This is a genomic window from Rhizobium sp. Leaf371 (assembly GCF_001424045.1).
Lineage (GTDB): Bacteria > Pseudomonadota > Alphaproteobacteria > Rhizobiales > Rhizobiaceae > Ferranicluibacter.
Genome location: NZ_LMQB01000026.1, coordinates 114,635 through 223,643, shown reverse-complemented (window position 1 = coordinate 223,643; position 109,009 = coordinate 114,635). Strand labels below are relative to the sequence as shown.

At 63.3% G+C, this 109,009-nt stretch carries 94 protein-coding genes and 1 pseudogene (1 of these 95 only partly in view); 50 read left to right on the top strand and 45 right to left on the bottom strand.

Annotation, left to right across the window (positions count from 1 at the left end; translation table 11 throughout):
* Positions 1 to 488: 488 nt before the first annotated feature.
* The 7 genes from ASG39_RS18255 to ASG39_RS18225 all read right to left on the bottom strand — a co-directional run bounded on the left by ASG39_RS18255 (position 489) and on the right by ASG39_RS18225 (position 10,498).
* Complete coding sequence (locus ASG39_RS18255) at positions 489 to 1,304, bottom strand: ASCH domain-containing protein (RefSeq protein ID WP_062596391.1); 816 nt, start codon at positions 1,302 to 1,304, stop codon at positions 489 to 491.
* A 98-nt stretch (positions 1,305 to 1,402) separates the two neighbouring features.
* Positions 1,403 to 4,504 carry a DEAD/DEAH box helicase gene (locus ASG39_RS18250; protein ID WP_062596390.1) on the bottom strand — a complete coding sequence of 1,034 codons (3,102 nt, stop codon included), beginning with the start codon at positions 4,502 to 4,504 and terminating at the stop codon, positions 1,403 to 1,405.
* Between the two features lie 11 nt (positions 4,505 to 4,515).
* Positions 4,516 to 5,829 carry an EH signature domain-containing protein gene (locus ASG39_RS18245; RefSeq protein ID WP_062596389.1) on the bottom strand — a complete coding sequence of 438 codons (1,314 nt, stop codon included), beginning with the start codon at positions 5,827 to 5,829 and terminating at the stop codon, positions 4,516 to 4,518.
* A complete protein-coding gene (locus tag ASG39_RS18240) occupies positions 5,816 to 6,796 on the bottom strand; it encodes an OmpA family protein (RefSeq protein ID WP_062596388.1) in 981 nt (326 codons plus the stop codon). The genes ASG39_RS18245 and ASG39_RS18240 overlap by 14 nt, the downstream gene beginning before the upstream one ends.
* On the bottom strand, positions 6,796 to 8,829 hold the full coding sequence (locus ASG39_RS18235; RefSeq protein WP_062596387.1) for a hypothetical protein: 2,034 nt from the start codon (positions 8,827 to 8,829) through the stop codon (positions 6,796 to 6,798). The genes ASG39_RS18240 and ASG39_RS18235 overlap by 1 nt, the downstream gene beginning before the upstream one ends.
* A gap of 145 nt (positions 8,830 to 8,974) precedes the next feature.
* Entirely contained in the window at positions 8,975 to 10,219 is a 1,245-nt protein-coding gene (locus ASG39_RS18230; RefSeq protein WP_062596386.1) for a type II toxin-antitoxin system HipA family toxin, read from the bottom strand.
* A 12-nt stretch (positions 10,220 to 10,231) separates the two neighbouring features.
* Positions 10,232 to 10,498, bottom strand: coding sequence for a helix-turn-helix domain-containing protein (locus ASG39_RS18225; protein WP_062596420.1), 267 nt, complete (start codon positions 10,496 to 10,498; stop codon positions 10,232 to 10,234).
* Positions 10,499 to 11,910: 1,412 nt separating this feature from the next.
* On the opposite strand from ASG39_RS18225, the gene ASG39_RS18220 reads away from it, so the two are divergent.
* On the top strand, positions 11,911 to 12,921 hold the full coding sequence (locus tag ASG39_RS18220) for a hypothetical protein (protein WP_082477349.1): 1,011 nt from the start codon (positions 11,911 to 11,913) through the stop codon (positions 12,919 to 12,921).
* A gap of 203 nt (positions 12,922 to 13,124) precedes the next feature.
* Here ASG39_RS18220 and ispG read toward each other — a convergent pair whose 3' ends face one another.
* The 3 genes from ispG to ASG39_RS18205 form a co-directional block, all read right to left on the bottom strand.
* A complete protein-coding gene (ispG, locus tag ASG39_RS18215) occupies positions 13,125 to 14,378 on the bottom strand; it encodes a flavodoxin-dependent (E)-4-hydroxy-3-methylbut-2-enyl-diphosphate synthase (protein ID WP_062596384.1) in 1,254 nt (417 codons plus the stop codon).
* A gap of 174 nt (positions 14,379 to 14,552) precedes the next feature.
* Positions 14,553 to 15,755, bottom strand: coding sequence for an MFS transporter (locus tag ASG39_RS18210; protein WP_062596419.1), 1,203 nt, complete (start codon positions 15,753 to 15,755; stop codon positions 14,553 to 14,555).
* A 56-nt stretch (positions 15,756 to 15,811) separates the two neighbouring features.
* The gene (locus ASG39_RS18205) at positions 15,812 to 16,591 is read right to left on the bottom strand and encodes a DeoR/GlpR family DNA-binding transcription regulator (RefSeq protein ID WP_062596383.1); all 780 of its coding nucleotides are present in this window, start codon (positions 16,589 to 16,591) and stop codon (positions 15,812 to 15,814) included.
* Positions 16,592 to 16,802: 211 nt separating this feature from the next.
* On the opposite strand from ASG39_RS18205, the gene ASG39_RS18200 reads away from it, so the two are divergent.
* Together ASG39_RS18200 and ASG39_RS18195 are read left to right on the top strand one after the other, a co-directional pair.
* Complete coding sequence (locus ASG39_RS18200) at positions 16,803 to 17,180, top strand: CidA/LrgA family protein (protein ID WP_062596382.1); 378 nt, start codon at positions 16,803 to 16,805, stop codon at positions 17,178 to 17,180.
* A 149-nt stretch (positions 17,181 to 17,329) separates the two neighbouring features.
* Positions 17,330 to 18,037, top strand: coding sequence for an LrgB family protein (locus ASG39_RS18195; RefSeq protein ID WP_062596418.1), 708 nt, complete (start codon positions 17,330 to 17,332; stop codon positions 18,035 to 18,037).
* A 112-nt stretch (positions 18,038 to 18,149) separates the two neighbouring features.
* On the opposite strand, the gene pyc is transcribed toward ASG39_RS18195, so the two are convergent.
* Positions 18,150 to 21,605, bottom strand: a complete 3,456-nt coding sequence (gene pyc / locus ASG39_RS18190; RefSeq protein ID WP_062596381.1) for a pyruvate carboxylase — start codon at positions 21,603 to 21,605, stop codon at positions 18,150 to 18,152.
* Between the two features lie 410 nt (positions 21,606 to 22,015).
* On the opposite strand from pyc, the gene ASG39_RS18185 reads away from it, so the two are divergent.
* The gene (locus ASG39_RS18185) at positions 22,016 to 23,770 is read left to right on the top strand and encodes a glucan ABC transporter ATP-binding protein/ permease (RefSeq protein ID WP_062596380.1); all 1,755 of its coding nucleotides are present in this window, start codon (positions 22,016 to 22,018) and stop codon (positions 23,768 to 23,770) included.
* Between the two features lie 86 nt (positions 23,771 to 23,856).
* Here the strand turns inward: ASG39_RS18185 and ASG39_RS18180 are convergent, their stop codons facing one another.
* Both ASG39_RS18180 and leuD read right to left on the bottom strand, forming a co-directional pair.
* Complete coding sequence (locus ASG39_RS18180; protein WP_062596379.1) at positions 23,857 to 24,258, bottom strand: RidA family protein; 402 nt, start codon at positions 24,256 to 24,258, stop codon at positions 23,857 to 23,859.
* Positions 24,258 to 24,863, bottom strand: a complete 606-nt coding sequence (gene leuD, locus ASG39_RS18175) for a 3-isopropylmalate dehydratase small subunit (protein WP_062596378.1) — start codon at positions 24,861 to 24,863, stop codon at positions 24,258 to 24,260. Before leuD ends, ASG39_RS18180 begins: the two co-directional genes overlap by 1 nt.
* Before the next feature lie 249 nt (positions 24,864 to 25,112).
* On the opposite strand from leuD, the gene ASG39_RS18170 reads away from it, so the two are divergent.
* A complete protein-coding gene (locus ASG39_RS18170; RefSeq protein WP_062596377.1) occupies positions 25,113 to 25,613 on the top strand; it encodes a DUF3597 domain-containing protein in 501 nt (166 codons plus the stop codon).
* Positions 25,614 to 25,710: 97 nt separating this feature from the next.
* On the opposite strand, the gene ASG39_RS23470 is transcribed toward ASG39_RS18170, so the two are convergent.
* Positions 25,711 to 26,034: a hypothetical protein gene (locus ASG39_RS23470; protein WP_082477348.1), complete on the bottom strand. Its 324-nt coding sequence runs from the start codon at positions 26,032 to 26,034 to the stop codon at positions 25,711 to 25,713.
* 139 nt (positions 26,035 to 26,173) lie between these two features.
* A complete protein-coding gene (locus tag ASG39_RS18160; RefSeq protein ID WP_062596417.1) occupies positions 26,174 to 28,699 on the bottom strand; it encodes a DNA translocase FtsK in 2,526 nt (841 codons plus the stop codon).
* Positions 28,700 to 29,138: 439 nt separating this feature from the next.
* Here ASG39_RS18160 and ASG39_RS18155 point away from each other — a divergent pair, with 439 nt between their 5' ends.
* From ASG39_RS18155 to pbpC, 4 genes are all read left to right on the top strand, one after another.
* On the top strand, positions 29,139 to 29,531 hold the full coding sequence (locus ASG39_RS18155) for a hypothetical protein (RefSeq protein WP_062596375.1): 393 nt from the start codon (positions 29,139 to 29,141) through the stop codon (positions 29,529 to 29,531).
* 269 nt (positions 29,532 to 29,800) lie between these two features.
* Complete coding sequence (locus ASG39_RS18150; protein WP_062596374.1) at positions 29,801 to 31,198, top strand: FAD/NAD(P)-binding protein; 1,398 nt, start codon at positions 29,801 to 29,803, stop codon at positions 31,196 to 31,198.
* A gap of 188 nt (positions 31,199 to 31,386) precedes the next feature.
* Entirely contained in the window at positions 31,387 to 36,828 is a 5,442-nt protein-coding gene (locus ASG39_RS18145; RefSeq protein WP_062596373.1) for an alpha-2-macroglobulin family protein, read from the top strand.
* Positions 36,829 to 36,878: 50 nt separating this feature from the next.
* The gene (gene pbpC / locus ASG39_RS18140; protein WP_062596372.1) at positions 36,879 to 38,957 is read left to right on the top strand and encodes a penicillin-binding protein 1C; all 2,079 of its coding nucleotides are present in this window, start codon (positions 36,879 to 36,881) and stop codon (positions 38,955 to 38,957) included.
* An 86-nt stretch (positions 38,958 to 39,043) separates the two neighbouring features.
* Here pbpC and ASG39_RS18135 read toward each other — a convergent pair whose 3' ends face one another.
* The gene (locus tag ASG39_RS18135; RefSeq protein ID WP_132535224.1) at positions 39,044 to 39,253 is read right to left on the bottom strand and encodes a hypothetical protein; all 210 of its coding nucleotides are present in this window, start codon (positions 39,251 to 39,253) and stop codon (positions 39,044 to 39,046) included.
* 423 nt (positions 39,254 to 39,676) lie between these two features.
* Between ASG39_RS18135 and ASG39_RS23975 the strand changes: the two genes are divergently transcribed.
* Positions 39,677 to 39,856, top strand: coding sequence for a hypothetical protein (locus ASG39_RS23975; protein ID WP_132535226.1), 180 nt, complete (start codon positions 39,677 to 39,679; stop codon positions 39,854 to 39,856).
* A 94-nt stretch (positions 39,857 to 39,950) separates the two neighbouring features.
* On the opposite strand, the gene ASG39_RS18130 is transcribed toward ASG39_RS23975, so the two are convergent.
* Positions 39,951 to 42,989, bottom strand: coding sequence for a PAS domain-containing protein (locus ASG39_RS18130; RefSeq protein WP_062596370.1), 3,039 nt, complete (start codon positions 42,987 to 42,989; stop codon positions 39,951 to 39,953).
* 258 nt (positions 42,990 to 43,247) lie between these two features.
* On the opposite strand from ASG39_RS18130, the gene ASG39_RS18120 reads away from it, so the two are divergent.
* Positions 43,248 to 43,781, top strand: coding sequence for a DUF4142 domain-containing protein (locus ASG39_RS18120; RefSeq protein WP_062596368.1), 534 nt, complete (start codon positions 43,248 to 43,250; stop codon positions 43,779 to 43,781).
* 302 nt (positions 43,782 to 44,083) lie between these two features.
* Positions 44,084 to 45,955 carry an AI-2E family transporter gene (locus tag ASG39_RS18115; RefSeq protein ID WP_062596416.1) on the top strand — a complete coding sequence of 624 codons (1,872 nt, stop codon included), beginning with the start codon at positions 44,084 to 44,086 and terminating at the stop codon, positions 45,953 to 45,955.
* A 19-nt stretch (positions 45,956 to 45,974) separates the two neighbouring features.
* Here the strand turns inward: ASG39_RS18115 and ASG39_RS18110 are convergent, their stop codons facing one another.
* Positions 45,975 to 46,673 carry an FCD domain-containing protein gene (locus tag ASG39_RS18110; RefSeq protein ID WP_062596367.1) on the bottom strand — a complete coding sequence of 233 codons (699 nt, stop codon included), beginning with the start codon at positions 46,671 to 46,673 and terminating at the stop codon, positions 45,975 to 45,977.
* Positions 46,674 to 46,906: 233 nt separating this feature from the next.
* Here ASG39_RS18110 and ASG39_RS18105 point away from each other — a divergent pair, with 233 nt between their 5' ends.
* The 5 genes from ASG39_RS18105 to hydA all read left to right on the top strand — a co-directional run bounded on the left by ASG39_RS18105 (position 46,907) and on the right by hydA (position 51,936).
* Complete coding sequence (locus tag ASG39_RS18105) at positions 46,907 to 47,704, top strand: ABC transporter substrate-binding protein (protein ID WP_062596366.1); 798 nt, start codon at positions 46,907 to 46,909, stop codon at positions 47,702 to 47,704.
* Positions 47,705 to 47,767: 63 nt separating this feature from the next.
* Entirely contained in the window at positions 47,768 to 48,439 is a 672-nt protein-coding gene (locus tag ASG39_RS18100) for an amino acid ABC transporter permease (protein ID WP_062596365.1), read from the top strand.
* Positions 48,439 to 49,200, top strand: coding sequence for an amino acid ABC transporter ATP-binding protein (locus tag ASG39_RS18095; protein ID WP_062596364.1), 762 nt, complete (start codon positions 48,439 to 48,441; stop codon positions 49,198 to 49,200). Before ASG39_RS18100 ends, ASG39_RS18095 begins: the two co-directional genes overlap by 1 nt.
* Before the next feature lie 26 nt (positions 49,201 to 49,226).
* Entirely contained in the window at positions 49,227 to 50,492 is a 1,266-nt protein-coding gene (locus ASG39_RS18090) for a cysteine desulfurase-like protein (protein WP_062596363.1), read from the top strand.
* 37 nt (positions 50,493 to 50,529) lie between these two features.
* Complete coding sequence (gene hydA, locus ASG39_RS18085; protein ID WP_062596362.1) at positions 50,530 to 51,936, top strand: dihydropyrimidinase; 1,407 nt, start codon at positions 50,530 to 50,532, stop codon at positions 51,934 to 51,936.
* 79 nt (positions 51,937 to 52,015) lie between these two features.
* Here hydA and ASG39_RS18080 read toward each other — a convergent pair whose 3' ends face one another.
* On the bottom strand, positions 52,016 to 52,930 hold the full coding sequence (locus ASG39_RS18080; protein WP_062596361.1) for a polyprenyl synthetase family protein: 915 nt from the start codon (positions 52,928 to 52,930) through the stop codon (positions 52,016 to 52,018).
* A 414-nt stretch (positions 52,931 to 53,344) separates the two neighbouring features.
* Here ASG39_RS18080 and mtgA point away from each other — a divergent pair, with 414 nt between their 5' ends.
* The 4 genes from mtgA (at position 53,345) to ASG39_RS18060 (ending at position 55,785) form a co-directional block, all read left to right on the top strand.
* Positions 53,345 to 54,031 carry a monofunctional biosynthetic peptidoglycan transglycosylase gene (mtgA, locus tag ASG39_RS18075; protein ID WP_082477345.1) on the top strand — a complete coding sequence of 229 codons (687 nt, stop codon included), beginning with the start codon at positions 53,345 to 53,347 and terminating at the stop codon, positions 54,029 to 54,031.
* A gap of 71 nt (positions 54,032 to 54,102) precedes the next feature.
* A complete protein-coding gene (locus ASG39_RS18070) occupies positions 54,103 to 54,750 on the top strand; it encodes a glutathione S-transferase family protein (RefSeq protein WP_062596359.1) in 648 nt (215 codons plus the stop codon).
* Positions 54,751 to 54,922: 172 nt separating this feature from the next.
* On the top strand, positions 54,923 to 55,105 hold the full coding sequence (gene rpmF / locus ASG39_RS18065) for a 50S ribosomal protein L32 (protein WP_062477634.1): 183 nt from the start codon (positions 54,923 to 54,925) through the stop codon (positions 55,103 to 55,105).
* Between the two features lie 272 nt (positions 55,106 to 55,377).
* On the top strand, positions 55,378 to 55,785 hold the full coding sequence (locus ASG39_RS18060; protein WP_062596358.1) for a hypothetical protein: 408 nt from the start codon (positions 55,378 to 55,380) through the stop codon (positions 55,783 to 55,785).
* Between the two features lie 93 nt (positions 55,786 to 55,878).
* Here ASG39_RS18060 and phaR read toward each other — a convergent pair whose 3' ends face one another.
* On the bottom strand, positions 55,879 to 56,460 hold the full coding sequence (gene phaR / locus ASG39_RS18055) for a polyhydroxyalkanoate synthesis repressor PhaR (RefSeq protein ID WP_062596357.1): 582 nt from the start codon (positions 56,458 to 56,460) through the stop codon (positions 55,879 to 55,881).
* A gap of 221 nt (positions 56,461 to 56,681) precedes the next feature.
* On the opposite strand from phaR, the gene ASG39_RS18050 reads away from it, so the two are divergent.
* From ASG39_RS18050 to ASG39_RS18025, 6 genes and pseudogenes are all read left to right on the top strand, one after another.
* Positions 56,682 to 57,863, top strand: a complete 1,182-nt coding sequence (locus tag ASG39_RS18050; protein ID WP_062596356.1) for an acetyl-CoA C-acetyltransferase — start codon at positions 56,682 to 56,684, stop codon at positions 57,861 to 57,863.
* A gap of 124 nt (positions 57,864 to 57,987) precedes the next feature.
* Complete coding sequence (locus ASG39_RS18045; RefSeq protein ID WP_062596355.1) at positions 57,988 to 58,713, top strand: beta-ketoacyl-ACP reductase; 726 nt, start codon at positions 57,988 to 57,990, stop codon at positions 58,711 to 58,713.
* Between the two features lie 151 nt (positions 58,714 to 58,864).
* Complete coding sequence (locus ASG39_RS18040; RefSeq protein WP_062596354.1) at positions 58,865 to 62,158, top strand: helicase-related protein; 3,294 nt, start codon at positions 58,865 to 58,867, stop codon at positions 62,156 to 62,158.
* Between the two features lie 14 nt (positions 62,159 to 62,172).
* Positions 62,173 to 62,599: pseudogene (locus tag ASG39_RS18035) on the top strand (RNA-binding S4 domain-containing protein).
* Positions 62,600 to 62,893: 294 nt separating this feature from the next.
* Positions 62,894 to 63,232, top strand: a complete 339-nt coding sequence (gene fdxA / locus ASG39_RS18030; RefSeq protein ID WP_062596353.1) for a ferredoxin FdxA — start codon at positions 62,894 to 62,896, stop codon at positions 63,230 to 63,232.
* Between the two features lie 388 nt (positions 63,233 to 63,620).
* The gene (locus ASG39_RS18025; protein WP_062596352.1) at positions 63,621 to 64,193 is read left to right on the top strand and encodes a CarD family transcriptional regulator; all 573 of its coding nucleotides are present in this window, start codon (positions 63,621 to 63,623) and stop codon (positions 64,191 to 64,193) included.
* 323 nt (positions 64,194 to 64,516) lie between these two features.
* Here ASG39_RS18025 and typA read toward each other — a convergent pair whose 3' ends face one another.
* Positions 64,517 to 66,343 (bottom strand): translational GTPase TypA, encoded by a 1,827-nt coding sequence (gene typA, locus ASG39_RS18020; RefSeq protein WP_062596351.1) that lies wholly within the window; start codon positions 66,341 to 66,343, stop codon positions 64,517 to 64,519.
* Between the two features lie 135 nt (positions 66,344 to 66,478).
* Positions 66,479 to 68,566, bottom strand: coding sequence for a M3 family metallopeptidase (locus ASG39_RS18015; protein WP_062596350.1), 2,088 nt, complete (start codon positions 68,564 to 68,566; stop codon positions 66,479 to 66,481).
* Positions 68,567 to 68,822: 256 nt separating this feature from the next.
* On the opposite strand from ASG39_RS18015, the gene ASG39_RS18010 reads away from it, so the two are divergent.
* Both ASG39_RS18010 and ASG39_RS18005 read left to right on the top strand, forming a co-directional pair.
* Positions 68,823 to 69,359 carry a MarR family transcriptional regulator gene (locus tag ASG39_RS18010; RefSeq protein WP_082477344.1) on the top strand — a complete coding sequence of 179 codons (537 nt, stop codon included), beginning with the start codon at positions 68,823 to 68,825 and terminating at the stop codon, positions 69,357 to 69,359.
* Positions 69,360 to 69,379: 20 nt separating this feature from the next.
* A complete protein-coding gene (locus ASG39_RS18005; protein WP_062596349.1) occupies positions 69,380 to 70,564 on the top strand; it encodes a multidrug effflux MFS transporter in 1,185 nt (394 codons plus the stop codon).
* Between the two features lie 48 nt (positions 70,565 to 70,612).
* On the opposite strand, the gene ASG39_RS18000 is transcribed toward ASG39_RS18005, so the two are convergent.
* Positions 70,613 to 71,836 (bottom strand): argininosuccinate synthase, encoded by a 1,224-nt coding sequence (locus ASG39_RS18000; RefSeq protein WP_062596348.1) that lies wholly within the window; start codon positions 71,834 to 71,836, stop codon positions 70,613 to 70,615.
* Positions 71,837 to 71,987: 151 nt separating this feature from the next.
* Positions 71,988 to 72,650: a thiaminase II gene (tenA, locus tag ASG39_RS17995; protein WP_062596347.1), complete on the bottom strand. Its 663-nt coding sequence runs from the start codon at positions 72,648 to 72,650 to the stop codon at positions 71,988 to 71,990.
* A gap of 95 nt (positions 72,651 to 72,745) precedes the next feature.
* On the opposite strand from tenA, the gene ASG39_RS17990 reads away from it, so the two are divergent.
* On the top strand, positions 72,746 to 73,387 hold the full coding sequence (locus tag ASG39_RS17990; protein ID WP_062596346.1) for a LysE family translocator: 642 nt from the start codon (positions 72,746 to 72,748) through the stop codon (positions 73,385 to 73,387).
* A 7-nt stretch (positions 73,388 to 73,394) separates the two neighbouring features.
* On the opposite strand, the gene ASG39_RS24720 is transcribed toward ASG39_RS17990, so the two are convergent.
* From ASG39_RS24720 to ASG39_RS17975, 4 genes are all read right to left on the bottom strand, one after another.
* On the bottom strand, positions 73,395 to 73,520 hold the full coding sequence (locus ASG39_RS24720) for a hypothetical protein (RefSeq protein WP_277995975.1): 126 nt from the start codon (positions 73,518 to 73,520) through the stop codon (positions 73,395 to 73,397).
* Positions 73,517 to 73,741, bottom strand: a complete 225-nt coding sequence (locus ASG39_RS17985) for an amino acid transporter (protein ID WP_244481265.1) — start codon at positions 73,739 to 73,741, stop codon at positions 73,517 to 73,519. The genes ASG39_RS24720 and ASG39_RS17985 overlap by 4 nt, the downstream gene beginning before the upstream one ends.
* 1 nt (position 73,742) lies before the next feature.
* Positions 73,743 to 74,972: a 23S rRNA (adenine(2503)-C(2))-methyltransferase RlmN gene (gene rlmN, locus ASG39_RS17980; protein ID WP_062596344.1), complete on the bottom strand. Its 1,230-nt coding sequence runs from the start codon at positions 74,970 to 74,972 to the stop codon at positions 73,743 to 73,745.
* A gap of 313 nt (positions 74,973 to 75,285) precedes the next feature.
* Entirely contained in the window at positions 75,286 to 75,789 is a 504-nt protein-coding gene (locus ASG39_RS17975) for an invasion associated locus B family protein (protein ID WP_062596415.1), read from the bottom strand.
* 474 nt (positions 75,790 to 76,263) lie between these two features.
* Between ASG39_RS17975 and ASG39_RS17970 the strand changes: the two genes are divergently transcribed.
* A complete protein-coding gene (locus ASG39_RS17970; RefSeq protein ID WP_062596414.1) occupies positions 76,264 to 76,836 on the top strand; it encodes a sigma-70 family RNA polymerase sigma factor in 573 nt (190 codons plus the stop codon).
* Positions 76,837 to 76,851: 15 nt separating this feature from the next.
* Here the strand turns inward: ASG39_RS17970 and ASG39_RS17965 are convergent, their stop codons facing one another.
* The 4 genes from ASG39_RS17965 to ASG39_RS17950 all read right to left on the bottom strand — a co-directional run bounded on the left by ASG39_RS17965 (position 76,852) and on the right by ASG39_RS17950 (position 79,085).
* Positions 76,852 to 77,235 carry a YkvA family protein gene (locus ASG39_RS17965; RefSeq protein WP_062596413.1) on the bottom strand — a complete coding sequence of 128 codons (384 nt, stop codon included), beginning with the start codon at positions 77,233 to 77,235 and terminating at the stop codon, positions 76,852 to 76,854.
* Positions 77,236 to 77,354: 119 nt separating this feature from the next.
* Entirely contained in the window at positions 77,355 to 77,663 is a 309-nt protein-coding gene (locus ASG39_RS17960) for a 4a-hydroxytetrahydrobiopterin dehydratase (RefSeq protein WP_062596343.1), read from the bottom strand.
* Positions 77,660 to 78,250: an RNA 2',3'-cyclic phosphodiesterase gene (thpR, locus tag ASG39_RS17955; RefSeq protein WP_062596342.1), complete on the bottom strand. Its 591-nt coding sequence runs from the start codon at positions 78,248 to 78,250 to the stop codon at positions 77,660 to 77,662. Before thpR ends, ASG39_RS17960 begins: the two co-directional genes overlap by 4 nt.
* A 205-nt stretch (positions 78,251 to 78,455) precedes the next feature.
* Positions 78,456 to 79,085: an arylesterase gene (locus ASG39_RS17950; protein ID WP_244481267.1), complete on the bottom strand. Its 630-nt coding sequence runs from the start codon at positions 79,083 to 79,085 to the stop codon at positions 78,456 to 78,458.
* Between the two features lie 69 nt (positions 79,086 to 79,154).
* Between ASG39_RS17950 and ASG39_RS17945 the strand changes: the two genes are divergently transcribed.
* The 4 genes from ASG39_RS17945 to ASG39_RS17930 all read left to right on the top strand — a co-directional run bounded on the left by ASG39_RS17945 (position 79,155) and on the right by ASG39_RS17930 (position 84,089).
* Positions 79,155 to 79,871: an ABC transporter ATP-binding protein gene (locus ASG39_RS17945; protein WP_062596341.1), complete on the top strand. Its 717-nt coding sequence runs from the start codon at positions 79,155 to 79,157 to the stop codon at positions 79,869 to 79,871.
* Positions 79,868 to 82,417, top strand: a complete 2,550-nt coding sequence (locus ASG39_RS17940; protein WP_062596340.1) for an ABC transporter permease — start codon at positions 79,868 to 79,870, stop codon at positions 82,415 to 82,417. Before ASG39_RS17945 ends, ASG39_RS17940 begins: the two co-directional genes overlap by 4 nt.
* 195 nt (positions 82,418 to 82,612) lie before the next feature.
* Positions 82,613 to 83,350 carry a Bax inhibitor-1/YccA family protein gene (locus ASG39_RS17935; RefSeq protein ID WP_062596339.1) on the top strand — a complete coding sequence of 246 codons (738 nt, stop codon included), beginning with the start codon at positions 82,613 to 82,615 and terminating at the stop codon, positions 83,348 to 83,350.
* 181 nt (positions 83,351 to 83,531) lie between these two features.
* Positions 83,532 to 84,089 (top strand): GNAT family N-acetyltransferase, encoded by a 558-nt coding sequence (locus ASG39_RS17930; RefSeq protein ID WP_062596338.1) that lies wholly within the window; start codon positions 83,532 to 83,534, stop codon positions 84,087 to 84,089.
* Between the two features lie 38 nt (positions 84,090 to 84,127).
* Here ASG39_RS17930 and ASG39_RS17925 read toward each other — a convergent pair whose 3' ends face one another.
* From ASG39_RS17925 to acnA, 4 genes are all read right to left on the bottom strand, one after another.
* A complete protein-coding gene (locus ASG39_RS17925) occupies positions 84,128 to 84,523 on the bottom strand; it encodes a DUF2794 domain-containing protein (protein WP_062596411.1) in 396 nt (131 codons plus the stop codon).
* Positions 84,474 to 84,797 (bottom strand): hypothetical protein, encoded by a 324-nt coding sequence (locus tag ASG39_RS23970; RefSeq protein WP_156468185.1) that lies wholly within the window; start codon positions 84,795 to 84,797, stop codon positions 84,474 to 84,476. Before ASG39_RS23970 ends, ASG39_RS17925 begins: the two co-directional genes overlap by 50 nt.
* 174 nt (positions 84,798 to 84,971) lie before the next feature.
* Positions 84,972 to 85,781, bottom strand: coding sequence for a thioredoxin family protein (locus tag ASG39_RS17920; RefSeq protein ID WP_062596337.1), 810 nt, complete (start codon positions 85,779 to 85,781; stop codon positions 84,972 to 84,974).
* 194 nt (positions 85,782 to 85,975) lie between these two features.
* The gene (gene acnA / locus ASG39_RS17915; RefSeq protein ID WP_062596336.1) at positions 85,976 to 88,666 is read right to left on the bottom strand and encodes an aconitate hydratase AcnA; all 2,691 of its coding nucleotides are present in this window, start codon (positions 88,664 to 88,666) and stop codon (positions 85,976 to 85,978) included.
* A 261-nt stretch (positions 88,667 to 88,927) separates the two neighbouring features.
* On the opposite strand from acnA, the gene ccmA reads away from it, so the two are divergent.
* The 5 genes from ccmA to ASG39_RS17895 all read left to right on the top strand — a co-directional run bounded on the left by ccmA (position 88,928) and on the right by ASG39_RS17895 (position 91,873).
* Positions 88,928 to 89,578, top strand: a complete 651-nt coding sequence (ccmA, locus tag ASG39_RS17910; protein ID WP_062596335.1) for a heme ABC exporter ATP-binding protein CcmA — start codon at positions 88,928 to 88,930, stop codon at positions 89,576 to 89,578.
* Between the two features lie 49 nt (positions 89,579 to 89,627).
* Positions 89,628 to 90,287, top strand: coding sequence for a heme exporter protein CcmB (gene ccmB / locus ASG39_RS17905; RefSeq protein WP_062596334.1), 660 nt, complete (start codon positions 89,628 to 89,630; stop codon positions 90,285 to 90,287).
* A 70-nt stretch (positions 90,288 to 90,357) separates the two neighbouring features.
* Positions 90,358 to 91,116: a heme ABC transporter permease gene (locus tag ASG39_RS17900; protein ID WP_062596333.1), complete on the top strand. Its 759-nt coding sequence runs from the start codon at positions 90,358 to 90,360 to the stop codon at positions 91,114 to 91,116.
* Positions 91,113 to 91,280 carry a heme exporter protein CcmD gene (ccmD, locus tag ASG39_RS23465; RefSeq protein ID WP_082477342.1) on the top strand — a complete coding sequence of 56 codons (168 nt, stop codon included), beginning with the start codon at positions 91,113 to 91,115 and terminating at the stop codon, positions 91,278 to 91,280. Before ASG39_RS17900 ends, ccmD begins: the two co-directional genes overlap by 4 nt.
* Positions 91,277 to 91,873 carry a DsbE family thiol:disulfide interchange protein gene (locus ASG39_RS17895; RefSeq protein ID WP_062596332.1) on the top strand — a complete coding sequence of 199 codons (597 nt, stop codon included), beginning with the start codon at positions 91,277 to 91,279 and terminating at the stop codon, positions 91,871 to 91,873. The genes ccmD and ASG39_RS17895 overlap by 4 nt, the downstream gene beginning before the upstream one ends.
* Before the next feature lie 3 nt (positions 91,874 to 91,876).
* On the opposite strand, the gene ASG39_RS17890 is transcribed toward ASG39_RS17895, so the two are convergent.
* From ASG39_RS17890 to ASG39_RS17860, 7 genes are all read right to left on the bottom strand, one after another.
* A complete protein-coding gene (locus tag ASG39_RS17890; protein WP_062596331.1) occupies positions 91,877 to 92,470 on the bottom strand; it encodes a DUF2585 domain-containing protein in 594 nt (197 codons plus the stop codon).
* Positions 92,467 to 93,150, bottom strand: a complete 684-nt coding sequence (locus tag ASG39_RS17885) for a septation protein A (RefSeq protein WP_062596330.1) — start codon at positions 93,148 to 93,150, stop codon at positions 92,467 to 92,469. The genes ASG39_RS17890 and ASG39_RS17885 overlap by 4 nt, the downstream gene beginning before the upstream one ends.
* Before the next feature lie 80 nt (positions 93,151 to 93,230).
* Complete coding sequence (gene ftsY / locus ASG39_RS17880; RefSeq protein ID WP_062596329.1) at positions 93,231 to 94,643, bottom strand: signal recognition particle-docking protein FtsY; 1,413 nt, start codon at positions 94,641 to 94,643, stop codon at positions 93,231 to 93,233.
* A gap of 32 nt (positions 94,644 to 94,675) precedes the next feature.
* A complete protein-coding gene (gene mtaB / locus ASG39_RS17875) occupies positions 94,676 to 95,950 on the bottom strand; it encodes a tRNA (N(6)-L-threonylcarbamoyladenosine(37)-C(2))-methylthiotransferase MtaB (protein WP_062596328.1) in 1,275 nt (424 codons plus the stop codon).
* Positions 95,947 to 96,906 carry a diaminopimelate epimerase gene (gene dapF, locus ASG39_RS17870; RefSeq protein WP_062596327.1) on the bottom strand — a complete coding sequence of 320 codons (960 nt, stop codon included), beginning with the start codon at positions 96,904 to 96,906 and terminating at the stop codon, positions 95,947 to 95,949. The genes mtaB and dapF overlap by 4 nt, the downstream gene beginning before the upstream one ends.
* Before the next feature lie 95 nt (positions 96,907 to 97,001).
* The gene (gene speB, locus ASG39_RS17865; RefSeq protein WP_062596326.1) at positions 97,002 to 97,958 is read right to left on the bottom strand and encodes an agmatinase; all 957 of its coding nucleotides are present in this window, start codon (positions 97,956 to 97,958) and stop codon (positions 97,002 to 97,004) included.
* Positions 97,955 to 99,055 (bottom strand): MBL fold metallo-hydrolase, encoded by a 1,101-nt coding sequence (locus ASG39_RS17860; RefSeq protein ID WP_062596325.1) that lies wholly within the window; start codon positions 99,053 to 99,055, stop codon positions 97,955 to 97,957. Before ASG39_RS17860 ends, speB begins: the two co-directional genes overlap by 4 nt.
* A gap of 369 nt (positions 99,056 to 99,424) precedes the next feature.
* On the opposite strand from ASG39_RS17860, the gene ffh reads away from it, so the two are divergent.
* From ffh to trmD, 5 genes are all read left to right on the top strand, one after another.
* On the top strand, positions 99,425 to 100,990 hold the full coding sequence (gene ffh / locus ASG39_RS17855) for a signal recognition particle protein (RefSeq protein WP_062596410.1): 1,566 nt from the start codon (positions 99,425 to 99,427) through the stop codon (positions 100,988 to 100,990).
* Positions 100,991 to 100,997: 7 nt separating this feature from the next.
* Complete coding sequence (locus ASG39_RS17850) at positions 100,998 to 101,303, top strand: chorismate mutase (protein ID WP_062596324.1); 306 nt, start codon at positions 100,998 to 101,000, stop codon at positions 101,301 to 101,303.
* A 61-nt stretch (positions 101,304 to 101,364) separates the two neighbouring features.
* On the top strand, positions 101,365 to 101,727 hold the full coding sequence (gene rpsP / locus ASG39_RS17845; protein ID WP_062596323.1) for a 30S ribosomal protein S16: 363 nt from the start codon (positions 101,365 to 101,367) through the stop codon (positions 101,725 to 101,727).
* Positions 101,728 to 101,840: 113 nt separating this feature from the next.
* Positions 101,841 to 102,407: a ribosome maturation factor RimM gene (rimM, locus tag ASG39_RS17840; RefSeq protein WP_062596322.1), complete on the top strand. Its 567-nt coding sequence runs from the start codon at positions 101,841 to 101,843 to the stop codon at positions 102,405 to 102,407.
* An 8-nt stretch (positions 102,408 to 102,415) separates the two neighbouring features.
* On the top strand, positions 102,416 to 103,135 hold the full coding sequence (trmD, locus tag ASG39_RS17835) for a tRNA (guanosine(37)-N1)-methyltransferase TrmD (protein WP_062596409.1): 720 nt from the start codon (positions 102,416 to 102,418) through the stop codon (positions 103,133 to 103,135).
* On the opposite strand, the gene ASG39_RS17830 is transcribed toward trmD, so the two are convergent.
* The gene (locus ASG39_RS17830) at positions 103,117 to 103,863 is read right to left on the bottom strand and encodes a sulfite exporter TauE/SafE family protein (protein ID WP_062596321.1); all 747 of its coding nucleotides are present in this window, start codon (positions 103,861 to 103,863) and stop codon (positions 103,117 to 103,119) included. The two genes, trmD and ASG39_RS17830, sit on opposite strands and share 19 nt — an antisense overlap.
* 66 nt (positions 103,864 to 103,929) lie before the next feature.
* Between ASG39_RS17830 and ASG39_RS17825 the strand changes: the two genes are divergently transcribed.
* Both ASG39_RS17825 and rplS read left to right on the top strand, forming a co-directional pair.
* Entirely contained in the window at positions 103,930 to 104,469 is a 540-nt protein-coding gene (locus ASG39_RS17825; RefSeq protein WP_062596320.1) for a GNAT family N-acetyltransferase, read from the top strand.
* 171 nt (positions 104,470 to 104,640) lie between these two features.
* On the top strand, positions 104,641 to 105,204 hold the full coding sequence (rplS, locus tag ASG39_RS17820) for a 50S ribosomal protein L19 (protein WP_062596319.1): 564 nt from the start codon (positions 104,641 to 104,643) through the stop codon (positions 105,202 to 105,204).
* Positions 105,205 to 105,286: 82 nt separating this feature from the next.
* Here rplS and ASG39_RS17815 read toward each other — a convergent pair whose 3' ends face one another.
* Positions 105,287 to 105,796 carry a nuclear transport factor 2 family protein gene (locus ASG39_RS17815; RefSeq protein ID WP_062596318.1) on the bottom strand — a complete coding sequence of 170 codons (510 nt, stop codon included), beginning with the start codon at positions 105,794 to 105,796 and terminating at the stop codon, positions 105,287 to 105,289.
* A gap of 307 nt (positions 105,797 to 106,103) precedes the next feature.
* Here ASG39_RS17815 and ASG39_RS17810 point away from each other — a divergent pair, with 307 nt between their 5' ends.
* The 3 genes from ASG39_RS17810 to leuC form a co-directional block, all read left to right on the top strand.
* On the top strand, positions 106,104 to 106,901 hold the full coding sequence (locus ASG39_RS17810; RefSeq protein ID WP_062596317.1) for a transporter substrate-binding domain-containing protein: 798 nt from the start codon (positions 106,104 to 106,106) through the stop codon (positions 106,899 to 106,901).
* 146 nt (positions 106,902 to 107,047) lie between these two features.
* Complete coding sequence (locus tag ASG39_RS17805) at positions 107,048 to 107,839, top strand: amino acid ABC transporter permease (protein ID WP_244481266.1); 792 nt, start codon at positions 107,048 to 107,050, stop codon at positions 107,837 to 107,839.
* Positions 107,840 to 108,214: 375 nt separating this feature from the next.
* Positions 108,215 to 109,009: the 5' portion of a 3-isopropylmalate dehydratase large subunit gene (leuC, locus tag ASG39_RS17800; RefSeq protein ID WP_062596316.1), read on the top strand. The gene runs 615 nt beyond the window's last position; only the first 795 of its 1,410 coding nucleotides appear in the window; the start codon lies at positions 108,215 to 108,217; its stop codon lies beyond the right edge, outside the window.

The window sequence follows — 109,009 nt, the reverse complement described above, 5'->3', positions numbered from 1 at the left end:
CGATCACTCCAGAGCCCCCGCTGAAAACATGCAGGGGACGGTTGAAACATGGGTCAATTCTCAATGGAAATATAACGCTGCGCCGGGTCAGCTCTCAGTGGAAATCAACACCCAAGCTCTTTCAGCTCGCCCTGCTGCTCCGGGCTGATCTCTTCATCGCCTGCCGCTGCCTTGACAGCCAGCTTGGCTGCAATCTTCTTCTGCGTGTATTTAGTCATGTCGTCTTATCTCCTGTTTTCATCCGGTCTTCATCAGGGGCCGTGAGATAATGATGACATAAATTTCCGATATGTGTTACAACCGAAATCGTCAAGTCCTTGAAAAAATTAGTAAACTTGCAGAGTTTCCTAATTTATTCTCATTTTGAGAAGGAAATTTCTCAATGAATCCGGTGAGCTAAAATTTCTGAAAAATATTCAAGCGCCATTTTTTTATGCACCAATAAATTGCACTTGGTATATGAAAAAATTATAGACGAGGCTCGAAAGTTACCTGTCTCGCTTCAAAAGCCGTACCCGGTATTGGTAGGATGCTGTTTCTTCTACAATCACCACGTCGCCCGCTTTCGCTTCGCTGAACCGGAAGAACGATCCGATCCAACCTCGCGCGCGGAAAAACTTCTTCGAACTATCCAGGTCAGTCCAAACAATGTCCTGGCCCCAGTCGACGGAAATCTCCCTCGGCGCCTTGGCAGTTCTATTCGACCCACCTACTGAATCTGCGGGAAAGCGATCGAAGAACCCGCGGAGATATATATGATGGTGATCAATGTTGCCCTGGGTGATCTCGACTTCGCCGATGACCTTGACGTCTCTCTTCTCCGCAACGGCTGGCGCTGCGGCCAGCGAGGTCAAGGGAGCCTGCAAGGCAGGCGCGGCATTCAACTGTCGGACAATCGCCTCCGAAACATCATCCTCGAGATTAACCCATGTCACCGCGCCATTCTTATGACGGTAGCGAACGGGCGTGGTCAGCCGCCGGACATCGGCAAGCACCCATGGCGTGTTCCAGGCCGCCACTTTGCCAGATCGGATCATCTCTTCTGGAATACGGTGGCGTTCGACTGTCTCGATCATCTGCTCTGGGGACTGTGGAGGTTTGACGTCGACCAGTCGAGCCACGCCGTAGACTGCACCAAGCCCTTTCCATATCAACCCGAACCAGCCGCGATGCGATGCTGACGTCGACCGCATCTCCCAGTCCTTTTGACCGCTCAGGATCAGGCTGATCCACGGGTCTGCAATTACAAGGGCCTTGTCGACTGAAAGGATAGGTTCGATGCGGGAATTGCTGTCATTCGTCATGGTCTGTCCAAGTTATTTTCATTTTTGTTCGCTTGCAGGCCTGTCACTGGAAAGCCTCGCGTTGCGGAAATGATTTCCGCATACCGGCGAGGTCGAGATCAATCGATCGCCAGCGATCCGTCGGCCTCCGCCGCCGGAAACCTCAGCTTGTCCCGTTCAAACATTCCCTGCATCGCGGCTCTCACCGGATCGCCCTTGTCGCCTGTCTTCTCGGCACTCATCAGCTGCTGAAGTGCTGCGACATCATCCTGTGTGTCGCCCATGGGCCAAAGCGCGGAACTGGCGAGGCGCCGCTTGCGCATCATCAGGCTCTGAAGGAGGCAATCAAAGGATTGGTCCTGGTATGACGCATGTACCGCCATGGGGATGTGGACCGTCACAGGGTTTGTCTGACCGATACGATGAACACGGTCATTGCATTGCTCTTCGACAGCCGGATTCCACCAGCGGGAAAGATGGATGACATGTGTGGCAGCCGTAAGCGTCAGACCAGTGCCAGCAGCCTTCGGTCCCAATACAAGGAGATCAAACCCCCGATCGTCTTCCAGATGCCGCTGGAACCGGTTGACGATGGCTTGGCGCTGGGGGATCGGCGTGTCGCCGTTGATCAGATCGACCCTCTGAAGCTTGAACTCAGCTTTTACCAGCTCGACAAAACGGTACTGCATCTGCCTGTGCTCTATGAAGACGAGAGCTCTCTCGCCCTGCGCATGAACACGGCGCAGGATATCCATGACGGCGGTCAGGCGTCCCGATGCCGAAATGAAGTCCTCGTCGCTCCATGCAGACTGGACGGATGGGTGGACGGACACGGTGCGAATGTGATGCAGCATCTTCAGCTGAGCGCCGAGGCCGCCAGTTGCCAATTTCAGTTTGGCATCGTCGTAGGCAATAGCCTGGCCTTCCGGCATCAGTCTGGGATGAATTTTCCGCGACTTTTTGGGAAGATGGGACGCGACTTCGTCTTTCAGGCGCCGCAGTGCCAGTGGTGGGCAATCCTTATTGGGCCGGAAAGCGCGTGCATGGAGATCGGTCATGTTATCTGCCGTCGGTTCCTTGTATCTCCCGTGGAAGTCACGCAGACTGTCGAGCGAGCCTGGTGCGAGCTGATCCATGATCGACCAGAGATCGGTCGCAGCGTTTTCGATTGGCGTACCTGTCAGACCAATGCGAAAGTCGGCATTCATCGCTCGTGCGGCGACGGCTCTGAGGCTGACGGGGTTTTTCAACGCCTGAATTTCGTCGAAGACGATCGCGGAGAACGGGATGCGACCCAGCGAATGCTGATAGTTTGTAAGGGTAGTGTAGGTCGTCAGAAGCCAGAACCTGTGAGCACGGCCCTCCTCGATCGCTTCGTGTAGGGAGCTCAGGTCGAGTTTGGCGTCTCCGCTGTCGGTGTCACGCCCCTTTGCACCGACCAGCTTTCGGCCACCGAGACTGCTACCGTAAAGCCGGATGAGATGCCCCAGGCCAGGATCGTGAAGATGGCGGGCGACTTCCTGTTCCCAGTTTTCAAGCAGGGACGTCGGCGCAACGACAAGGACCGGACCTTTGTTGTGAGCATCCGTTTCCGCCATATGCGATTTCAGCCAAGTCAGGAAGGCGATCGTCTGAAGCGTCTTCCCCAACCCCTGTTCGTCTGCATTCAGTACGCCGGGGAGGCCAGCCTTCCAGGCTTCGATCTGCCATTGCAAGCTCTCTACCTGGTGAGGTTTCAGGGGTGTTCTGATGGAAGTCGGAATCCCGGAACTGGCCGTCGCTGATCTCGGGGTGAGTTTCGCGTGCCAGGAAACCTCTTCAAAGTTGACTGCGGTGTCGAGGACGACGGGTCCGCGCTTCCCTTCGTCGGTCTTTTCGTCGACGTTATCACCGTCGTCGTTTTCTGCGGCCGCGCTGAGATGATTGTCTATCACGCTCAGCATTTCCGGCCTGGCCGGTATCGAAAGTTCGCCCAGTTCAACCGCGGATTTCTCTTGCTCGATAGCAGATGAAACCCTTTCCCGTAGCGCCTCGAGGTCGGACCGAGGCATCGCACCGAGCGCCTCTCCGAGTTTTCGGCTGAATTCTTCAGGCAGCCAAGTCGTCCCGCTACCTTCCGTGATGTCGAGCGCGATCTTCTCGAAAGTCACGACGCCCGTCACGCGTTCGGAGAATTCCTTGGTTTCGACGATGAGGCTGCCTGCCGCAGCCTCGATCATCTCCTGCTCGGCTTGGGGTGACAGACCTTCAAGCTTGCCTTGAGATCGAAGCGAAGCTTCTACGGCATTCGATATCTTCAGGCCCGGATTGCGGATGAAGTCCTGACGTTCTGCCGCCGGCGCATGTTGCATCTCTCCCATCACCTGCAGGGCGGGTGCCGCCGAACGGTCAACAACGAGGTAGCTGCCGGGCGAAAGCCTGTAAGCGGGGAGAGCGCCGCGTTCGCGAACCCGGTTCTGGAAGATACCGAGGTCGGTATTCCTGATTTCGCCCATGTCTTCGGAAATTTCGTCGAAGCCGCTCAGATCGCGTTCCAGGCGCTGGAATGAAAATGGAACGACGTCAAAATCGGACGAACTGCGGGGCGAAATGGAAAAACTGTCTGCCATCCGCACTTGTAGACCGCTGAGAAAGTCGGTCATGGAAAGCCGAGCGGCAGGGCCTTTGTTTTCGCCATCGGTACCCGGGTCCAGCATCTGCCTGAACCGTGCCAAGGCTTCCCAGTCCGTCGAATCGCCGTTGCCGGGCCGATGCGCTTCCGACGTTTCGATCGCGTCCATCATCCACAACGGAACGCGGCGCAGTCCGTTGGCTGTTTCAAGGATAGACCCGATCCTTTTGGGAAATTGTCGCTGTCCGTTGCGCAGCCATTCATGCCTCAGCCGGAAGTTGCTAGCCCCGACAATGCCTTCGACGTCGGTCTTGAGGACCAGATCAACCACAGCCGGCAATCCCAGAATTTCCGCAGTCCTGGCGTCAAGAGCGGCGACAAGGCGGTGATCGAGAACAATGGCGTTCGAGGTGATACGAGGTGGAGCATCAATCTCATCACCGATTGCACGGACATCGGCGACGGCCAACAGGAGATCGCGTTCCTCGATCGGGAGGCTGTCCAGATCGGTTGTCGCCTTTCTGGACATCAGCCGGCTAAGAAACCCATATCGTTTTTCACGAAGGGCAAGAGTTACAACGCTCTGGTCGAACGAGACATCAAATTCCAAGGCCGGTTCCTTCAGATGTTTTCCAGCACCCAACCTTCCCAGTAGCCTTGGTGAGACTTCGCCTTGGCTCCTGGAATGTCCCGGATGTCGTCACAATCGTAGTTGTCGCCGTACAGGGCCGGAGCCCGCAGATTCGTAGCGTCGAACACATGGACCTTATAGCTGTGTGAGCCCTCTACGACGATCTTGCGCCCAACCTTTAATATCAGAAGCGACGTGTTACTCCGGCCCCCGCCGGCAATCTGGCGACCAAAGCGCAGCGTTCCTCGACTACCAGACTGTTTGCTTCTCGTTCGGGCCTCTCGAGCCGCTCGGTCACTGAAGGCAACCCATGCGGCATCTATCCGCCCTTGCTGGTGCAGACCCAGCCAGAACTTTCGCCGCGGCTCCCACATGTGGCTTTCTTCGACGGCTGAAACGATATCGAGGAAGAAGCGGATGTTCTCGCGGGTCAGCCATCGGAGGATGACGCTCATCAACTGCTCGGGCACGCCCGTCCAGGCGTCGCCGCGCTGCACCCGCGGATCGCCATAAAGCCCGATCAGGTTTTCGAGGAGATAACGCTGGTCATCCTCCGGTGGTACCGCTTGCGTCCAATGGCCAAGGCAAGCGGAAATTGCGTCCGCAGAACCTGTAAGCTTCGCTTCCTGATTATCGGGCTTCAGCCATCCGAATAGCCTTGCCATGCCTTCGCGGCTCTTCAGCTCCGGTGCGATTGACCGAATATAGGCGAGGTGAGCGTGGTCCATCAAACCATTAGAATGCGGGCTGCGGAGACCCAGACTTTTCAGGCCACTCCATGGATCGTCCATCGGGAGCATCTTTTGGGCGACGGCCTCATGCGCGATGAATGGATCGAGTATCTCGGGGATGCGCTCCAGCAGGTTTTTCCAGCGTCCGCCCAAACGAATCCGAGCCTCGCGAAGCACTTCCGATAGCTCCAAGGTGTGGCGAGCAGTGGGAACATAGCTACCAATATAAATCGATGCCATGGCGCCAAGAAAGCCCATACGCGTCGAAACCCGGCATTCGTCGTAATAGAACCTGCGGAGGTCCGCGAGGTCTGGTCGCTCACGCCGCTCCTCATCAAAGAGCGCTCTTGCCGCCGATGTGACAAGCGACATCGGCGTGTTGTTCCAGTCATCGCTCTGGAAGCGGCGATTGATCTCGGCGACGAGCCTCTCGCGATCGCGCTCCGGTGGGTTCGCTACGACGTCGGGCCAGCGAGAGAGGATACGTTCCGTCGCCGACCACAGCCGATTTATCGCGGGAAGGGCGGGAGCTTCAAAGCGACCGCGCGCCTTCAGCTTCTCAAGGATTCCCATTCGCCACCCCGTCGCTCTTTTCGAGAGAAGCGCGAATCCGTTCGATTTCGTCTGATCGGCTCGGGCTGTACATGATGATCCGCAGATCAACCCGGCGGTTGGTTGCCTTTCCCTCAAGCGTATCGTTCTTTCGGATTGGTCGCATCTGCCCATATCCTGCCACGGAAAGAACGGGCTGGTTGCGAAAATTCTGGAAATCCACCAGTCCCGGTTTGCTCGCAGTCATTGTGGTGAAGGTAGAATTGGCCCGCGCCGTGGAGAGATTCAGGTTGCTGTCGGGGGTTCCGTCCGAATCCGTGTGCCCTTCGATCTGCAATGCCTCGATGATGGACAGGCTCGGGTTGCATTCCAAATTCCACGACTTCTTCGGACCCAACGTATAGCAAGGCAGTATCTGCTCGAGGCGCGCGGCAATCTTTTCGACGACCGCCCTTCTGTCAGCCTTCAACGTGCTGATACCCCTGTCAAAAAGACCTTCGCCCTGGAAACGGAGTGCGTCGCTTTCCTCGCTGATGACGACCTGCAGGTCAGGAAAATCGACTTTCAACTGGTTACGGAGTGTCTCGAGAATTCGACGCCGCTCCGCTGCCGACCGTGTCAAATATGCTTCGAGAGGATCGGGCTTTTTGGATTTCGCGATGATCTCTTCCAGTTCGGCGATCTTTTTCTGAAGTTGAGCTATCTCGATCTGCTGTGTGTCGAGTTCGACGGACTGCTCATCGATGCGTTTCTCCTTGTCGGAGATGAGCGCGCGCAGCTTCTTTATCTCCTCCAGGGCCGTGTCGCGTTCTGCCACGACCTCTTCGTGGATCGTCCTGCTGACAGTATCGTTTTCGCTGTACTCGCTTGCGAAGAACGCCAGAAGAAGCATGACGATGAACAGGAAGCTGACGGTCATGTCCGTCATGGAGACGAACGCGCTCTCCTCTTCTTCTTCCTGATGCTGAACCCTGAAACCGCCGCGCATCACACTCTCCGTGACTGCGGCGCAAACTGCTCGGCCTGCTCAACGATTTCCCTCATCGTGTCGAGAGCCGGGTTCAAGCGATCCTGCATCTCGCGAACATGCCCGAACATTCCGTCGATGGCGCGCGCGACCTGCTCGGTGTAAATATCGAACGCATTACCAAGCTTGCTATCCATGTCATCCAGACGATCGCCCTGACCGCGCATCTGGTCCACGAGAGTTTTCAGACCTGACATCGTGGTCTCGATTGCGAGCCGCTCCTGCCCCAGTATCTTTTCCGCGGCGTCGAGGGCCGCTGCGGCAGACTGTGCCGTCGTCTCTGCGGTTCTCGAGACGACGCTGGCAACATGCTGTGTACTGTCGGTCAGCTGACGGACCGATGTATCGATCCGTTCGGCAATAGACCGGATTGGCGTGGCGGCGGAAATGAGATCGCCGGATGCGGAACGGAAGGTGCCGGCCGCCTCGGAGGATGCATCTGCGCCTGCACGCACTCCCTCGGCCATTCGGCGCAGATCAGCATTGCTCTGATTGAGCCCTGTGATCATCTCCTTGAGCTGACCTGCGATGCCCTCCAGCGGTGCCATCAGTTCCTGGCCCGCCTTCATCGCGGCCTGCTCGGAAATCCGGGCGATCTCGGCACTGGTTCTGCCGAAGGCATCGACGACGTTCTGGCCAGCGGCGCTGATCGAGCCGCTCGCGTCCGACGTCGCAGCCTGAATTCGTGCATTTGCGGCCTCGGTGCCGGATTTCGCCGCAGCCTCGATTTCAGAGCGAAACGATTCGGCAGCAGCGCGCATTTCGCCTGCGGCGGCGGACATGGCCTGAGCGCCTTCCCCGGTATTGCTGCGGATGCCCTCCAGTGTCTGGTTCATGACATCGAGCAGCCGTTCCGCGCCCTGCGTAAATGCCCCTCCCGCCGACTGCGTTGTCGCGGCCATCGAGTTCCTTAGCTCCTCGACCGCTTGCGCGACCCGCATCGTCGCCGTTTCCATCTCCGAACCCATGCGGCCGGAACTCTGGTCCATGCGATCGGCTAGCTGTCCGATCTTCATTCCGGCTTCCGAGAGACGCTGGCTGGCATCGGACAGGGCAAGGCCGACTGTGTCGGTGAGTTTGTTGGAGAGGCCGGAAACCAGATCGCCGACGCCTTCAGCGCCGAGCTTTCCAACGCGGTCCATCATAGGGGCCATCGCGTCGCTGATGGACGCAGAGATTGCCTTAGGCAGCTCTTCCCGAAGTGGGCGACCAATTTCGGCGACCAATTCCATTCCGATGATGCGGAAGTGTTCACGTTGTTCACGAACGGCCTGGAGCTGTTCGGACGCGAGCGCTTCAAGGCTGATGTATGTCAGCTTTTTCTCGATGGACTCACAAAGCCCATGCGTGGCTTTCAGCAGCAACCCGTAAACGCGGCGGAATACGACGGTGAAGACAATGGAGCAGAAGAGGCCTGTCAGCGACATTATGAACTTTGCTGACGCGATACTTAGCAACGTTCTCATTGTTGCGCTGTTGATTTCGTCGCCTTGAGACATCGCATTCAATGCCGATATCAATCCAAGGAACGTCAGAAACAGTCCGATCGTCACGAACAGGCCCGGAGCGATACGCCAGGCTCCCGCCCCGAAACCCAAATCTTCAACATTCAAGAACGTCGAGGGTCGGACCGCATTTCGAAGAATGATATTGCCGTCTTCCTCGTGGGGAACAAATGTCTCCCGATACTCGGTCCATGCGTGAGCAAGTTGGCGCTGTTCAGGAGACTTTGCATTTTCTGTGATTTTCGCGCAAAGGGCGTCGATATCGCGGCTGAATTCGATTTCATTGGCGCTAGCGGAAATCTGTTTGCGCAACCACACCACCGCGCGGCGTTGCTTGCTTACCCGGCGCCAAAATGCAACCGACACCACAAGGAGAGCCAGCAGCAGGAGAAAAGCAATAAACCCTGGCGCAGATTCGTGTGTCAAAAGTCCCGCGAGATGCAAGATTGAGGCTCGGAAAAAATCTCCTATGGAAATTACAAACTGCACTTAACCCCCCAGAATATTACGGCAAATCCCCTGCCATCTTGCGACAACTTAAAATCGCACAAGTCTGCCGAAAGTTGTAACCTTAAATATTGCCATCCAGTTAAATCCGGTGGCTACACACGGCATGATGAGACTGGCAGGACAGTCACAGAGTGGCCTGCCGATTAATCTTCAAGCATCGCTTTCGAATAACAAAGGCAAGTCGGTCTGAAACTTCTCTCTTGGCGGGGGAGTTCGTTAAGTCAACGTTTGAAGCGATCTCAACCTGCGAGGAAACGCTGTCTGAAAGCTCCTGTACTCGTCTTGTCATGAGAGCGTGGCTCAGGCCAACGGCCGATGCGAATTGCTGCCAATCCTTACCGTGTAGCTCGTTGGCGTTCCGCTTTGTCCCGATCTGCTGAGGCAGCGACTGATCAACTTGCTTATAGACCGCTGCGCACATCAGGTCATAGAGCGGCGCGAGTTTCGCCGTTCCGGCGGCACCGACAAGAACCGAATAGTTCTTGGCGTGGGAGTCGGAGTTGCAGATCAGGATATTGAAGATGACGGCGTCGAGCAGCCTCAATCGTTCGGCGGGCGACACGTACCGCGCCAGCGCCTCAAACATCTGCGTAAGCGAAGCGCCGCCGCGCTGGCCAAGCCCGGTCCGCTCGTATTTCTCCGAGGGAAACAGTCCGAGCAGCTGGCAGAAATCCTCCTGATGGACGCGGCGGATCGTGCCTTTGGTGTCGGCGATGCGGTCGTAACGTCTGACTAGCAGGTAGTCTCTTTTACCCGCTCGGCCCGTCGTCACCTCGGCCGTTTCCAGCCCACAGAGTTTGGCAAGGGTCATGCAGAAAGCTTCGTTCGTGACGCTGTCCGCCAGACGCCGTATGTCCGGCTTCAGGATGTGTGTTGATGGCGTGCCGTCCAAGGGAATTGCTATCTTGCCGTCCTTATCGACGAAGACGGGCAGTTTGTCCTGAACGCCAGCCAGGGACATCGACACGCCGCGTTCTCCGATCAGAAAAGGGCGTTCGGGCAGTTCATCGAGGATGCGTTCAAGCGCTGCCTCGTTCTCGATGATGCGGAAATTATTTCCGTCTCGGCGCGGTTCCCCGAGCGAAAATGCTCCAGCGGTATCGCGACCCAGGCGCGTCAGCAGACCAATAATGTCCTGCGGAGAAACTTTTAGGCGCTGGCCGATCTCTGAGAGATGCGTCTCAGGGAGAAGATTGGCAAGCCACGGCATGACCCGATCGGCGCCATAGGGGCCGGATCGCAAGGGCATCGTCAGGGAGATTGGAAATGCCGAAGCGCGTTGTTCCCAGCTCGGTTCATAGGCGAGCGAAATCCCATCGCGGTCGATCAGATTGGCAACAGGCAAGCTCTCATAGAAGATCGTAGTCACGGCGACGCCTGATCAAGAGAAACGGGGCAGGTAGGCGAGATCATCATCGGCATCCGCAACAGCTGGTGGGGCTGCGGATTTCAGGTCACCGAGATCAATGCCGACCGTCCGTGCGGCGATGAGCGCCTTTTCGAGTTGGCAACTCGGCTTGCCATTTTCCAGATCGACGATGAAGCGTTCCCCGGTCCCACACCGTTCCGCCAACTGGGTCTGCGTCCAGCCCTGCTTTTTTCTGTGTTCGCGAACCAACGCGCCGAAATCCGCAGCTGAATGGATCATCATGCACTCTCCATATGGTTAGCTTACCGTACAGGAAGATTTTTGGAATACTAGGGAAAACTTACCGAAGAGGAAGAATTGCGCTTCTCAACAAAAATCCTCCCGATCGGGAAGGCGTAATCCCAGACTTGATTGCAGCAGAACATTTGTTAAGCTGACATCGAATGGAGGCGAGATAAATTGCTCGCCTGGGGTTTGCTAAGAGCCCGTCAGCGAAACGTCCGATAGGCGCTCGTACCGTTTAAAGACTGCGGAGTGACGTAGATTTACGTCGTCTCGTGCGAGGGTTTTCCTCCCAACTGAGGGGTGACCGTTTTTCCCGGTCGCTGCACGTCCGCTTCAGCAATGAAGCAAAGGACGTGGACTCATGCCATCAAACAAATTGAAGAATCTCAGACGACAGGCCGCCCGGAACCAGGGTGGGAGCTGTTTCTATTGCCAGCAACCGATGGGATACCAGCCTGCATGAATTCATCGTGCACTATGGACTTTCTCCCAGTCTGGCAAAGCGGTTTCGATGCACCGCCGAGCATGTCAAGGCGAGAACAGACGGTGGCAAGGACGTGGCTACGAACATCGTCGCTGCATGCCTCTTCTGCAACACGACACGACACAAGGCGAAGCGTCCGGTGGACGCGGCCAAACATGCCTCTGTCGTGCGTTCCAGACTGGAGAAGGGCAGGTGGCACCCGGCGCAGGCCATAGCCGCTTTGAGCAAACCAACGACCCAACCAATCTGAACGGAAGGGCTCCGACAGCATGCAATCTTCAAGTCAAAACCGGAGCCCAAAAGACGAGCGAAAATGTCGACTTGCCAAAATGTATCGCGCCATGTATCGCTCGAAGTATCGTAATCGGGCTTATCTGTCAGTGTATTGGCGGAAACCTTTGGTTTTGCTGTAATTGGGGAAGAGTCCCACCCTCTCCGCCATTTTCTGCCTGTGCGCATCGATATCTGACGGCAGCTCCAGCCTTTTTTCCCGTCATGGTTCGCTTCGCGATCGACGGGGCTCGGTCTTCGGCGCGAACGCTGTGTATCAGCTAGAACCACTCAATTTCTAAAGGCGCCAGATCTTGCGCTTGAAATGACATCGATCGTGACCTGTTCGTCTGCCTGGTTATTCAGCTTTTGATTGCGTCAAGGCGCGGCACTTGGGTTGCGTGGAACAGACTGGGTCATTCACTCTGTCGCTCTTGCTTCACTTGAAGCTCGCGGATTCTCACTTTTTTCGGTTCGAAACGATCAAGCCGAAGCGAACATGCAGCCGGCTGCTGGGCGAATCCGCATCGTCGCAAGACTGGAAAAATCAACAACAGCATCGAATGGAACGGAGTTGTTTTAGAGATCGTTCATTCATAAGATATTAGAAAACTGTTATGATCAAATAATCTCAGATAACATAGGTGTGGACATGGCAAAAATTACTGTTGGTGCGCTTGGGGCAGGGAAGGGGTTCGACTTCAACGTGTTCGAAGAGCTGGATTTCTTCGATTACGATAACGCGTCGACGCCGACGGCCAGTGGTTTCAAGATCTATGGAGACAGCCGCAATTACACGGAGGTCAAGGGCACAAACCTGACCTACCAGATCGAGAATGGCGAGATCTACGGTCTGAAAAGCGGAACCGTGAACGCGCTGACCCAGGTGACGAATGGGAAGGTTCTCTTTGCCGCGACGGATCTCGGTCTTTCGGCCGTTGCGCTGAGCAAGACGATCGACGGCACGGCAATGGATGGTTTGAAGCTGCTGCTGTCAGGGAACGACACGGTTACGGGCACCGCTTATGCCGATACGTTGTTCGGACTTGCGGGCAACGATATCCTGATCGGTGGCTTGGGTTCGGATAAACTTGTTGGGGGCGCGGGGCGGGATACGGCGTCGTACGAAAACGCAACGAGCGGCGTAACGGCCAGTCTGGCGACGACTATCAGCGGCACCAACGAGGCCAAAGGGGATGTGTATGTCTCCGTCGAGAACCTGACCGGCTCGAAATATGCCGACAAGCTCTATGGCGACGCCAATGCCAATGCGCTCAGCGGTGGGGCAGGGAACGATGCGCTGTCCGGCGGCGCGGGGGCTGACGCGCTCTCTGGCGGGGCGGGGAAGGACATGTTCGCGTTCAAGGCGCTTTCGGACTCGACCGTGGCGGCATCCGGCCGGGATACGATCTTCGACTTCTCGCGTGCCGACGGCGACAAGATCGATCTCTCCCAGATCGATGCGAACACCAAGATTGCTGGAAACAACGCGTTTACGCTGATCGGCGGCAAGGCCTTCACAGGCAAAGCCGGCGAACTTCGGGTCGAGAAGATGGCCTCGGATACCTATGTCTATGGCGACGTGAACGGCGATCGGAAGGCCGACTTCGCGATCCACCTGGACGATGCGGTCACTTTGACGACTGATTTTTTCATCCTGTAGACCGGATAGACGAGGTCTGGAGGGGCACTTTGCTTCTCCAGATGGTCCTCCCTCGGCCTTGGCTGTCGGCTTGTCGCGCACGGCGCGGGCGACATTGCCCGGCAAATCCCAAGGGTGCGGGCGTGACGAAGCCGGACCGCAGCCAGCAGGTGAACGGGAGGGTGTCATCCCCTCGCTGTTCTCTCCGGATCGCGCGTATCGCCTCACTCCGCCGCGGCCTGGCCCTGGCCGAAGCGCTTTTCGATATATTCGCCAACGAGCGTTTCGAAATCGCCGGCGATGTTGGTGCCGCGGATGGTCAGGGCCTTCTTGCCGTCGATATAGACCGGCGCCGCAGGGAGTTCGCCGGTTCCCGGAAGGGAAATACCGATGTCGGCGTGCTTGCTTTCGCCGGGACCATTGACGATGCAGCCCATGACGGCAACTTTCAGGCCTTCGACGCCCGGATATTTCTCGCGCCAGACCGGCATATTGCGGCGGATGTCGTCCTGGATCTTCTGGGCGAGCTCCTGAAACACGGTGGATGTCGTGCGTCCGCAGCCCGGACAGGCGGCGACAACGGGGACAAACTGGCGGAAGCCCATGACCTGCAAGAGTTCCTGCGCCACCTGCACCTCGCGGGTGCGGTCGCCGCCGGGCTCCGGCGTCAGCGAAATGCGGATCGTATCGCCGATGCCCTGCTGCATCAGAATGCCGAGCGAAGCGGAGGAGGCGACGATGCCCTTGGAGCCCATGCCGGCTTCCGTCAGGCCGAGATGGAGCGCGTGATTGGTGCGCACCGAGAGCATGGCATAGGTCGGAATGAGGTCCTGAACGTTGGAAACCTTAGCCGAGAGAATGATCCGGTTGCGCGGCAACCCGATCTCTTCGGCAAGTTCCGCCGAAATCAGCGCCGACTGCACGATGGTTTCGCGCATGACCTGCTGCGCGGTGAGCGGAAAGCCTTTTTCCTGATTGTCGTTCATCAGGCGGGTCAGGAGCTCCTGGTCGAGGGAACCCCAGTTGACGCCGATGCGAACGGGTTTGTCGTATTCGATCGCCCGCTCGATGATGGCGCCGAACTGCCGGTCCTTCTTTTCCTTGAAGCCGACATTGCCGGGATTGATCCGGTATTTGGCCAGGGCCTCCGCGCAGGCCGGGTGATCGGCGAGCAGCTTGTGGCCGATGTAATGGAAATCGCCGATCAGGGGCACGTCGAGGCCGAGGCGCTCCAGCCGCTCGCGAATACGCGGCACGGCGGCCGCGCTCTCGTCGCGATCGACGGTGATGCGCACGAGTTCCGAGCCGGCGCGGTGAAGGGCCGCCACCTGCGCTACCGTCGCATCCACGTCGGCCGTGTCGGTATTGGTCATCGACTGCACGACGACGGGCGCGCCGCCGCCGACGAGGACACCCCCGACATCCACCCCGACCGTTTCGCGGCGTGGCTGGGGTTCGAAGGCAAAGGACATGGACATGGTGGGCCTCGTGCATTCCCGGTCGATCGGCGCCCCTGAGGTGCAGGAGGATCGCCGCGCTGTCAACTGACGGCGCCTCTCAAGGGTCGAAAAGGGGCCATGGCAGCCCCCGTCCTCCATCAGATCTTGGCGGCGAATTCATGACGCGCACCCGCCGTCTTGCCTGGCTTCAACTCAGTCCTTCGTCGCATCGGCATGAACCGCATGGCCCGACAGCAGGAGGACGACGATGAACAATGCGGGGATGGAGGTGAAGATGATCGAGAAGCCGACATGCTCGGCAATGAAGCCGATGAGGGACGGGGCAAACAGAATGCCCGAATAGCCCATGAAGGTCACGACCGAGAGGCCGATGCCGGGCGCCAGACCCGGCAGATTGCCGGCTGCCGAAAACGCGATCGGCACCATGTTGGAAATGCCGATGCCGGCGAGTGCAAAGCCGATGATGGCGACCGTCGCATCGGGTGCGAGCCCGGCCATCACCAGCCCGACGAGGGCAAGCAGGGTGCAGACCCGGAGCGTCCTCACCGCGCCGAAGCGATCACGGACATGATCGCCGGCAAAGCGCATGATTGCCATGGTGGCGGAGAAGGCGGCAAAGCCGTAGCCCGACAAGGCGACCGATGCGCCGAGTTCGTTGCGCAGGTAGAGCGCGCTCCAGTCGATGACCGATCCCTCGGGGATCATCGAAAACAACGCGACGATGCCGATCAGCCAGGGCAGCGGCGAGCGCGGCAGGGCCAGCTTCTCCGTTTCCGCCTCGGGATGCGGATGGTCGGCCATGACCATCGGCCAGGCGATGGCAAGGATCGCAAAGCCGGCGATGGTGACGAGGACCGCATGCATGATCTCGCCGAACTGCGCGATCGCCGGGCCGCCGAGCGCCGCACCGGCCAGTGCGCCGAGGCTCCAATAGGCATGGCAGGACGACATGATCGCCCGCCGCATGCGCTTCTCCACGGCCACCGCATTGGCATTCATCGCCACGTCCATCGCGCCGATGAAGCCACCGAACAGAAACAGGCCCACGAAGGCGAGAGGCAGGCCCGGCACCAGGCTGAGCACGAGCAGGACGGGCACGAGGCAGGCCGCCATCAGCTTGGAGATTTTTTGCGAGCCGAGCCGGGAGATCAGGCCGCCTGCAATGGGCATCATCAGAAGCGAGCCGATGCCGAAGGTGAGAATCAGCAGGCCGAGCATGCCCTCGCTGATGCCGAGACGGTCTTTCAGTACGGGGATTTTCGGCGCCCAGCTGCCCATCATGAAGCCGTTCATGAGGAACAGCAGGGACACGGCGAGCCGGATCCGCGGCATGTAGCCCTGCGGGGCCATCTCTCTTGGGGCGTCGGATGCGCCTGCGGTGGTGTGGTGGTCCATCATCTGTCTCCTTCCGGCCTGCGACCGGATCGTGTCGTTCTGGTTCCGTGTGCGGATCAGCCGGCGACCGGCTGCGCCTGCAGAATGGTGACGCCCGTCGTCTCAAGCCCGGCGGTGACCGCATCCGGCGCGTCCGCCTCGAGCGTCAGCGTCATCCGGTCGTTGAGGGCGGCGATGACGAAGGGATGGACCGCGCCCAGCTTGTCGGTCGTACAGGCGACGAGCACGGCGGCCGCATGGGCCGCAGCGATCGTCTTGAAGGCCACGTCGTCATAGACGAGGCCCGTCAGGCCCGCCGCACTGTCGATGCCGCAGGCGCCGAGAATGCAGAGGTCCGGTCGCAGCATCTGCAGATCCCGCTCCGCCTGCCGGCCGATCGCCGCGCCGACATGCCGGTCGATCCGACCGCCGATGGTGATGACCTCGAGCCGGGGATGTTCCAGCGCGGCCGTGGCGATGGCCGGCATGTTGGTGGCCAGAGTGAGGGAGAGCCCCGGCGGGAGCGCCTGGACGATGGCGAGATTGGTCGATCCGGCATCGACGAACACCGTCATCCCGTCCTTCAGGCGCGTGACGGCGGCCTCGGCCAGCGCCTGCTTGCGCCCGCGCGAGATGCCGGTCCGCACTGAAAACGGCTGTTCCGACGGCAAGGCCAGTGCACCGCCATAGACCCGTTCGCAGAGGCCGGCCGCAGCCATGTCGCGCAGGTCACGCCGGATCGTGTCCTCCGAGACCTTGAAGTGACGCGCAAGGTCGCCGGCCAGAACCCGGCCGGACTGGCGGAGCTCGATCCTGATTGCATCCTGTCTTTCGCGCGACAGCAGATCGCTCGACATTCATCTCGTCCAATCGTGCATGAATCGGTATGAACGTGCATAAACAATTTTGACAGATATGCAAAGGGGTCCATCGAATATGATCTGATTGACGGCGAAAAGACTGAGGTCGCCGCGTCTCGTTTCAGACGTCTTGACGCTTTCGGGAGCGGCGGTTCACAAGCAGAATCCAGCGCAAGTTTTGCGTGCCGAACCCGAGGAGACACCTGGCATGATCCAAGGCATCACATGGCTGCTTGGCTTCCAACTCGTGGGCGAGGTTCTGTCCTATGCGAGCGGGGGGCAGGTTCCGGGCCCCGTCATCGGGCTGGCGCTGCTGGCGGTCTTTCTGCTGGCGACACGTCGCTTGCCGGCTGCAGCCGCCATGGAGCAATCCACGGGCAAGGTCGCAGACGGGCTTCTGGCCAATCTCGGCATTTTGTTCGTGCCCGCGGGGGTGGGCATCATCCAGCATCTCGATCTCGTCATGTCCTTGGGCCTGCCGATTCTTGCCGCCATCCTCGTCTCCACCATCGTCACGCTCGTCGTCACCGTCTGGGCCTTCACATTGGCCAAGCATCTGGAGCACAGGTGGAGGCGCAAGCCATGATCGGTATGAGCGTGACCGCCCTTACGGCGATGGAGGGCATACCGGCAGCAGTGCCGTCAGGGCAGAGGCTGACGGTTCCCCAAGCTTTATCCGAACAGGTGCTCTCGGCGCAGGTCCTCTCCGGACAGGTGGCCGATCAGGCGCAGGGCGTGCCCCTTCTGCCGTCCAGCCTCTGGGTCTATCTCTCGGCGACGCCGCTGTTCTGGCTGACCGCGACGCTCGTCGTCTGGCTGCTCGCCAATGCTGCTGCCCGCCGCGCGAACGGACATCCGCTGGTCAATCCGGTGCTGATCTCCGTTATCGTCATCGGCATGGGTCTGACGCTCGGTGGCGTCGCTTATCCCGCCTATTTCGAAGGTGCGCAGTTCATTCACTTCCTCTTGGGTCCGGCAACGGTCGCGCTGGCGGTGCCGCTCGTGCGGCAGATCAAGCTCGTCGTTGCCAATCTTCTGCCCATGCTGGCTGCGCTTGCCGCCGGCAGCGTCACCGCCGTTCTCAGCGTTCTCGCGCTCGGGTCTCTCTTCGGCTTTCCCGAGGCCCTCACCGTCTCCATGGCGCCGAAATCCTCGACGGCCGGCGTCGCCATGGCGATTTCGAAAGGCCTCGGGGGCGATCCGGGCCTCACCGCCGTCTTCGTCATCCTCACCGGCATTACCGGAGCGGTCGTCGTCACGGGTTTGATGAACCGCATGCGGATCACCGACTATGCGGCGCGCGGCTTTGCGGCGGGTCTCGCGTCCCACGGCATCGGTACCGCCCGTGCCTTTCAGGTCGATCCGGTGGCGGGCCTCTTTGCCGGCATTGCCATGGCGCTGAACGCGTTGGTCACCGCGCTGATCGTGCCGCTATTTCTGTAGCAGAGACCCGCGAAACCCTGGAGATAGCCGGTCTCGAACGCAGAACACCGGCTCGAACGCAGAACACCGGCCGTCGCCGGCCGGTGTTCTCGATGTCATCGGGTCGCAGTCTTCAACCGAAGACGACGAGCAAGTCCTTCGTGTCGATCTGGTCGCCGGCCTTCACCAGCACCTCGGCGATCGTGCCGTCCTTTTCGGCGTGAAGCGCGGTCTCCATCTTCATGGCTTCGATGGAGAGCAGCACGTCGCCGGCCTTGACGGTCTGGCCGGCGGAGATGGCGACGGTCGAGACGACGCCCGGCATCGGCGCGCCGAGATGGGCGACGTTGCCGGCTTCGGCCTTGCGGCGCACGGCGGCGGTCGCCGCGCGGTTGCGGTCGGGCACCTTGATCATGCGGGCCTGGCCGTTCAGCTCGAAGAAGACCTTGACCATGGCCTGCTCGTCCGGCTCGCTCTTGGCCTGGTGCTGGATGACCAGCGCCTTGCCGCGCTCGATCTCGGGTAGAAGCTCCTCGCCCGTCGTCAGTCCGTAGAAATAGGCATTCGTCGGCAGCACCGAGACGGGACCGTAGGTCTCGACCGCCAGCGCGTAGTCGGTGAAAACCTTGGGATACATGAGGTAGGAGGCGAACTCGGCATCCGACACCGGACGGCCGATCTTGGCCTCGACCTCCTGGCGTTCGGCATCGAGATCGGCGTCCGGCAGCAGCGACCCCGGGCGATCGGTATAGGCGTCCTCGCCCTTCAGCGCTTTCTTCTGCAGCGCTTCCGGCCACCCGCCCGGAGGCTGACCGAGATCGCCCTTCAGCATGGAGACGACCGATTCCGGGAAGGACACGTCCTTTGCCGGATTTTCGACATCGGCAACGGAGAGATCCTGGCTCACCATCATCAGCGCCATGTCGCCCACCACCTTGGAGGACGGCGTGACCTTGACGATGTCGCCGAACATCTGGTTGACGTCGGCATAGGTCTGGGCGACCCGATGCCACTTGGTCTCCAGACCCAGCGAGCGCGCCTGTTCTTTGAGATTGGTGAACTGGCCGCCCGGCATTTCATGGAGATAGACTTCCGATGCCGGTCCCTTGAGATCGCTCTCGAAGGCCGCATACTGGTGGCGCACGGCTTCCCAGTAGAAGGAGATGCGGCGGATCGCTTCGGGATCGAGACCCGGATCGCGCTCGGAGCCCTTCAGCGCTTCGACGATCGAGCCGAGGCAGGGCTGAGAGGTGTTGCCGGACAGCGCGTCCATCGCGGCATCGACCACATCGACGCCCGCATCCACGGCGGCGAGCACGGTTGCCGCGGCAATGCCCGAGGTGTCGTGCGTGTGGAAATGGATCGGCAGGTCTGTCGCCTCGCGCAGCGCCTTGAACAGCACCGTGGCCGCCGCCGGCTTCAGCAGGCCGGCCATGTCCTTCAGCGCGATCATGTGGGCGCCGGCCCGTTCCAGCTCGCCGGCAAGGGCCGTGTAGTATTTCAGGTCGTATTTCGGGCGAGCAGAGTTAAGAATGTCGCCCGTGTAGCAGATCGCCGCCTCGCAGATGCGGTTCTCCTCGTTCACGGCATCCATCGACACGCGCATGTTCTCCACCCAGTTGAGGCAGTCAAACACGCGGAACACGTCGATGCCTTCGCGGGCGGCCTGGCGCACGAAGTATTTGACGACATTGTCGGGATAGTTCTTGTAGCCGACGCCGTTCGCCCCGCGCAGCAGCATCTGCAGCAGCAGGTTCGGCGCGTCCTCGCGGATGCGGGCGAGCCGATCCCACGGGTCTTCGGTCAGGAAGCGCATGGAGACGTCGAAGGTCGCGCCGCCCCAGCATTCGAGCGAGAACAACTGCGGCAGGGCTTTCGCATAGGTACCGGCGATCCGTACGATGTCGTAGGTGCGCATGCGGGTCGCCAGCAGCGATTGGTGGCCGTCGCGCATGGTGGTGTCGGTCATCAGCACGGGCTTTTCGGCGCGCACCCATTCGGCGAATTTTTTCGGCCCGAGTTCGTCCAGCTTCTGCTTGGTGCCGGGCACGATGTCGGTCTTGACGTAGGGCACGACCGGCTTTGCGACATCGGCCGGCGGGCGCGGCCGGCCCTTGGCTTCGGGATGGCCGTTGACGGTGACGTCGGCGAGATAGGTCAGCAGCTTCGATGCGCGGTCCTGACGCTTGACCTGCTGGAAGAGCTCCGGCGTCGTATCGATGAAACGCGTCGTATAGGAATTGTCCCGGAATTTTGGATGCGTGATGATGGCTTCGAGGAAGGTGAGGTTCGTCGCCACGCCGCGGATACGGAATTCGCGCAGGGCGCGCTCCATGCGGGTGATCGCCTCGGCCGCTCCCGGCGCCCAGACAGTCACTTTGACCAGCAGCGGATCGTAGAAGCGGGTGATGACCGCGCCGGTATAGGCCGTGCCGCCATCGAGCCGGATGCCGAAGCCGGCCGCCGAGCGATAGCCGGTGATACGGCCATAGTCGGGAATGAAGTTCTGCTCGGGGTCCTCCGTGGTGATGCGGCACTGAAGCGCGTTGCCGTTCAGCCGGATGTCCGCCTGCTTCGGCACGCCCGATTCCGGCGTCCCGATCGCATGGCCGTCGAGAATGTGGATCTGCGCCTTGACGATGTCGATGCCGGTGACGACTTCGGTCACGGTGTGCTCGACCTGGATGCGCGGGTTCACCTCGATGAAGTAGAACTTGCCGGTGTCCATATCCATCAGATACTCGACCGTGCCGGCGCCGATGTAGCTGGTCGCCTGGGCGATCTTGACCGAGTAGGCTGCAAGCTCCTGGCGCTGCGCTTCGTTCAGATAGGGGGCGGGCGCCCGCTCCACGACCTTCTGGTTACGGCGCTGAACCGAACAGTCACGCTCGAACAGGTGCACGACATTGCCGTGGGTGTCGCCCAGAACCTGGCTTTCCACATGGCGCGCACGCTCCACCAGCTTTTCCAGATAGACTTCGTCCTTGCCGAAAGCGGCCTTCGCCTCGCGCTTGGCTTCCGTCACCTCGCGGGCAAGATCCTTCGGGTCGCGGATGGCGCGCATGCCGCGCCCGCCGCCGCCCCAGGAGGCCTTGAGCATGATCGGATAGCCGATCTCCTCGGCCATGCGCGCCACCTGCGCCATATCGTCGGGCAGCGGTTCGGTGGCAGGGACCACGGGAACGCCGATCTCGATGGCCAGATTGCGGGCGGCGACCTTGTTGCCGAGGCGGCGCATCGTGTCGCCCGTCGGGCCGATGAAGATGATGCCGGCTTCCTTGCAGGCATCCACGAATTCCGGGCTCTCCGACAACAGGCCGTAACCCGGATGGATCGCATCCGCGCCCGAGAGCTTGGCGACCCGCAGGATCTCGTCGATCGAGAGATAGCTTTCGATCGGTCCGAGGTCGCGCTCCAGATGGGGCCCCCGCCCGATCTGGTAGCTTTCGTCCGCCTTGAAGCGGTGCAGGGCAAGCTTGTCCTCTTCGGCCCAGATCGCCACCGTCTTCAGGCCCAGCTCGTCGGCTGCCCGAAACACGCGGATCGCGATTTCCGATCGATTGGCAACGAGAATCTTTTTGATGGACAAGCTGGCCTCCTACACCTTGACATGCGGTTCTGCTGCACCGCGGAATAACTTCTATCGGTTGCCATTCGGAAGTTCAATTTCGGATTTCATGCGCATGTCATATTCGACGCCCTCTCTCGTCCCGTGCTTGCAAGCGATCGAAGTCCCGGACTGCAGCGTGTTCAGCGACACTGACGCAACACGATAGCCAATCCCGGACACTCTCGGAAGGGCTGTTGCGCGCGGTGAATGCACCGCCTCCATTTCGCTGCGACGCAACATGAATACCCCGTTCAGCGACCATTCATGTTGCGATTGCGATAGTGGCGTCATCGAACAGGGAGAAGCACGCCTTCTGACCGGTTCGCCATCAAGCCGGGCCGGTTGGCCGGTCTGGCGCGACAACGAGTTTTCCCACGAGGGATAAGATAGTGTCATTGTTTCAGGTCTATGCGAGAGCCCTCCAGTATCTCGCCGCTCACAAGCTTCGCGTTTCCGCCATCGTGGTCGCCAATATCGTCCTGGCCTGCATCACGATCGCCGAGCCGATCCTGTTCGGCCGCATCATCGACGCGATCTCCTCCAAGACGGAAGTCACGTCGACCCTGATCATGTGGGCGACGCTCGGCATCTTCAACACCATTGCTTTCGTGCTGGTTGCCCGTGAGGCCGACCGCCTGGCGCATCAGCGCCGCGCGACGCTGATCACGGAAGCCTTCAGCCGCATCATTTCCATGCCGCTGTCCTGGCACAGCCAGCGTGGCACGTCGAACGCGCTGCATACGCTGCTGCGGGCTTGCGAAACGCTGTTCGGCCTCTGGCTCGAATTCATGCGCGAGCATCTCTCGACGGCCGTTGCGCTGACGCTGCTGGTTCCCACCGCCTTTGCGATGGACTGGCGCCTGTCGATCGTCCTCGTCGTTCTCGGCACGCTCTATGTCGTCATCGGCAAGCTTGTCATGGCGAAGACAAAGGACGGCCAGGCTGCGGTCGAAGGTCACTATCACACCGTGTTCGGCCATGTGTCGGACGCCATCAGCAATGTCTCGGTCGTTCACAGCTACAACCGTATCGAAGCCGAAACACGCGAACTGAAGGCCTTCACGCAGAAGCTCATGTCGGTCCAGCTGCCGGTCCTCGACTGGTGGGCGCTGGCCAGCGGCCTCAACCGCATGGCTTCCACGATCTCCATGATGACGATCCTCGTCATCGGCACCATCCTCGTCCAGCGCGGCGAACTGGGTGTCGGCGAAGTGGTTGCCTTCATCGGCTTTGCGAACCTTCTGATCGGCCGTCTCGACCAGATGAAGAACTTCGTCAACCAGATCTTCGAAGCCCGCGCCAAGCTGGAAGACTTCTTCAACCTGGAAGACTCGGTTCGTGACCGTGAAGAGCCTGCCGATGCCGGTGAACTGAACCATGTTCGTGGCGACGTCGAGTTCCGTGACCTGACCTATCACTTCCCGGGCACTTCGGATGGCCTGCACGACATCAACATCAAGGTGAAAGCCGGCCAGACCATCGCCATCGTCGGCCCGACCGGCTCCGGCAAGACCACGCTGATCAACATGCTGCAGCGTGTAAACGAACCGGCCTCCGGCAAGGTCCTGATCGACGGCGTCGATGTTGCCAAGGTGACCCGCAAGTCGCTGCGTGCCTCGATCGCCACCGTCTTCCAGGATGCCGGCCTGCTCAACCGGTCCATTTCGGACAACATCCGTCTGGGCCGCGAAGATGCCACGCTCGAAGAGGTCGTGAAGGCCGCTGAAGCTGCCGCTGCTTCGGACTTCATCGAAAGCCGCGACACGGGTTACGACACACGGGTCGGCGAACGGGGCAACCGCCTCTCCGGCGGCGAGCGCCAGCGGATCGCGATCGCTCGTGCCATCCTGAAGAACGCACCGATCCTGGTGCTGGACGAAGCCACCTCCGCGCTCGACGTGGAAACCGAAAACCGGGTGAAGGACGCCATCGACAACCTGCGCAAGGATCGCACGACCTTCATCATCGCACACCGTCTCTCGACGGTTCGCGAAGCCGACCTGGTGGTCTTCATGGACCGTGGCCGGATCGTCGAAATGGGCGGGTTCAACGAACTCAGCCAGTCCAACGGCCGCTTTGCAGCCCTGCTGCGGGCCTCGGGCATCCTGACGGACGACGACGTCCGCCGCGCGACGGCTGCCTGATCCGTCAGCGATCGAATCACCGGATACGAGAACGCCCCGTCGAAAGCGGGGCGTTCTTGCGTTGGGGCTAGGCATTGGCGTCGCGATCAGCGGCGAAGGGCCGTGACCTCGATCTCGATCAGCATTTCCGGGCGGATCAGGCTGCAGACGACCATGGTGGCCGCCGGGCGGATCTCGCCGAAGGCTTCCCCGAGGATCGGGAAAACCCGGTCGGCGAAGGCGGCATCGGTGATGTAATAGTGGCAGCGAACGACATCGGACAAAGAGAAGCCGGCTTCCCGGACGACGCCGTCGATGGTCCTCAGGCAATTGCGGGCCTGTTCTTCAACCGTGTCGGGCATGGTCATCGTCGCGTAGTCATAGCCCGTCGTGCCCGAGACGAAGCACCAGTCGCCCTGCACCACGGCACGCGAATAGCCCGCCGTTCTTTCGAACGGCGAGCCGGAAGAGATCAGGCGACGGGTTTCCGGTGCTTCAGCGTCGGGCATCAAGCCCAGGGCCGCTCGACGGCATTGGCCTTCTCGAAGCCATCGATGGCCGAGACCTTTTCCAGCGTCAGGCCGATATCGTCGAGACCGTTCAGCATGCAATGACGCTTGAAGGCGTCGAGCTCGAAGCTGATCTTGCCGCCGTCGGGGCCGGTGATCTCCAGGTTTTCGAGATCGACGGTGAGGACGGCGTTCGAGCCGCGGCTCGCATCGTCCATCAGCTTTTCCAGGTCTTCGGGGCTGACGACGACCGGCAGGATGCCGTTCTTGAAACAGTTGTTGTAGAAGATATCGGCAAACGACGTCGAGATGACGCAGCGGATGCCGAAGTCGAGCAGTGCCCACGGCGCATGTTCGCGCGAGGAGCCGCAGCCGAAATTGTCGCCGGCAACGAGGATCTTGGCATCTTTGTAGGCGGGCTTGTTCAGAACGAAGCTTTCGTTCGGCGTGCCGTCCTCGTTGTAGCGCGCCTCGGCGAACAGGCCGGTGCCGAGCCCGGTGCGCTTGATCGTCTTCAGGTAATCCTTCGGAATGATCATGTCCGTGTCGACATTGACGACGGGCAGGGGAGCGGCGACGCCGGTGAGCTTGACGAACTTGTCCATGGCCTTGCGACTTTCGTTTCCAGAAGAGGGAATTGCTCGCGCTTTAGAGCAAAACGCCGATGATTTGAAGGGAAATTTCTGGCTGTGAGGCGGCCTCCGCGACGCCTGGGTGCCGGAAACGCGCGTTAACCCGCATCTTTCGGTTGCCATTCCGGAGCGAGGTCTTGGAGAACGAAACCTGCGGCATAGGTAAAGCGTTGAGGACGGTGCGCATGCAATGCGCCGCCCCACCACAGGAGGACGTTCCCAATGGGCATTTTCGATAAGATCAAGGACGCGATCTTCGGCCATCACGATAAGGCCGCTGCACCCGCGTCGCCGACCGGCACGACCATCAACCCGACCGGCACCGGTCCCGTCGTCGCATCGACGGCACCCTCGGCCACGCCGGTTGCCCCGACGGGAACGGCAGGCACGGCTACGGCGGGCACGACGTCCGGGACCCCGGCAGCGGCGCCGTCGCAGGCACCTTCGGCCACATCGGCATCCGGTCCGGTCGATGTCGCAGCCATGCTCGACAAGGCCGTTGCCGCCAAGGGCCAGAAGCTCGACTGGCGCCACTCGATCGTCGATCTGATGAAGGCGCTTGGCATGGAAGCGAGCCTTTCGGAACGCAAGGAACTGGCGCAGGAGCTGCATTATACCGGCGACGCGAACGATTCCGGCAAGATGAACATGTTCCTGCACAAAGCGCTGCTGCAGAAGCTGTCGGAAAACGGCGGCAAGGTTCCGGCCGAACTGCTCGACTGATCCGGATCCTCACGGATCGACGTCGAGGTCAATAAAAAGGGCTTCCGCGGCGACGCGGAAGCCCTTTTGTTCGGTGTGGCTTTTCAGAATGGACGGCTCAGATTTCAGGGCAGCCGTCCCGGTTGGCGAACGTGATGCGCTGCGGACCGCGGCGGGTCATGCCTTCGACGACGACGCGACGTTCGGTGACGCGGACGACCTCGGGATCGCGCAGGCCGGAATCGCGGGCAGCGGCGCGGGCTTCACGCTCGCCGCAGCGATCGCGACCACGCTCCCGACGGGGCTCGCGAATGACCGGACGAATGCCGTCCGGGCCGACACGCAGCTCGACACCCTGGGCGTTGGCAACGCCCGCAAACCCTGCGGTTCCGCCCGCTGCAATCGCCAGCGCCATGCCGGCAGAAACGATAATTTTCATCATGATACGACCTCCCACGCGCCATTTCGCGCCTTGAACAATCTCCTTCAATCCAATTGGCAGAATTTGGTTCCAGCGCTTTGACAGGACATGATGCGAGAGCGCCGAGGCATGTTGCCATGCCGCGGCGCATCCCGGTTTCTCAATCGTCGCTTTCCATCATAGCGGGCTCGATGGCGACGGGCTCCATGACGTCGCGTCCGCCGGCAATGATCGACCGCTTGCCGACATGGTTCGCCGCGCCGACCAGGCCTTCGCGCTCCATGCGCTCCACCAGGGAGGCGGCCCGGTTATAGCCGATCTGGAGGCGGCGCTGGATGTAGGAGGTCGAGCACTTCTTGTCGCGCAGCACCACCTTCACGGCCTTGTCGTAGAGGTCCTGACCGTCTTCCTCGGCCATGCCGGACTTGTCGAACACGGCCGTATCTTCTTCGGGAGCCTCTTCCACCTCGTCGGCATCCTCCGTCACGGTGCCGAGATATTCGGGACGGCCCTGGGCCTTCAGATGAGTGACGACCTTCTCGACCTCTTCGTCGGAGACGAACGGCCCGTGGACACGGGCGATGCGTCCGCCGCCGACCATGTGCAGCATGTCGCCCTGTCCGAGCAGATGTTCGGCACCCTGCTCGCCCAGGATGGTGCGGCTGTCGATCTTCGACGTCACCTGGAAGGAGATGCGGGTCGGGAAGTTGGCCTTGATCGTGCCGGTGATGACATCGACCGAGGGACGCTGCGTCGCCATGATCAGGTGGATGCCGGCGGCACGCGCCATCTGGGCGAGCCGCTGGATCGCGCCTTCGATCTCCTTGCCGGCCACCATCATCAGGTCGGCCATCTCGTCGACGATGATGACGATATAGGGCATCGGCGCGAGATCGAGTTCCTGCTCCTCGAACACCGGCTCGCCGGAGCCGCGGTCGAAACCGGTCTGGACCGTCGTGAACACCGTTTCGCCCTTGGCGCGGGCGATGGCCGCGCGGCCGTTATAGCCGTCGATATTGCGCACGCCGAGCCGCGACATCTTGCGATAGCGGTCTTCCATTTCCCGCACCGCCCACTTCAGTGCCATGACGGCCTTCTTCGGGTCGGTGACGACGGGCGTCAGGAGATGCGGGATGCCGTCGTAGATCGACAGTTCCAGCATTTTCGGATCGACCATGATCAGGCGGCATTCCTCGGGCTTCAGCCGGTAGAGCAGCGACAGGATCATCGTGTTGATCGCCACCGACTTGCCGGAACCCGTCGTTCCCGCAACGAGCAGGTGCGGCATCTTGGCGAGTTCCGCCACGACCGGCTCGCCGCCGATCGTCTTGCCGAGGCAGAGCGGCAGCTTGAACTTCGTTTCCTCGTAGCTGTGGGACTCGATCATCTCGCGGAAATAGACCGTTTCGCGCACCGGATTGGGCAGCTCGATGCCGATGACGTTGCGGCCGGGAACGACCGCGACACGGGCCGACAGGGCCGACATGGAGCGGGCGATATCGTCGGAGAGGCCGATGACGCGCGAGGATTTGACGCCCGGTGCCGGCTCGAATTCATAAAGCGTGACGACCGGGCCCGGCCGGACATCGATGATCTCGCCGCGGACGCCGAAGTCCTCCAGCACGCTTTCCAGCAGGCCGGCGCTCTGCTCCAGCGCTTCCTGGCTCATGGAGGTGGTCTGCTGGAACACCGGCTCCTGCAGAAGATCGACCGGCGGCAGCTGATAGCCCTCCATCTCCGGCAACACCGAGAGATCGATGGCGCGGGCGGCGGCACTCAGTTGCAGAGAGGGGGTCAGACGTCCGGCGAGAACCTGCGCGGCGCGGATGCGCGGCTTGAAGGCAGCCGGCGCATCCGCCTCGGCAACTTCGGGAACGGCGGAGACTTCGGCGGCAACCGGCTCCGGGGCAGCATGTGGCGCAGGCTCGGCTTCGACCGTCGCGACGTCTTCGGCGATCGGCAAGATCGGGGGCTTGGTCGCGCCGACCTCGATCACGCGGTAGAGCGCCGTGACGGATTCCGGGCTTGCGCGAAACGCGATGGCCGGCGTGACGGGTGGCGTCGAAAGCGCAAGCGTTTCGGGCGAGGTGGCGGCCTGCTCGGGCACCGTCTCGACAGCCGCGGCCTCGCGAATGGCTGGAGCGGGAACGAGAGAGAGCGACGGATCGAAATCCGGGTTCGACAGCAGTGTCTCGAAGAAGAGCGCGTCGTTGATCGCAAAGCTGAAGGCGCGGGGTGCGACGGTCGCGATGGCGGGCGGCTCCGCCTCGACGGTCACGGTCTCGATGACAGGCGTCAGGACAGGCTCCGCTTCCATCGTCTGCGCTGCCGCCGGCGCGCCGGCGCGCGGTGCTTCGATCTGCGCCTGAGGCCAGCCCTCCGGCTGGGAAAACTCGCGGCGCAGTTTCAGCGCCAAGGCGAGCGCGCCACGCGCTGTCGCGAAGTCGGTGGGGATATCGAAGGTCTGTGTCATTTCGGGGCGTTCCATTGAGGCGTTGGCCTCTGTCATGTCCGCGGTCAACGCGGCGAGGGGCTCGTTGATCTGCACCATTTCGAGCATGTGCGGCGATTTCGGGCTGCGTTTCGGGTAGGCGCTGTCCGGTGTCCGGGTGAAGCGGACATTCGGGCCGATGACGAAGTTGCTCTGCCAGATCGGTGCGCGTCCTTCGATCTCGCCCGCGGCCATCTCGTCGGCATTCTCCGTATCGGTGCCCGACAGGAAAGCGCTGCCGAGCGTCTCCGGCGTGCCGTAGATGCGCTTGACCGGCTCGATGCGCTGGTGCGCATCCTCCGCTTTCGTCGTTTCGATACCGTGGGGAAGATTCGTTCTGGATAGACGCATGGGAACCTGCAAACTCGGGAACATGAGGGCCGATGGGCACCTCTATTCAATAGAAAATAAAGGTTAATCAGCCCTTTCCACGCGACACGCCCAACAGGGGTGAAAGGCCGATGTACCTTTGCTACAGTATTGTAATCGTTGACTTAAGAATTATCGCTGCCCTGAAATGCGCAAAAAAATTTCTCGCAAGGCTGGAACCGGACGGCAAAGCAGGTCATTAATACGTCAGGCGGAAATGTGCAGGCGCGACCCGCCCGCGTCGAAGCAAAGTGAGGAGACGCAGATGAACACTCTACTGCCAGAGCTTCACCAGGGGCATGCTCCGATTACCCTGCATCAGCTGTTCCGCGAGGCGATCGACGCCTATGAGGAATGGGACGGCGGCGCCGATGCGCCGACCCTCTACTACCAAGGTGCACTCCTGCCGATCACGCTGATCTTCGATCATATGCGCGGATGCACCGATATTCTGCCGACGTCCGTCCGGGAGGTGGTGACGTCGCAGTTGACCAAGCCGTGGTCGAGCGAAAGCCCGCTCGACGACATGACGGTGTCCACGGCGGCCCGCATCATGGGCATCATGGTGCGCAAGCGTCAGGTGCGCAGCGGTCGCGCCGATATCAATGCCTTCATCCGACGGATGGAGCGACAGCAGGCGCATCGCGCCGTTCGCTGAGAACCAGACGAGGGGCTGCGAAAGCGGCCCCTTTCTCGTTGTATGACGGCCTTTTCGTCCGACGGGGCATCCTACCCGTCGATGGCAGACTTTAACGGATCGTGAAAACCGCTTGATGGCGGGCCGGACCCATGGTGTAATCCAGGATCACGACAGAAACCGCATATGTGTGAACGCATGCGCCGGTGACGTCCCAGGGACGATCGGGGCGAGGGCATCAGGTTCAACAATCCGACACCTGCCAGAGGTGGCAGCAAGGGAGGAATGATATGACGGTTCAGGGCTTTTCCATGTCCAGCCGACGCGCACCTGGCGACCCGCTCGATATCGCGGTGGTCGGTCGCGGCTTCTCCGGCATCATGATGGCCATCGCTCTCCTGAAGACGGTCTCGCAACCCTTCCGGTTGCGCCTCTTCGATCCCGCGCCCACCATCAGCGGCGGACAGGCGCTTGCCGGCGCGCGTTCGACCGAGATTCTCAACAGTCGCGCCCGGGATCTCTCCGTGGCGACCGGGGAGCCGAAGGATTTCACCCGCTGGCTGCAGGCCAGCAGCGAGTTTCGCGATGCCGTGTCCGCCGCCATACCCGGTTTCGGACAGATCTTCGTGCCGAAGTCGATCTTTAGCGATTATGTCTACCAGCGCTTCTCCGAGGCGCTGGCCCAGCGGCGCGACGTCACGGTGCAGATGTCCCATGATGTCGCCGACGATCTTCGACGGCTCGATCATGGCGGCGTGCGTCTCGGCTTTGCCGATGGCGGCGCCATGGTGTTCGACGACGTGATCCTTGCCACCGGCTACGGGCTGAAGGCCGATGCCGGCGACGTGGCGCGGGCGGTGACCCGGGAAATCACCACGCCGGAAAGCGTCGAAAAGCATGTGATCGTCATGGGCAGCGGTCTTCGGGCCATCGACCAGGTGCTGCAGCTGCGCGATGCCGGGTTTGCCGGACGGATCTCCATTCTCTCGCGCCGTGGCTTCCTGCCCCAGCCGCACACGCGGCTTGCTGCCGATTCCGTGTTTCCCACCCAGCCCATGCCGTCGCAGCTGCGCCATATCCTGCGGTTCGTGCGGGAGGCCTGTGCGGAGGCGGAAGAGAACGGCTGGAGCTGGCAGGCGGCCATGAACGGGCTGCGCAAGCGGGCAAGCTCGCTCTGGTCGTCGCTTCCGCCCAGCGAGAAGCGGCAGTTCAACCGGCATCTCCGCTCGATCTACGACGCCCATCGCAACCGGCTGCCTGCCGACGTCCATGCCCGGCTGGAGCGCGAGCTCGGCGCCGGCCTGACGGACCTCAGGCGCGGCACGGCGCTGCGGCGGTCGAGCGAAGGCCTCGTCGTGCGTTGGGCCGGGGAGCAGGGCGAAAGCCTGTTCACGGCCGACCGGATCATCGATTGCCGCTGCCTGTCGGCCGATCTCGACGTGCCGGTGATCGCCGCCGCCCTTCGCAATCAGCTCGCTGTCACCGACGAATTGCATCTCGGCCTCGCGGTCAATTCGGCCGGCGAGCTTCTGGACACGCGTGGCCGCCCGCTTGGCCTCTTCGCCATCGGCCCGCTCGGGCTGGGCTCCCTGCCGGACATCGATCTGGTGCCGGAAATCGTCGCCCAGACCTATGCCGCAGCCGCCCTCATCGACCTGCGCGCCCGCCCGCAACGACAGGCCGGCTGAAGAAAGCGTCTGTCTCGCAAAGGTCCTGTTCAACGACGGGTCTGGCGAGCGTTTCACCCCGAGGCTCCGGTCTCTCCTTCCTGCTCCCCGGCAAAGTCCGTTTGCATTGACAATGACGGGGGCTGGACAGAGAGTGACGACGGAACCGGCCACCTTGAGCAGGCCGGACCTTGTGGGGGAAATTCGCTATGCGCGCGACACTTCGGTTTTCCGTCGGTCTTCTGATGCTGCTCGGTTCGACGATTTCGGCCGTGGCCGCCGGGGGGCGAACCGTCGTCACGACGCCGGACCGCGACTATTTCGGTTTCGACCTGCGCACGGAGCAGAATCTGTCGCTGGCCGCCTGCGAGAAGGTCTGCATCGCGGACCGCAACTGCCGCGCCTTCACCTATAATCCCAAGGTGAAATGGTGCTTCCTCAAATCGGATTTCCATACGCTCAATGATTTTCCCGGCGCCGTCGCCGGCCGGATCGTCGATGCTGCCACGGCCGGCCCGGATATCGGCGCGCCGCTCGCCTTGCCTTTCCTCTCGGACGATCTGGTAACCCAGGCACGAGACGCCAAGCGCGCGCTCACCGTGCCGGACGATCGCGCCGAAGCCGGTCGCGCGGCGCTCGTGGCGCAGGCGGCTCGCGAACGCCAGGATGGCGCGATCGAGGCATCCCTGCAGAGCCTCATGGCCGCCCTTGCGATCGATCCCGAGGATGGGCGCTTGTGGACGCAGGCCTCCCGCACGGCCAATCTCATCACCGGCAATGCGACGGTCGCCAACCAGTCGGCGCTCGCCGCCATCAATGGCTACGAGCTTTCGCGCACCGCCACCGACCGCGCCGATGCCCTGGCGACGCTTGCGCAGGCGCTGGCGGCCACCGAAAGCTACCGCCCGGCGCTCGAAGCCTACAAGGCGAGCCTTGCCCTCGTCGAAAACCCCACGGTGCGGGCCGCTTTTGCCGATCTGCGCAGCAAGAAAGGTTTTCGCGTGATCGGCAACACGGTGGAGGCGGAGGCCGCTTCGCCGCGCGCCTGCGTGCAGTTTTCCGAGCCGCTGCAGCCGGGCGTCGACTACACGCCATTCCTGGCGCTCGACAAAGCCGCGCCGCAGGCCGTCGAGGCGAAGGACAGCCAGATCTGCGTCGAAGGGCTGTCGCATGGCCAGCGCTACAAGCTGTCGCTGCGCCCGGGCCTCCCGTCATCCGTCGAGGAGCCGCTTGAGGCCGCCGTCGATCTCGATCTCTACATTCCCGATCGCCCGGCCATGGTGCGCTTCACGGGCGACAGTTTCGTGTTGCCGATGACGGCGCGCCGGGGCATTCCGCTCGTCTCGGTCAATACGACGAGCGCCAATCTCAAGCTTTATCGCGTCGGCGATCGCAACATCGCCCAGCTACTGACGAACTCGCAGTTCCTGACCCAGCTCGACGGCTACAGCGCCGACCGCATTCGCGACGAGAGCGGTGAGCTTGTTTGGCAGGGCACGATCGATCTCCAGACCGACCTCAACAAGGAGGTCGTCACCAGCTTCCCGGTTGACGAGGCGCTGCCGCAGCGCAAGCCCGGCGTCTATGTGCTGACGGCCGTCTCGGCCACCGGCGCGTCCAACGAATGGGACAGCCAGGCCACGCAGTGGTTCGTGGTCTCCGATATCGGCCTGTCGACCTTTGCCGGGACCGACGGCCTCAGCGTCTTTACCCGCTCGCTGTCATCCGCACGGCCCCTGCCGGGCATCGTGCTGGAGCTCGTCGCCAAGAACAACGAGGTGCTCGGCACCGCGACCAGCGATGCCGACGGCCGCGCCGTCTTCGATGCAGGCCTGCTGCGCGGGGCCGATGCCGCTCTGCCGGCTGTGATCTCGGCCCGGGCCGGGACGGACGACTATGTGTTTCTCGACATGACGCGCGCCGGCTTCGACCTGTCGGATCGTGGGGTTACCGGTCGCCCGGCTCCGGGTGCCGTCGATGTACTGACCTGGACCGAGCGCGGTATCTATCGCGCCGGCGAGACGGTTCATGTGTCTGCGCTTGCCCGCGACCCGACCTCCACCGCCGTTCCAGACCTGCCGCTGACCTTCGTGTTCCTGCGACCGGATGGCGTCGAGGACCGGCGGATCGTCTCGACGGACGGCAAGCTCGGCGGCTACACGCTCGAGATGGCGCTGCAGCCGAACGCCATGCGCGGCACCTGGACCGTGCAGGTCTTCACCGACCCGAAGGGCAAGGCGATCAGCGAGAAGCCGTTTCAGGTCGACGACTTCGTGCCGGACCGCATCGAATTCGATCTTGCAAGCACCGCAAAGGCCATCACGCCCGGCACGCCGGTGGCCGTGACCGTCGATGGCCGCTACCTCTATGGCGCGCCGGCAGCGGGCCTCGAGCTCGAAGGCGATGTGCTTTTGAAGCCGACGCATGAAAACGCCGACTATCCCGGCTATGTCTTCGGCCTTGCGGACGAGGAGAACACCGAGGACAGCCGCCAGACGCTCGAGATGTTGCCGCCGCTCGATGCGGATGGAAAAGCGACGTTCGATGTCGATCTTTCCGAGCTTCCCGCCACGACCCAGCTCGTCAACGCCACGATCGCGGTGCGGCTTCTGGAAGCCGGCGGGCGCGCCGTCGAGCGGACGCTGGAGCTTCCCGTGCGATCCGAGACCGACCGGATCGGCATCAAGCCGAATTTCAGCGGCGCACTCACCGAGAATTCGACGGGAACGTTTCAGGTGATCGGCGTCGGGCCGGATGGCGCGCGCAAGGCGATGACGGGCCTGAGCTGGAAGCTCATGAGCGTCGAGCGGCAATATCAGTGGTATCGCGAAGGAACGGCCTGGCGTTATGAACCCATTCTCTCGACGAAGCTTCTGTCGAACGGCACGGTCGATGCGGGTCTCGATGGCGGGACGCTCAGCGTTCCCGTCACCTGGGGTCGCTATCGGCTGGAGGTCGCGGGTCCCGGTGGCGATCCCGTCTCCAGCGTCGAGTTCGATGCCGGCTTCTATGTCGCGGCAACCTCGACGGAGACGCCTGACGGGCTGGAGATCGCGCTCGACAAGGACAGCTACAAGGTCGGGGAAACCGCAACCCTCAACGTCTCGCCGCGTTTTGCCGGCGAACTGCTGGTGACCATCGGTTCCGAAACGCTGATCGCCACCAAGTCCGTCTCGATCCCCGCGACCGGAGACAAGATCGCCCTGCCGATCACGGCGGAGTTCGGCGCCGGCGCCTATGTCACCGCGACGCTCTATCGCCCGGGCGATGCGCAGGAAAGCCGCATGCCGATGCGTGCGATCGGCGTCAAATGGCTCACGGTCGATCCGGCCGAGCGCAAGCTCGACGTGTCGCTGACGCTGCCGGACAAGACATTGCCCCGCCAGACGCTGAACATTCCGGTCAGCGTCGCGGGTGCCGGTGTCGGCGAGGAGGCCTATGTGACGCTCGCCGCCGTCGATGTCGGCATTCTCAATCTCACGCGCTATCAGGCGCCGGATCCGGATGGCTGGTACTTCGGCCAGCGCCGGCTCGGGCTCGAGATCCGCGATCTCTACGGCCGCCTGATCGATGGCTCGCTGGGTGCGACCGGACGTCTGCGCACCGGCGGCGATGGCGGTGCCATGGCGCTGCAGGGCAGCCCGCCCAAGGAAAAACTGGTCGCGTTCTTCTCCGGCCCGGTCAAGCTCGATGCCGAGGGCAAGGCCATCATCGGCTTCGATATTCCGCAATTCAACGGCACCGCGCGCGTCATGGCCGTGGCTTGGACGAAGACCGGCGTCGGTCATGCGAGTGCCGACGTGATCATTCGCGATCCGGTCGTCGTCACGGCCAGCCTGCCGAAGTTCCTGGCGCCCGGCGACAGTGCCGAGGTGCGTCTGGATATCGCCAATACTGACGCGCCGGCCGGCGATCTCTCGATCACGGTCGAAGCCGATCCCTCCCTCTCCGTCGATACGGCGTCGCTCGGCCAGAGCTTTGCCATTCCGGCCGGCTCGAAGATCGACGTGACCCTGCCCTTGAAGGGCGTGCAGCCGGGAGACGGCACGCTGACGGTCAAGATCGCCGGTGCTGATGGCCTGTCGCTCGACCAGATCCTGTCGATCCCGGTCCGGCCTGCCTCCCTTCCCGTCACCACCCGCCTTCCGGTCGAACTGAAGCCGGGGGCGAGCCTTGTCGTGGATGAGGGTCTGCTGGCGGAAAGCCAGCTGCGCGGGGCGTCCGTCAGCCTCAGCGTCAGCCGGGCTGCGGCGTTCGATATTCCCGCACTCCTGATGGTGCTCGACCGCTATCCCTATGGTTGCGCCGAGCAGACGACGAGCCGCGCCTTGCCGCTTCTCTATCTGAGCGAACTCTCCGCTGCATCCGGTCTTGCCGTGGACGGCGATGTGCGGACGCGGGTTCAGGATGCGATCCATCGCGTCCTTTCCTACCAGTCGTCCTCGGGCAGTTTCGGGCTCTGGGCGCCGGGTTCCGGCGATCTCTGGCTCGACAGCTACGTGACCGAGTTCCTGACCCGTGCCCGCGAGAAGAACTTCGACGTGCCGGAGCAGGCCATGGTGCAGGCGCTCGACAATCTGCAGAACTCCCTCTCCTACGACGTCAACGTGGCGGAGCAGGGCAATGGCATCGCCTATGCGCTCTATGTTCTTGCGCGCAACCGCAAGGCTGCCATCAGCGACCTACGCTATTATGTCGATACGAAGCTCGGCGAATTCCCGACCGCGCTTTCCAAGGGCCATCTGGCAGCGGCTCTTTCGCTCTATGGCGATGCGAACCGGGCGGAAACGGTATTTTCGCAGGCGGCCACCATGTCGAAGGATGCCAAGATGGCCGATCTCGCCCGGTCGGATTACGGCTCTGCGCTTCGTGACGATGCAGCCGTCCTGACGCTCGCCGCCGAAAGCCGTCCTGTTCCGACGATCATTCCGGCACTTGCGAAACAGGTGGCCGCCGCCTGGGATCGCACCTCGACGACCAGCACGCAGGAACAATTGTGGATGCTGCTTGCCGCCCGTGCCGTATCTGGCGGAGACGAGGGCCTTTCCCTGACCGTAGACGGCGTGGCGACCTCGGGCACCTTTGCCGCCCGCAAGACGGGTGACGAGATTCTTGCCCGGCCCGTCACCATCGCCAATAGCGGCCAGGATCCGGTGACCGCGACGGTGACAACCGTTGCCGCGCCTGCCTTCCCGCTGCCGGCCGGCGGCAATGGCTATGCGATCGAGCGCAGCTACTACACGCTCGACGGCGAACCGGCGAATGTCAGCGAGGCCCGCCAGAACGAGCGCTATGTGGTGGTGATCAAGGCGACCGATCTCAATCCCGGTCCGGCCCGGATTCTGGTGACCGACCTTCTGCCCGCCGGCTTCGAGATCGACAATCCGACGCTGGTGGACAGCGCCAAGCTGTCGAATTTCGAGTGGCTGGGCGAGATGCAGGCCGCCCACAGCGAGTTCCGAAGCGACCGTTTCGTTGCCGCTTTCGACCATGCGTCCGGCGATGCGAACGAGATGACGGTTGCCTATGTCGTGCGCGCCGTGACCCCCGGCACCTACGATCATCCCGCCGCAACCGTCGAGGATATGTACCGTCCGCAATTTTCCGCCCGCACGGCGACGGGCCGCATGGAGGTTCGGGCGGTCGAGTGATGCGTCCTTCGGATAGCCCACTCTTGAAGCCTCGCGGTCTTGCCCGGGCGATGACCGCCACCCTCGTCGGTGGCGGCATGCTTGTCGCGATCGTCGTCGTCGCCGGTTTCGGCATCGATGCCGCGGATCATGCCTATCCGCCGCCGCTCGACGGCCCGGCGCTCGCGACATCGGCCGAAATGGTCGATCGCGACGGCCGGCTGTTGCGCGCCTTTGCGACAGGCGATGGACGCTGGCGGCTGAGGACGACCGCAACGGATGTCGATCCGCAATTCGTCCGGATGCTGGTCGCCTATGAAGACCGCCGGTTCGCCGAGCATGACGGCATCGATTTTCGCGCGCTTGCCCGTGCCGCCGTGCAGTTCATTACCCATGGGCGCATCGTGTCTGGCGCCTCGACCCTGTCCATGCAGGTCGCCCGCCTGATCGAGCCGCGCGAAAGCCGGTCGATCGGTGCAAAACTTCGGCAGATGGTGCGCGCGTGGCAGCTGGAGCGCCGGCTGACCAAGGCGCAGATTCTCGACCTCTACCTCACCCATGCGCCCTATGGCGGCAATCTGGAGGGCGTGCGGGCGGCAAGTCTTGCCTATTTCGGAAAGGAGCCGCGCCGCCTGACGGTCGCGGAGGCCTCCCTGCTGGTGGCCCTGCCGCAACTGCCCGAACGTCGCCGCCCGGACAGGCATCCCCGGGCGGCCGAAACGGCCCGGGCCCGCGTGCTGGAGCGTGCTGCAGTTGCCGCCGTGATCGGCGAGGGGGAGGCGGAGCGCGCAAGCCTTATGCCCGTGCCCGGTCGCCGGCGTCCCTTGCCGACGCTCAGTCCGCATCTCGCCGAAACCGCCCGCCGCAAGGCGCCTGCCGCTCCCACGCTGCGTACCACGCTGGTCGCGCCCGTTCAGGCCGCGCTCGAATCCGTGGCGAAGGCTGCAGCGGAGCGGGCGGGGCCGCGCCTCTCGATCGCGATGGTCATGGCCGATGCGGCCACGGGCGAGATCCTGGCAGAGGTGGGTTCTTCGGATTACTTCGATTCGAGCCGCAAGGGCTGGATCGACATGACCCGCGTGCCGCGCTCGCCGGGATCGACGCTCAAACCCTTCATCTACGGCCTTGCCTTCGAGGAGGGGCTGGTCTCGCAGGAGACCGTGATCGAAGATCGCCCTGCCGACTTCTTCGGATACCGCCCGCGCAACTTCGACATGACCTATCAGGGCGACGTCACGATCCGTCAGGCTTTGCAATTGTCGCTCAACGTTCCCGCCATCCGCTTGCTGGATGCCGTCGGCCCGTCCCGGCTGATGTTGCGCATGCGCCGGGCCGGCATCAACCCCATCCTGCCGCCCGAAGAGGCCCCGGGTCTGGCGATCGGGCTCGGCGGCCTTGGCGTGACGCTGCGCGATCTGGTGCAACTCTATGCCGGGCTGGCCAATGAAGGCGACCCTGTGCGCCTCGGCGATGGGGTCGATTCCGTGCCCGGACCGATGTCCGGCGAGCCGATGCTCGATCCGGCCGCGACATGGCAGGTGGCCGATATTCTCTCCAGCGTCCTGCCGCCCACCGGAAGCGCCCGCCGTGGGATCGCCTACAAGACAGGCACGAGCTATGGCTATCGCGATGCCTGGTCGGTCGGTTATGACGGGCGGACGGTGCTCGGCGTCTGGGTCGGGCGCGCCGACAACGGTGCCGTGCCGGGCATGACCGGCTATGCCACGGCGGCGCCGGTCCTGTTCGAAGCCTTTGCCAAATCGGGCATTGCCGGCGTGCCGCTGCCGCTGGCGCCGGCGGGCGCCGTTCGCATTGCGGCACAGGAGTTGCCCATCAGCCAGCGCCGCTTCTCCATGACGACGAGCGGCCTGCCTCGCGCCACCATTCGGGAAGCCGCACCGCAGATCGTCTATCCGCCCGAAGGCGCGCGCGTCGATCTCGGCAAGGATGTCGCAGGCGTGCCTTTGCCGCTGATGCTCAAGCTCCAGGGGGGCCGGGCGCCGTTTCGCTGGCTGGCCAATGGCCGGCCCCTGGCCGATCTGACCCGGCGGCGCGTCAACCAGTGGGTGCCGGATGGGGCCGGCTATTCCACGCTGACGGTGATCGACGCGGCGGGACGCGCGGCAAGCGTCCGGGTCTTCCTGCAGTGATCAACGCTCTCTGACCTGAAAGCGGCAGACCTGAAAGCGCCCAGACCTGAAAACGGACGCGCAGCAGCGCGCCTGTTGCCGCCGCGTCAGTTCTTCTCGTCGAGCGCCTTCAGCACACGCTTGAGAAGTTCTTCCTCGTCGAGAACGCCGTGTCGATAGAGCGTGAGGACGAGGGCGGCGACAGGATTGCTGGCATCGCTGTCGGGCGCGATCTTGCGTTTCTTGCGAGCGGCGTCGTAGACGCGCTGACAGAGAGCGACATGCTCGGGAAGCATGGGTTCGTTACGCCAAGGCATCGGTTCAGTCTCTTCTCGTTAACGCTGCCAGGCGATGGCCGAGCAGTTTTCATGTTCGGGATATCCCGTAAATGAAAATAGGGCAGTTCGGGTAAAAGTGTAAAACCTCATTTGGTTCGATTTACGGAAAAACAATGGTTCTCCTCGAAAAAGAAGCGCGTAGAAGGCAAGAATTCTTCCAACGCTGACGGCTTATAAACAGCAAGCAGGCCTCCTGAATCCGTCGGGGCGCAGGTTTTTCTACGACAGCCGCTTTGATCCATACTGCAACTTCCACGACATATTGAAATAGCTGTGGTAAACGTTACGTGACATGAGATGGATCGTACGGCGACGACATCCGCGCCGGATCGGCAATAAAGGCTGCTGTAGAGTAGCCGGGAGCAGGTCATGCTGGGCTCGTATGTTTTTCAGGAAGGGACTGTGATTACGCCGACAGAGATGGATATGCTCTTTCGCGTCTTCCAGCGTCTCTGCGATCATCGCCAGATACCCCATACCGGCCCGAAGGCCGAAATCGAGGCCGCCTATCTCGTCGCCTTGTTCAGCGACGGCCTGAACACAGAGGAGCTTCTGTGGAGCGTGGTCGGCGCGGAGGCGTAAAACAGCGCTCCGGCTTGGATTTCCATAGCTTGCCATGCGATGGCATCCCAGAACGCTCGCACGGTCATCACGTCTGCACCCGGCAGGCCGATGGTCAGGTCGCGGTAGCTCTGCGAACGGCTGCCTTGATCGCGGCTTCCAGACCATCTGCATCATAGGGCTTGCGCAACAGCACCGCATCCGGTGGCGCCCTGTCCGGTGCGTGATCGTTGCCCGTGGCAAAGACGATGCCGAGGGACGGGTTCGTCGCCAGAGCTTCCGCGGCCAGATCCGCGCCGGAGGCATCGGGAAGGCCGAGATCCGTCACGAGAACGTCGATCGTGCGATCGGCCAGCCTCTCCCTCGCCTCGCGCGCACTGCCTGCCTCGATCACGGCATGGCCGAAATCCTCGACGAGTTCGACGGTGTTGGCGCGGATCAGCGGGTCGTCCTCGACGACCAGAACCGTCAGCGGCGCCGGCTCGGGTGCCCGTGTCACGAGCGGCACGGATACGGGAGCCGCTGGGATGGGCGCATCGGACGTTGCTGCTGCGGGATGGGACGTGGCTGCACCTGACGCGTCGAGACCGGGAGCGATCGTGCCCGAGACCCGCATGTTCATGGCGGAGCGCTGTTTCTGGTTGGCGATGACATGCCGGATTTTCCGGGCAAGCGCCTCGCGGGTATAGGGCTTGGAGAGAAGCTCGACGCCTGCATCCAGACGACCGCCGTGAACGATCGAGTTCTCGGTATAGCCCGAGGTGAAGAGCACGGCGATATCGGGCAGGCGCTCTTTTGCCTTGCGCGCCATCTCCACGCTTTTCAAAGGTCCGGGCATGACGACGTCCGTGAACAGGAGATCGATCGCGATGCCGCTTTCCACGACGCTCAGGGCGTTCTGCGCATTGGTCGCCTTCAAGACGCCGTAGCCGAGATCGCTCAGCATCTCCACGACCGTGTTGCGCACCTCGTCGTCATCCTCCACCACGAGGATCATTTCCGTGCCGCCGACAACGGGGCCGGACTGGATCGTGACCTCGCGGTCTTCGCCGGCCGTGGCACGGGGCAGATAGAGCTTGACCGTCGTGCCGTGACCGACCTCGCTGTAAATCTTCACATGACCGCCCGACTGCTTGACGAAGCCGTAGACCATCGACAGGCCAAGCCCGCTGCCCTTACCCTCGGCCTTCGTGGAGAAGAACGGCTCGAAGACCTGTTCCAGCACCTCCGGCGCAATGCCCGATCCCGTATCGCTGACCGAGAGAACCACATATTGGCCCGCCTCGACTTCGGCATGGTTGCGGGCATAGTCGTCATCGAGATAGGCGTTACCGACCTCGATCGTGAGCTTGCCGTTGCCTTCCATGGCGTCGCGCGCGTTGATCGCAAGGTTCAAGACCGCATTCTCGACCTGTACCGGATCGACAAACGTGTTCCACAAGCCGCCGGCGACGATGGTTTCGAGCTCGATCGCCTCGCCGATCGAGCGTCGCAGCAGATCGTCCATGCCCGACATGAAGCGGCCGACATTGATGACCTTGGGCTCCAGGGCCTGTCGGCGACCAAAGGCGAGGAGCTGGCTTGCGAGCTTGGCGCCGCGGCTGACGCCGGCCAGTGCGTTGGCGACCCGCCGTTCGGCTCGCTCATTGCCGGCCACGTCCTTGGACAGAAGCTGCAGATTGCCGGAGACGACCTGCAGCAGATTGTTGAAGTCGTGGGCGACGCCGCCGGTCAGCTTGCCGATCGTCTCCATCTTCTGCGCCTGTTGCAAAGCCCGCTCCGCCTGGCGGCGTATGGCGATCTCCTCGCCGACGCGGGCCTCCAGCGTCTCGTTGAGCAGACGCAACTGCTCTTCGGCGCGCTGGCGGTGGCGAACCTGCCGCTCCAGGTGCACCGCGTGGCGGCGCAGCTCGTCTTCCGCCTGCCGCTGGTCGCTGATATCGGTGTGGACGCCGACCCATTCGGTGATGTCGCCCTGCTCATCGAAGATGGGAACGCCGCGAATGGCAAACATCCGCCAGGCGCCGTCATGCCGGCGCACCCGGTGCTCCCAGATGAAGGTGTGCCGGTGTGCAACGGCGCCGTTCCAGGCCTCGACCGTCGCCTGCCGGTCGTCGGGATGCACCGCATCCGCCCAGCCGTAATCCTGATAGGCTTCGTAGGCCTGGCCTGTCAGTTCGGCCCAGCCCGGCTGCGGCCCGATCATCCGGCCATCGGCGCTGTTGGTCCAGAGCACGCCATGCACGGCGCGCACCGCGGCGCGAAACCGGTCGTTGCTGGCCACCAGCTCGCGTTCGGCACGCTTGCGGTCTTCGATGTCGATCAGCAAGATGTAGATGCCATCGACCGTGCCGCCATCGGTCATCCGCGGAAGGTATCGCACCTCGGCGGTCCGGTCGTCGCCGCCCGGCCTGCGGATCACCGTGTCCGTGACGACAGGCTCGCCGGCAAAGGCGCGATCGAGAAAGGGGAGCCGCTTGCGATAATAGTCCTCGCCGATGATCTCGCCGATGTGCCGGCCGACGACCGCACTCGCGGGATGGCCGAACCAGTCCAGATAGCCCTTGTTGGCAAAGCGGTAGATGTGATCGACATCCAGGAACCCGACGAGAATGGGCAGCGCATCGCTGATCCGGCTCAGTTCGGCCTGGCTTTCGGCCAGCGCCCGCACGGCCCGCACGCGATCGGTGTTCTCCAGCACTGTGCAGAGAACGCCATCGACCGCGCCCTCGTCGTTGTAAATGGGCGTGTAGAACAGGTCGAAAACGATCTCTTCGGGCCGACCATTTCGGTTCAGCACCAGAGGCTGATCCCGAAAGCTCTGGACCTCACCCTGAAGGCCGCGGCTCAGGATCCGGCTGTTCCAATCCCAGATTTCCGGCCAGATCTCCGGCACCTTGCCGCCGAGCGCGCTCGGATGATTGCCGCCGGCGATTTCCCGGTAGCCGTCATTGTAGATCATCACATGATCCGGACCCCACATCAGCACCTGCGGGATCGGCGAGTTGATCATCGAGTTGACCTTGATTCGCAGATTGGGGGGCCAGGTGGACATCGGCCCGAGCGAGGTCGAGGCCCAGTCGAAGTCCCGAATGCGGCCGCCAAGCTCGCCACCGCCGAAGGGCCAGGTCGCCTTGCTGGAACCAATGCTCATGATGTTCGTATCTCGCCGGCTGTGCGTGATGGATCGGGATAGGGATGACTACTACTGCATTATCCGGGAAATCGGAATCGATTCGCCGCAAAAAATCCTGCGACAGCTCAACGCGTTAGAGCCGAAGGACAGGGACGACGAACGCGAGGAGCCCAATGGCAAGGCGCCTCGCGGGGCGATGGCCTTTCTGTGCGCCTCGACGGAACCGAGATGGCAGACCGTAGTTCGACGGTGCATCCATTCAAAGGAGATCACCCCATGAAACGCATTCTTGCCGCCGTCACGGCATCCCTTCTGCTTGCAACCGGCGTTCACGCCCAGTCGGCCGCTGAAAAATCCGGCATCAACAGCGTGGCCGGCATCGCGCCAAAGACACAGGACTTCGTGCAGGAAGCGGCGGCCAGCGACATGTTCGAGATCGAATCCAGCAAGCTTGCGGTCGAGCGGGGCGACGAGGCCACCAAGGCCTTCGCTCAGCAGATGATCGCCGATCACGAAAAGACCAGCAGCGAACTGAAGACGATGGTCGGCGACCTCAAGCTCAGCCCGCCGCCGGCCAATGCCCTGTCATCCGCCCAAAAAGGCATGCTCGACGATCTGAAGGCGCTGCAGGGCGCCGATTTCAACGAGGAGTATCACGACCAGCAGGTCACCGCCCATGAGAACGCCGTCGATCTCTTCAAGCGCTACGGCGAAGAAGGCGAGACGGCGGAACTGAAGAGCTGGGCTGCCAAGACGCTGCCGGCGCTCCAGCATCACTACGAAATGGCCCAGACGCTCGACGCCGAGTAACGCCACGCCGCGATACCATGGCTGAGGACGGATCGTCCCGGCCCCGCAGGCGGGCCTTTAGAGCCACCGAGACGGCAGCGTCGTTGCTGCCTTCTCGCATCTTCCCGTTCTAGCCCGATATTGGTCTGGCGAAGGGAACCAATATTCGGCATCAGTGTTCTCTAAAGCTCGGTCCTTAGCCGCGCCGTCCGCGGGTTCTGGCGCGGGTTCTGGAGAGACATGTGAGCACCAAAGCGACCGTTACCACCTCTCTTCGCAAGACTGACCTTTCATCGCCGCGCGAACCTGGCACCGCCAACAGGCTGTCGGGTCATGTCCTGCTGATCCTGATCGGCGTCACCGTCGTGTTGAAGGTGGGGCAGGAGATCTTCGTTCCGCTCGCGCTGTCGCTGCTTCTCACCTTCACGCTGGCGCCGATCGTCTCCTTCCTGCGCCGCCGTTCGGTGCCGAAGATCGCCGCGGTGATGATCGCGGTCGCCTCGGCTTTCTGCGCGATCGCACTCTTCAGCGTCATCGTCGCTTCGCAGGTGGCAAATCTCGCCCAGAATATCCCTGCCTATCAGCGCAATATCGTCGTCAAGGTCCAGACACTGGCGCAGGCCGGGTCCGGCGACGGCATCATGAAGCATCTCAGCGGCATCGTCGAACGGGTCGGGGAGGAAATCCAGACGCGGGCGGAGGAGAGCCAGGACGCCACGGCCGCCGCCGCGACCGCGCCGACCTCGCGCGAGCCCATGCCGGTCGAGATCGTCACACGCTCGAATCCGATCCAGACACTCGGCAACTTCATCCTGCCGCTGATCAGTCCGTTTGCAACCGCCGGTCTCGTCATCGTGCTCGTCATCTTCATGCTTCTGGAGCGGGAGGATCTGCGCGATCGCTTCATCCGCCTCGTCGGCCTCAACGATCTGCACCGAACGACCGAAGCGCTTCAGGACGCCGGCAAGCGGGTCGGAAAATATCTGCTGATGCAGCTGGTGGTGAACGCGCTCTATGCCTTTCCGATCACCATCGGCCTCTGGATCCTCGGTATCCCCAATGCCATTCTCTGGGGCCTCCTGACGCTGGTCCTGCGCTTCGTGCCCTATATCGGCCCCGTCATCGGCATGATCCTGCCGCTGTTTCTGGCGCTCGCGATCGCGCCCGGCTGGTCGCTCGTGTTCTGGGTCGGCGCCCTGTTCCTGACGACGGAGCTGATCAGCAACAATGTCGTCGAGCCCTGGCTCTACGGATCGCATACGGGCCTGTCGCCGCTCGCGATCATCATCTCGGCCATCTTCTGGTCCTGGCTCTGGGGGCCGCTTGGTCTGATGCTGTCGACGCCTCTCACCGTCTGCCTTGTCGTTCTCGGGCGCTACGTCCCGCAATTCAGCTTTCTTGACGTGTTGCTCGGCAACGATCCCGTGCTCGAGCCGCACGAGAAGCTCTATCAGCGGCTCCTGGCGGGCGATCCGGACGAGGCGACGGCCAATGCGGAGGAGTATCTCGAAGACGAGTATCTGCTCGATTATTACGAAAAGGTCGGCATGCCGGCGCTGCTTCTCGGCGAGGGCGACAGGCAGCGCGGCGTCATGTCGGATGCGCAGGTCGAGCGCTTTTCCGGCAGCGTCCGGTCGCTGGTCGACAACCTCTCGGAGATCGCAGACGAGGAGGAAACCGAGGAAGAGGCTCCGAAAGACGACGAAAACGACGGGACGGGTGAGAGCGTGGCGATGGACCTGCCGGACGGCACCGGCCACTCTCTTCTCTGCATCGGGGGGCGCGGAGAGATCGACGATGCCGCCGCCACGATGCTCGCCCAGCTTCTCGAAATTCAGGGTGCCAATGCCCTCGGCGTCGCCCATTCCACGACCGACATGCGCATGCTGAAGGACAGCGATACGATCGACACGGTCGTCTTTACGTTTCTCAATGGAAACTCCAAGACGCATGCCCGCAGCTTCGTGCGTCGTCTGAAGCGTTTGAAGCCCGGCCTGCGCGTCGGTCTCTTCGTGCCGCTTGCCAATGGCCAGGACAATCCGCGCCTCACGCTGGAGGATACGAATGCCGATTTCATCACGCTGACGCTCGCCGATACGGTGCGTTCGGCGCTGACCGAGACCGGCCCGGTGCCGCTGATGACCATTACCCGAAAGCTCGGCCGCCCGCGCATCCGCCTGGCAAAGACGGCCTGAGGAGGCTGCGGCAGCCTTGTCAAGGCGATAGGCCGGCGCATCGTGCCGTGTTGCGGATATGGGCTTCCATCTCCCCGCGCGCCGCCGCGGCGTCGTTGCTGCGCAAGGCCGCGATGATGCGGCGATGCTCGGCGATGGAGTGGCGCATGCGTTCCGGATCGGTGATCGGGATCGGCTGACGCTGGGTCTCGGTCACCTGGTCGCGCACCGTCTGGTAGAGCGCCTTCAACATGGCGTTGGAACAGGCCGAGACGATCGTGCCGTGAAAGGCAAGGTCTGCTTCGACATTGGCAAGGAGATCCTGGCGCGCCCAGCATTCCTCCATGGTCTGCGTCGCCATTTCCATGCGGTCGAGCTGCAACTGCGTCAGGCGCCCCGCCGACAGCCGCGCGATCTCCCCCTCAAGCAGGATCCGGGTCTGGAAGACGTCGAACACCGAATAGCTGTCGGAATACCGCCATGGCGCCATGTGGCCCGACGCGCCCTTCGCATTCTCTCCTGCCGCTGCCACGAAAGTGCCGCGCCCGGCTTCGGTCTTTAAAAGCCCCAGCGTTTCCAGCGTCAGCAGCGCCTCGCGCAACGATGCGCGGCTGACGCCGAGGGTCTGGGAGAAGCCGCGCTGCGAGGGGATCTTTTCGCCCGCCTTCAAGGTGCCGTTTTGGATCATCGCCTGGATTTCGCGGGCGACCGATTGCGGCACGAGCGTCTTGTTCAACATGAAAACCCCATTCCGCACCTCAAGCGCTCGGCATCGAGCGCTCGCAACCCGTTACGTCCGATCACCTTGTGAACGCTTGCCCCATGCAGGTCCACGATCCCGGAGACAGGCGTCCAATCTATTTTGTTCCCAGCCATTGCCAAGCGGAAAGCATCGTGCTTCTTTGGCCTGACTGGTCTGACCAGTCAGGCCACTGTAGATTGAGTCACGTTCAAATAACAAGGGGAACTCTCATGACACGAACGAACACATTCAAGACCACGCTTCTCGCCGGTGCCCTCGCGATCTTCGGTGCAGCCGGTGCATTCGCGGCCGATCTCACCGTCGGCGCCAATATCGGCAACGTGCCGTGGGAATTCGAGGATGCCAGCGGCAAGGTCACCGGATTCGAAGTCGATCTCGTCAACGAAATCGCCAAGCGTCTCGGAAAGACCGTCGAGTTCGTCAACACGCCGTTCAACGGCCTCTTCCCGGCCGTCCAGTCCGGCCGCATCAACATGGCGGTCTCCTCGATCACCATCACCGAGAAGCGCCTCGCGTCCGTCACCTTCGCCCAGCCCTATTACGACAGCGACCAGTCGTTGACCGTCACGTCCGCCTCCGGCATCACGGGTCTGAAAGACATGGGCGGCAAGGTCGTCGGCGTCGATACCGGCTCGACCGGCGACATGTGGGCGGATGCGCACAAGGCCGAGTACAAGCTGGGTGAAATCCGCCGCTTCGAAGGTCTCCAGCCCGCCATGCTCGACCTCGTCGCCGGCCGCGTCGATGGCTACATCTCCGACATTCCGGCGCTGCTCTATTATGCCAAGGACAAGCCGGAGCTGAAGGTTGTCGAGCGGATCCCGACCGGCGAGAAATACTCGATCATGTTCAACAAGGGCGATCCGCTGGCCAGTGAGGTGAACGACGTGATCACCAAGCTCAAGGGCGAGGGCTTCATCGCCAAGCTTCACGAGACCTGGTTCGGCGCCAAGGCCGAGGACACGACCTCGACCGTCGCCGTCATGGACATGCCCAAGGCCAAGTAAGCCGCAACCGCACCGGCAGGGCCTGTCAAAGATCCTGCCGGATGCCAGGGAACCGTTTCGGCCATGAATCTCATCAATACCTTCTTCAACATGCAGGTGCTGGCCGATAGCCTGCCGCAGCTCCTGTGGGGGCTTCTGGTCACGCTGAAGATCGGCGTCACCAGCATTCTCTGCGGCCTTGCCGGTGGCCTGTTCCTTGCCATTGCGCGGCTTTACGCGCCGGCCGTCTTCAAGCTGCTGATCCGGATCTATATCGATATCTTCCGGTCGATCCCGCTGCTCGTGTTGCTGATCGTCATCTATTATGCGCTTCCCTTCGTGGGCATCCGCCTGTCGCCCTTCTTCTCGGCGGTCGCGGCGCTCTCGCTGGTGTCGGCAGCCTATACGGCCGAAATCTTCCGGGCCGGCATCGAGGCCATTCCGCATGGCCAGTTCGAGGCGTCGGCCGCGCTCGGCCTTTCCAACCGGCACACGATGATCGACGTGATCCTGCCGCAGGCCGTCCGCATCGTCATTCCGCCGCTCACCAACAATTGCATCAACGTCATGAAGGATACGGCGCTCGCCTCCGTCGTTGCCATGCCGGACCTTCTGAAGCAGGCGACGCAGGCGCAGGCGCTCTCCGCCAATCCGACGCCGCTGATCGGCGCCGCCCTCATCTATGTCCTGCTGCTCTGGCCGATGGTCGCGGTCGTCGCCCGTCTCGAAAAACATTTCGCACGGGGGAAACGCTGATGACCACACCCGTCTCGACGCCGGCTCCGGCGATCATCTCCATCCGCGGCCTGACGAAGGCCTACGGCACCTTCACCGTTCTGCACGGCATCGATCTCGATATTGCCGAGGGCGAGGTCGTCTGCGTCATCGGACCGTCCGGCTCCGGCAAATCGACGCTGATCCGCTGCATCAATCATCTCGAAGCCTTCTCGCCGGACAGCGCCATCACGGTCGATGGCATCCGCGTCGAACCCGGCAAGGCGCTGGCCAAGGTTCGCGCCGAAGTCGGCATGGTGTTCCAGTCCTTCAATCTCTTTCCGCACATGACGGTGCTGAAGAACGTCATGCTCGCGCCGATGCGGGTGCGGGGCACCACGAAGATCGAGGCGGAGCGCAAGGCGCGCGAATTGCTGTCCCGCGTCGGCATTGCCGAACAGGCGGAGAAGTTTCCGGGTCAGCTGTCCGGCGGCCAGCAGCAGCGCGTGGCCATCGCCCGCGCGCTCGCCATGGAGCCGCGCGTCCTGCTGTTCGACGAGCCGACCTCGTCGCTCGATCCGGAAATGGTGGGCGAGGTGCTGGATGTGATGCGCACGCTCGCCGGCACCGGCGTCACGATGATCATCGTGACGCACGAGATGGGTTTTGCCCGGCAGGTCGCCGACCGCGTCATCTTCATGGACAGCGGGCGGCTGGTCGAAGCCGGCACGCCGGCCCGGATCTTCGACAGCCCGGCGGAGGAGCGGACGCGCAGCTTCCTGCGCGCCGTCCTCAATCACTGACAAGAAAACGATACGGAGGAACTCCCATGGCCACCACGACCCCGCTCGATCTCGACTATGTGCGCAGCCAGTTTCCAGGGCTCGGCCGCGGCTGGGCGTTTTTCGACAATGCGGGGGGATCGCAGATCCTCAAGGGGGCGATCGAGCGCATCAACACGTTCCTGATCGAAAAGAACGTCCAGATCGGCGGCTCCTACGACGTTTCCCAGGAGGCCGCCCGCGCGCTCCACGAGGCGCGCACGGCCGCCATGCATCTCGTCAATGCGCGCCGACCGGAAGAGATCGTCTTTGGCAGTTCGACCACGGCGCTGCTGCAGAACCTTGCCCGCGCCATGCAGAGCCAGCTGTCGCCGGGCGACGAGATCGTCATCACCGTCAGCGATCACGAATCCAATATCGGCCCCTGGGACCGGCTGCAGGCGGCCGGCATCACGCTGAAGATCTGGCCGCTCAATACCGAGACGATGACGCTCGATCTCGCCGATCTCGCCCCGTTGATGACCGAGCGTACGAAGCTCGTCTGCGTCACCCACGTCTCCAACATTCTCGGCTCGGTCAACCCGATCCGCGAGATCGCCGATTTCGTGCATGCGCGCGGCGCGCGGATCTGTGTCGATGCGGTCGCCTATGCGCCGCACCGCGCCATCGACGTGCGGGCCTTCGACGCCGATTATTACGTTTTCAGCCTCTACAAGACGTATGGTCCGCACTACGCCTTGATGTACGGCAAATACGACCTGCTGCTCGAACTCGATACGCTCTACCACTACTTCTACGGCAAGGACAAAGTGCCGGGCAAGCTGGAGCCGGGCAACCCGAACTACGAGCTGGCCTATGCCACCTGCGGCATCGTCGATTACCTTGCGACGCTCGGCGAGCAGTCCGGCGAGACCGGCTCCACCCGCCAAAAGATCGAGGCGGCGTTTTCGGCGATCACGGCACAGGAGAATGCGCTGGCCGAGCGGCTGCTCGCCTATCTCCGCGCCCGCAACGACTGCCATATCGTCGGTCAGGCCACCAATCGCGACGACACGCGCGTGCCCACCATCGCCTTCCGCCTCGATGGCCGGGATGCCGGCGAACTTTGCAAGGCGATGGACGCCGAGAAGATCGCCATGCGGTTCGGGGATTTCCACTCCCGCCGCCTTGCCGAATATCTCGGCCTCACCGACCATGGCGGCATGCTGCGGGTCTCGATGGTTCACTACAACACGCTGGAAGAGGTCGATCGCTTTACCGCGGCGCTCGACCGCATCCTTGCCGGCGATGCCGGGCTTGCCAGGGCCTGTTGAGCAGGCCGTACCAACCGCAGGAAAGAAGGAGAGAACGATGCGCTTCGATACGGTGATCCGCCACGGAACGGTGGTGACGGCCTCCGATACGTTCAAGAGCGATATCGGCATCCGTAACGGCTGCATCGCTGCGCTCGCGGCCGAGCTGACGGACGCCGACGAGGTGATCGATGCGACGGGCCTTCTGGTTCTTCCCGGCGGGATCGACAGCCATGTGCATCTCGACCAGCCTTCCGGCGACGGCATCGTCATGGCCGATGATTTCGACAGCGGCACCCGCTCGGCGGCCATTGGCGGCAACACGACGGTCATGGCCTTCTGCATGCAGGAAAAGGGCCAGTCGCTGCGCGAAGCCCTGAAGATCTACCATGCCAAGGCCGACGACAAATGCCATGTGGACGTCTCCTTCCACATGGTCATCACCGATCCGACGCCCGACGTGCTCGGTCAGGAAGTGCCGGCACTGGTCGAGGACGGCTATACCTCGATGAAGGTCTTCATGACCTATGAGGGCCTGCGCCTGCGGGACGACGAGATTCTCGCCACGCTCGACACCGCGCGGCGCACCGGCGCACTCGTCATGGTCCATTGCGAGAACGAGGATGCCATCCGCTACCTCATCGGTCGTCACGAGGCGGAGGGCAAGCTTGCGCCGAAATTCCATGCGACGACCCGCCCGGTGGCGGCGGAACGCGAGGCGACGCACCGCGCTTTGTCGCTGGCCGAAATCGTCGATGTGCCGATCGTCATCGTCCACGTCTCCAACCGCGAGGCGATGGAGGAAATCCGCCGGGCCCGCCAGCGCGGCCAGAAGATCGCCGGAGAGACCTGCCCGCAATATCTGATGCTGACGGCGGATGATCTGGACCAGGAGGCACTTGAGGGCGCAAAATATGTCTGCTCGCCGCCGCCGCGCGACAAGGCCAGTCAGGCCGCCTGCTGGGAGGGTCTCGAACAGGGCGTGTTCGACCTCTTCTCCTCGGATCATTGCCCCTTCCGCTTCGATGATGGGGAAGGCAAGCTGAACGAGAAGGGCAAACGGCATTTCCGCTGGATTCCCAACGGTATCCCGGGCGTCGCCACGCGTCTTCCGATCCTCTTTTCCGAAGGCGTGATGAAGGGCCGGATCGACCTCAACACCTTCGTCGCGGTCACCGCCACCAATCATGCCAAGCTCTACGGGCTCTACCCGCGCAAGGGCACGATCGCCATCGGCTCGGATGCCGACCTCGCGCTCTGGGACCCGGAAAAGCGCACGACGCTCAGCAACGACCTCCTCCACCACGGTGCCGATTACACACCTTACGAGGGGCTGGATCTGAAAGGCTGGCCCATCCGCGTGCTCCTGCGCGGCCGGACGATCGTTGAGGACGGCAAGCCTGCCGATGTCGGCGTGCCCCGCGGCACCTATCTGCCGCGGGGAAAATCTTCGCTCATTCGATGAGGGCAGATCCGATGGGCACGGATGGTGACGCGTCGTTCAGGGCCTGGGTCGCCTGACGCCTGTCGTGCGAAACGAAGACCTAGTGATCGCGGTTTGCGACGAAGGCTGCGGCGTCGACCAGGGTTCTCGCGGCATCGCCATGGGGTGCCAGCAGAGCGCTGGCCTCTGCGATCAGTCGCGCGAGCTCGGTTTCGGCCCAGTCGGTGCCGCGGCGGGAGACCAGGGTTGCCTTGCCGCGTGCCGCGTCCTTGCCGGTCGCCTTTCCCATGGTCTTGGCGTCCGCCTTGAGGTCGAGCAGATCGTCTGCAAGCTGGAAAGCGCGGCCGATATGCTCGCCGAACTGGCGGAGCCGGCTGCGATCGTCGGCACCTTTGCCGGAAACGATGGCGCCGGCTTCGCAGGCGAAACGGATCAGCGCGCCGGTCTTCATGGCCTGGAGCGTGACGATGCCCTGCTCATCGGGTGCCTGGCTTTCGGCGGCAAGATCGAGCGCCTGTCCCCCGGCCATGCCGCCGAGGCCGGAAGCGCGGGCCAGCGCCAGCACCAGCGCCGTTTTCACCGCATCCGGAAGCACGGTCTCGGGGCCCGCTAGAATGTCGAAGGCGAGCGTCAGCAAGCTGTCGCCGGCAAGGATCGCGTTCGCCTCGCCATAGGCGATGTGGACCGTCGGCTTCCCACGGCGCAGGTCGTCGTCGTCCATGGCTGGGAGATCGTCATGGACCAGAGAATAGCAGTGTACGCATTCCAGCGCCGCGGCGACGCGAAGGGCAGCCTTTTCGTCTCCCCCGAACAGCGCGGTACTTTCCAGGACGAGGAAGGGGCGCAGACGCTTGCCGCCGTTCAGCACGCCATGCCGCATGGCGGCCAGCAGCGCCGGCGGACGGGCGATCTCGTCGGTTGCAAGCGCGTCGCCAAGGAGCGCGTCGAGGCAGGCCTTGACCTGGTCGGCACGCCTTCGGAGTTGGGCATCGAAGGTCGGGGCAACTGCGTTCATGGCGGCTCTTTGGCACGAGCGTGCGGCGCCTTGCAATAAATTTCACGTGGAAGGCCCTTTCCACCGGGGACAGCCGTGAAAATGACGTTCAAATCCCCAGCGTCTTAGATTAAGACGGTGGGCACGGATGGGGCCATGGATGGGTTGATCAGGCGGGACGACCAGAACTGGGATATCGTACCCGAACCACGTGAGTCAGAATCGCGGGGGCCAGATTCCCGTACGCTGCCGGCAGATGCGTCCCAAGCGCCGGAGCCCGTATTTCCCGTCACGGACGCGCCACCGGACGTGCCCTTCCAGGCATGCCCGGAAATGCTGTCGGGCGATGCTGGCGGAAGGCATCCGGCGGATCAGGACGACCGTGGCCCGGACACAGGTGGAGATGAGGAACTGCCGTCAAACGCCAAACGAGGCATGCTCGCGCGGATGAGGCGCCGCTGGCGTCGGCTGGTCGTCATCGCCGTCGTTCTCCTGCTGCTGCCCTATGCACTGATCATCCTCTATTCTCCGAACGTCGTGCATCCCGTGTCCTCACTCATGCTGCGCGACCTCGCGCTGTTTCGCGGCTATGACCGGCAATGGGTGCCGTTCGAGAAAATTTCGCCCAATCTCGTCCAGGCGGTCATGATGTCGGAAGACGGGCAGTTCTGCATGCATGCCGGGGTCGACTGGGTACAGATGCGCGGCGTCGTCGACGACGCGCTGGAGGGCGAGCAGACGCGGGGCGCGAGCACCATTCCCATGCAGACGGCCAAGAACCTGTTTCTTTGGAACGGCCGCTCCTTCGTGCGCAAGGCCATGGAACTGCCTTTGGCGCTGGCCGCGGATTTTGTATGGACCAAGCGACGGCTGATGGAGATCTATCTCAATATCGCCGAATGGGGGCCGGGGATCTACGGCGCGGAGGCGGCGGCGCAGCATCATTTCGGCGTGCCCGCCTCCAAGCTGACGCGGCGCCAAGCCGCCCTTCTTGCCGTTTCCTTGCCCAATCCGATCGATCGCAATGCCGGCAAGCCGGGGCGGGGGCTAAAGCGGCTCGCCGCCATGATCGAGCGTCGGGCGGGCGCGTCGGGCGGATACATCAAGTGCCTTTATCCCTGAAATCACGCCTTTTGATTGGATAGACTTTCTAAGGTCTGGTCTAACGCCGGGACGGTTACAGGAGACCCCGCATGAGCGACCTCGTCCTTTACGTCGGCAACAAGAACTATTCCTCCTGGTCGCTGCGGCCATGGCTGGCTCTGAAAGCCTGCGGCGTCCCCTTTGCCGATGTCGTCATCCCCTTCGACTTCCCCAACGGCAATCCGCGCTTCCGGGAGATTTCGCCGACAGCCCGGGTTCCGGTGCTGCACCATGGCGATATCCGGGTGTGGGAATCGCTGGCGATCATCGAATATGCGGCCGAACTCTTTCCCGAGGCCGGCTTGTGGCCGGAGGATCGAACCGACCGCGCAACGGCGCGCAGCATGTCGATGGAAATGCTGGCGGGGTTTCGTGCGTTGCGCGGCGCCTGCCCGATGAACATCCGCCGGCCGGTCGGCGCGATCGCCCTGCCGGACGGCGTGACGGAGGACGTCGCGCGGATCGAGACCATCTGGGCGCAGGCTCTCGCCAGATCGGGCGGGCCGTTTCTCTTCGGACGCTTTACGGCCGCGGATGCCATGTTCGCCCCGGTCGTCAACCGCTTCGAGATCTATGCCCTGACGAAAGATCCGGTGTCGCTGGCTTACATGGCCGCGGTCAAGGCGCATCCGGCCTTCGTCGCCTGGCAGACGGATGCCCTGAAAGAGACCTGGATCGTCCCGGAAGACGAGGCCTGAGCGCGACCTGCCGAAACTTCGCACTGGCAGGCCAAAAAAAACCTGTGGGGTCTGGCCAAGATGGCATCTTGCATGTATAAGCCCGGCCAATTCCGAGATTGAAACGCCTTCATCCCGGCCCGTTCAACGGTCCGCAGACTGGTGGTTTCCCCCGATACGTGGAGTGTTTGAAATGGCTGTTCCTAAGAGAAAAACGAGCCCGTCGAAGCGCGGCATGCGCCGTTCTGCTGATGCGCTGAAGACCCCGACCTACATCGAAGACAAGAACTCCGGTGAACTGCGTCGCCCGCATCACATCGACATGAAGACCGGTATGTACCGTGGTCGTCAGGTCCTGACGCCGAAGGCAAGCTGATCGTCATCCGTTCGGCTCGCCTGACCTTGGCGGTGCTGCGAACGGGGCGTCAAAGCGATAGATTTTGAAAAAGGCTGGCCCCGTGCTGGCCTTTTCCGCGTTTTCAGGGTCGGTCCCGACCGCACGGCCGACCGCCGACCGTCTCGATTGCCGTCTCCTTCCCTTGCCTTGATTGCTGCACATGCCTGGTTCATACCTCGGCCGTGCCCAGAACCAGGGCAGGAACCGGGACAAAACCGGGACAGACGATTTTTGCCAGACAGGACCTCGCCATGCTCGCATCCATCCCCCTCCTGATCCTGCCGTTCGCGCTCTACAATCTCGCGATGACGGGGGCATTCGGCTCGGGTGGCGTTGCCGTCTTCGCAGATACCGTGACGAGCCTTGCCATGCTGTCCGGCGCGACGTGGAACATGAGCCTCGGCGATCTCCTGATCGTCGGAAGCCTGGTTCTTCTCTTCGTGGAAATTCTCAAAGCCACCCGGACGAGTTCCAAGACGCTGGTCGATCACATCCTGTCGATGGTGCTCTTCATCGTCTTTCTGGTCGAGTTCCTGCTGGTGGCGGGCGCGGCGACCGACATCTTCTTCATCCTGATGGCGATCAGCTTCATCGACGTGATCGCCGGCTTCACGATCTCGATGCGCACGGCGGGGCGGGATGTCTCGATCGGGCTTTGAGAAAGCCCTGAAGGCAAGAGAGAGCCAAGGGAGCCAGCGGGAAGCTGGGGGCGGGAGAACGGCGACCGTGACGAGCGCCGTCTCCGGTAGACCTCAGGTCAGGTTCTCGAGCTTGCTCTGGAGCGCGCGCAGCTGCTCCTTCAACTCGTCGATGTCCTTGGCCTCGGCTTTGCGCGGTTCGCGCGCCTGCGGTGCTGCGGCCATGAAGGGCGAGAACATCTGCATGGCCTGATGGAACATCTCCGTGTTCCGCTTTACCTGTTCCTCGACAAGCTGCAGCGGCACCTGAAGGTTCTTGCTCAGAGGCGTGTCTCCGAAGGCCTTGCCGATCTGCTCGCGCATCTGCACCTGCTGGTCTGTGAAGGCCTGCATGGAATGTTCGAGATAGCTCGGCACGACCGCCTGCATCTGATCGCCGTAAAAGGCGATAAGCTGGCGCAGGAACGAGATCGGCAGAAGCGTGTTGCCGGTCTTGCTCTCCTGCTCGAAGATGATCTGCGTCAGGACGGAATGGGTTATGTCTTCCCCGGTCTTTGCGTCCTGAACGTTGAACTCCTCCCCCTTCTTGACCATGACCGCGAGATCGTCGAGCGTGACATAGGTGCTCGTGCCGGTGTTGTAGAGCCGCCGGTTCGCGTATTTCTTGATAACGATCTGACCGTCCTGCTTCGCCATCAGGGTCTCCTCCCCAAATTGCTGTTTTTATGGCATTTCATGAGGATATGCGGAAAGCGCAGCATAAGACAATCTCTTTGTGCGCTGCGGCGATCACGCTCGCGTATCAACTTACAGGTTTATCCAGTTACGCTTTGACTTGCGCGCTGACCTAGTTCAGACTCCTCTCATAGAGGGTCTCGCCAGCCGGATCCGATTGCATCAAAAGGGAGGAGACCGTGATGAGCACACCGTCCATCGTCATCGCCAGCGCAGGACGCACCGCCGTCGGCGCGTTCAATGGTTCGTTCGCCAATACGCCGGCCCATGAGCTGGGCGCCGCCGTGATCAAGGGCGTGCTGGCGCGCGCCGGCGTCGAAGCCGCCGAGGTCGATGAGGTCATTCTCGGGCAGGTGCTGTCTGCCGGCGAGGGACAGAACCCGGCGCGTCAGGCGGCCATGAAAGCCGGCGTGCCGCAGGAAAAGACGGCCTGGGGCATGAACCAGCTCTGCGGCTCGGGCCTGCGGGCCGTCGCGCTCGGCATGCAGCAGATCGCCACGGGCGATGCCTCCATCATCGTGGCCGGCGGCATGGAATCCATGTCCATGGCACCGCACTGCGCGCATCTGCGCTCCGGCGTGAAGATGGGCGATTTCAAGATGATCGACACCATGATCAAGGACGGCCTGACGGACGCGTTCCATGGTTACCACATGGGCGTGACGGCTGAAAACATCGCCAAGAAGTGGCAGTTGTCGCGCGACGACCAGGACCAGTTCGCGCTTGCGTCGCAGAACAAGGCCGAAGCCGCCCAGAAAGCAGGACGCTTCGCCGACGAGATCATCCCGTTCATCGTCTCGACGCGCAAGGGCGATGTGACCGTGGACAGCGACGAGTATATCCGCCATGGCGCGACGATCGAGAGCATGGCGAAGCTGCGCCCGGCCTTCGACAAGGAAGGCACCGTGACGGCCGCCAATGCCTCGGGCCTCAATGACGGTGCCGCGGCAACGCTCCTGATGAGCGAGCAGGAAGCCACGCGCCGGGGCATCACCCCGCTGGCCCGCATCGCCTCCTGGGCGACGGCCGGCGTCGATCCGCAGATCATGGGCACCGGCCCGATCCCCGCCTCGCGCAAGGCGCTGGAAAAGGCCGGATGGTCCGCGTCCGACCTCGACCTCGTGGAAGCCAACGAGGCCTTCGCGGCGCAGGCCTGCGCCGTCAACAAGGATCTCGGCTGGGACACGTCCGTCGTCAACGTCAATGGCGGTGCGATCGCCATCGGTCATCCGATCGGCGCTTCGGGCGCGCGCATTCTCAACACGCTGCTGTTCGAGATGAAGCGTCGGGGCGCCAAGCATGGCCTTGCCACGCTCTGCATCGGCGGCGGCATGGGCATCGCCCTCTGCGTCGAAGGGCTCTGAGACGAGGTCGACGCCACAGGTTGACGCCAAAGGCCGGTGCTGAGCCGGCCTGCAAACGTCCCGCCGATACCCGCCGGGACAATACGATGGATTTCAAAGACCGTCATGAAGAGGGAGGACGTGCATGAGCAGGGTTGCCTTGGTAACGGGGGGAACGCGCGGCATCGGTGCCGCCATTTCGATTGCACTCAAGGGTGCCGGATATCGCGTTGCAGCGAATTATGCCGGCAATGACGAAAAGGCGCAGGCCTTTTCCGAGGTCACGGGTGTGCCGGTCTTCAAATGGGATGTGTCGGATTATGCCGCTTGCGCGGCCGGTGTCGCCAAGATCGAGGAGGCCTTCGGGCCGGTCGAGGTTCTGGTCAACAATGCGGGCATCACGCGCGACGCCATGTTTCACAAGATGACGCCGTCCCAGTGGACGGAGGTCGTCAACGTCAACCTGAACGGTCTCTTCAACATGACGCATCCGGTCTGGTCCGGCATGCGGGACCGTAACTTCGGTCGTGTCGTCAATATTTCCTCGATCAACGCCCAGAAGGGCCAGATGGGTCAGGCCAACTACTCCGCCTCCAAGGCCGGCGACATCGGCTTTACCAAGGCGCTGGCGCAGGAAGGTGCCGCAAAGGGCATCACCGTCAATGCCATCTGCCCCGGCTATATCGGCACGGAAATGGTGCGGGCGATTCCCGAAAAGGTCCTGAACGAGCGGATCATTCCGCAGATCCCGGTCGGCCGGCTCGGCGAGCCCGAGGAAGTGGCGCGCTGCGTGGTGTTCCTGGCATCGGACGATGCCGGATTCATCACCGGATCGACGCTGTCGGCCAATGGCGGACAGTTCTTCGTCTGAGAAATTCCGTCCATCGCATCGCGATGGACGGTCTTTTTGGCCGCGTGGCCTTGTGTTTCCTGCACAGCGTGGTCATGTGTGTCGCGCCGCCGACGTTTCGACGTTTGCCGCCCATACAATGCGCAAGGTCTGAAACGTGCCTGACCAACCGATGATCTTGAGTGGCCGCGGCGTGATCGCGGTCCTCGGCCCGACCAACACCGGCAAGACGCATTATGCAATCGAACGCATGGTCGCGCATGAAACCGGTGTCATCGGTCTTCCGCTGCGTCTTCTCGCCCGCGAAGTCTACACGCGGGTGGTCGAGCGGGTCGGCGCGCACAATGTCGCGCTCGTCACCGGCGAAGAGAAGATCACCCCGCATCTCGCCCGCTATTCCGTCTGTACCGTCGAGGCGATGCCGCGCGAGACGAAGGCCGCCTTCGTCGCGATCGACGAGGTGCAGCTGGCCGGCGATCTCGAGCGTGGGCACATCTTTACCGACCGGCTGATGCATTTGCGGGGGCGGCAGGAGACGCTGCTGCTCGGCGCGTCCACCATGCGGCCGATCCTTGAGCATCTCCTGCCGGGCATCACCATCGTCGAGCGTCCGCGCCTGTCGCAGCTCCTCTATGCCGGCTCCAAGAAGATCACGCGGCTGCCGCAGCGCTCTGCCATCGTCGCCTTCTCGGCCGACGAGGTCTATGCCATCGCGGAGCTCATCCGCCGCCAGCGGGGCGGCGCTGCCGTCGTGCTCGGCGCGCTGAGCCCGCGCACGCGCAATGCACAGGTCGCACTCTACCAGGAAGGCGAGGTCGAATATCTGGTGGCGACCGATGCCATCGGCATGGGTCTCAATCTCGACGTCGATCATGTCGCCTTCGCGCAGGACCGCAAATATGACGGCTACCAGTTCCGCAACCTCAATCCGGGCGAGCTTGCCCAGATCGCGGGCCGAGCCGGGCGGCATCTGCGCGACGGGACGTTCGGCGTCACGTCGCGCGTCGAGCCTTTCGATGACGAACTCGTCCACCGCATCGAGCAGCACCAGTTCGATCCGGTGCGCGTGCTGCAATGGCGCTCCAAGGCGCTCGACTTCACCTCGGTGACGACGCTGAAGAAGACGCTGGAAGCGCCGCCGGCCGTTCACGGCCTGACACGGGCGCTTCCGGCGGTCGATCAGCAGGCGCTCGAATTCCTGACGACGCTTCCCGAGGTCAAGGCGCTGGCGACGAATGCGCAGACGGTGGAAAAGCTCTGGGAGGCCTGCGCGCTTCCCGACTACCGGCGGATCGCGCCGGCGCAGCATGCCGATCTCATCGCCACGATCTATTCCGACCTTGTGCGACGCGGCACCGTCAACGAGGATTTCATGTCCGAGCAGGTGCGTCGGGCGGACCATACGGACGGGGAAATCGACACGCTATCAGCGCGAATCGCGCAGATCAGGACGTGGACCTATGTGTCGAACCGGCCCGGCTGGCTTGCCGATCCGACACACTGGCAGGAAAAGACGCGGGAAATCGAAGATCGATTGTCCGACGCGTTACATGAACGGTTGACGAAACGGTTCGTTGACCGCAGGACATCTGTGCTCATGAAGCGGCTGAGAGAGAATGCGATGCTGGAAGCGGAAATCAGTGTGAATGGCGATGTCTTCGTAGAGGGACATCATGTGGGACAACTCACCGGTTTCCGGTTCGTGCTGGCCACCACGACGGACGGGCTGGATGCCCGCGCCGTGCAGGGTGCCGCCCAGAAGGCGCTGGCGCTGGAGTTCGAAGCCCGTGCCGCCCGTCTGCACGCTGCCGGCAATGCCGATCTGGCGCTGTCGTCGGACGGCCTCGTGCGCTGGCTCGGCGATCCCGTCGCGCGGCTTGCCCCGAGCGAGCACATCATGCGGCCCCGCGTCATCCTGCTGGCGGATGAACAGCTGCAGGGTGCGGCGCGCGATCATGTCGCTGCCCGCATCGAGCGCTACGTCAATCACCATATCGCCACCGTGCTGAAGCCGCTCGACGACCTCTCGCGCGCCGAAGACCTGCAGGGTCTTGCCAAGGGTCTCGCCTTCCAGCTGGTCGAAAGCCTCGGTGTCCTCTTCCGGCGCGATGTCGCCGAAGACGTGAAGTCGCTCGATCAGGAGGCGCGTGCCTCGATCCGCCGCCATGGCATCCGGTTTGGCGCCTATCACATCTTCATGCCCGCACTTTTGAAGCCGGCCCCGGCCGAACTCATCACGCTGCTCTGGGCGCTGAAGAACGATGGTCTCGACAAGCCTGGCTATGGCGAGCTTATTCCGGTCCTCGCAGCCGGCCGCACGTCGATCGTCACCGATCCGTCCTATGAGCGCATGTTCTACAAGCTTGCCGGTTTCCGCTTCCTCGGCAAGCGCGCGGTGCGCATCGATATTCTCGAGCGTCTCGCCGATCTCATTCGTCCGCTTCTGCAGTGGAAGCCGGGCACGACGGCGCGGCCGGACGGCGCTTATGACGGTCGCCGGTTCACGACCACGACCGCCATGCTGTCGATCCTGGGTGCGACGCCCGACGATATGGAAGAGATCCTGAAGGGTCTCGGCTATCGCGCCGACAGCGTGAAGCCGGAAGAGGCTGCAGCGTTCCTCGGCGCGCAGGCGCCGGCCACGAGCGCTGCTGCGCCCAAGGTCGAGACGTCTGAGACCGAGACGACCGAGACGGAGACGTCTGACACGGAGGGCGAAACCGCTCCGATGGCCGATGCGGCCACCGCGGACGATACCTCCGATGCGACGACCGAGGAGGCAGCCGATGTGGCTGCTTCGGCCGACGCTGAGGTCCAGGCCCCGGCTGCGGAGCCCGAAGCGGCTTCGGATGCGCCGGTGACGACGGACGAGCCGACCGCCGAGAACGCACCTGTGTCCGAGCCTGTTGCGGAGACGGCGCCCGCTGCCGCGGATGCTGCACCGTCGGATGCCGTTGCCGGCGACGTGGCCGAAGCCGAGGTCAAGCCCGTGCTTCTCTGGCGTCCGGGTGGTCGCAGCGACAACCAGCGCCAGGGCGACCGTCGTCCCGGCCAGCGCGAGGCCCGTTCGGGCGATCGCCGTGGCGGCAACCGTCCGGGCCAGGACAGGGCCGCTTCGGCGCCGAGTGAAGGTGCTGCACCGTCCGAAGGCCGGCCGCAGGGCCGGCGTGACGACCGTGACGGCGAGCGCAAGGCCGGCGGTGGTCGTCCTGACGGCGGACGTCCGGATCGCAATCGCGGCCGCGACGGCAAGCCGGGTGAGGGCGCTCGCTCCGATCAGAAGGGCGATCGTGGCGATCGCCGGGATCGCAACGACCGTCCGGGTGGCAAGCCCGGCACGGGCGGCCACGGCAAATCGCAGGCACCGGCGACCTTCGAGGCCCGCCCGCCGCGCAAGGACAAGCCGATCGATCCGGATTCGCCCTTTGCAAAGCTGGCTGCCCTGAAGGAGCAGATGAAGAAATAAGGAGCTGCGACGTCATGGCCGACCCGGAGATCACGCCTGCAGAGGCCGCCTCCCGCCAGCGCCTCGACAAGTGGCTCTTCTTCACGCGCCTGACGAAGTCCCCCTTCGATCGCCCAGAAGGCGATCGAAGGGGGGAAGGTTCGCGTCAACGATCATCGCGTCACCCAGCCTTCGCATGCTGTGAAGGCCGGCGATGTAGTGATGTTGTCGCTCGACCGTCGCGATGTCACGGTGCGCATGCGCAGCGGCGGCAGCCGGCGCGGCCCCTATGAGGAAGCGCGACGGCTCTATGACGACCTGACGCCCGCGCCCGTTCCCGGAGAACGCCTGACGCCTTTCGAGCAGGCGACGCGGGAGCCGGGCAGTGGCCGGCCGACCAAGCGGGAGCGCCGCGAGATCGATCGGTTGCAGGACGGGTGGGACGGCGGCGGCGAGGAGTAAAATCCTCCTTTTCCCGGGCTCGGATTGGAACGCAAGAGCCTTGCAAAGGTTGGGCAAAGCCGTTACCTCACGCAACAACACCGGGAATGCCACCGGGCGCAATGCGCTGAGGCCCGACGATCCGGGCCCATGCTGCGGGTTCGGGCAAACCCTGGCTGCAGGCCGGCGCAAACAGCACCGGACCATGTGGTTCTTCTGACGATCGGGCCCTCGGGCCGAAAGCTGTGTGATCCTCGCTCACCCCAAGGCTTCCCAAGCGCCCGGGTTCGAGACGAGACCGACTGGAGTGAGAGCATGACCTACGTCGTCACCGACAATTGCATTCGCTGCAAGTACACCGACTGCGTCGAGGTGTGCCCGGTCGACTGCTTTTACGAAGGCGAGAATTTTCTGGTCATCCATCCGGACGAGTGCATCGATTGCGGCGTCTGCGAGCCGGAATGTCCGGCAGGCGCGATCAAGCCGGATACCGAGCCGGGCCTCGACATGTGGCTCAAGGTGAACGCCGATTTTTCGACGCAGTGGCCGAACATCACGATCAAGCGCGACGAAATGCCGGAAGCCAAGGAAATGGACGGGATTGAAGGGAAGTACGAAAAGTTCTTCTCGCCCAACCCGGGTCAGGGCGACTAAGGTCGCCTGGCCGCGCGCTCTGCAGCGCGTGATTCGATAGCGGTCTCCTTGAGGGAAACCGGCACGCCGTTTTTAACGACATGCGGCGAAGCTTGCCTGTGGCTTAAGCGAAACATTGATTTCGACAGATTTTTGTGGTAGGGTCCGGATACTGATCCACATCGTGGCACTTTTGCGTGCCCGAACCATCACGAAAGCAAATTCTCCTTCGCCACGGTTCATGTCTCCATGCAACGTCCGTTGCCTGTGTGTGATCTGTTTGCCGAAGCGTTTGAATTCGTTTGGGGAGTTTCAGTAAGGAGTGACCCGCAGGATGCCCGTCCATCCCGGGCCTGACTGACCCGACCCCGGCCCATGCCGGGAGCGTAACAGGGAGTTTTTGAAACGAATGACGACCCAGCAGAAAAAATCCTCCACGCGCCATGGCTTCAAAACCGGTGAATCGATTGTTTATCCGGCGCATGGTGTTGGACAAATCGTCGCTATCGAAGAGCAGGTTGTCGCCGGAATGTCTCTTGAATTGTTCGTGATCGATTTCGACAAGGACAAGATGCGCCTCAAGGTGCCGGTCGCCAAGGCCGTCAGCATCGGTATGCGCAAGCTTTCAGAGACGGATTTCGTCGAGCGTGCGTTGAAGGTCGTCCAGGGCAAGGCACGCGTGAAGCGGACCATGTGGTCGCGCCGTGCGCAGGAATATGATGCCAAGATCAATTCCGGCGACCTGATCGCCATCGCGGAAGTCGTTCGCGATCTGTACCGTGCCGAAAATCAGCCGGAACAGTCCTATTCCGAACGGCAGCTTTACGAAGCCGCTCTCGACCGCATGGCGCGCGAAATTGCCGCCGTCAACAAGATGTCCGGCACCGAGGCCGTGCGTCTGGTCGAGGCAAACCTTGCCAAGGGTCCCAAGCGCGGCAAGACCGTCGAGGAAGACGAAACTCAGGAAGAAGAAGCCGCATAATCGGTCCCGCTTCTCTCTGTTCAAAAACCCTGCCTTGAAAGAGGCGGGGTTTTTTTATGCCGTCCGGCAGGCACGGGATGCCGGGGTTGCGCGGATCAATGCCGCCGCCTTGCTCGATGACCATACCGCCTATCGCTGATAAGGGCCGATCGTGGCGCTGCAGGCGCTTCTCACGGAGATCAGGATACGTGCCGCGGGGTGCGTTCGGAGCGCACATGCGGGCCCCTGGGCCGCTGCGGTTTCAGGACCGGAACTTCAGGCCGGCACAAAAAAGCCCCGCCTTTGGTAAGACAGGGCTCCATGTTCAGGTCGGGCTCGAAGCTTTATGCGGCGCCGGCCGTACGGCTCTTTTCGAAACGCTTGCGGTCGTTCGGGTCGAGGTACATCTTGCGCAGGCGGATGGACTTCGGGGTCACTTCCATCAGCTCGTCGTCCTGGATCCAGGACAGCGCGCGGTCCAGCGTCATACGGATCGGCGGGGTCAGCTTCACGGCTTCGTCCTTGCCGGCGGCGCGGATGTTGGTCAGCTGCTTGCCCTTCAGCACGTTGACCTCGAGGTCGTTGTCGCGCGAGTGAATGCCGATGATCATGCCGGCATAGACCTTCTCGCCGGGCTCGATGATCATCGGGCCGCGATCTTCCAGGTTGAACATGGCATAGGCCACGGCCTCACCCGAGCCATTGGCAAGCAGAACGCCGTTGACGCGGCCGCCGATGGAGCCCTTGAAGGGCTGGTAGTCGTGGAAAAGGCGGTTCATGATCGCCGTGCCGCGCGTGTCGGTCAGAAGTTCCGACTGGTAGCCGATGAGGCCGCGTGTCGGTGCGTAGAAGCGCAGGCGCAGGCGGTTGCCGCCCGAGGGACGCAGCTCGACCATTTCGGCCTTGCGCTCGGACATCTTCTGCACGACGACGCCGGAGTGTTCTTCATCGACGTCGATGACGACTTCCTCGATCGGCTCCAGCAGCGTGCCGTCCTCGTCCTTGTGCATGACGACGCGGGGACGCGACACGGCAAGCTCGAAGCCTTCGCGGCGCATGGTTTCGATGAGAACGGCGAGCTGCAATTCGCCGCGGCCGGACACGTAGAACGAATCCTTGCCTTCGGCTTCCTCGATCTTCAGTGCGACGTTGCCTTCAGCTTCCTTCAGCAGGCGGTCGCGGATAACGCGGCTCGTGACCTTGTCGCCTTCGGTGCCGGCAAGCGGGCTGTCGTTGACGATGAAGGACATGGTGACGGTCGGCGGATCGATCGGCTGCGCCTTCATCGGCTCGGTAACCGAGGGGTCGCAGAACGTGTCGGCGACGGTGCCCTTGGAAAGGCCGGCGATCGCGACGATGTCACCTGCCTGCGCTTCTTCGATGGCCGTGCGCTCGATGCCGCGGAAGGCGAGGATCTTGGAGATGCGGCCGGTTTCCACCAGCTTGCCGTCCTGGCCCAGAACCTTGACGGCCTGGTTCGCCTTGATCGTGCCGGATGCGATGCGGCCGGTGATGATGCGGCCGAGGAAGGGGTTGGCTTCCAGAATCGTGCCGATCAGACGGAAGGGGCCTTCTTCGACGGTCGGCTCGGGAACGTGCTTCAGCACGAGATCGAGAAGCGGTGCGAGACCCTCGTCCTTCGGACCTTCCGGGTTGACGTTCATCCAGCCATCGCGGCCCGAACCGTAGAGGATCGGGAAGTCGAGCTGCTCGTCGGTGGCGTCGAGGTTTGCAAAGAGGTCGAACACCTCGTTGATGACTTCCTCGTGGCGGCCGTCCGGACGGTCGATCTTGTTGATCGCGACGATCGGGCGAAGGCCGACCTTCAGCGCCTTGGAAACCACGAACTTGGTCTGCGGCATCGGGCCTTCCGAGCTGTCGACCAGAACGATCGCGCCATCCACCATCGACAGGATACGTTCGACTTCACCGCCGAAGTCGGCGTGACCGGGGGTGTCGACGATGTTGATGCGGACGCCCTTCCACTCGATCGAGGTCGCCTTGGCAAGAATGGTGATGCCGCGTTCCTTTTCGAGGTCGTTCGAGTCCATCATGCGCTCGACGGTGCGCTGATTTTCGCGGAACGAGCCCGACTGCTTCAGGAGCTCGTCGACAAGGGTCGTTTTCCCATGGTCGACGTGTGCGATGATCGCGATATTGCGCATATTCATGATTTGGGTATCCGGGGGCTCGGGGCGTGTCTTGGGAACGCCGCAACTTCATTGTCCGGGCTCTTACATGTTTTTTTGCAAATGCGAAAGAGGGTGCCCGGCGCTCGCTTCGATGAGCGCCGGTTCGGGCCTTTCTCAGGCGTCGCTGCCGGCCAGCGCCTCGGTAACGCCAAGACCCTTCTTGCGCAGCATGGCGTCCGGGCTCGGCAGCTTGCCGCGGAAGGCGGTATAGGTGACTTCGGGGTCGATCGATCCGCCGACGGAATAGATATGGTCGCGCAGCCGCTTTGCCATGGCGGGATCGAACGGATTTCCGGTTTCCTCGAAGGCCGAGAAGGCATCCGCGTCCAGCACCTCCGACCACATGTAGGAATAGTAGCCGGCCGAATAGCCGTCGCCGGCGAAGATGTGCTGGAAGTGCGGCGAGCGGTGCCGCATGGTGATCGACTGCGGCATGCCCAGGCGCTGCAGCACGGCCGCCTCGAATGCGGCGGGATCATCGACGCTCCCGGCCGTGTGATAGGCCATATCGACCAGGGCCGAGGCGGTGAACTCGACCGTGTTGAAGCCGGCATTGAAAGTGCGCGCGGCCATCACCTTGTCGAACAGCGCCTGCGGCATCGGTTCGCCGGTCGCCTCATGCACGGCGTAGCGTTTCAGGATATCGGGCACCGTCAGCCAGTGCTCGTAGAGCTGGGAGGGAAGCTCGACGAAGTCGCGGGAGACGCTTGTCCCGGAGACGGAGGGATAGGTCACATTCGAGAGCATGCCATGCAGGCCGTGGCCGAACTCGTGGAAGAGCGTGCGGGCGTCGTCGAGGGACAGCAGCGCCGCCTTGCCGTCGGCCGGCTTGGCGAAGTTGCAGACATTGTAGACGATCGGCAGTTCGCCCTGTGCGCCATTGGGCAAAGGCAGGCGGTGCTGCGACTGGAAGGCGCTCATCCAGGCGCCGGAGCGTTTCGACGACCGGGCGAAGTAATCGCCGAGGAAGAGCGCGACGAGCGTGCCGTCCGCATTGCGGATGTCGAAGACGCGAACATCCGGGTGATAGCCCCGCACGCCGGTCTTTTCCGTGGCGGTAATGCCGAACAGCCGGTTTGCGACATCGAAGCAGGCGTCGATGATGCGATCGAGCTGCAGATAGGGCTTCAGTTCGCTTTCGGAGAAGTCAAACCGCTCGGCGCGGAGCTTTTCGGCATAATGCCGCCAGTCCCAGGGCATGACGGGATGGTTGCGCCCCTCGCGAGCGATGAGCGCTGCAAGATCCGCCTCCTCCCGGCGCGCCTGGGCAACGGCCTTTTCCCACACGGCGCTCAAGAGGCCGTTCACGGCGTCCGGTGTCTTTGCCATGGTGTTGTCGAGCTTCAGCGCGGCATAGCTCTCGTAGCCCAGCAGTTTCGCCTTTTCGGCGCGCAGGGCGAGCGTCTCCCGGATGACGGCGCCATTGTCCGTCGCGCCGCCGTTCTCGCCGCGGGACGACCAGGCGCGAAAGGCCTTCTCGCGAAGATCGCGATTGTCGGAGAAGGTCAGGAACGGCTCGACGATCGAGCGGGAAAGAGTGACGGCATACCCGCCCTCTTCGCCGCCCTCCCGGGCGGCCGCGGCCATCGCGTCGCGCAGGAAGCCGGGAAGGCCGGCGAGATCCGCCTCATCGGTCAGGATCAGCGACCAGCCTTTTTCGTCGGCGAGCACGTTCTGCCCGAATGCGGCCCCGAGACCCGCAAGCCGTTCGTTGATCGCGGCAAGGCGCTCCTGCTCGGGCTTGGCAAGCTGCGCACCGGATTTGACGAAGCCTTTCCAGTGACGCTCCAGCACGCGCGATTGTTCCAGAGACAGGCCCAACGTTTCGCGCTGGTTCCACAGCGCATCGATCCGGGCGAAGAGGACGGCATCCATGCCGATCTTCGAGTAGTGGCGCGACATCTTCGGGGCGATCTCGCGCTCCAGCGACTGGATCGTCTCGTTGGTATGGGCACCGGCACGGTTCCAGAAAAGCGCCGACACGCGGGACAGGCGATCGCCTGCGATCTCGAGGGCCGTGATGGTGTTTTCGAAGGTCGGCATATCCGGATGATGGGCGATGCCGGCGATCTCCGTTTCGTGCTCGGCAAGGGCCGCATCGAAGGCCGGTGCAAAATCGGTGTCTGCGACCGCTTCGAAGTTCGGCAGCCCGCTCGGACCAGTCCATTCTGTCAAGGCGGGGTTCAGATCGGGCGTGGCCATCGTCAAAATCCTTCGGGAAACGGTCTGTGGTCGTAAAATATCCGGGTTCGGCGAGTCATACTCGGTGGCGAAAGAGGTAGCACTGCGGCAGGGCGTTGTGCAAAGACCGGCTCAGGGGATCCCGGTTGCCTCCCTGCTTCGGAAATGATAAGAAAAGCTTATTGCATTTATTCTGAAACAGGAATGGGTCTAGTGCGTTATGCAGCGGCGATCCTCGCCTGTCATCCCCGACGTGGCGGCGCATCACGGAGACCTCATGACCGTCCGACTGGAAGCCGATACTGTCGGCATGCTTCTCACCGATGTTTCCCGGCTGCTGCGTAGCGCCTTCGACCGGCGGATCAATGCCGCCAATCTCGGCGTGACCCCCGGCGAAGCGCGCGCCCTCATCCAGGTGGCGGTAAACCAGCGCATCAAGCAGGCCGATATCGCCATCCGCATGGGCATCGAGCCGATGACGCTCTCAACCTATCTCGATCGACTGGAGGCGCTGGGCTTCGTCGAGCGGATCCCCGATCCGTCGGACAGGCGCGCGAAAAACGTGGTCGCAACACCAGCGGCCGACGGCGTGTTGCTCGACATCCGGACGCATGTCCGCGCGCTGATGGACGAGGTCACCGCCGGGCACGATGCCGCGGAGCTCGAGATCCTGCGGTGCAGCCTCAAGGTGATGCGCGACAATCTGCACGACCTCGACCGCAATCCGACGCCGTCCGCCGCACCGGGAGCGACGCCGGGCGGAGAGGCCGATCCGGCCAATGCCGTGCAGCCGGCCGATCGATCGCGTCCATGAAAGGTGCGGCACGCGGACGCATGAGCGAGCGTCGCACCAGCATGCTCGGCGCGCTGCTTGCCACGCTCGGGCCGATTTCCATGTCGATCTATACGCCGGCCATGCCGCAGCTGGTGAGCGCCTTTTCCAGCACGGAGTCGATGATCAAGCTGACATTGACCGTCTATTTCGCCGGTTTCTCGCTGGCGCAACTTGTGTCCGGCCCGTTTTCCGATGCTTTCGGGAGGCGGACCGCCACCTTGCTCTTTGTCGGCATCAATGCGGTCGGTGGTCTTATCTGCGTCCTCTCGCCGGATGTGAGCTGGCTGCTCGCCGGGCGCCTGGTGCAAGGCATCGGTGCCTCTGTCGGCATCACGGTCGCGCGGGCGGTCGTGCGGGATCAGTTCACGGGCGCGGAGGCGTCGCGGATCATGAACCTGATCGGGATCATGCTGGCCATCGGCCCGGCCATGGCGCCGGCGATCGGCGGGCTTTTGCTGGTCGGCTTCGGATGGCACGCGATCTTCCTGACGCTGATCGGGTTTTCGCTGACGATCATCCTCTCCGTGTTCCTTTTCATGCGGGAAACGGGACGGCCGGATTCGGCCCTCGCGAAACCAAGGCGGGTTGCCGCCTGCTATCTGGAGGTGCTTGGCGATATCCGGTTTCTCGCGGCCACGGGAGTGCTGGGCGGGTCGATCGGTTCGCTCTATGCGCAGGCGACCATGCTGCCGTTCATCCTGATCGACCGGGTCGGGCTGTCGCCCACGGCCTTCGGGCTTGGCATGCTCATGCAGTCGGGGTTCTATTTTCTCGGATCGGTCTGCCTGCGGTTGACCTCGGCGCGGCTCGGCGGCGAGCGGTCTGTGCAGCTGGGGCTGGCGATGCTCGGCTCAGGCGGCATGCTGATCGCGCTCTCGACGCATCTCCTTCCGCCGACCTATCTCTCGGTCATGGCGCCGGTTGCTTTCTCAAGCTTCGGCATCGCCTTCCTGACGCCGCATATGACGACGGCGGCGCTCCAGTCGTTCCCGCATATCGCGGGATCTGCCTCCGCCATGCTGGGCTTTATCCAGATGGCCAGCGGGTTTCTCGGAGGCTTGGCGGCAGCGCTCGTCGGCGCGCCGTTGATCGCGTTCGGCACGATCATTCCGCTGATGTGCCTCCTCGCCGTTGTGTCCTATCTGGCCTTCGTGCGCCTGACGCAGGCCGCCGTGGCGACCTGATGCGCTTGGCAGGAGCGGCCGGTTTCCCGACCGCGCCGGCCTGTTCGCTTACCGGTTGCGGTTGCGGGCGGCGAGGGTGCGCAGGCGCAATGCGTTCAGCTTGATGAAGCCGGCCGCGTCCTTCTGGTCGTAGGCGCCCTGGTCGTCCTCGAAGGTGACCAGTTTGTCGGAGTAGAGCGACTTTTCGCTCGTCCGGCCGATGACCATGACATTGCCCTTGTAGAGCTTCAGCGTCACTTCGCCTTCCACATGCTCCTGGCTCTTGTCGATCAGGGCCTGCAGCATGTCGCGCTCGGGCGAGAACCAGAAGCCGTAATAGATCAGCTCGGCGTAGCGCGGCATGATCTCGTCCTTGAGGTGGGCGGCACCCCGGTCGAGCGTGATGCTTTCGATGGCGCGGTGGGCGGTCAAGAGGATGGTGCCGCCGGGCGTTTCGTAGATGCCGCGCGACTTCATGCCGACGAAGCGATTTTCCACGAGGTCGAGACGGCCGATGCCATTGTCGCGGCCAAGGGCGTTCAACGCCGTAAGGATGGACGCGGGGCTCATTTCCTTGCCGTCGATCGAGACGGCGTCGCCCTTGCGGAAGCCGATCGTGACGGTGGTTGCCACATCCGGCGCCTCTTCGGGCGAGATGGTGCGCATATAGACGTAGTTGGGCGCTTCCTGAGCCGGGTCTTCCAGAACCTTGCCTTCGGACGAGGAGTGCAACAGGTTGGCATCGACCGAGAAGGGCGCTTCGCCCTTCTTGTCCTTGGCGACGGGGATCTGGTGCTTTTCGGCGAACTCCAGCAGATCGGTGCGGCTCTTGAAGGCCCAGTCGCGCCAGGGGGCGATGATCTTGATGTCGGGGTTGAGCGCATAGGCGGAAAGCTCGAAGCGGACCTGGTCGTTGCCCTTGCCGGTCGCGCCATGCGCGATCGCGTCTGCACCGGTTTCCCGGGCGATGTCGATCAGGTGCTTGGAGATCAGCGGGCGGGCGATCGAGGTGCCGAGCAGATAGACGCCTTCGTAGACGGCGTTGGCGCGGAACATCGGGAAGACGAAATCGCGCACAAACTCCTCGCGGACATCCTTGATGAAGATGTCCTTGATGCCCATCATCTCGGCCTTCTTGCGCGCCGGCTCCAGCTCCTCGCCCTGGCCGAGATCGGCGGTGAAGGTCACGACCTCCGCGCCGAGTTCCGTCTGCAGCCATTTGAGGATGATGGATGTGTCGAGCCCGCCCGAGTAAGCGAGCACGACCTTCTTGACGTCTTTGGGAAGTGCCATGGTGATCCGTTCCGTCTGAGGTAAAGCGAGTAAAGGGGGTGAACGGCGGCAGAATACGCCGTGTCTCTTCGAAATGGCGGAACTCTTACTGCATATCGCCGAAATCCGAAATCCCGCCTCGGGAGAAAATCGCGGCGTCGCTCAAGGCCTTTCAGGCGAGATCGAGGCCCATCTGCCAGAAGTCGGCCTCCAGCCGGGTCGCCTTGCCGAAGATCCCGGAGAGGCGCGAGACGGCGTCGTCGTCGAGGTTCGCAAGCCTGCGATCGAGCCAGTCGATCTCGCTTCGCACGAGCGCCTGATAGTCCGGGCTCGCATACATCTCGATCCAGGCCGTGTAGGGATTGCCGTCCGTTTTCAGGAAGGGCTGACCCTCAAGCCAGAGCGCAATCTCGCCGTAGCCGATGATGCAGGGTGCAAGCGCCACGTGCAGGTCGAGCAGGTCGCCGTCAAGGCCCGTTTCAAGGACGTAATCGGTATAGGCAAGGGTCGCCGGCGATGGCGGCACATCGGCAAGCGCCTTTTCCGCAATGCCCCATTCGGCGCAATAGCCGACATGCAGACCGATCTCGACCTCCACGATGGCCCTCAGGCTCTCCAATCCCTGTCGGATCTCATCGAGATCCCGGCTCTTGTAGACCGCAAGGCCCCAGGCGCGGGCGAACTGGACGAGGAAGAGATAGTCCTGTTTCAGATAATGGCGGAAGGCGTCTTCGGGCAGCGTTCCGTCTCCGAGCCGGCAAACGAAATCATGTTCGCGATAGGCCCGCCATTCCGCAGCGTGCCGACGTTTCAGCGTTTCGAAGGAGGATGTCATTCAGGTGCCCTCTGCGAAGATGGGGAGGTTCTTGCCTTGCCAGGAAATAGCTGCAAAAGCTGGGAAAGCACAGAACCCATCCGCGAGACGATGTCATGGACTTCATTCCCAGCCTGCCGATCCTGCTCGCCTTTGCCGCTGCAAGTCTTCTGCTTGCGATCACGCCCGGTCCCGACATGACGCTCTGGATCAGCCGGGCGCTGAGCCAGGGACGCGCGGCGGCGTTCCAGGTCAGTCTGGGGACCAATCTCGGGTGCCTGGTCCACACCTTCCTCGTCGCCTTCGGCGTCTCGGCGCTCGTCACCGCCTCTCCTACCGCCTTCTTCGTGCTGAAGACCGGTGGTGCGGCCTACCTGCTTTATATTGCCGTTCAGGCGATCCGTTATGGATCGAGTCTTTCGGTGAAGCGCACCGAGGCGCCCAAGGCATCGGCCATGGCGAACATCCTGTCCGGCCTGTCGGTCAATCTGCTCAATCCCAAGGTCATCATCTTCTTCATGACCTTCCTGCCGCAATTCGTCACGGCGGAAGATCCGAACCTTCGAACGAAGCTGATCGTGCTCGGGTTGATCCTGATTGCCGTGTCGCTGCCGATCAACATCGCGGTCGTGCTGACGGCGGACAAGCTTTCGGGATGGCTCCAGGCACGTCCGAGCGTCATGCGCGCGATCGACTACGTGTTTGCAGGGGTCTTTTCGCTGTTTGCGGTGAAGATCGTGCTAACGCAGGCGCGGTGAGCGGACGTCAGTGCGAGTGCTTCTTGGCAAGCTCTCGCTTCTGGTCGCGACGCGTTATCGCGAGCATGACAAGCCCGAAGCCGATGGCTGCCGTCGGGGTGATCAGAAAGGTCATGAACTGTGCGATGGTCATGCGATCAATCCCTTCAAAACACGTCTTGCCAATAAATGTAGTATGATCGAGGTGGAAACACAAACGACGCTCGTCAGGCTTGACGAGATCGTGATGGTTTGAAGGCCGCTGCCGAAGCCGGCAGCGACAGGTGCAAATCCACCGATAGCGAAAATCGAAATTGCGGCACCGTTGAAATAGGTCGCCGTCAGCTTCGTTCGCTCGTTGTGGATCAGGCTCATCTCAATCGTCGGCGCCGTGATTGGCGATCATCATCGCTTCGAAGGCCATGCGATCGACCTTGCGCATGCGCTCGGATTCCGACTTCAACTGGCCGCAGGCGGCGAGGATATCGCGGCCGCGCGGGGTGCGGATGGGCGAGGCATAGCCGGCGGCGTTGATGAAGTCGGCGAATTTCTCGATCTGCTCCCATTGGGAACACTGGTAGTTCGTGCCCGGCCAGGGGTTGAACGGGATCAGATTGATCTTGGCAGGCACGCCCTTCAAGAGCTTCACCAGTTCCTTGGCATCCTCAAGGCTGTCGTTGACGCCTTCCAGCATGACATATTCGAAGGTGATGCGGCGGGCGTTGGAAAGGCCGGGATAGGCGCGGCACGCGTCCATCAGATCCTTCAGCGGATATTTTTTGTTGATCGGGACCAGCATGTCGCGCAGGTCGTCCCGCACGGCATGGAGCGAGATCGCCAGCATGACGCCGATTTCCGCGCCGGTGCGGTAGATCTCCGGAACGATGCCGGAGGTCGAAAGCGTCACGCGGCGCTTCGACAGAGAGAGGCCGTCGCCATCGGTTGCGATCAGGAGGGCGGTCTTGACGCTCTCGAAATTGTAGAGCGGCTCGCCCATGCCCATCATCACGACGTTGGAGACCTTGCGGCCCTCGGCTGGTGCGATCGTGCCGGGCGGCGTGTCGCGGTCCGGGAAATCACCGAGACGGTCGCGCGCGAGCAGAAGCTGGGAGAGGATCTCTTCAGCCGTGAGATTGCGCACGAGCTTCTGCGTGCCGGTGTGGCAGAAGGAACAGGTCAGCGTGCAGCCGACCTGGCTCGAAATGCAGAGCGTTCCCCGGCCTTCCTCGGGAATATAGACCGTTTCGATCTCGACCGGTCGGCCGGCGCCGCGTGCAGGGAACCGCAGAAGCCATTTCCGCGTGCCGTCGGTGGAGATCTGCTCGTCGACGATTTCGGGCCGGGCGATGGTGAAGTGCCGCTTCAGCATCTCCCGCATATCCTTGGAGACATTCGTCATATGGTCGAAGTCCGAGACCCCGCGAACGTAGAGCCAGTGCCAGAGCTGGCTGACGCGCATCTTCACCTGACGTTCGGCCACGCCGACTTCGGCCAGCGCCTTGCCCATCTCCTCGCGCGTGAGGCCGATGAGGGTGGGCATTTCCGACAGCGCCACGGGTCGGGCGGCGGGGCGTGCGGGACGGTCGAGGGAGAGGATATCGGTCATAACGCAATGTTCCTGTCGCAGCTTTGCCCGCCACGCCAAACGGTTCCCTTTCGGTTGGACGAGAGGGACGGAAAGGCGGAACGGGAGCAGGCTATATCCGGCGCACGAGGAGCGTCTCACCCGTGCAGCCTGTCATTGATGCCGCGTCTAGCATGATTTTGGCCGGACGTCACCTCCCGCCGCTGCAAGCGGGCCTGACCAGGACCGATGGCCATGCGGGGTGACCATGCGGGATGACGATGCGATGGCGCCGGCCCAAAACGACAAAGGCCGGCACGTGCCGGCCTTTGATCGATCCGCGTTGCGGAGGTGATTACTTGCAGCTTTCGACCTGCTTCAGGGCAGCCGAAATGCCGGACAGCGAATAGGAATAGTTGGTCTGCGTGCCCTTGCGCGATTTCGCGACGACGGACATGGCCTTGCCGACCTTCATCGCTGCAACCAGAGCCGGCTCTTCGGCAGCGTTCTCGACCCAGGCCGAGTTGCCCTTGGTGAAAAGGGTGAAGTTCTTGGCGTCGATCGTGACGGTGACCTTGGAGTTTTCCTGAAGGGCGTAGCCCATCATGGCCTGCGGCTCGTAGGAGATGTTCTGGCCGGGTCTCTGGGACACCAGGAAGAAGACGTCGCCATGATCGACATTGGCCGGGCTCTTTTCCTTCGGCACGGACAGAACGTAGCAGACCTTCGACTTGCCCGACTGGTAGGAATAGGCACCCCATGCGTTGAACTGCTGGATGCGCGTCGGAGACTGTGCCGAAGCGATGCCTGCGCCGGCGAGTAGGATTGCGAGTGCGGTTGAGAGCTGTCTTACAAACATCTTGTCCTGCCGGTTGTCTTGCTGCCAGCGCCCGTCCGTGGCCGGGCGATGCATGGTCGCGATTACGATTATTGTGACTTCATTCAGGTTACCAAACCGTCAACATCACAGGAATAAGGCAGGAGCGTGCAGAAATGCAGCGGGCGGACCCGATAAGCTTGCGACAACGGGCACGTCGTCGCACCCCGTCGCCTTGAACCTGCCCGTCGCCTTATTTCTGAACGTTCCCTCCGGCGGCCTGCTCATTCTCTGCGCGTGACATCCTCGACCGACTGTCGACATCTGCGACACGCAGCCGTCAAAGAGATGAGATTGGCTGATCGGTACCAGAAGAGCATCCGATTTTGTGTGAAATCCACCCCAAGGACGGCTAATGTCACAAAGAATCGGGCAACAGTTTGACGTTTCCCGAATGAGCTTTACCTGTTGTTCTACCATTACCGGATCTTGGGCTCGGAGGCCCTGAAAGCAGGCATGACAGGGGACGCGAGACAGCATTTCGCAGGGCTGGCGGATGCCGTCGCGAAAAAGCGGGACCAGGCCGCTTTCGCCGAACTGTTTCATTTTTTTGCGCCCCGGCTGAAGTCTTTCCTGCTGCGACAGAACACGCCTGCCAACGAGGCGGAAGAGATCGTGCAGGAGGTGATGATCGTGCTCTGGCACAAGGCCGATCTCTATGATGCCGAGAAGTCCTCGCTTTCCACCTGGCTCTTTCGGATTGCGCGAAACCGCCGGATCGACGCCGCACGGCGCCAGTTGACGCGCAAGCTGGACGAGAAGGATCCGCTTCTCCTGCCGTCCGCGCCGCCGGCACCGGACGAGTTTGTGCAGAGCGGGGATCGGGAGGACGTGGTGCGCACCGCTCTGGCCAAGCTTCCGAGCGAGCAGGTGAAGCTGATCCAGCTCGCCTTCTTCTTCGGTCAGTCGCATTCCGAGATTGCCGCTTCGACCGGCTTGCCGCTCGGCACCGTGAAATCACGGATCAGGCTCGCATTCGGCAAGCTGCGCACGCTTCTTCACGATGACGGCATCGAGGGCTCGGAATAGGCATCTCACCGCGATCTATCGCGCCGCGAGGCCTTCTTCGCCGAGCGCGGTGTCAGCCTTGTCGTAGTGATCTTCCTTGATCTGGCCGCTGATGGCGGCAAACGCCGCTGTCAGCACAGCGATATCGTCGGAGAAGCCGACCATGGCGAGAACGTCGGGCAGGACGTCAAACGGCATCACGAAATAGGCGAGGGCCCCGAGCAGGATGCCGCGCGTGCGCAGCGGGGTCGAGGGATCCATCGCGCAATAATAGGCGGCGACGAGATCGCGGCTGAAGGGGACCTGACGCACGGCCCGCTTGAGGGTCGGCCAGAATCGGCGGCGGACCTTCTGCGCCTTGGACTCCTGCTCGCTGCGGTCGCCCGGCAGGAGGATTTCGCCGATCTTGACCTCATCCATCGTCGTCTCCGCTTTCATGCGCCTTACCTCGCCTGTCTCTTCCCTCGTATGGGTCGTCTGTTCAGGCTTGATATGGGAAAGCATTCTGGCAATTCAAACGCCGATCCCGTCAACGACGATCAGGGCTTTGCCGCGGATGCCGCCTTCTCCATGCGTGCGGCGAGCGAAAGGTCGAGGGCCGTCACGCCTTTGGCGCTATGCGTCGTCAGCTTCACCTCGACCCGATTGTAGACGTTGAACCATTCCGGGTGATGGTCGAGCTTTTCAGCTGCCAGCGCGCTCTGGCTCATGAAGCCGAAAGCCTCGACGAAAGATGGAAAGCGGTAGGTCTTCTCGATCGCCAGGCCATCATCGGACAGCGCCCAGCCCGGGAGACCGGCAAGGCCCATGGAGATGTCCTCGGGGCTCAACCTGTCCCGCGTGGTCATAGCATGCCCTTGGCTGCGTGTTCCTCGCCTCTTGCCAGACCAGAGGAGCGCGGTTCGTGAAGCTGGAACACGTCTTCCGTGAGGTAAGGTCCGCCGCCGACGGAATCGCGCGAGGACAGGAGCACGAAGCGCGAGACCGTGAAGGGATTGGTGTAGAAACCGCCACGGCCCGAGAGATAATGGACCACATCGTCGACCCGGGAGGCGCGCAGGCGTGCCAGCGTGACGTGCGGCGTGAATTTACGGGGATCGGCAGGAAGGCCAAGGCGCTGGCAGATGCGCTCGATCTCGGCCTGCAGGGCCATCAGTTCCGGCGGATTGCTGACGCCGGCCCAGACCGAATGCGGCTTCTTGGAGCCGAAGGCGCCGGTTCCCGTCAGTTGGAGTTCGAATTCGGGCCGCTCGATCCGGTCGAGGCGATCGACCACCTCGTCGGCCGTGCGGTTGTCGACATCGCCGATGAAGCGCAGGGTGATGTGGTAGTTCTCGACGTCGATCCAGCGTGCGCCCGGAAGGCCCCCGCGCATGAGGGACAGGCTCATCGCCGCATTGCGCGGGATTTCGAGGGCGGTAAATAGTCTCGGCATAACGAGCACTCCCCGAATCTTGCAGAAACGTCCTGCAGACACCCCAGCCGACCACGACGCGTGGCCGTAGGCAACTACAAATTCGCACCCGCAACATTTCTCCAACGCTGTTTCGTGATCGTCAGACCTCGACCGCGCGCCGGATGACAGGGGATCGCGCGCAAATATGCCTTCCGATCCGCCGTCCTTGTTTCGGCGGGACGCCTCATTTCGGCAGTCCCTGCAGGAATGTTTCGACCACTGGCAGCATCCGCTCCACCATCACGCCGACACCTTTTGGATTGGGATGCATGCCGTCCTCGATCTTGAGGCCGGCATCCTGCACCACGCCATCGAGAAAGAATGGATAGAGCGGGATGGCATAGGTCTTGGCGAGATCCGGATAGATCGGGTTGAAACGGTCGGCATAGTCGCCGCCCATGTTCGGCGGTGCGAGCATGCCGACGAGGAGCACGCCGATGCCGCGGGCTTTCAGCTTCTCGATCATGGCCACGAGGTTCTTGCGGCTTTCTTCGGGCGGTATGCCGCGCAGCGCATCGTTCGCGCCGAGTTCCAGGATCACGCCCTTGGTGCCGTCGGGGACGGACCAGTCGATACGGGCGAGCCCGCCCGACGTCGTGTCGCCGGAAACACCGGCATTGGAGATCGATACGTCGAGGCCCTTGTCGCGCAGAGCCTTCTCCAGCCGCGCCGGAAAGGCGTCGGCCGGTGGCAGCTGATAGCCGGCCATCAGGCTGTCTCCGAAGCCGACGAGTTCGATGGGCGCGGCACGAAGCGGTCCCGCCGCGATCAAACCTGCGAGAGCAGCCAGGAAAAGCGCCCTGAAACCTTTCATTCGCATCACGTCGCTCCTAAATCCGGATGTGAGCAATTGCAGCATTCCCCACATATAGGGCGGACCAGCGTGGCAAAAACCATGATCGAACTGAAAAATGCGGATCTGACCCTCGGGCAGGCCGCAGCCTCCGTCCATGTGCTGAAGGGGATGAGCCTTCAAATCGATGCCGGACAATCCGTCGGCATCGTCGGTCCTTCCGGCTCGGGAAAATCGACCCTCTTGATGGTGCTCGCCGGGCTGGAGCGCCTGGACAAAGGCGAGATCGTGATCGACGGAACGCCGCTTCAGGGGCTGAGCGAAGACAGGGTGGCCGATTTTCGGGGCCGCAACATCGGCATCGTGTTCCAGTCTTTCCATCTCATCCCCAACATGACCGCTCTTGAAAACGTGGCCGTGCCACTGGAGCTTGCCAATGTGCGCGATGCCTTCGACATCGCCCGCCGCGAGCTGACCTCGGTCGGGCTCGGTGAGCGGCTCACGCATTACCCCGGCCAGCTCTCGGGCGGCGAACAGCAGCGGGTGGCGATCGCGCGGGCGCTTGCGCCCTCGCCGAAACTGCTGATCGCCGACGAGCCGACCGGCAATCTCGATACGGAAACCGGACGGCAGATCGCCGACCTGATCTTTTCCAAACAGGCCGAGCGCAACATGACGTTGATCCTCGTCACCCATGACAACAGTCTGGCGGCGCGCTGCTCGCGGCAGATCAAGGTCCGGTCCGGCACCATCGTCGATGATGGCCGTTTGGCTGCCGGTCTCGCGCCGACCGCGGTTTCGGCATGATGGCGTCCTTGCGCCTGCCGAACCTTTCGCTCGCATTGCGGCTGGCGCTGCGGGAAATGCGCGGCGGCTTGTCCGGCTTCTACATCTTCCTCGCCTGTATCGCGCTGGGAACGGCCGCAATCGCCGGCGTCAATTCGCTGTCGCAGGCCATCACCGGGTCCATCGCTTCGCAGGGGCAGTCGCTTCTGGCCGGCGATCTCCGGTTCGAACTCAACAACCGTCTGGCCAATACCGAAGAAAAGGCCTTTCTCGACGGTGCCGGCGACCTCTCCCTCTCCTCGGGGCTGCGCTCCATGGCGCGGCTCGTCGATGGCTCGAACCAGGCATTGGTGGAACTGAAGGCGGTGGATGCCGCCTATCCGCTGTACGGAACGGTGGAAAGCGAACCGCAGGCGCCGCTTCAGACGCTCCTTTCGGCCGAGAACGGCACTTTTGGTGCGCTTGCCGCCCCTCTGCTTCTGGAGCGTCTCGGCGTGAAGACGGGGGACGTGCTGCTGATCGGGAATGTCCGGCTCAGGATCACGGGCACGCTGGTGCGCGAGCCGGATGCGCTTTCAGATGGTTTCGGCTTTGCGCCGCGGCTGATGGTGTCGCAGGACGCGCTCACGGCCAGCGGCCTGGTGCAGACCGGAAGCCTGGTGGAACATGCCTATAAGGTGCGTCTTGCCGATCCGACCGGCGTTCCGGCGGTTCGTGCCCAGGCCGAGCAACAGTTTCCGCAGGCCGGCTGGTCGATCCGCTCCAGCCAGAATGCGGCACCGTCGCTCACGGCCAACATCACGCGCTTCTCGCAATTTCTGACGCTCGTCGGACTGACGGCGCTGATCGTCGGCGGGGTCGGGGTCGCCAATGCGGTTCGGGCCTATCTCGACGCCAAGCGCGGCGTCATCGCGGCGTTCAAGTGCCTCGGCGCGCCCGGCGCGCTCGTCTCCACCATCTATCTCATCCAGATCCTGCTGATCGCGATGATCGGCATTGCCATCGGCCTTGTCGTCGGCGCCATCATTCCGCTGGTTGCCGCCCGCTTCCTGGCCGATGTCCTGCCGATCTCGACGGATCTCCGGCTCTATCCCTCTGCCCTCGGGCTCGCGGCTCTGTTCGGCCTGTTGACGGCGCTGGCCTTTGCCTGCCTGCCGCTCGGTCGCGCCCGCAGCGTGCCTGCGACCGCGCTCTTCCGCAATCAGGACTTCGATCGCAGCCGCTGGCCGACCTGGCCCTATCTGCTGGCCGCGGCTCTCAGCCTTGCCGCGCTTGGCGGTCTCGCCATCTTCACCGCCTATGATCGGATGATCTCGCTCGTCTTCCTCGGCGCCATCGCTTTTTCCTTCGTCGTGCTGCGCGGCGTCTCCGTGCTGGTCGCGGCCCTTGCGCGGCGCAGCCCCCGGGTTTCGTCGCCGGCCCTGCGGTTGGCGATCGGCAATATTCACCGCCCGGGCGCGCTGACGCCCTCCGTCGTGCTCTCTCTCGGTCTCGGTCTCGCTCTGCTGGTCACACTGGCGCTGATCGATGGAAACCTGCGGCGGGAGCTGACGGGGAACCTGCCGGAGCGGGCGCCCAACTTCTTCTTCGTCGATATCCAGGGCAGCGAGATCGAGGGCTTTCGATCGCTGCTCAACACGGCCCTGCCGGCGGGCAAGGTCATCGAAGTGCCGATGCTGCGGGGGCGGATCCTCGCCTTCAACGGCGAGGATGTCGCCAAGCGCGAGGTCGCACCGGCCGGGCGCTGGGTTCTGAGAGGCGACCGCGGCATTACTTACGCGAAGAATCTGCCGGAAAATTCGCGCCTCGTGGAGGGTGCGTGGTGGCCGGATGGCTACGGCGGCGAACCCTTGGTGTCGTTCTCCGAGCAGGAGGCGCGCGAGCTGAACCTCAAGATCGGCGATACCGTGACCGTCAACGTCCTGGGGCGCAACATCACGGCGCGCATTTCCAATTTTCGCACGGTCGAGTGGGAATCTCTGTCGATCAACTTCGTCATGGTGTTTTCGCCGAATACGTTTGCGGGCGCGCCGCATGCCTGGCTTGCCACGGTCATCGACCCCTCGGCCACGGCCGAGCAGGAGGCTGCGGCCCTGCGCCAGATCACCAACACCTACCCGACCATCACCAGCGTCCGGGTGAAGGATGCGCTCGACATCGTCAACGGTCTGCTGGGGCAGTTGGCGACCGCGATCCGGGCCGCTGCCGGCGTCGCGCTCGTCGCCTCGGTTCTCGTGCTCTCCGGCGCGCTTGCCGCGGGCAACCGCGCGCGCATCCATGACGCCGTGGTGCTGAAGACGCTGGGGGCGACGCGCGCGACGCTGATCCGCGCCTTCTGCTACGAATATGCCATTCTCGGCCTCTCCACCGCCGTCTTCGCGCTTCTGGCGGGGGGCGTCGCGGCATGGTTCGTGGTGGCGCGCATCATGACGCTGCCGTCGTCCTTCCTGCCGGATGTGGCCGTTTTGACGATCGCGATCGCCCTCGTCATGACGGTCGGTATCGGCCTTGTCGGGACATGGCGCGTCCTCGGGCAGAAGGCCGCGCCCGTGCTTCGCGACCTCTGACGCGCGGGCGGGCACGGTGCGGTCATCTTTCCGCTAACCGTGCCGCGCATTACAATCGCGTCATGCACTCGGGCCGCCCTTGAGATATCGGCGGTTCCGCATCATATTGTCCTCAGGCTTGCTGAAGCTCCACAGCGATGCCCGGTCCGATGGAACCCGACCTGTCCGTCACTTGGAGCTGATAAGAGGATAAGAATGTCCGATCCCAGAAACTATCGCATGCAGACCGCCGGCGCGCGCGCTGACGCTGCTGTCGACCAGGGCCTGCGCGCTTATATGCTGCGGGTCTACAATCTCATGGCACTCGGCGTCGCCATCACCGGTGTCGCCGCGTTTCTCGCCTTCCAGTTCGCGTTTGCCGACGGTCAGCTGACCGCATTCGGCCAGGCGATCTATGTCAGCCCGCTGAAGTATCTGATCATGCTGGCCCCTTTCGGCATGGTTCTGTTCCTCAGCTTCCGGATCAACTCCATGAGCGTTTCGGCCGCGCAGACCACGTTCTGGGTCTATGCCGCGCTGATGGGCCTGTCGCTTTCGTCGATCATGCTGATCTACACCGGGCAGAGCATCGTGCGTACGTTCTTCGTGACCGCCGCCTCCTTCGGCGCGCTCTCGCTCTACGGCTACACGACGAAGCGCAGCCTGTCGGCCATGGGTTCGTTCCTGGTCATGGGTCTGTTCGGCCTGATCATCGCCTCGATCGTTAACATCTTCTTCGTGTCGTCTGCCCTGCAGTTCGCCATCTCGGTCATCGGCGTGCTGATCTTCGCGGGCCTGACCGCCTACGATACGCAGCGTATCAAGGAAATGTACTTCGAAAGCGATGGCTTCGAGGCGGCCGGCCGCAAGGCGATCATGGGCGCGCTCACGCTCTATCTCGACTTCGTCAACCTGTTCCTCTTCATGCTGCGCTTCCTCGGAAACCGCAACTAAGCGACAGAAACGGGTTCGACCCTGAACTTGGGAAAGGCGGCTTCGGCCGCCTTTTTCCTATCTTGAACAGGGCGCAGCGGCTGAGCGGAGGCCTTTCGCTCTCCTGCCTTGATCGGGCGGGGGGAATGTGGAAGGACGGGGGAAACGTCCGAGATCCCCGCATTTTTTCGAGATTGCTGCCATGCCCTTTACCCTGCGCGATGCCACCCTTGCCGATATCTCCGCCATCACGGACATCTACAGCGAGTCCGTTCGCAGCGGCGTCGCCACCTACGAGATCGCCATTCCGGATCAGGCGGAGATGACGACGCGCTTTTCCACCATCACGGGCAACAGCTATCCCTACATCGTCGCGGAAGACGACGACGGGACCGTGATCGGCTATGCCTACGCCTCGGCGTTTCGCACGCGCAGCGCCTATCGGTTTCTGGTGGAGGATTCGATCTATCTCGCGCCGGAGGCTCGGGGGCGCGGCGTCGGCAAGGCCCTTCTCACCGAGCTGATCGCGCGTTGCACCGATCTCGGTTTCCGCCAGATGGTGGCCGTCATCGGCGGCGCGCACCCGGCCTCCATTGCCGTGCACAGGTCGACGGGGTTCGTGGACTGCGGCACGCTGAAGGGGAGCGGTTTCAAGTTCGGCCGCTGGCTCGATACGACCTTCATGCAGCTGGCCCTCGGCGATGGGCTGGAGACCGTGCCGGCAGACGGGGTCTATCCGGATACGCTTTACGCCGGCTGAGTCTGGTTCCCGGAGAGAGACTGCGGACGTCCGCAGGATCAGCTCTTCACGACTTTCAGCAGCTTGTCGAAGACCTTCAGCACCTGCGGCAGCTCGTGCCCACGCTTCAAGATCATGCCGTGGGTGTTGACCACGGCGTAGGCGCCCTGCTTGGCGGCGAGCTTCGGCACTTTCTCCACCCGATAGAGCGGCAGTTCGCCCGATCGCTTGAAAACGGAGAACACCGCCTTGTCGCGCATATGGTCCAGCGCGTAATCGCGCCACTCGCCCTCGCCGACCATGCGGCCATAGACCCACAGGATCTGATCGAGCTCTCTGCGATGGAACGTTACGGGAAGCGGGTCCTTGGCATGTCGGTAGTCGCTGAGATCGACGACCACGTTTTCAGATGCCGCAGGGGTTTGGCGACCTTGCAAATCCGTCTGATCGGTCATGCACATTCCGGCCTTTTGTTATGACAGGACGGTAACAGTGTGCCTGAGTGCGGCTGAAAATCAAGCCGGAATGGCGGATCTGCGCGCGCGTCCTGATCCGCTCCTGCAGCGATGGCTTTTTTTGCACTGCCGCATTGCGGTCAAACAGGCGCCCGAATTCCGCGCTTAACTCCGCCGGCCGCCGCTGCTTCGGTTTCGCCGAGGTGCCGCGCGCCGGCCGGCCGGTCGAAAGCGTTTCTTGTTTCGACGGTCCGGTCTCTGTGCCGCCTGCCATGTCCAACCTCCGGTCGGGGGGCGGCGACAGATGGTCGCGTCGGTATCGGTCTCAGGCCGGTGCTGCCCGATCCCCCGGTCCGGTTTTATCGAACCCTCAGCCCCCAGCCCTCGATATGCCGGACCGGACATCTCTTAAGTCCCGCGCGGCGTCTCGCGCGGAAGTCGGTCGAGGCTATTGCGATGCCATCAGCGTCGCTGCGCCGACGATGGCACCGGGCGTTTCCGCGTCTTTCATCCGTTGCAACAGGATGGCGCAGCCGCTGTCCTTCTCCTGGTCGAGCACGGAGGCGGGCAGGACGAACCGCGCGGACTTTCCGTCCCACATGCCGATCGTCTGGATGTCGCGTACGGCGTGCCAGTAGGACATCTTCTTGCCGCCGTTCTCGCCCTTCTCCACGTCCACCACCTTCTGGCGGTTGAAGTAGACGATGACGACATTGGCCTTGCCGTCGCCTTCACCGATGGTGATGTCGATTTCGTCGTTCTTCCGTTCCGCCGAAATCGCCACCTTCATGCCTTCGTCGGCGCCGTTCAGCGCGCCCAGCCGGCCCTTGATGCCAGAGAGGTTGGCGCCGTTGACCTGATCGCGGCCGTTCAGCACCGCCTGCGGCGTGTAGACGCCGTTGCGGCCGAACATCTTGGCATAGGCATATTGGCGGGCGGTGTTTTCCTTCGAGGCGAGCGTGTCCGCCCAGCCGAGATAGTTCCAGTAGTCCACATGATAGGAAAGGGCGACGATCGACCCGTCGTCGATCAGGTGTTTGAGCGCTGCGTCTGCCGGAGGACAGGAGGCGCAGCCCTGGCTCGTGAAAAGCTCGACCACGCCTTTCGGCTGCGTCACCTCCAGCCCGCTGCCCGCAGGTCTCGCCTGCGTCGTCTCTGCCGCCGCCTGCCGGTTTGCGTCCTGCGCTGCGGCCGGCAGTGCCGCCAGCAGGAACAGGCTGCCGATCAGGCTTCGACGGGTGGTCTTGGAGACGGGCATGCAGGTTCCACTTCGGGCAGAGTCCAATTCGGGCAGGATTGCGGCAGCCGGAAACCGCTCTTTCATACGCCGCGGCGTCCTCAACACAAAGTCACGTTGGAGTGAAATTTCGGCGATGAGGCGATCGGGACGCCGGACGTGCGGAAGGCCGGAACGGGGGTTCCGGCCTTCGCGATTTTTCAGGTGCGGGCGCCTCAGGCGGCGAGGTCGCGCAGAACCGTCTGGAGAATGCCGCCATTGTTCATGTAGGTGACTTCGTCCAGCGTATCGATGCGGCAGATCAGCGGAACCTCCTTCACCGTGCCGTCGGCATAGGTGATGACGGCCGTGCGCTTTTCGCGCGGCTGGACATTCGTCAGGCCCTCGATGGTGACGATCTCGTCGCCCTTGAGGTTCAGCGAAGCCCAGGTCGTGCCGGCCTCGAAGACGAAGGGCACGACGCCCATGCCGACGAGGTTCGACCGGTGGATACGCTCGAAGCTTTCGGCGACGACCGCCTTGACGCCGAGCAGGTTGGTGCCCTTGGCCGCCCAGTCGCGCGACGAGCCGTTGCCATATTCGCCGCCGGCGAAGATGACGAGCGGAACGCCCTCTTCCTTGTACTGCATGGCCGCGTCGTAGATCGACATCTCTTCCTTCGACGGATAGTGGAAGGTGTAGCCGCCTTCCTTGCCGTTCGGGCCGAGCATGTGGTTGCGGATGCGGATGTTGGCGAAGGTGCCGCGCATCATCACTTCATGGTTACCGCGACGCGTGCCGTACTGGTTGAAGTCGGCAACGCCGACGCCGTGGCCCGTCAGATAGGCACCGGCAGGCGACGCCGCCTTGATCGAACCGGCCGGGGAGATGTGGTCGGTCGTGATCTTGTCGCCGAAGAGGCCGAGAATGCGGGCGCCCTTGATGTCGGAGATGCCGGAGCCGGATTTGCCCATGCCCACGAAGTAGGGCGGGTTCTGGACGTAGGTCGAATCGTCGTCCCAGGCATAGGTCTGGCCGGCGGGAACCTGAACGGCCTGCCAGTTGACGTCGCCCTTGAACACGTCGGCATACTTGCTCTCGTAAAGCTCGCGCGTGACGTATTTCAGGATGAATTCCTGGATCTCGTGCGAGGTCGGCCAGATGTCCTTGAGGAACACCGGCTGTCCGTCCGAACCGATGCCGAGCGGCTCGGTCGTGAGGTCCTTCTGGACCGAACCGGCGAGCGCATAGGCGACGACCAGCGGCGGCGAGGCGAGGTAGTTCGCCTGGACGTCCGGCGAAATGCGGCCTTCGAAGTTGCGGTTGCCCGAGAGGACGCCGGCCGTGATCAGGCCCTTGTCGTTGATGGTCTTGGAGATCGGTGCCGGCAGCGGGCCGGAATTGCCGATGCAGGTCGTGCAGCCGAAGCCGACGAGGTTGAAGCCGAGCGCATCGAGGTCCTTCTGCAGGCCCGACTTCTCGAGATATTCGCCGACGACCTGGGATCCCGGCGCCAGCGAGGTCTTCACCCACGGCGCGCTCTTCAGGCCCTTGGCGACGGCGTTGCGGGCGAGAAGGCCGGCAGCGATGAGAACGGACGGGTTCGACGTGTTGGTGCAGGAGGTGATGGCGGCGATCGCCACGTCACCATGCCCGAGGTCGTAGTCCGTGCCTTCGACCGGGTAGCGGTTTTCCAGCTGGCCGGGCTTCTTGTAGTCGGCTTCGAGCGACGTGGCGAAGCCGGATGCGATGCCTTCGAGCGGGATGCGGCCCTCGGGGCGCTTCGGGCCGGCCATGGACGGCACGACATCACCGAGGTCGAGTTCGAGCGTATCGGTGAAGACGAGTTCCGCACCGTCGCCGTTGCGCCACATGCCCTGCGCCTTGGAATAGGCTTCGACCAGAGCGATCCGGTCCGTCTTGCGGCCGGACATGGTGAGGTAGTTGATGGTTTCGCCATCGACCGGGAAGAAGCCGCAGGTCGCGCCGTATTCCGGACCCATGTTGCCGATGGTGGCGCGGTCGGCCAGCGTCATCGAATCAAGGCCGGGGCCGAAGAATTCGACGAACTTGGAAACGACGCCCTTCTTGCGCAGCATCTGCACGACGGTCAGCACGAGGTCGGTGGCGGTGACGCCTTCCTTGACCTTGCCGGTGAGGCGGAAGCCGATGACTTCCGGCAGGAGCATGGAGACGGGCTGGCCGAGCATGGCCGCTTCAGCTTCGATGCCGCCGACGCCCCAGCCGAGAACGCCCAGGCCGTTGATCATCGTGGTGTGGCTGTCCGTGCCGACGCAGGTGTCGGGATAGGCGACCGTTTCGCCGTCCTCTTCCTTGGTCCAGACCGTCTGGCCGAGATATTCGAGGTTGACCTGGTGACAGATGCCGGTGCCCGGGGGAACGACGCGAAAGTTCTTGAACGCCTGCTGGCCCCACTTGAGGAAGCGGTAGCGCTCGCCATTGCGCTCGTATTCGAGCTCGACGTTGCGGGCAAAGGCGTTCGGCGTGCCGAATTCGTCGACGATGACGGAGTGGTCGATGACGAGATCGACGGGCACCAGCGGGTTGATCTTTTCCGGATCGCCGCCGAGCGCCACCATGGCGTCGCGCATGGCCGCGAGATCGACCACGGCGGGAACGCCGGTGAAGTCCTGCATCAGCACGCGGGCCGGGCGGTAGGCGATTTCGTTTTCAGCCGTGCCCTTGTCGTTGAGCCAGGCCGCGATGTTCTGGATGTCCTGCTTGGTGACGGACCGGCCGTCCTCGTTGCGCAGCAGGTTTTCCAGCAGGACCTTCATCGAGTAAGGCAGCCGCGAGATGCCGGCGAGACCGTTCTCTTCGGCCTTGGGCAGGCTGAAATAGACGTAGTCTGTGCCGTTGACCGAGAGGGTCGAACGACAATTGAAGCTGTCTAGGGACTTGGACACTTGGATACCCCGTTCCGTCTGATCGCCATAAACTGACGTGCGAACGCCCGAGCGCCTGAAGGCGCAGATTGGGATGCGGGTACGGTCATTTCCGCTGTCCGCACGTGGAAAATCTTCCATGTTCGGCGCTAGGATGAAATTCACGCCGACCGCTGGCGTGTTGGGCGGGTTATAGATAATTTCGCCAAAACGTGCCAGATCGAACGCTCTCAATTCGAGACAATTTTTTTCAATGCGACCAACGTCGTAAAAGGACGATGAATGCCATTTCGCCTGCGTGTGGACGGGCTGGGCGCCAGCCGCGGCGAAGACCCGATCTTCCGGGAGATTTCCCTGCTTCTGGAGGCCGGCGGCGCACTGCTGGTCACCGGTCGGAACGGCACCGGAAAGTCCACCTTCCTGCGAACGCTCGCCGGTCTCTATCCGGCCGACAGCGGCACGATCCTCATCGAGGGGGGCACGGATCCAACAGTGCCGGTGCGCGAATCACTCCACTATCTCGGCCACCGAAACGCGATGAAACGCGACCTGACCGTCGCGGAAAACCTCCTGTTCTGGTCGCGGTTCACGCAGGCGACCGATGACGTGGCAGAGCCCATCGACGCGACCGGCAAAACGGTTCAGGCCCTCGAGGCGGTCGGTCTCGGCGGTCTCGGGGGTCTGCCGTTCGGTTATCTCTCGGCCGGGCAGCAGCGCCGCGCGGCCCTTGCCCGGCTTCTGGTCGCGCACCGCCCGGTCTGGCTCATGGACGAACCGACGGCGGCCCTCGACACGGCGAGCGAACGGATGGTGGAGGCGCTGATCGCCGGACACCGGGCCACCGGCGGCATCGTCATCGCCGCCACGCACCAGGCGCTCGATGTGCCGGGGGCGCAGATGCTGACCATGGCCGGCTTCGCGGTGCCGGCATGAGGATCGGTCGCTGCTGTCCACCCGTCCTGCCTGTTCCGGGGTGCGGGCCATGACGGCGCTCTTCCTGCGCGATCTGAAGCTTGCGACGCGGGCCGGCGGCGGTGCGCTGACCGGCATCCTGTTCTTCCTCGCGGTCGTCGCGGTCGTGCCCTTCGGGCTCGGGCCGGACCTGAAGCTCCTGGCGCGGGTCGGGCCGGCCATGCTGTGGATCGGCGCGCTGCTCGCCTCGCTGCTTGGTCTCGAACGCCTGTTCCAGGCCGAGCGCGAGGACGGAGCTCTCGACGTGATGCTGATGCAGGAGACGCCGCTGGTGTTCACCGTCTTCATCAAGTGCCTTGCCCATTGGACGGCGTCCGGCCTGCCGCTCGTGCTCGTCTCGCCGCTGCTCGGCCTCTTCCTCAACATGGAGCCGCAGGCGATCGGCGCGACGATGCTGACGCTGCTTGCGGGAACGCCGGCGATCACGCTGATCGGCGCGATGGGCGCTGCGGTTGCCGTCGCCCTGCCGCGCGGCGGGCTTCTGGTGTCCATCCTCGTGCTGCCGCTCGTCGTGCCCGTGCTCATCTTCGGCGTCAGCGCGGCCTATGCCGCCGTCGAGGACCCCGCGCCCTTCCTGCCGCCGTTCCTGATCCTGATCGCCATCACCCTGTTCTTCGCCGTCATCGGCCCGGCGGCGGCGGCCGTCGCCCTGCGCGCCGCCTCGGAATGACGCAAAGGTGACCATTCCCTGTGCCGTGAGCTTCATTGAAGAGACCTATCGAACTTGGTAGAGAGAGCGCATGTCTGACAGAAGCCTTGCCATTCGCAGCTTTACCGATCTTGCCAATCCGACGCGCTTCGTCGCACTGGCCGGGCGGCTGCTGCCCTGGCTTGCGGGCCTGACGGCCGTGCTCTTTGCCGTCGGGTTGACGCTCTGTTTCACCACCGCGGCCGACTATCAGCAGGGCGAGACGGTGCGGATCATGTATATCCATGTACCCGCCGCCTGGTTGTCGATGATGGGCTATTCGGTGATGGCGGCGTCCGCCCTCGGCACGCTCGTCTGGCGCCACCCGCTGGCCGACGTCGCGGCGAAATGCGCAGCTCCGATCGGCGCGGGCTTCACGGCGCTGGCCCTCATCACCGGCTCGCTCTGGGGCAAGCCGATGTGGGGGACCTGGTGGGTGTGGGACGCGCGGCTGACCTCCGTCTTCATCCTGTTCCTGATGTATCTCGGCCTGATCGCGCTCAACCGCGCCATGGACGATGCCGGTCGGGCGGCGAAGGTCTCGGCCGTGCTCATCCTGGTCGGTTTCGTCAACATTCCGATCATCAAGTTCTCGGTCGACTGGTGGAACACGCTGCACCAGCCGGCCAGCGTGCTGCGTCTCGGCGGTTCGGCGATCGATCCGGAATTCCTGCGACCGCTGCTCGTCATGGCGCTCGCTTTCACCTGCCTGTTCTTCACGCTGCATCTGGCGGCCATGCGCACGGAAATCTGGCGGCGGCGGATCGCGGCCATGCGCCGGCAGGCGGCACGCGGGGCGGCGTCCGCATGAGCGCGCATCTGGCCTATGTCGCTGCCAGCTATGGCGCGGCACTGATCATCAGCGCCGGTCTCATCGGCTGGGTCGTCCTCGACGCGCGTGCACGGCGGCGCGAATTGAAGGCGCTGGAGGATGCCGGCATCCGCCGCCGCTCGGCCGGCGGAGGTGCGCCGTGAGCGCGCTGCCGGAGCGCCGCGGCACGGCGAAGGGGCGGATCGCGCTTGCGCTCCTGCCGCTCACCATCTTTGCCTGTCTGGCCGCCATGTTCTGGAGCCAGCTCGATTCCGGTCGCGATATCAGCGAGATTCCGTCCGCGCTGATCGGCACGAAAGCGCCGTCGCTGGCGCTTCCGCCTCTGGAAGGCGCGACGTTGAAGGACGTCCCCATGCCGGCGCTGACCGATGCGGCGGTCAAGGGCAGGCTGACGCTCGTCAATGTCTGGGCGTCGTGGTGCGTGCCTTGCCGCGCGGAAAATCCGATCATGCTGGCTCTGGCGAAGGACCCGCGCCTGCGGGTCGTCGGCATCAACTACAAGGACCAGACGGACAACGCGCTGCGTTTCCTCGGTGAGCTCGGCAATCCCTTCTCCGCCGTCGGCGTCGATCCGCGTGGTCGGGCCGCGATCGACTGGGGCGTCTATGGCATTCCGGAATCCTACCTCGTCGGCCCGGACGGCACGATCCTCTACAAGCGCGTCGGCCCCTTCGACGATCGCAGCCTCAGCGAAGGCCTGATGCCTGCCATCGAGAAGGCTGCGGGCGGCTCGTAAGCGTCAGAGCGCGCCCTGCCAGGCCTTGACCGCGTCCAGCGGCCAGACGAGCATCAGCACGTTGAGCGTCAGGTTGTCGCGGATCAGCCAGCCGGTGAAAAGTTCGAAGACGATGGCGAGGACGATCGTGACGGCGACGGGCAGGCGGGCGGCGGCGAGAAAGCCGAGCCCCATGAAGACGGTGTCCATGGCCGAGTTCAGCACGCTGTCGCCGACATAGTTCAGCGAGACGGTCGCGGAGCGATAGCGCTCGATGATGATGGGCGAGTTTTCGAGCAGCTCCCAGCCCGCCTCGATGACGGTCGCGACGAACAGCCGGGCCGTGAACGGCTTTCCCGGAGACAGCCAGCGGGTCAGCGCATAGAACAGGAAGCCGTGAATGATGTGGGAGGGCGTGTACCAGTCGGCAAGGTGCTGGGAATTTCCGGGACTGTTGACCACGGGTTCGAACAGCTTGACGAATCCGCAGGTGCAGATCGGCGTCCGCCCCATGAAAAGCTCCACGGCCACCTGAAGCGCGAGCACGGCAAGGCCGGCGCCGATCCAGAGAAGGGTGCGACTTTTGGGCAGGGCCTCGACCGGGGGAACGGAGGTCATGGCTTGTCGGATGCGGTTTCGACGGAATGGCGCAGGATCAGCGGCATCTGCGCCATGGTGAAGAGGATGGTGATCGGCATGGTGCCCCAGACCTTGAACGCCACCCAGAAATCGTCGGCGGCCTGCGCATCCGGCGCATACCAGACCGCGGCACCGCGCCAGACCACCTCGTTGAGGACGGCCAGGAACAGGAAGAAGATGCCCCAGCGCAGCGTCAGCTTGCGCCAGCCGGCCGCGTCCAGCTGAAAGGCGGCGTTGAAGACGTGGCCGAGCAGCGACTTGCCGAAGAACAGGCCGCCCAGAAGCACCGCGCCGAACAGCGTGTTGACGATGGTCGGCTTCATCTTGATGAAGGTGTCGTTCTGCAGCCAGATCGACAGCGAGCCGAACACCACGACGACGATGCCCGAGACGAAGGGCATGACCGGGAGATGGCCGAGCACGATCTTGGAGACGACCAGCGAGATCACCGTTGCCGCCATGAAGAGGCCGGTAGCGATGAACAGCGGTCCGCCAAGCTCGGTCAGGACCGGAAAGGTCTCGGCAAGCCAGGGTCCGCGCAGATTGGCAAAGAAGAAGACCAGGAGGGGGCCGAGTTCCAGCGCGAGCTTGAGGCCCGGATGGTGTCGCTCGGCCGGTGTCGGCGTGACGTCGGTGTCTACGGGCCGTTCGGTCTTCATCGTCTCTGCCTTGTGGTCTTCGGGTGAGGTGCGTGTGATGTGGCCGCAGACGGCGGCGGAATTTCGGCGGAGAAGCGCGTCTATTCCGCGATCCCGGCGATCGCCTCGGCGAACTCCTGCGCCTCGAACGGTTCGAGATCGTCGATGCCCTCGCCGACGCCGATGAAATAGACCGGCAGCTTGTGCTTGGCGGAGATGGCGACGAGGATGCCGCCGCGTGCGGTTCCGTCCAGCTTGGTCATGATCAGGCCGTTGACGCCGGCGACGTTGCGGAAGATCTCCACCTGATTGAGCGCATTCTGCCCGGTGGTCGCGTCCAGCGTCTGCAGCACGGTGTGCGGCGCGTCGGGATCGAGCTTGCCGAGCACGCGGACGATCTTTTCAAGCTCGGCCATCAGCTCCGTGCGGTTTTGCAGACGGCCGGCGGTGTCGATGATCAGCACGTCGCTCTTCTGCCGGCGCGCCTCCTCGAAGGCTTCATAGGCCAGGCCGGCTGCGTCCGCGCCGAGCTTGGAGGAGACGATGTGGCTGTTCGTGCGGTCGGCCCAGATCTTCAGCTGCTCGATGGCGGCGGCGCGGAAGGTATCGCCGGCGGCGAGCATCACCTTCAGGCCCGCGCCGGAGAGCTTTGCCGCAAGCTTGCCGATGGTCGTCGTCTTGCCGGTGCCGTTGACGCCGACGACGAGGATGACATGGGGACGATGGTTGAGGTCGAGCTGCAGCGGCTTGGCGACGGGGGCGAGGACCTTGGTGATCTCGTTGGCCATGATGCGCGAGACATCCGCGCCGGACACATCGCGGCCGTAGCGCTCGGAGGCGAGCGTGTCGGTGATGCGCAACGCGGTCTCGACGCCGAGGTCGGCCTGGATCAGGAGGTCTTCCAGCTCTTCGAGCGTCGCGTCGTCCAGCTTTCGCTTGGTGAAGAGCGCGGTGATCTGTCCGGTGAGCTGCGAGGAGGTGCGCGACAGGCCGGCGCGCAGGCGCTGGAACCAGGTCAGGCGCTCCGTCTCGGGGGCGGCTTCCGGTTCAGGCGCCGGGCCCGTGGCAAAGCCTGCGGGCAAGGCGGAGAGGTCGCGCTGTCGGTCAAGATCGGCGGTCGGGCTTTCGCCGGGAGCAAGCGCTGCCTCCGCTTCGAGCAGCGACAGGGGGACGATGCCGAGATCGCCGATCTCTTCGGCAGCCGGAAGCGGGAGCAGTGGCTCGTCGTTTTCGTCCGCGTCGTCTTCAGAAGCATCGTCATCGGCGGCAGGGCCTCCGGCCGTGGCGATCTCCTCGGCGAGAACAGGATCGTCGGCCACGGGCAGGGCGGCGTCGGCGATGGCATCGGACGGTTCGAACGCCTTGGCATCTTCTGCCGCGGGGGTCGGGATCTGGGGTGCGCTTTCCACGGTCGGGGCGGCATCCGGCGCACGCGCGTCCGCGGGCGGGGCGGCCGGTGTTTCCGGCGGCACCTGGTCGAATGTGAAGACCCTTTTGAGGAAGTCGAACGCCATCTTATATCCTGAAACCTGTAGGGCCGCTCATATCACGCGGCCTGTCTTTCGGCGGTGGCGATGGAGAGGTTCTTGCCATCGTGGCCCGTGATCGTCGTCGCGACCAGCGAGCGGGGCTCAAGCCCCGGTGTCGCGACGCGGGTGAAATTTTCCGTATGGCCGGCGCCGTTGCTCTCCACCAGCACGGTCTGCGCGGTGCCGACCATGGAGGCCAGATGACGGCGCGCGAGGTCCTCGCCGATCGCGCGCAGGCGCGCGGCGCGCTCCCGGATGAGGAGAGGATCGTGCTGCGGCATGCGGGCGGCGGGCGTGCCTTCGCGCGGGCTGTAGGGGAAGACGTGCAGGCTGGCGATGTCGGCTTCCTGCGCCAGCGTCCCCGCCTGGGCGAACATCTCTTCCGTCTCGGTCGGAAAGCCGGCGATCATATCGGCGCCGAAGGCGATGCCGGGGCGCAGGCGACGGGCCTCGGTGATGAAGGCGAGCGCGTCGGCGCGCGAATGCCGCCGCTTCATCCGCTTGAGGATCATGTCGTCGCCATGCTGCAGCGAGAGATGCAGATGCGGCATGAAGCGCGGCTCGTCGGCGATGAGGTCGATCAGGTGCCGGTCGGCCTCGATGCTGTCGATGGAGGAGAGGCGCAGGCGGGCAAGCTCCGGCACCTGCTTCAGGAGCGTCCTGGCGAGCAGGCCGAGCGTCGGCGTGCCGGGCAGGTCGCCGCCATAGCTGGTGGCATCGACACCGGTCAGCACGATCTCACGGTAGCCGTTCTCCACCAGCATGCGGGCCTGATCGACCACCGCGCCCATCGGCACCGAGCGGGAATTGCCGCGGCCATAGGGGATGATACAGAAGGTGCAGCGATGGTCGCAGCCGTTCTGCACCTGCACGAAGGCGCGCACATGGCCCTCGATCATCCGCACCATCTGCGGCGCGGTTTCGCGCACGCTCATGATGTCGTTGACGCGCAGCTTCTCCTCGCCGGCAACGCCGAAATCCGGCAAGGCGCGATAGGCGCTGCTGACCAGCTTTTCCGCATTGCCGAGAACGGCGTCCACCTCGGGCATGGCGGCGAAGGTGCCGGCCTCGGTCTGGGCGGCACAGCCGGTGACGATGATGCGGGCGTCCGGATGCGCGCGCCGTGCGCGGCGGATCGCCTTGCGCGCCTGGCGCACGGCCTCGCCGGTGACCGCGCAGGTGTTGACCAGTACGGCATTGTTCAGGCCGGCCTTTTCGGCCGCCCCGCGCATTACTTCGGATTCATAGGTGTTGAGGCGGCAGCCGAAGGTGATGATCTCGACGCCGCTCACTCTGCCTGTGCCCCTATCGCCAGCGCCCCTATCGCCTGAGCCCCTGTCGCTTGTGCCTCCGCATTGACGGGTTCCGGATCCCGTGTGAAGGCGCCCGTCAGCGGATCGACGCGGCCGGACCATTCCCAGGCGGCAGGGCCCGTCATGACGACATGATCGTCGCGCTCGCGCCAGTCGATGGTCAGCACGCCCTTGGGAACGGCGCTGGCGACGGTCACCGCCACCTTGCGGCCGGTGCGCCCCGTGCGGGCGCCGCTGACGGCGGCGGCGCAGGCGGCAGAGCCGCAGGCGAGCGTCAGCCCGGCGCCGCGTTCCCATGTGCGGGTCGTCATGGCGCCCTGCGATGTCACCTCCGCAAGCGTGATATTGGCGCGCTCGGGAAACATCGGGTGGTTTTCGAGCAGCGGACCGAAGCGCGCGAGATCGTAGGACATGACGTCGCGATCCACCCAGAAGATCGCATGCGGATTGCCCATCGACATGACGGAGGGCGAATGCAGCACGGGATCGTCGATCGGGCCGATCTGCAGCTCGATGCGGCTCGTGTCGTGGAAGTCTTCGGCGAGGGGAATGCGGTTCCAGTCGAACACCGGCTTGCCCATATCGACGGAAATCGTGCCGTCGGCATGTTCCTCGGCATTGAGGACGCCGGCGACCGTGTGGAAGGCGAAGGTCTTGCGGCCGGTTTCCGCCGCCAGCGCCTGCACCACGCAGCGCGTGCCGTTGCCGCAGGCCTGCGCCTTGGTGCCGTCGCAGTTCAGAATGTCGATCCAGGCGTCGGTTCCCGCGGCCTTCGGGTCATGGATCGCCATGATCTGGTCGAAGCGGGTCTGCGGGTCGGCATTGAGCGCGATGGCGGCGGCCGGGGTCACGGCATCGCTCCGGCCGCGCATGTCCACGACCAGGATGGCATTGCCAAGCCCGTTCATCCTTGCGAATTCGACCGTCGTGTCCATGCCTGTCCATACCTTGCGCAAAGGCCTTGCGAGAGGGCGTATATGGCGGAAAACAGCCGCGATTACCAGAGGGCGGGATCGGCGCAGGATTGCCGTCAGCGGCGCGCGGCGACACCCTCGGCGATCACGCAGAGCAGCTCGAACAGGATGGTCGCGCCGGCCAGCGCCGTCATGCCGGCGACATCGAAAGGCGGGGCGACCTCCACGACGTCGGCCCCGACGATCCGCACGCCCGCGAGTTCCCGCACCAGCGCCTGCGCCTCGCGCGTGGTAAAGCCGCCGATCTCGGGCGTTCCGGTTCCCGGCGCCATGGACGGGTCGATGCAGTCGATGTCGAAGCTCACATAGGTCCGCCCGTCCCCGGCGATGCCGCGGGCCTCCGCCATGACGTCGGCGATGCCGCGCCGGGTGCATTCCTCCATATAGATGACGCGGATGCCCTGCGCGCGCGCCCAGTCGTGCTCGTCGGTCGCGTAGATCGAGCCGCGAATGCCGATCTGCACCGTGCGTTTGGGATCGAGCAGGCCTTCCTCGATCGCGCGGCGGAAGGGCGTGCCGTGGGTATAGGGATTGCCGCCGAAATACGTGTCGTTGGTGTCGGAATGGGCGTCGAAATGGATCATGCCGACCGGGCCGCCGGCCGCCACGGCGCGCATCACCGGCAGCGTCGTCAGGTGATCGCCGCCGACGGACAGCGGAATGGCACCTGCGTCCACGATGGCGCGCATCCCGGTCTCGATCCGCTTCAACCCGTCGAGAAGATCGATCGGATTGACGCTGAGATCGCCGACATCGGCGACATTGGCGAGGCTGAACGGCTCGGTCAGCGTGACGTGGTGGACGCGCCGCATCAGGCTCGACTGGTTGCGCACCTCGCGCGGCCCATGGCGGGCGCCGGCCCGGTTGGTGGTGCCGCCATCCCAGGGAATGCCGACGAGCGCGATGTCGAGGCCGGTGGCGTCGGCAACGGCGGGCAGCCGCATGAAGGTGGAGTGGCCGGCAAAGCGCGGGACTTCGGCGGCGTCCACCGGCTGGTGAAAGGGGGTGGTCATGCGGGGGTCCTTTGCGCGGATACGTCCTGGGGCACGTCGAACACTTCGCCGGCGTGAAGCGGGCGGACGCGGGCGGGGTCGATATCGTGTTTCTGAAGCGCTGCGACCAGCGCCTTTTCCGGCGCGTCCATCGCCTCGTCGGTCAGCTGGATGGTCGCGAAGTGATGGCCGACGACAGAGGCGGCGTTCGCAAGGCGCATGCCTTGAATGGCTTCGTCGGGGTTCTGGTGCTGCCCTTTCATGAACCAGCGCGGCTCGTAGGCGCCGATCGGCAGGATGGCGAGGCGGAAGCTGCCGTATTTCTCGCCCGCTGCCCGATAGTTGATGCCGTCATGGAAGCCCGTGTCGCCGACATGGTAGATCCGACCCGCCGGCGTCGAGAGGACGAAGGCCGCCCAGAGCGCCTTTCGCCGGTCTCCCAGCCCCCGCGCCGACCAGTGATGCGCCGGCTCGCAATGGATCTTGACGCCCTCCGCGACATCGAGCGCATCGCCCCAGTCCATCAGCGCGATGCGCGCGTCGGGCGCCACCTTGCGGATGAAGACGTCGTTGCCGAGCGGCGTCACGAAGGTCGGCTTGTGCGCTTCCTCGAGGCTCGCGATCGTCGGCTGGTCCAGATGGTCGTAATGGTTGTGGCTGATCAGCACGACATCGATGCGGGGCAGGTCCTCGAGGCGGATGCCGGGCGGCGAGACGCGGCGCGGGCCGGCGAAGGAGACGGGGCTTGCGCGCTCCGACCAGACGGGATCGGTCAGAATGTTGAGACCGGCCACCTGGATCAGCATGGAGGCGTGGCCGACCATGGTGACGCGCAGGGCCTGCCCGTTGACCGCCGCGTCCGGCTTCACCACGGTCGCGCGGGGATCGGGCGTCTCCGGCCAGGTCGCCTTTTGCCCGTTGAACCGCCAGCGCAGCAGGTCGCCAAAGCCGTTCGGCTCGACGCCGCCCGGGTTGAAGAACCGCGTGCCGTCGAAATGATCGCTGACAGGGCCTTTGTAGTAGCGGTTGGCGGCCATGCTGCTCCTTGCCGTGATCCCGCCGGACACGGCGACCAGGGCGCCGGCCAGCGACCATTTGAAGAATGTACGGCGTTTCATGCCTGTCTCCGTGAAAGAGCCGTCTCACCGTTCCGATGTAAGCGGCGCTTGACGCGGCGGATGATGGCGGCTTTTTCGTGCCGGCGCCATCGGAAAGCGTCGGCATCGCAGCCCCGATGGGCGCGCCGCAGACCGTGGGATGGCGCTGAGCCTTGACTTTCCGGGCGGTTTGCTGTTTACCGCGCTCCATCTGCGACGAGACACGACTCCGAGCCGCCGACCGGGACCCTTTTAAGGTATAAACGTTCCCGGAGGTCAACACCCGACAGCGCGATGCGCCCTCGGGTGCCGTTCGGCTTTGCGTCTTGTTTCAAAACGACCCGGAACCCACGTTTGCGGCACATGCTCGCAGACGAAAAGGAAGAGCCGATGTTTGAAAGCCTCCAGGACCGCCTTGGTTCGATCCTCAACGGATTGACGGGACGCGGTGCGCTGTCGGAAGCCGATGTTTCGGCGGCCCTGCGCGAGGTTCGCCGTGCGCTGCTGGAAGCCGACGTGGCGCTGGAAGTCGTGCGGTCGTTCACCGACCGCGTGCGCGAAAAGGCCGTTGGCGCGAACGTGCTGAAATCGATCAAGCCCGGGCAGATGGTCGTCAAGATCGTCCATGACGAGCTGGTCGAGATGCTGGGCGCCACCGGCGTTTCCATCGACCTCAATGCGCCCGCCCCCGTCGTCATCATGATGGTCGGCCTTCAGGGCTCGGGCAAGACCACGACCTCGGGCAAGATCGCCCACCGGCTGCACACGCGCGACAAGAAGAAGGTCCTTATGGCCTCGCTCGACACGCGCCGGCCGGCCGCCCAGGAGCAGCTGCGCCAGCTCGGGGTTCAGGCGGGCATCGACACGCTGCCGGTCATCGCCGGGCAGTCGCCGACCGATATCGCCGCGCGCGCCGTGCAGGCTGCCAAGCTCGGTGGCCATGACGTCGTCATCCTCGACACCGCCGGCCGCACGCATATCGACGAGCCGCTGATGATCGAGATGGCCGAGATCAAGCGGCGCTCGAACCCGCATGAGATCCTGCTGGTCGCCGACGCGCTGACCGGTCAGGACGCCGTCAATCTCGCCCGCAACTTCGACGAACGCGTCGGCATCACCGGCCTCGTGCTGACCCGCATGGACGGCGACGGCCGCGGCGGCGCGGCACTGTCCATGCGTGCCGTCACCGGCAAGCCGATCAAGCTGATCGGCGTCGGCGAGAAGATGTCGGAGCTCGACGAGTTCCATCCGCGCCGCGTCGCCGACCGCATCCTCGGTATGGGCGACATCGTTTCGCTGGTCGAGAAGGCTGCCGAGAACATCGATGCCGAGAAGGCGGCGGCGATGGCCGCCAAGATGAAGTCGGGCAAGTTCGACCTCAACGATCTCGCCGACCAGCTGTCGCAGATGCAGAAGATGGGCGGCATGGGCGGCATCATGGGCATGATGCCCGGCATGTCCGGCATGAAGGACAAGATGGCGGCAGCCGGTCTCGACGACCGCATGTTCAAGCGCCAGATGGCGATCATCTCGTCCATGACCAAGGCCGAGCGCGCCAATCCGGACCTTCTCAAGCATTCCCGCAAGAAGCGCATCGCGGCCGGCTCTGGCACGGATGCTTCCGACATCAACAAGCTGCTCAAAATGCACCGCCAGATGGCCGACATGATGAAGGCCATGGGCGGCAAGAAGGGCGGCGGCATGATGAAGCAGATGATGGGCGGCCTTGCCGGCAAGATGGGTCTGGGCGGCATGGGTGGCGGTATGGGCGGCATGCCCGACCTGTCGAGCCTCGATCCCAAGCAACTGGAAGCGCTGCAGAAGCAGGCGGAAGCGGCCGGCCTCGGCAAGGGCATGGGGGGTGGCATGGGGGGACTTCCGGGCCTTGGCGGTGGCAAGCTGCCCGGTCTCGGCGGCGGTTTCCCAGGCCTGCCCGGCCTGCCGAAGAAGAAGTGAGGTCTCCATGAGCATCGACCCTTCTCTCGCGCACGAGCTGTCCGGATATCGCCAGTCGATCGACAATATCGATGCGGCGCTGGTGCATATGCTGGCCGAGCGGTTCCGCTGCACGAAGGCCGTGGGCGTTCTCAAGGCCCTCCACGATTTGCCGCCGGCCGACCCGGCGCGCGAGGAATACCAGATCGAACGCCTGCGCCGCCTGGCAAAGGACGCTCACCTGGACCCGGATTTCGCCGAGAAGTTCCTGAACTTCATCATCAAGGAAGTCATCCGGCATCACGAAGACATCGCCGCCGATCTGAAGGATTGACGGTCTCTCCATACCCCTCAGGCCGCATCCGCGGCACGCCAACATTCAAGGAGTTATTGACATGGCACTGAAAATTCGTCTCGCCCGCGGCGGTTCCAAGAAGCGTCCGTTCTACCAGGTCGTCATCGCCGACGCCCGTTCGCCCCGCGACGGCCGCTTCCTCGAAAAGGTCGGTTCCTGGAACCCGATGCTTGCCAAGGACGATGCCAAGCGCGTCGAACTGAACAACGAGCGCATCCAGCATTGGCTCGACCACGGCGCCCTGCCGACCGACCGCGTGCTGCGCTTCCTCAGCGAAGCCGGCATCGTCACGCGCGAAGCCCGCAGCAACCCGACCAAGGGCAAGCCCGGCAAGAAGGCGACCGAACGCGCCGCCGAAGCCAAGCAGAAGGCCGAAGACGCCGCTGCCGCTGCCGCCGAGTAATCGGACCTATCGCATCTTCGGGACCGGGCGGCATTTTCATGCCGCCCGTTTTCGTTTATGGGGTCGCGCGACCGACAGACATCCCGGAACGCACTTTCAAGAACGGTTCATCGATGAGCAAGCTGAAAAACCCTGTCCTGATGGGCACGATCGGCGGCGCGCAAGGCTTGCGCGGCGAAGTCCGCGTGAAGAGCTTTGCCGAGGAGCCGACGGCGCTGGGCGACTATGGCCATCTGCACAGCGAGGACGGGCGCGTCTTCGAGGTGCTGGAGGTGCGCGAGAACAAGAACGTCGTCGTGGTCCGCTTCCGCGGCATCAACGACCGGACGGCGGCAGAGGCGCTGAACGGGCTGGAACTGTTCATCGAGCGGGAAAACCTGCCGGACGACGATCTCGACGAGGATGAATTTTTCTATGCCGATCTCGAGGGGCTCGAGGCGAAGGACGCCGAGGGCAAGAGCTATGGCGTCGTGACCGGCGTGTTCGATTTCGGTGCCGGCGATCTCCTCGAACTGAAGGGCCCCGGCCGGCGGCCGGTGCTCATTCCCTTTTCCGAATTTTCCGTGCTCGAAATCGATCTCGAAGGCGGTACGATGCTGGTCGATCCCGTGGCGGCCGGCCTCGTGGATGACAAGGACGATCCGTCCGGTCCGTTCGACCCGAACGCGTCGGGAGAATGAGCGCCGCCATGGCGTTCCGGGCCACCATTCTGACGCTCTATCCGGAGATGTTTCCGGGACATCTCGGCCATTCCCTGGCCGGGCGCGCGCTGGAGCGCGGGCAATGGTCGCTGGACGCCGTGCAGATCCGGGACTTTGCCGAGGACCGGCATCGCACGGTGGACGACACTCCGGCGGGCGGCGGCGCGGGCATGGTGCTGCGGGCGGATATTCTTGGACGCGCGATCGACCGGGTGTCGGCCGAGGATGATCCCGGCGGCCTGCGCCCGCGGCTCCTGATGAGCCCGCGCGGCCGGCCGCTGAGCCAAGCGCGGGTTCGGGAGATCGCGTCCGGGCCGGGCGCCGTCATCGTCTGCGGACGATTCGAGGGCGTAGACCAGCGGGTCATCGATGCGCGCGCGCTCGAGGAGGTCTCGATCGGCGATTACATCCTCTCCGGCGGCGAGCCCGCGGCGCTGACGCTGCTCGATGCCGTGGTGCGGATCCTGCCGGGCGTCATGGGCAATGCGCTCTCGGGCGTGCACGAAAGTTTCGAGGGCGGGTTGCTGGAGCATCCGCACTACACGCGGCCGCAGGTCTTCGAGGGACGGGAAATCCCCGCCGTGCTGACCTCCGGCAATCACGGCGCGATCGAACGTTGGCGGCGGGCGGAGGCCGAGCGGCTGACGCGGGAGCGCCGGCCCGATCTCCTGTCACAATCTTCTCCGCTTCAGCCCGTGACGAAATAGTAGAAGGCAAGCAGCAGGCCGACCGCGACGACGAAGGCGCGGATGATGGCCTGCGGGATGCGGCGGGCAAGCCAGACGCCGCTATAGCCGCCGAGCGCCCCGCCGGGGATCATCACCGCCGCCTCCAGCCAGGAGACGACGCCGCCGACGGTGAAGACCGCGACCGCGATGGCGGCGATGACGAGGGCGAGCAGGTTCTTCAGCGCGTTGATCCGGTGGTAACCGCCGCCGGCCGTCAGTCCCAGCACGGCGAGCATCATGATGCCCATGCCGGCCCCGAAGAAGCCGCCATAGACAGAGGTCGCGAATTGTCCGAGGAGGCCGAGCACGCCGAGCGGCGCGCCCGCCTCGCGGGATTTCGGACGCAGCAGCGGCCCGGCCGCAAAGATCGCCGTCGCGCCCAGGAGCAGCCAGGGTACCAGCGCTCGGAACGACGGATTGGACAGCATCAGCAGAATGCCGGCGCCGATAAGGCCGCCGACCGCCGAGAGAAGCCCCAGCATGACCGCCAACCGCCGGTCGGCCAGAAGCTCGCGGCGATAGGCGAGGGCGGCTGTGATGTAGCCGGGAAACTGCACGATGGAGGAGGTCGCATTGGCGACGATCGGCGGCAGGCCCGCCAGCGTCATCGCCCCGAAGGTGAGAAACGTGCCGCCACCGGCCACCGCATTGACGGCGCTCGACAGGAATCCGGCGAGGAACAGGAGAACGGCGGTTGTGATCGGCATCAGCGACTCATCGAAGAAGGGGCGTGTTTTTTGTGTTATAGGGCATGTGCTCAAACGCAAGGACAGATGTCGATCCGGAGATTTGCCGACATGCCGTGGCCGAACGACCCTTGGCGTCTCCGACACGTCGCGACGCAGGACAGGCAGCGCCTGCGCGCACTGCTTGACGACTATCTGCAAGAGCTGTCCGCCTTCAGCCCCGTCGATACCGCCTATCGCTATTTCGACCTGTACTTCGAGGATGCCGACCGCTCGGCCTACATGATCGACGTCGTCGATGCGGGGGCGTGGACGCCTGCCGGTTTCGCGCTGGTCAACCGCCACGCCTGCTCGGGCTTGCCGGTGGATCATGCGATGGCGGAGTTCTGCGTGCTTCCCGATGTCCGCAGAACGGGCCTCGGTCATCGCGCCGCGAACCGCATCCTCGCGCTGCATCCGGGCGTCTGGGAGCTCGGCGTGTCGCAATTCAACGCCGCAGCCTGGTCGTTCTGGCGCCGCGTCACCGAGCGCTTTCCCAATGTGGAGACGATTTCGGCGGGCGAGAGGCGCATCCTGCGCTTCGAAAGCCCGGACGGGGAGCGCAGAATCGCATGCGAAGAGGGGTGACAAATCGACGATCCCGGTGTATAGGCCGCACCGGCTCGGGTTCCTGCCCGTGGCCGTCAACAAAGAATGGTGTACCCGCCGTCGCTCTTCACCGGAAGAGCCCTGCCCGGAGGCTTTGCCGAAGGACACCCTGGCGCTCTGACTGTTTGAGAAGAAAGCAAGGTTAAACCGATGAATATCATCCAGCAGCTGGAAGCCGAACAGGCCGCCAAGATCGAAGCCAAGCGTACCCTCCCGGAATTTTCCGCAGGCGACACGCTCCGCGTCAACGTGCGCGTGACGGAAGGTACCCGTACCCGCGTGCAGGCCTATGAAGGCGTCTGCATCGCCCGTTCGGGTGGCGGCATCAACGAAAGCTTCACCGTTCGCAAGATCTCCTACGGCGAAGGCGTCGAGCGCGTGTTCCCGGTCTATTCGCCGATGGTCGAAAGCGTCGAAATCGTTCGCCGCGGCAAGGTCCGTCGTGCCAAGCTCTATTACCTGCGCGATCGTCGCGGCAAGTCGGCGCGTATCGTCGAGAACACCGGCACGCGCGCCCGCAAGCTGAACGACACGGCTCGCCAGTCGGCTGCCGAAGAGAAGGCGCGTCTGGAAGCTGAAAAGGTTGCAGCAGCCCAGGCTCTCGCCGCCGAAAAGGCAGCAGCAGATGCCGCAGCCGCTGAAGCCGCCGCTGCCAAGGCCGCTGAAGACGCCGCCGCTGCAAAGGCTGCCGAAGACGCGAAGTCCGCAGAATAAGATCTTCGGATCGTCCCATGAAAAAAGCCGTCGGAGCGATCCGGCGGCTTTTTTTCGTCTGGAGAGGGTCGCGCGGCGGCGCTCAGTCCCTGGTGGCGGGATCCCAGTGCTCGTCCGCCTTGCCGTCCTTGATGCGCCATGTGTCAAACCATGTGGTGGTGTAGCTCTTCGACGGATCCTTCTCGTCCTTCATCTCGCGGACGAAGCCGACGGTGACGAGGTCGCCCTCGGCCGTGACGAAGGCGACCGGCGCCTTGATCTTTTCCGGGATCGGCGAAGGCGTGCGCTTCAGCACCTGCGTGAAATAGGCGACCACGCCGTCGCGGCCCGATGCGGCGTTGGGATTGTGCTGGAGATAGCGCTCGGTCAGATACTGGTCGGCCTTGTCCCAGTGATTGGCTTCGAGCAGATCCCGGATAATGCCGAGGACCACCTGTTTGTTGGCGTTCAGCTGCGGATCGGGGCTGGTGAACAGCGCTTCGGCATCCGGCGCCGCCACCACGGCCTCCTGCGCCTGGGACGGGGCGGCCGTGAGGAGCGATCCGAACGAGAGGCAGGCTGCGAGAAGGGCGGGGGCAAGTCGGTGTTTCATGAGCGTTCCTTGGAGAAGACCGTTTCATCGGGTGAGCGTCGTGGTCCCTGTCGAAAAATTTGTAAGGACAAGCCGAAGGATGAGGAAGGAGGCAGGTTTTTCGCCGATAGGGCGGAAAAGAGAACCATGAGCGGTCGCCGCTCGCCGGCACGGCAACGGTTTTCTTCCGTGAGCGGGAACGGCGATCGGTCCATCCCGCGCACCGGCACCGGCGCTGCGGTCGAAATGTCCTTGCCGCCCGCTCGCCTCTTGCCCTGCCGGGAAGTTTCGTGACAGTCTCGTATGGCACACGCCAGGAGCCCGCCTCATGTTCTTCCGCCGCCACGTTCTCGCCGGTCTGACCCTTCTCGCCCTTTCGCCCCTTCATGCCGTCGCGGCCGATCTTCCAGATCTCGGCGGGCGCGAGATCGTCGTGGTGACGGAAAATGCCTATCCGCCGCTGCAGTTCATCGACCCGAAGACGGGCGTGGCCGCCGGCTGGGAATATGACGCGGTGGCCGAGATCGCCAAGCGGTTGAACGCCAAGGTGACCTATCGCAATACGAGCTGGGACGCGATGATCCAGTCCGTGTCCGACGGCCAGTACGACATGGGCATGACCGGGATCACCATCAAGGAAGACCGCAAGGAGAAGGTGGATTTCTCCGATCCCTATATGCGTTCCGAGCAGTTCATGCTGGTGCGCGGCGACGAGAGCCGCTTCACGGACGGCAAGTCCTTCGCCGCGTTCTCCAAGGGTCTGGTCGGCGCCCAGCCGGGCACGACGCCGTTCTATACGGCCATCTACGAGGTGCTCGACGGCAACGAACAGAACGCGCGCGTCAAACTGTTCGAGACCTTCGGTGCGACGGTGCAGGCGTTGAAGACCGGCGACGTCGATGTCGTGCTGACCGACGGCACCGCCGGCAAGGGCTATGTGGAGACGTCGGATGGCGGGCTGAAGCTGATCGGCGGTCCGCTCGGCACCGAGGATTTCGGCTTCATCTTCCCCAAGGGCTCCAAGCTCGTGGCGCCCGTCAACGCCGCCATCGCGGCGCTGAAGGCCGACGGGACGCTGGACACGCTGAACCGCAAGTGGTTCGTCGATTTCAAGATGGGCGAGTGAGAGACGGCTGACCGGATACGCAGCCCCTCATGCAACCCATGCCGCCTCGCCCATCCGATCCGTCGCCGCACGTCTCCTCGAGCCAAATATTGGGCTCAAGCGAAATATCCGGCCCGAGCCTCCGCCCGACGTCCGGCAGGGGCGCGATCTCGCGGGAATTTCCCTGGTGGCTGATCGCGCTGGCCACGATCGCCGTTGGCCTTGCCGTGCTCATTGCCGTCAACGATCTCTATTCCCGCGTCTTCACGGTCGTTGCCGCCGGCATCGGCGTCACGATCTTCGTGACGATCGTCGGCTTCGTGCTGGCCACCCTCGTCGGGCTGGGCGTGGCGCTGATGGCGCTGTCGCGCCGGCAGGTTCTGCGGCAGGTCGCCCGGTTCTACACCGAGGTGATCCGCGGCATTCCCGTTCTCGTGCTGCTCTTCTACATCGCCTTCGTCGGCACGCCGGCGCTGGTCTGGCTGATCAATCTGGTTCTCACCCCGCTGATTTCGGCCGGAGCGATGGAGCCGGTGCTGGTGCGCGACCTGTCCCTGATGTGGCGGGCGATCATCGCGCTCACCATCGGCTATTCCGCCTTCATCGCCGAGGTCTTTCGCGCCGGCATCCAGTCGGTCGATCGGGGGCAAGTGGAGGCGGCGGAGGCGCTGGGGCTCAATCGGTTCCAGCGGTTCCGGCTGGTCGTGTTTCCGCAGGCGATCCGCACCATCCTGCCGCCACTCGGCAATGATTTCGTCGCGATGATCAAGGACAGCTCGCTCGTCTCGGTGCTGGGCGTGCAGGACATTACCCAGATGGGCAAGGTCTATGCCTCCGGCTCGTTCCGGTTCTTCGAGACCTATTCCATCGTCGCCTATATCTATCTTCTCCTCACCATCGGCCTGTCGCTGGCGCTGCGGGGTCTGGAGAAGCGGCTGCGGCGCGGCCATCGCGGATAAGAGGGTCGCCACCGTGCCGGTGACGGCGTGCATGACGGCCGCGGAGACCGCGATTGCGCCTATCGATCCTCTCGCTGACGATGCCGACAAGGCGGGCTGGCGGCTTTGGGCGAAAGCGCTGGAACCTTGCAGTCGGGCTTGAAAACTGCTATTTCGCCGGTCATGGAATCCAAGTTCGGATGTCGCGCGCAGAATGTCGTCGTGCTGCAGGATCACAAGCGCCTGCCGGCACGCTTTTACGCGCGTGTTTCCGGGGCGCTCAACAGCCGACTTCGATAGATCCTTCAGGGGCTTTTTGCTCCGGCTTTTGAAGCCTGATCCGACCGGCCGCCGCGCCGGATTCTCCAACTTCTTCTTTCCAATGGATGACACGCCATGAGCGCACCACGGACCCTCTATGACAAGATCTGGGACGACCACGTCGTCGATCAGCAGGAGGACGGCACCTGTCTTCTCTATATCGACCGCCACCTCGTTCATGAAGTGACGAGCCCGCAGGCGTTCGAAGGCCTGCGCCTGACCAACCGGCAGGTGCGCGCGCCGCAGAAGACGCTCGCCGTCGTCGATCACAACGTTCCCACCTCGCCGGATCGCCATCTCGGCATCAAGAACGAGGAAAGCCGCATCCAGGTGGAAGCGCTGGCCCAGAACGCAGCCGATTTCGGCGTCGAATATTATTCGGCCTCCGACAAGCGCCAGGGCATCGTGCACATCGTCGGGCCGGAACAGGGTTTCACCCTGCCGGGCATGACGATCGTCTGCGGCGATAGCCACACCTCCACGCATGGCGCTTTCGGTGCGCTGGCCCACGGCATCGGCACGTCGGAGGTCGAGCATGTGCTCGCCACGCAGACGCTGATCCAGAAGAAGGCCAAGAACATGCTGGTGCGCGTCGACGGGCAGTTGCCCGAAGGCGTGACGGCGAAGGACATCATTCTCGCGATCATCGGCGAGATCGGCACGGCCGGCGGCACGGGGCACGTCATCGAATTTGCGGGCGAAGCCATTCGCGCGCTGTCGATGGAAGGCCGCATGACCATCTGCAACATGACGATCGAAGGCGGCGCCCGCGCCGGCCTCATCGCGCCGGACGAGAAGACGTTCGACTATATCAAGGGCAAGCCGCGTGCGCCGCAGGGCGAAGCGCTGGAGCAGGCGATCGCCTACTGG

Excerpts from the sequence above, each read along its gene's own strand:
- ASG39_RS18255 (WP_062596391.1), bottom strand. The coding sequence starts at position 1,304 with ATGACGAATGACAGCAATTCCCGCATCGAACCTATCCTTTCAGTCGAC.
- ASG39_RS18245 (WP_062596389.1), bottom strand. The coding sequence starts at position 5,829 with ATGGGAATCCTTGAGAAGCTGAAGGCGCGCGGTCGCTTTGAAGCTCCC.
- ASG39_RS18240 (WP_062596388.1), bottom strand. The coding sequence starts at position 6,796 with ATGCGCGGCGGTTTCAGGGTTCAGCATCAGGAAGAAGAAGAGGAGAGC.
- ASG39_RS18225 (WP_062596420.1), bottom strand. The coding sequence starts at position 10,498 with ATGATCCATTCAGCTGCGGATTTCGGCGCGTTGGTTCGCGAACACAGA.
- ASG39_RS18220 (WP_082477349.1), top strand. The coding sequence starts at position 11,911 with ATGGCAAAAATTACTGTTGGTGCGCTTGGGGCAGGGAAGGGGTTCGAC.
- ispG (WP_062596384.1), bottom strand. The coding sequence starts at position 14,378 with ATGTCCATGTCCTTTGCCTTCGAACCCCAGCCACGCCGCGAAACGGTC.
- ASG39_RS18210 (WP_062596419.1), bottom strand. The coding sequence starts at position 15,755 with ATGGACCACCACACCACCGCAGGCGCATCCGACGCCCCAAGAGAGATG.
- ASG39_RS18205 (WP_062596383.1), bottom strand. The coding sequence starts at position 16,591 with ATGTCGAGCGATCTGCTGTCGCGCGAAAGACAGGATGCAATCAGGATC.
- ASG39_RS18200 (WP_062596382.1), top strand. The coding sequence starts at position 16,803 with ATGATCCAAGGCATCACATGGCTGCTTGGCTTCCAACTCGTGGGCGAG.
- ASG39_RS18180 (WP_062596379.1), bottom strand. The coding sequence starts at position 24,258 with ATGCCCGACGCTGAAGCACCGGAAACCCGTCGCCTGATCTCTTCCGGC.
- leuD (WP_062596378.1), bottom strand. The coding sequence starts at position 24,863 with ATGGACAAGTTCGTCAAGCTCACCGGCGTCGCCGCTCCCCTGCCCGTC.
- ASG39_RS18170 (WP_062596377.1), top strand. The coding sequence starts at position 25,113 with ATGGGCATTTTCGATAAGATCAAGGACGCGATCTTCGGCCATCACGAT.
- ASG39_RS23470 (WP_082477348.1), bottom strand. The coding sequence starts at position 26,034 with ATGATGAAAATTATCGTTTCTGCCGGCATGGCGCTGGCGATTGCAGCG.
- ASG39_RS18160 (WP_062596417.1), bottom strand. The coding sequence starts at position 28,699 with ATGGCCGCGGGCGAGATCGAAGGACGCGCACCGATCTGGCAGAGCAAC.
- ASG39_RS18155 (WP_062596375.1), top strand. The coding sequence starts at position 29,139 with ATGAACACTCTACTGCCAGAGCTTCACCAGGGGCATGCTCCGATTACC.
- ASG39_RS18150 (WP_062596374.1), top strand. The coding sequence starts at position 29,801 with ATGACGGTTCAGGGCTTTTCCATGTCCAGCCGACGCGCACCTGGCGAC.
- ASG39_RS18145 (WP_062596373.1), top strand. The coding sequence starts at position 31,387 with ATGCGCGCGACACTTCGGTTTTCCGTCGGTCTTCTGATGCTGCTCGGT.
- pbpC (WP_062596372.1), top strand. The coding sequence starts at position 36,879 with ATGACCGCCACCCTCGTCGGTGGCGGCATGCTTGTCGCGATCGTCGTC.
- ASG39_RS18135 (WP_132535224.1), bottom strand. The coding sequence starts at position 39,253 with ATGCCTTGGCGTAACGAACCCATGCTTCCCGAGCATGTCGCTCTCTGT.
- ASG39_RS18130 (WP_062596370.1), bottom strand. The coding sequence starts at position 42,989 with ATGAGCATTGGTTCCAGCAAGGCGACCTGGCCCTTCGGCGGTGGCGAG.
- ASG39_RS18120 (WP_062596368.1), top strand. The coding sequence starts at position 43,248 with ATGAAACGCATTCTTGCCGCCGTCACGGCATCCCTTCTGCTTGCAACC.
- ASG39_RS18110 (WP_062596367.1), bottom strand. The coding sequence starts at position 46,673 with ATGTTGAACAAGACGCTCGTGCCGCAATCGGTCGCCCGCGAAATCCAG.
- ASG39_RS18105 (WP_062596366.1), top strand. The coding sequence starts at position 46,907 with ATGACACGAACGAACACATTCAAGACCACGCTTCTCGCCGGTGCCCTC.
- ASG39_RS18100 (WP_062596365.1), top strand. The coding sequence starts at position 47,768 with ATGAATCTCATCAATACCTTCTTCAACATGCAGGTGCTGGCCGATAGC.
- ASG39_RS18095 (WP_062596364.1), top strand. The coding sequence starts at position 48,439 with ATGACCACACCCGTCTCGACGCCGGCTCCGGCGATCATCTCCATCCGC.
- ASG39_RS18090 (WP_062596363.1), top strand. The coding sequence starts at position 49,227 with ATGGCCACCACGACCCCGCTCGATCTCGACTATGTGCGCAGCCAGTTT.
- hydA (WP_062596362.1), top strand. The coding sequence starts at position 50,530 with ATGCGCTTCGATACGGTGATCCGCCACGGAACGGTGGTGACGGCCTCC.
- ASG39_RS18080 (WP_062596361.1), bottom strand. The coding sequence starts at position 52,930 with ATGAACGCAGTTGCCCCGACCTTCGATGCCCAACTCCGAAGGCGTGCC.
- mtgA (WP_082477345.1), top strand. The coding sequence starts at position 53,345 with ATGCTCGCGCGGATGAGGCGCCGCTGGCGTCGGCTGGTCGTCATCGCC.
- ASG39_RS18070 (WP_062596359.1), top strand. The coding sequence starts at position 54,103 with ATGAGCGACCTCGTCCTTTACGTCGGCAACAAGAACTATTCCTCCTGG.
- rpmF (WP_062477634.1), top strand. The coding sequence starts at position 54,923 with ATGGCTGTTCCTAAGAGAAAAACGAGCCCGTCGAAGCGCGGCATGCGC.
- ASG39_RS18060 (WP_062596358.1), top strand. The coding sequence starts at position 55,378 with ATGCTCGCATCCATCCCCCTCCTGATCCTGCCGTTCGCGCTCTACAAT.
- phaR (WP_062596357.1), bottom strand. The coding sequence starts at position 56,460 with ATGGCGAAGCAGGACGGTCAGATCGTTATCAAGAAATACGCGAACCGG.
- ASG39_RS18050 (WP_062596356.1), top strand. The coding sequence starts at position 56,682 with ATGAGCACACCGTCCATCGTCATCGCCAGCGCAGGACGCACCGCCGTC.
- ASG39_RS18045 (WP_062596355.1), top strand. The coding sequence starts at position 57,988 with ATGAGCAGGGTTGCCTTGGTAACGGGGGGAACGCGCGGCATCGGTGCC.
- ASG39_RS18040 (WP_062596354.1), top strand. The coding sequence starts at position 58,865 with ATGATCTTGAGTGGCCGCGGCGTGATCGCGGTCCTCGGCCCGACCAAC.
- fdxA (WP_062596353.1), top strand. The coding sequence starts at position 62,894 with ATGACCTACGTCGTCACCGACAATTGCATTCGCTGCAAGTACACCGAC.
- ASG39_RS18025 (WP_062596352.1), top strand. The coding sequence starts at position 63,621 with ATGACGACCCAGCAGAAAAAATCCTCCACGCGCCATGGCTTCAAAACC.
- typA (WP_062596351.1), bottom strand. The coding sequence starts at position 66,343 with ATGAATATGCGCAATATCGCGATCATCGCACACGTCGACCATGGGAAA.
- ASG39_RS18015 (WP_062596350.1), bottom strand. The coding sequence starts at position 68,566 with ATGGCCACGCCCGATCTGAACCCCGCCTTGACAGAATGGACTGGTCCG.
- ASG39_RS18010 (WP_082477344.1), top strand. The coding sequence starts at position 68,823 with ATGACCGTCCGACTGGAAGCCGATACTGTCGGCATGCTTCTCACCGAT.
- ASG39_RS18005 (WP_062596349.1), top strand. The coding sequence starts at position 69,380 with ATGAGCGAGCGTCGCACCAGCATGCTCGGCGCGCTGCTTGCCACGCTC.
- ASG39_RS18000 (WP_062596348.1), bottom strand. The coding sequence starts at position 71,836 with ATGGCACTTCCCAAAGACGTCAAGAAGGTCGTGCTCGCTTACTCGGGC.
- tenA (WP_062596347.1), bottom strand. The coding sequence starts at position 72,650 with ATGACATCCTCCTTCGAAACGCTGAAACGTCGGCACGCTGCGGAATGG.
- ASG39_RS17990 (WP_062596346.1), top strand. The coding sequence starts at position 72,746 with ATGGACTTCATTCCCAGCCTGCCGATCCTGCTCGCCTTTGCCGCTGCA.
- ASG39_RS24720 (WP_277995975.1), bottom strand. The coding sequence starts at position 73,520 with ATGACCATCGCACAGTTCATGACCTTTCTGATCACCCCGACGGCAGCC.
- ASG39_RS17985 (WP_244481265.1), bottom strand. The coding sequence starts at position 73,741 with ATGAGCCTGATCCACAACGAGCGAACGAAGCTGACGGCGACCTATTTC.
- rlmN (WP_062596344.1), bottom strand. The coding sequence starts at position 74,972 with ATGACCGATATCCTCTCCCTCGACCGTCCCGCACGCCCCGCCGCCCGA.
- ASG39_RS17975 (WP_062596415.1), bottom strand. The coding sequence starts at position 75,789 with ATGTTTGTAAGACAGCTCTCAACCGCACTCGCAATCCTACTCGCCGGC.
- ASG39_RS17970 (WP_062596414.1), top strand. The coding sequence starts at position 76,264 with ATGACAGGGGACGCGAGACAGCATTTCGCAGGGCTGGCGGATGCCGTC.
- ASG39_RS17965 (WP_062596413.1), bottom strand. The coding sequence starts at position 77,235 with ATGGATGAGGTCAAGATCGGCGAAATCCTCCTGCCGGGCGACCGCAGC.
- ASG39_RS17960 (WP_062596343.1), bottom strand. The coding sequence starts at position 77,663 with ATGACCACGCGGGACAGGTTGAGCCCCGAGGACATCTCCATGGGCCTT.
- thpR (WP_062596342.1), bottom strand. The coding sequence starts at position 78,250 with ATGCCGAGACTATTTACCGCCCTCGAAATCCCGCGCAATGCGGCGATG.
- ASG39_RS17950 (WP_244481267.1), bottom strand. The coding sequence starts at position 79,085 with ATGAAAGGTTTCAGGGCGCTTTTCCTGGCTGCTCTCGCAGGTTTGATC.
- ASG39_RS17940 (WP_062596340.1), top strand. The coding sequence starts at position 79,868 with ATGATGGCGTCCTTGCGCCTGCCGAACCTTTCGCTCGCATTGCGGCTG.
- ASG39_RS17935 (WP_062596339.1), top strand. The coding sequence starts at position 82,613 with ATGTCCGATCCCAGAAACTATCGCATGCAGACCGCCGGCGCGCGCGCT.
- ASG39_RS17930 (WP_062596338.1), top strand. The coding sequence starts at position 83,532 with ATGCCCTTTACCCTGCGCGATGCCACCCTTGCCGATATCTCCGCCATC.
- ASG39_RS17925 (WP_062596411.1), bottom strand. The coding sequence starts at position 84,523 with ATGACCGATCAGACGGATTTGCAAGGTCGCCAAACCCCTGCGGCATCT.
- ASG39_RS23970 (WP_156468185.1), bottom strand. The coding sequence starts at position 84,797 with ATGGCAGGCGGCACAGAGACCGGACCGTCGAAACAAGAAACGCTTTCG.
- ASG39_RS17920 (WP_062596337.1), bottom strand. The coding sequence starts at position 85,781 with ATGCCCGTCTCCAAGACCACCCGTCGAAGCCTGATCGGCAGCCTGTTC.
- ccmA (WP_062596335.1), top strand. The coding sequence starts at position 88,928 with ATGCCATTTCGCCTGCGTGTGGACGGGCTGGGCGCCAGCCGCGGCGAA.
- ccmB (WP_062596334.1), top strand. The coding sequence starts at position 89,628 with ATGACGGCGCTCTTCCTGCGCGATCTGAAGCTTGCGACGCGGGCCGGC.
- ASG39_RS17900 (WP_062596333.1), top strand. The coding sequence starts at position 90,358 with ATGTCTGACAGAAGCCTTGCCATTCGCAGCTTTACCGATCTTGCCAAT.
- ccmD (WP_082477342.1), top strand. The coding sequence starts at position 91,113 with ATGAGCGCGCATCTGGCCTATGTCGCTGCCAGCTATGGCGCGGCACTG.
- ASG39_RS17890 (WP_062596331.1), bottom strand. The coding sequence starts at position 92,470 with ATGACCTCCGTTCCCCCGGTCGAGGCCCTGCCCAAAAGTCGCACCCTT.
- ASG39_RS17885 (WP_062596330.1), bottom strand. The coding sequence starts at position 93,150 with ATGAAGACCGAACGGCCCGTAGACACCGACGTCACGCCGACACCGGCC.
- ftsY (WP_062596329.1), bottom strand. The coding sequence starts at position 94,643 with ATGGCGTTCGACTTCCTCAAAAGGGTCTTCACATTCGACCAGGTGCCG.
- dapF (WP_062596327.1), bottom strand. The coding sequence starts at position 96,906 with ATGGACACGACGGTCGAATTCGCAAGGATGAACGGGCTTGGCAATGCC.
- speB (WP_062596326.1), bottom strand. The coding sequence starts at position 97,958 with ATGACCACCCCCTTTCACCAGCCGGTGGACGCCGCCGAAGTCCCGCGC.
- ASG39_RS17860 (WP_062596325.1), bottom strand. The coding sequence starts at position 99,055 with ATGAAACGCCGTACATTCTTCAAATGGTCGCTGGCCGGCGCCCTGGTC.
- ffh (WP_062596410.1), top strand. The coding sequence starts at position 99,425 with ATGTTTGAAAGCCTCCAGGACCGCCTTGGTTCGATCCTCAACGGATTG.
- ASG39_RS17850 (WP_062596324.1), top strand. The coding sequence starts at position 100,998 with ATGAGCATCGACCCTTCTCTCGCGCACGAGCTGTCCGGATATCGCCAG.
- rpsP (WP_062596323.1), top strand. The coding sequence starts at position 101,365 with ATGGCACTGAAAATTCGTCTCGCCCGCGGCGGTTCCAAGAAGCGTCCG.
- rimM (WP_062596322.1), top strand. The coding sequence starts at position 101,841 with ATGAGCAAGCTGAAAAACCCTGTCCTGATGGGCACGATCGGCGGCGCG.
- trmD (WP_062596409.1), top strand. The coding sequence starts at position 102,416 with ATGGCGTTCCGGGCCACCATTCTGACGCTCTATCCGGAGATGTTTCCG.
- ASG39_RS17830 (WP_062596321.1), bottom strand. The coding sequence starts at position 103,863 with ATGCCGATCACAACCGCCGTTCTCCTGTTCCTCGCCGGATTCCTGTCG.
- ASG39_RS17825 (WP_062596320.1), top strand. The coding sequence starts at position 103,930 with ATGTCGATCCGGAGATTTGCCGACATGCCGTGGCCGAACGACCCTTGG.
- rplS (WP_062596319.1), top strand. The coding sequence starts at position 104,641 with ATGAATATCATCCAGCAGCTGGAAGCCGAACAGGCCGCCAAGATCGAA.
- ASG39_RS17815 (WP_062596318.1), bottom strand. The coding sequence starts at position 105,796 with ATGAAACACCGACTTGCCCCCGCCCTTCTCGCAGCCTGCCTCTCGTTC.
- ASG39_RS17810 (WP_062596317.1), top strand. The coding sequence starts at position 106,104 with ATGTTCTTCCGCCGCCACGTTCTCGCCGGTCTGACCCTTCTCGCCCTT.